This is a genomic window from Pseudomonas sp. TH31, assembly GCF_016650815.1.
Lineage (GTDB): Bacteria > Pseudomonadota > Gammaproteobacteria > Pseudomonadales > Pseudomonadaceae > Aquipseudomonas.
This window is the reverse complement of record NZ_JAEKEZ010000022.1, coordinates 1-114429: the sequence shown is the minus strand read 5'-3', so window position 1 is coordinate 114429 and position 114429 is coordinate 1. Positions and strand designations below refer to the sequence as shown.

Below are 114429 nucleotides of genomic sequence, written 5' to 3'. Positions count from 1 at the left end.
ATGCCGTCCAGAGGTACGCCGTTTTCGTCCTTGTGTTTCTTGATGTCCACGCCGTCCGGGTTGTTCGAGCCGACTTCGTGCAGCGCCAGAACGTGCAATACCACCAGACCGAGGATCACGATCGGCAGGGCTACAACGTGCAAGGCGAAGAAGCGGTTCAGGGTAATACCGGAAATCAGGTAGTCACCACGGATCCACTGGGTCAGGTCGTTACCAATAACCGGGATCGCACCGAACAGCGAGATGATCACCTGGGCACCCCAGTAGGACATCTGGCCCCACGGCAGCAGGTAACCCATGAAGGCTTCAGCCATCAGCGCCAGGTAGATCAGCATGCCAAAGACCCACACCAGCTCACGCGGCTTCTGGTACGAACCGTAGAGCAAGCCACGGAACATGTGCAGATAGACCACGATGAAGAACGCCGAAGCGCCGGTGGAGTGCAGCAGACGCAGGATCGAGCCGTACTCGACGTCGCGCATGATGTATTCGACGGAGGCAAATGCTTCCTCGGCCGACGGGGTGTAGCTCATGGTCAGCCAGACACCGGTAACGATCTGGTTGACCAGAACGAGCAGTGCAAGGGAACCAAAGAAATAGAAGAAGTTGAAGTTCTTCGGGGCGTAGTACTTGCTGAGATGGTCTTCCCACATTTTGGTCGCGGGAAAGCGCGCATCAACCCAATCCATGAACTTGCTCATCACGCTTTCTCCGTATCGACGCCAATGACAATAAGCTCATCGGTCTCATAGGAATGCGGGGGAACTGGCAGGTTCAGAGGCGCAGGTTGCGACTTGTAGACGCGACCAGCCAGATCGTAATGGGAACCGTGGCAAGGGCAGAAATAACCACCTACCCAGTCTTTGCCCAGATCAGCGGGTGCCACTTCAGGGCGGAAGGTCGGCGAGCAACCCAGGTGTGTGCAGATACCGATCAGCAGCAGAACCTCTGGCTTGATCGAACGCGTTTCTGGATCAACGTAGGTCGGTTGTGTCGAGTTCTTGGAGGTTGGGTCAGACAACTGGCCCTCGATCTTCTTCAGATTCCCCAGGATTTCCGCGGTTCGGCGGACAATGAATACTGGCTGACCGCGCCACTCAGCAATCATCTGCTGGCCTGGCTCGATTTTGCTGACATTCACTTTCACCGGTGCACCTGCGGCTTTCGCCTTGGCACTGGGAAACCATGACCCCACGAACGGGACCGCAGCCCCCACCGCTCCTGCAGCACCCACCACGGATGTGGCTGCTACCAAGAAGCGACGCCGGCCTGCATTCACGCCGTCATTGCTCATTCAGTCCTCTCCCATCAGCTTTGTGGCCTGTTAAATCAGGCATCTACTAAGTTAAAACTATGTACTTATAAAAATTTTGCCGAATGGTAATGAAAAGCCCCAATTCTGACAAGGTAATTACCCAAGGGCTCCACTGCCGAGCCTTGCAGTATAGGGGCTCTACGGATGTGGCAAGTTGTCACAGCGCAATTCTTTGAGAAATCGCACGCATAAAAAAACGCCCAGCTCCGCGAGGAGATGGGCGTTCTTTTTGAACGTGGAAGCGAATTAACGCTTCGAGTACTGCGGACGCTTACGCGCTTTACGCAGACCAACTTTCTTACGTTCAACTTCGCGAGCATCGCGAGTAACGAAGCCAGCTTTGCGCAGAGCGCCACGCAGGGTTTCGTCGTACTGCATCAGTGCGCGAGTGATACCGTGGCGGATTGCGCCAGCTTGACCACTTACACCACCACCGATCACGGTGACGTAGATGTCGAATTTCTCGACAGTCTCAGTCAGTTCCAGCGGCTGACGAACTACCATGCGGGCAGTTTCGCGGCCGAAGAAATTTTCCAGGGTGCGGTTGTTGATGGAGATGTTACCAGTACCCGGACGCAGGAAAACGCGTGCGGTTGCGGTCTTGCGACGGCCAGTGCCGTAATTTTGAGTCGCCGACATAATGAACTATTCCGTTAAAACTTCAGTTCTTGGGGCTGCTGAGCAGTATGAGGGTGTACAGCGCCCGCATAGACTTTCAGCTTACGATACATGTCGCGACCCAGCGGGTTCTTAGGCAGCATGCCTTTGACCGCGGTCTCGATCACGCGCTCAGGGGCTTTAGCGATCAGCTTTTCGAAGTTGATCGACTTGATGCCGCCCGGGAAACCGGAGTGGGAGTAGTAGATCTTGTCGGTGGTTTTAGCACCAGTTACACGAATCTGCTCGGCATTGATAACGACGATGTAATCGCCGGTGTCAACGTGAGGAGTGTACTCAGCTTTATGCTTGCCACGCAGACGGCTCGCGATTTCGGTGGCCAGACGACCCAGGGTCTGACCTGCAGCGTCGACGACAAACCAGTCGCGCTGTACTGTTTCCGGTTTAGCAGTAAAAGTTTTCATTCTTTATAGCCTCAGGGGCCGCCCTGTAAATTAGACGGCGGATCTTACTGAATAGTGCGTACTTTGACAAGTCAAAGGCAGCCGGATACAGACGCTTTCGGGGGCTCGGGTCGGCGCGTCCGTTCAACGGCAAGATTCTTCGGCGGCGGCGCATCACTTCCACTGCAGAAAGAGGTGCGCAATTATGCAGATTGCGAAAAATATTTCAACCTGCTTTTATGATTGTTTTGCCCAAGGAGCATCCGATGGACTATCGCCAGCTAGGCCGAACCAATCTGAACGTGAGTGCAATCTGCCTCGGCACCATGACTTGGGGCGAGCAAAACAGCGAGGCTGAAGCCTTCGCCCAGATTGATCGGGCCAAAAGCGCCGGGATCAATTTCATCGACACTGCCGAAATGTACCCGGTGCCGCCCAAGGCCGAAACCTACGCCACCACCGAGCGCTACATCGGCAATTACTTCAAAAGCCGTGGTGATCGTGCCGACTGGATCCTGGCGAGCAAGATCGCCGGCCCCGGCAACACCATCGATTACATCCGCGACAAAAACCTGCGGCACAACCGTCAGCACATCACCGAAGCCGTGGATGCCAGCCTCAAGCGCTTGCAGACCGACTACATCGACCTCTATCAATTGCACTGGCCGGAACGCAGCACCAACTTCTTCGGCCAACTGGGCTACAAGCACAAGATCGAAGCCAACCTGACCCCGCTCGAAGACACCCTCGAAGCGCTGGACGAGCAGGTCAAGGCCGGCAAGATCCGCCACATCGGCCTGTCCAACGAAACCCCTTGGGGCACCATGCGCTTCCTCGCCCTGGCCGAAGCCCGTGGCTGGCCGCGCGCCGTATCGATCCAGAACCCGTACAACCTGCTCAACCGCAGCTTCGAAGTCGGCCTGGCGGAAATCGCCATTCGCGAACAGTGCGGCCTGCTGGCCTATTCGCCGCTGGCGTTCGGCTTCCTGTCGGGCAAGTACGAAGGGGGCGCTCGTCCAGCAAAGGGGCGCCTGAGCCTCTACAGCCGCTTCAGCCGCTATTTCAACGCGCAGTCGGAAGCAGCCTGCAGCCGTTATGTGGCACTGGCCCGTGAGCACGGCCTGGACCCGGCGCAGATGGCGCTGGCATTCGTGACTGCGCAACCGTTCGTGACCAGCAACATCATTGGTGCGACGACGCTGGAGCAGCTTGAAAGCAATTTAGCGAGTTTCGATCTGAAACTTTCCGATGAAGTGCTGGCAGGGATCGAGGCGATTCACAAGGATCACCCGAATCCGGCGCCTTAGTTTGTAGCGCCCGAGAAAGATCGCAGCCTTCGGCAGCTCCTACAGGGTATACGCCATTCCCCTGTAGGAGCTGCCGCAGGCTGCGATCTTTTCAGCACTCACTGAGAATCAAAGCGACCGCGCAATAATCTCCTTCATGATTTCGTTGGTCCCCGCATAGATCCGCTGCACCCGCGCATCCGCCCACGCCCGAGCTATCGGGTATTCCCACATAAACCCGTAACCGCCATGCAACTGCACGCACTCGTCGAGCACCCTGCATTGCAGGTCCGTACCCCAGTACTTGGCCATCGCGGCGGTTGGCACGTCGAGCTTGCCTTGCAGGTGCAGTTCCAGGCACTTATCGACGAAGACCCGGCCAATCTGGATCTCGGTGGCCATTTCCGCCAACTTGAAACGGGTGTTCTGGAAGTCCGCAATCGCCTTGCCGAATGCCTTGCGCTCGCGGGTGTAATCCAGCGTCCACTGCAAGGCCGCTTCGGCCGAAGCCAGCCCGCCGATGGCGACGGTAAGGCGCTCCTGTGGCAGTTCCTGCATCAGGTAAGCGAAGCCCGCCCCGGCCTGACCCAGCAGATTCTCCCTGGGCACCCGCACATCCTGGAAGAACAGCTCCGAGGTGTCCTGGGCCTTCATCCCAACTTTTTCCAGACGCTTGCCCTTGGCAAAACCCGGCGTATTGGCTTCCACCAGAAACAGGCTGGTGCCCTTGGCCCCGGCCTTTGGATCGGTCTTGGCGACGACAATCACCAGATCCGCCAGAAAGCCATTGGTGATAAACGTTTTCGAGCCGTTGATCACGTACTCATCACCGTCCAGCACAGCAGTGGTCTTCACCCCTTGCAGGTCAGAACCCGCGCCAGGCTCGGTCATGGCAATCGCCGTTACCATTTCGCCAGACACCAGTTTCGGCAGGTACTTGTGCTTCAAGGCTTCACTACCGTAATGCAGGATGTACGGCGCCACGATGTCCGAATGCAGCGAGAAGCCGATCCCGGTCAGGCCTAGACGACCGACTTCTTCGATCACCACCGTGCTGTAGAGAAAGTCCGCCCCCAGCCCGCCGTACTCCTCCGGCAAATGCGAGCAGAGCATCCCCGCCTCCCCCGCCTTGTTCCAAAGCTTGCGGTCGATGTAGCCCTGCTTTTCCCATTGCCCATGGAACGGCACCGCCTCTTTTTCGAGGAACGTTCGCACGCTGTTGCGAAAAAGTTCGTGCTCGGAACTGAACAAGGTTCTGGGGATCATGCGGCACCTGTCGTTATTGTTGGGAGGAGTTGACCTCAGAGACTAAGCCGCGCTTGCGATACAGGACACTGGACACATCAGACAAAAAATAAGACGATCCAGCCGTCTGGTGACCACTTTCCCCTATAAGAATAAAGTTGAATTATGTCTAACCAAGTCTCTACGCCTTTACGGCGCGTCAGCATCCTGGCTATCGACCGGGTTTTCGCTTCCACCCTCATGCAAGCCAAGGATTTCTTCCATCTGGCCAGCCTGCGCTACGGCAAACAACTGGGCCTGGGCCTGACACCGGCATTCGAAACCCGGCTGGTCAGCCCTGATGGCAAATCAGTGAACAGCTTCAGCGATGTGATCATGCCGGTGGACGGCGGGCTGGAAAACGCTGACATCATCATCATCCCGGCTTTCTGGGATGATTTCGACACGCTCTGTAAACGTTATCCACAGGTGCTGCCGTGGCTGCGCGAACAACACGCCCGGGGCGCGGTGCTGTGCGGCGAAGCGACCGGGGTGTTCTGGCTGGCGGAAGCCGGGTTGCTCGATGGCAAGGAAGCGACCACGTACTGGCGCTTCTTCAATGCCTTTGCCGAGCGTTTCCCACAGGTTCAACTCAATCAGGACAAACACCTGACCGATGCTGACAACCTGTATTGCGCCGGCGGCACTACCTCGGCGTGCGACCTCTACATCTACCTGATCGAGCGTTTCTGCGGTGCCAACGTGGCCCAGGCCGTGGCCCGGGACATCCTGTATGAAGTGCAGCGTAACTATGCGCCGGGGCGGATCGGTTTCGGCGGACAGAAGCTGCACCAGGACGTGATCATCCTGCAGATCCAGCACTGGCTCGAAGAACACTTTGCCGACAAGTTCCGCTTCGAAGATGTCGCGCGGGAACACGGCATGAGCATCCGCAACTTCATGCGCCGCTTCCAGACCGCCACTGGCGACAAGCCGTTGCATTACCTGCAACGCCTGCGCATCGAAACCGCCAAGGGTTTGTTGTCCGCCAGCCGCAAGAGCATCAAGACCATCAGTTATGAGGTCGGTTATGACGATGCGAGCTTCTTTGCGCGGCTGTTCCGCCAGCACACCGAGCTGTCGCCGAACCAGTATCGGCAACAGTTTCAGCAGGCGGCGTAGATAAGTGGCGTAGGTGTCGGCGCACCACCACGCTTCTTCGACTTAGGGGAGATCGATAAAGATCGCAGCCTTCGGCAGCTCCTACGCGGCGTACGACTTGCCTCGGTAGGAGCTGCCGAAGGCTGCGATCCGTTGATCTTCGTCCACAAAAAAGGCCTGCAATGCAGGCCTTTTTTTATTTCCGAAACGTTCTACGGCTTGTGCGCCCGGGACAGGAATTCGTGGGACTGCATTTCCAGCAGACGGCTGAGGGTGCGCTGGAATTCGAAATTCAAACGACCGCCGGTGTAGAGGTCTTTGAGCTCGACTTCGGCAGAAATGATCAGCTTCACGTTACGGTCGTAGAACTCGTCGACCATGTTGATAAAGCGTCGGGCGATGTCGTCGGTGGTGACGTTCATCTGTTCGACACCGCTGAGCAACACGGCGTGGAAGATTTTGCCCAGTTCGATGTAGTCGTTCTGGCTGCGCGGGCCGTCGCACAGTTCGCGGAAGTCGAACCAGGCCACGTCATCACAGGTGCGCAAGGCACGGATTTCGCGGTTCTCGATCATCAACACGTCGTTTTCGGTAGCGGCCGTGCATTCCGGCGTCAGGGCCCGGAAGCTCTTGCGCAGGCTTTCGTGGGATGCGTCGTCGAGCGGGAAGTGGAACAGTTCGGCCTGCTCAAGGTGACGCAGACGATAATCGACGCCACTGTCGACGTTGACAATGTCGGTGTTCTGCTTGATCAGCGCAATGGCCGGCAGGAAGCGCGCACGCTGCAGGCCGTCCTTGTACAAACCGTCCGGCACGATGTTCGAGGTCGCGACCAGGGTCACGCCGTTCTTGAACAGTTCTTCCATCAACGTGCCGAGGATCATGGCGTCGGTGATGTCAGAGACGAAGAATTCATCGAAACAGATCACCCGCGACTCGTCGGAGAAGCGCTTGGCGATGATGGTCAGCGGGTTTCTCTCGCCGCCAAGGGTCTTCATTTCTTCGTGCACGCGCTTCATGAAGCGGTGGAAGTGCGTCCGAGTCTTTTCCTTGAACGGCAGGGCTTCGAAGAACGTGTCGACCAGGTAGGTCTTGCCACGGCCAACGCCGCCCCAGAAGTACAGGCCCTTGACCGGCGCCTGGTCTTTCTTGCCAAACAGTTTGCCGAACAGGCCCGGCTTGACGTGCGAGGCCGCGACCAGATCGTCGTACAGGCGCTGCAAATGACGCACCGCAGTTTCCTGCGCGGCGTCATGGAAGAAGTCCGGGCGTTTCAGATCAGCTTGATATCGTTCTAGGGGCGTCATAATTCGTTAGCAAGGCAACAAAAACGGGCCGCCACTGTAGCGACGGCCCGTGAGAATGGCAATCAGCCCTTGGTCGGGCCGAGCCGCAGATTTATTCCTGAACTGGCGTCAGTGCAATGCGCAGGGCGTCGATGGCGACGTCGCGGGCGGCGCTGTCAGCGAAGGTCGCGCTGTCGGCAACGCTCTCGCCTTCCAGCCAGACGCTGAAGCTCATCTTTTCGCTGCGCACGTCCAGAGGCTGACCCGCTTGCAGCTGCTTCGTCACCTGACCGGCGGTTTTACCGTCAGCGAAGTTGCGCGACAGCAGCAGTTGCTCGCCATCAGCGGCCAGCAGACGGAAGCGGAAGCTGCCGTCGTCTTCGCGGAAGCTGACGAAACGCGCGGCTTTCGCGGCTTTCTTCTTGGTGGTCGCCGCGACTTGGGTCTGGGCAACGAAAGAACGCAGGCCGACCGCTTCGCGCAGCTCATGGAGGAACGGCGTCGCCACCGAGCGGGCCTTTTTGGCGCCGATCTGCAGGACGTCTTCCAGGTCCGCCGGGCGTTCAATCAGCTTGTAATAGCGATCACGGGGCTCGCCCAGTTCGCGGTCGAGCAACTGGAACAGACGATTCTTCGCCTCGCCCCAACCCAGGCCCTGCAACAGTTCACTGCGAAATTCGTCGGACTGCGCCGGGGTGGCGAAAGCCTGGAACAAGGTGAACAGATGCGAGTTATCCGGATCTTTGGCTTCGCCCGGCGCGCGGGAGTCGGTGACGATCCGCGAAATCGCGTCTTTCATTTCCTTGGCGCTGCTAAACAACGGAATGGTGTTGTCGTAGCTCTTCGACATCTTGCGACCGTCGAGGCCTGGCAGTGTGGCGACGCTTTCTTCAATCAGCGCTTCGGGCATGGTGAAGAATTCTTTGCCCTGACCGAACAGATGGTTGAAACGCTGGCCGATGTCGCGGGCCATTTCCACGTGCTGGATCTGGTCACGACCGACCGGCACTTTGTGGGCGTTGAACATCAGAATGTCCGCAGCCATCAGCACCGGGTAGCTGTACAAGCCCATGGTAATGCCAGCATCCGGGTCTTCGCCGGTTTCGACGTTCTTGTCCACCGAGGCCTTGTAGGCGTGGGCGCGGTTGAGCAGGCCCTTGGCGGCAACGCAGGTCAGCAGCCAGGTCAGCTCGGGGATTTCCGGGATGTCGGACTGGCGATAGAACGTCACGCGGTCGACATCCAGGCCACCGGCCAGCCAGGTCGCGGCGATTTCCAGGCGCGAACGCTGAATGCGCAGCGGGTCATCGCATTTGATCAGGGCGTGGTAGTCAGCCAGGAAGTAGAACGAATCGGCATTGCTGTCACGGCTGGCGATGATCGCCGGGCGGATGGCGCCGGCGTAGTTGCCCAGGTGCGGCGTGCCGGTGGTGGTGATGCCGGTGAGGATACGGGTACGAGTCGTCATGGGTAATCGCTTGTCAGACTGCAATCAATTCGAAAGACGCGGCAGGATCAGATCCTTGAGATCGGTCAGCTTGCCATGAAAAAAGTGTCCGCATTCTGCCACTTTCAGCAGCTCATGGGGGCGATCGAGTTTGTCAGACCAGTCGTAGACGAGTTGAGGATCGATCACTTCGTCGGTTTCCGGCTGGATCAGGGTCAACTCGCCAAGTTGGGGTAGTTGATCCTGATCGCCGAGGCGCATGACCGCCGGCGCGACCATGAACAAATGCTTGAGCTGCTCGCCTTTGGCTTCCAGGCGGCCGCCGAGACTTGCGGCAACAAAACCGCCGAAGGAGAAACCGAACAGGGTCAGTGGCAACTCGGGGTGTTTGGCCCGCAGCCATTCGGCCGCGGCCTGGGCATCGTCGACTTCACCAGTGCCCATATCGTGGCTGCCTTCACTGGCGCCGACGCCGCGATAGTTGAAGCGCAAGGTAATCAAACCGGCATCCCGGGCAGTGCGTTGCAAGGTCGAGACGACTTTATTGAGCATCGTGCCGCCCTGCACCGGGTTCGGATGGCAGATCAGCGCTACGCCGCGGGGCTGGTCGCTATCCAGGTACAAAGCTTCCAGCTGACCGACAGGGCCATCAATCACTACAGGGGTTTCGCGCATAAGCAAGGAAGGAACTCCGTGACCTCGAATCGGGTCGACTCGTCTAGCAAATTGTCTGTGCCAATCTATTGCGAGTGAATCGCGGTATACAGCGCAGGTTCGAGCCGTTAACGTAAAGCAAAGCCGTTTATAGAGGAAGGACTCGTGGAACACTCGCTCTTAGTTTGGTTGTTGCCGACTCTTGCCCTGGTTGTGGGTGTCGCCCTTGGATTCCTGGTCGCTCGTCTGGTGCCGAATGCCGCGCCTAACCGCACGCAACGTCAGCTGGATGATATTCAGGAACGTTTCGACAGTTATCAGAACGAAGTGGTTACCCACTTCAACAGCACTGCAACACTGGTCAAGAAACTGACTGCGAGCTACCAGGACGTGCAGGACCATCTCGCCGAGGGTGCCAACCGCCTGGCCCTGGACGAGCAGACTCGCCAACGCCTGCTGGCTGCCTTGCACGCCGATGCCGCCGTGGCACCACGGGAGCGCCTGACGCCGCCGCGCAATCAGGAGCCGCCTCGCGACTACGCCCCCAAAGCTCCTAACGCGCCGGGCATGCTCGATGAGCATTACGGCCTGAAGAAGTAATCAGGTTTCGCGCTACACAAAAAGCCCTCGGATGAGAGATCGTCCGGGGGCTTTTTTGTGGCTGAGTGTTTGGTTATTTGTGCCGGCCTCTTCGCGAGCAAGCCCGCTCCCACAGGGGAATGCATTCCAAATGTGGGAGCGGGCTTGCTCGCGAAGGGGCCGGAACTGTCGACACAAAAAAGCCCGCCCGATCTGCTGAGAATCGGGCGGGCTTTTAGACCTGGGGTTCAGTCAGGCTGTTACGGGTATTGCTGAACAGGTTGACCCTGCTGCTGGTACTGCTGAACAGGCTGACCCTGTTGCTGATACTGCTGACCCGGAATCGCCTTCAGATTGACTTCAACCCGACGGTTCTGGGCCCGGCCATTGACATCGCCGTTGCTGGCAATCGGGTTATCCGGCCCGGCACCGCGTGCCGACAGATTGGCGCCACTCACGCCTTGGGACGTCAGGTAAGTCGCCACGCTCTGGGCCCGACGCTGGGACAGGTCCATGTTGTGCTGACGGCTGCCGGTGCTGTCGGTGAAGCCGACAATCTCGATCTGGTTCTGATTGAACTCCTTGAGCGAGCCCGCCAGGTTGTTCAGCGGCTGATAAAAGCTCGGAGCGATGTTCGCCGAATCGGTAGCGAACGTGATGTTGCCCGGCATGATCAACTTGATCTGATCGCCCTGGCGCTGCACTTCAACCCCGGTATTGGCCATGCTGGCCCGCAGCTTGGCTTCCTGCTTGTCGGCGTAGTAACCGTAACCGGCAGCGGAGGCACCTACCACAGCAGCGCCAATCAGCGCGCCCTTGCCACGGTTGTTGTGATCGATCGCAGCACCGGCCAATGCACCGGCCAGGGCGCCGAGCCCACCGTACTTGGCGGTTTTGCTCACGCCAGACGATCCGTCGGCCTGGCCCTGATTGTCATAAGGATTGGGTGAAGCGCAACCGGCCAACAAGGCCACGGCGGTAGCAACAATAATCAAGCGAGGCGTGGTGAACATGAAGAGCTCCTACTTTGCATTCTGTGGTGCAACGGACGTTGGCAAAAGACCATCGCGGGCGTTGGATCATCGCAGACGAAAAAAATTCAATCGCTGACCGTCATGCCCGAACAAAGGGGTTACCGCGCATTTCATCGCCCAGACACGTGTCCGGACCATGCCCGGTCACCACGGTGGCTTCCTCGTCGAGGGTATACAGCCGCTGCTTGATCGAGCGCACAATCGTCGCCTGATCACCGCCCCACAAATCAGTACGCCCTACCCCACGCCGAAACAACGTGTCACCGGCAATCAGCAGCTTAGCCTCTGAAAACCAAAAACTCATGGAACCTGGCGTATGCCCCGGCGTGTGAATCGCCACACCGCAACCACAGGCCAGTTCTTCGTCATCCGCCAACCAGCGATCCGGCGGCGGCACCGGTGTGTAAGGCACGCCGAACATCTGGCATTGCATCTCCAGGTTGTCCCAGAGGAATTGATCTTCTTTATGCAAGTGCAAGGTCGCGCCGGTTTTCTCCTTCAACTGGCCGGAAGCCAGGAAGTGATCGAGGTGCGCGTGGGTGTGGATGATGCTGACCACCTTCAAACCTAGAGCGTCGAGGCGGGCCAGGATCAGTTCGTGATTGCCGCCCGGGTCAACGACGATGGCTTTTTTGGTGACGGGGTCGCCGATGATGGTGCAGTTGCACTGCAAAGGGCCGACGGGGAAGGTTTCGCGGATGAGGGTGGGTTGCTGGGACATCTGGGCATGCTCGGGAACCGGGAGATGGCCAATTTTGGCACAAAATGTCGCCAGCCATTTGTGCCCCTGCGCCTCATGAAAAACCTCACCCCAACACGCCGAGCTCCTTCGCCCGAGCCACCGCTTGTGTCCTGCGCTCAACCCCAAGCTTGCTGTTGATATGACTGGCGTGGGTTTTCACTGTATGCAGGGAGATAAACAACTGGTCGCTGATTTCCTGGTTCGAACAACCTTGGGCGATCAGTCGTAAAACGGCCAGTTCGCGAGTACTGAGGTGTTCTGTACCTGGGGATAACTCCAAGGCCGGACGTGACGCCACGGCGGGAAGTTGTTCCATGAGGTTTTGCGAAACAGCCGTCTGTGCATAAAGCTGAAGTTGCCCACGCAACCAGTCCGGATGTTCGGCCAGTAACCCGTAAAAGGGTTGCAGCACGCCACCGGCCGCTGCTTCCAAGGCCTGAGCTAACGCCTTGCGCGCTTCGGGCTCTCGCCCGCCTGCCAGTAACAGTGCGACCTTTTGCGTCAGCGCCATCACGCTGAGCATCTGCCGGCCCGTTTGCTGCCCATGCTCCAGCAGCGCATTCAATCGCCCTTCCGCCAGCATCGGTTGCCCTTGAATCACTTCCAGCAAGGCTTGCTGCAATTCGATATGCAATGGCAATTGTGGATGAAATTCCGGCGGGGCGGCGGCGCCTTCACCGTTGTAGGTCTGGCCCAGTCGCGTGAGCCAGGCTTCGGCCAGGTCGGTACGGCCCTGGGCCAGCCAGAGTTCGCATTTGACCAGGGTAATCATCGCCAGATAGTAAATCGGCGGTACGTCCCAGATGTGCATCAAGCGTTCGGCTTCGGCCAGTTCGGCAAAGGCTTTGGCGAACTCGCCGCCGCTGCCCTCGAGCCGGGCGATCACACAGTGGCCGATCAATACGCTGATGTCGCGACAGGCTCGCGCTTCGCTCAATCCGGCCTGCAAACGTAACCGTGCGGCGTCTGGTTGCAAACGCAGGGCCAGCAGGAAGCCTTCATACAAGACCAGACGGGCCCGTACCGCATAAAGTCGTTGCGGCGATAACCCGTGCAGGCGTTGCAACCCCTGACGGACCTCATCCAGTGAACGCAGGATTTCCCCGGGCCTGCAACACTCGAGCGCGATCGTAATGCGCGAGGGCTTCGAATAGTGGATTGCCCACGCGCTGCGCCAGTTCCAGGGATTCACGGTTCAACCCCCGGGCATGCCACAAGTCGCCGTCGGCAATGGCCAGGTTGGACAAGGTTGAAAGACACATCAACCGTTGGCCGTAACGCTTGGCAGGCAGGCTCTCCAACGCTTCGCTGCAATAAAGCAGCGTCAGTTCACGATTGCCGCGCCCCCGGGCGATGATGCCGCTCAGGGCCAGCCATTGCGCCAGCATGGACTTCTGCGCCGTAGCCGACGGCGCTGGCAGGAAGCGACTCAAGTGATTGGCCAGTTCCTCGGCAGCGTCCAGCTGACAGGCCAGCCCCAGCGCCCAGCTGTACAGCACAATCAGCCGTGGTGTGCTGATCAGCAGGCTGTCGGGCAAGTCCATTTTCCAGCGCAGCAGCATGCCAACGTTTTGCTCCGCCAGCAGCTGTTCTTCCGACAGGTTTTGCACCAGGTTCGCCGCGACATCCAGGTGCCCGGCGCGCAAGGCCTGCTCCACCGCTTCATCGAGTAGCCCTTGGGCGTTGAACCAGCGACAGGCGCGCAAATGCAGGCTCGCGGCCGGCACCAGGGCCTGGGTTGTGGGCCGGGTACGCAGCAAGTCGGAAAACAAATGGTGATAACGGTACCAATGACCGTGTTCGTCCAGCGGCACCAGGAAAATCTGATGGGCCAGCAGGAAACGCAGGATCTCGGCGCTGTCATGGGCCTCGCGCACGGCGTCACACAACTCGCTGCAGAATCGCTCCTGAGGCGCCGTGTCATAGAGGAATGCCTGCACTTCGGCGGGTAAACAATCGATGACTTCTTCCAGCAAGTAATCGCGGATCAGCCCTTCCCCGCCGTGCAGCGACTGCGGCAACGCACCCTCATTGCCGACTTCGGACGCCGCCAGCAGCCAGAAGCGCAGGCCGGCCACCCAGCCTTCACTGCGCAGGATCAGGTTTTCCAGCGCCTCGCCGCGCAATGAACTGCAGTGGCGATTCAGCAGGGTCAGGGCTTCGTCACGGGTCAGGCGCAGGTCTTGCTCATGCAGTTCGAGCAGTTGCCGCGACAGCCGCAGTCGCGCCAGGTGCCAGTCAGGACGTTGCCGACTGGTGACCATGACCAGCAGGCCATCGGGCAGGTGATTGAGAAAAAATTGCAGACAACGATCGAGCACCGGTCCCTGGGCCAAATGGTAGTCATCCAGCACCAGCAGCAAGGGCGTACTCGGCGACAGGTGCACGGCCAGCTCATCCAGCAAACCGTCCAGCCATTCTTCGAAAGCGAACGGTTGATGGCGCTGACGCATTTTCAGCAGCCCGAGCGCCTTGCTGCCCAGTTGCGCAAAATAGTCCTGAAGGCCTTCGAGCAGTCGCTCGAGGAAACGCCCCGGATCGTTGTCCCGCGGGCTCAAACCCAGCCAAAGACTTTGCCAATGGGCCGGCAGGCTCTGACAGAACTCCACTGCCAACGAACTCTTGCCGAAACCCGCCGGGGCGCTGACCAGCAACAGCCGGCCACCCAGCCCCGCTCTCAGGCGTTCGCACAGGCGAGGTCGCAACACATGGCCGTCGGGCAACGGGGGCTGGAAGAAACGCCCATCCAGTGCCGCGACGGCAACGTTTGCAGGACCCGGAAGTGGGGACAGATCAGTCATGGCCGGCTCTTGTTTGAATTGCTGTTGGCGGCGTTGCAGATGTCCGCAGACTAGCGGTAAACGGAGCGCTATTGAAGGTTGTTGCTACAAATGGCTACAAAAAGAATACAACCAAAGGTGTCAGGCTTTTGATACATCCGTATCAGTGAAAAAATCGCAGCCTTCGGCAGCTCCTACATGGGATCGGCGTATACCCGCAAGAGCTGCCGAAGGCTCGGGCCGCGTTCGGACGATCTTTTGATGTTTTTCCCCAAAAAAAAGCCCCGAACCAGTCGGGGCGTTTTTCGAGGATGCGGCCTCTGATTACCGCTTAGCGAATACCATCCTGGCCCAGGTTGCCCGGCTGGAATTCACTTTTGCTGGCAGAAAAGCCGAAGTCATACGCCTGCTTCTCTTCGTTCTTCATGCCCAGTGCCAGGTAGCGGCCCGATTGCAGGTCGTACAGGACTTCCAGTGCATACCACGGCACTTGCTTGTCGTAGTAATCCTCGGCATGGGCTTCGGCCACGCGCCACAGTTGACCGCGACCGTCGTAATGGTCGATGACGGCTGCCTGCCAGGTATCTTCGTCGATGAAGAAGTCACGCTTGGCGTAGATATGACGCTGACCCGGCTTCAAGGTTGCCACCACATGCCAGACCCGGCGCAGCTCGTAACGCGTCAGGTCCTGGTTGATATGGCCGGCCTTGATGATGTCGGTGTACTTGAGAGTCGGCGAATCGATCTTGTAGCTGTCGGAGGCAATGTACATTTCCTTCTTGCCTTCGAGCGCCCAGTCATAACGATCCGGTGCCCCGTTGTACATGTCCAGGTTGTCGGATGTGCGCAGGCCATCCGCGGCTGTGCCCGGGCCGTCGTAGGACACTTGCGGTGCCTGACGCACACGGCGCTGGCCAGTGGCGTAGACCCAGGCCTTGCGAGGCTCCTTCACCTGGTCAAGGGTCTCGTGCACCAACAGTACGGTACCTGCCAGACGGGCCGGCGCGGTCACTTTCTGCTTGAAGTAGAACAGGACGTTGCCCGGATTTTTCGGGTCGTAGTCCCTCATCTTGTCGCGAAACACGAACTGATCCTGGAAATACACCAGGCTGAACGAGCCATTGGTCTGTGGCGTCGCCTGGGTCACGAGGCGGGTCACGCTGCCACCGCGGTAGCGGGTGATGTGGTTCCAGATGACTTCCAGACCGGTTTTCGGGATCGGGAACGGTACCGCAGTTTCGAAGTTTTCCAGACCGTTGCCGCCGGCGACCAGGTTGGTGGTCGTGGCATTCTTTTTGATGGCGGCAAACACGTCATCCGGCACTGTGGCGCCGCGATGAGACGGGTAGACCGGCATTTTAAACGTGTCCGGGTAGCGCTTGAACATCGCGTACTGGCCCGGCGCAAGCTTGTCCTTATATTGGTCAACGTTTTGTGCAGTGATGGTGAACAGCGGTTTTTCGCTGGCGTAAGGGTCGGACAGGAAGCCTTTGCTGTCGACCGTACCGGCATTTTTCGGCAGCGGTTTCCAGGCCGGGATCGAACCGTCGGCGTTACCCGCCATCTCGGCCCCCATCGGCGTCAGGCTTTTGCCCAGCTTGTCGGCTTCGGCAGCAGGGACCGCCGCCATGACCGCGCTGGCCAACAGCGAAAGCCCCAGAACACCGGCATGGAACAGACTCATTGTTATTTTCATATGTGTGTTCGTCCTGAAAAAACTGTGCTTAGAAGTTCACGCCGACGCTGAGGGCAACGAAGTCGCGATCATCCACCGTGCTGTAGTCGCCACCAAAGAAGTTGGTGTAGTTCAGACTCGCTGTGTAGGTGTTCTGGTATTCGGCATCAACCCCAAGGCTGATTGCCTTGCGACCTTCTTCGAAGTTGCCGCCCGGGCCTGGTGAGTAACCCTTGACGTCATGGGACCAGGCCACGTTCGGCTTCAGGTTCACGCCGGCAAACACGTCGCTGTAATCCCAGATGGCACGACCGCGATAACCCCACGAAGTGGCCGTGGTGAAACCGTCGTTGTTGCAATTGCTGGCAACGTTACTGGTCGAGGCTCCCGGTCCGGCACCGTTGATGGTGGAGGTGTTGAGGATTTGCGAGCAGGTATTGAGGCCGCCGGTAGAAGGCAGCTCACCCGGACCGAAGACCGGATCGCGGCCATAACGGGCGTCGGACTTGCTTTCCAGACCGCCGACGTGGGTCACACCGACTTCACCGACCAGGGTCAGGCGGTTGGCGCCCATGACCTGATCGAAGAAATGCGTGAACGTCGTCTGGAACTGGGTGATTTCCTTGCGGTTATAGCCGTGCAGGTCCTGCCCCGGGACGCCGCTGAGAAGCGACGCATTGGTCAGCGCACCGCCCAATGGACGCACACCGGCGAACAGAATGTCGGTGGAGTTCAACTGCACCGGCGCATTCGGCCGGTAGCTGATCTCACCGCTCCACGCCGTACCGGTAGGCAGGGTGGTGGAGAAGCTCAGGCCATACAGGCGAATGTCTTCAGGGTACTCGATGAAATACTCCGAGTTACCCGCCACCACCAAAGGCCCCAGCGCCTGGAACGGGCCTGGCAGCGCCTTGACGCCGTTATAGACCGACTGTGGCGCCCCCGTGGCGCTGAAGATCGGCGCACGGCTGTGGTAGTTCATGAAGTAGGCACCGAATTCGGTGGCCAGCGGATCGAACATGTACTTGGCGGCAACACCAAACTGCCCACTGTCCCGTGCGTTGCGGTTCGGCGCGCGACGCACCAGAACGCCTTCGTCGTTGACGTCGACATTGGCAGCGGCCAATGGACCCAGCGCCACGCCTGGAATCGTTGAACGCTTGTTCAGTACCCGCAGGTTGTCATCGCAACCGGTGGTCACGATGTCGGGCTGGGAGAAAAACGTGCCGCAGTTATCGGTGACGGTCTTTTGCCAGTCAAGCTGATAGAAGCCCTCGGCCGACAGGTTTTCGGTAAGGCTCTGGGACACGTAGAACATGTTGACCGGGATCAGGCCTTCCTTGATCTCCGCCCCCGGACGACGGAACGCAGACACGTCGATCGGGTTGATCGAGTTGATGCCGCCGCCGATGAAGGTACTTTCACCCCAGTTCACAACCTGCTTGCCCAGACGCACCGAACCCGGTTCATCGGCAATGGAGTAGTTGTGGTAAACGAAGGCGTCGAGGATCTGGCCGCCCGATGACTTGGCCGCTTCATCCCGGCGATCGTTGCTGACGTTCTTGAATTCCAGGTCCTGGTTTTGCAGCGCGAAGTCGTACCAGTACTTGCCCCGTACGAAGATACCGGTGTCACCGTATTTCAATTCAAGGTCATGGATGCCCTTGAAGATCTTCGAGAAGGCCTCGCCGCTCTTGAAGTTCGCGTGGCCGTCATCAGAGGTCTGGGACAAGCCCTTGCCACCGTTGTTGACACCAATAAGGTTCTTGTTCGGCTGCTGGGTCGAAACACTCATGCCCAGGGAGAGCGACGAGTCGAACTGACCTTCGATTTCACCAACATTGAAACTGACGCCGAATGCGGGCCCGGCGAGCGTAGAGGCAAGACTGACCGCCAACGGCAATTTCGCCCGGCGCCAGAACTGGTTTACTGATGTCATCGACGCTACTCCATGTGCATTATTGTTATGGCAGTGAGTACTTTTAAAAACGTTGTGGGTGACCGGGAGCCAAGAGATCCCGACATCAATCCAAATGTGCATCGCCCCGTTTGTGCGTTTGCTCCGTTCTTAAAAATCCTTGAGCGGACTATAGCCAGCAGGTAGTACTGCTTGATCCCTCTAAAGTGTGATTTGCAGCTGCCGGCCACTCTGGAACAGTCCTTTCGCCAGTCCGACACGTGTCGGCACGGCAAGGATGGCTGAAAATTCGGATTTAACAAGCCAAGCGCTTGCTTGGTGGGGCTGACGTGCCTTTTCGGGCACGCCAGTGGACGTCAGATAACGCTTAAAGCGTCGAGAGGAAGGTGCTGTTGTTGGCCTGCCATTCAGTGATGTCGAGGCGGATGCGCTTCTTGTCGAGCTTGCCGACACTGGTCTTGGGAATTTCAGTAACAAGGGCAATCTGGCTCGGGATCGCCCACTTGCTCAGGTGTCCCAGCTCAACGAATGGCTTGAGGTGCTCCTTGAGTTCTTTGGCCCCGATCACATGGCCCTCGCGGATCACCAGCAAGGCAAACGGACGCTCGCCCCACTGTGGATCGGCAATGCCCACCACTGCTACTTCACGTACCGCTACGTGACGGCTGATCAGATCTTCAAGGTCCAGGGAAGAGATCCACTCGCCGCCGGTCTTGATCACGTCCTTGATCCGGTCGCGAATGTCGATCACGCCCATGCTGTCCAGCGTCGCCACGTCGCCGGTGTGCAGCCAGCCGCCGGCCCAGAGCTCGGCGCCCTTCTGTGGCTCGTTGAAATAACCCTCGGTGAGCCACGGCGCACGCAGCACCAGTTCACCCTGGGTCTCACCATCGGCGGGCAGGAAGTTGCCGTCACTGTCGATGATCGCCGCGTCCACCAGGGGCCCGGGCACGCCGGCCTTGATTCGATAGGTGGTGCGCTCGTCTTCGGTGCCGGCCATCAACTCGTCATTGAGGTGAGCGCACGAGACCAACGGCCCGGTTTCCGACATGCCGTACGCGGCGGTCAATTGAATGCCCTTGGTCTTGGCGGCTTCGTACAACGTGCGGTTCAACGCGCTGCCGCCGATGACGATTTTCCAGCCACCGAAATCGACGTTCTGCGCCGCCTTGGCGTTGAGGACCATTTGCAAAATGGTCGGCACGCAGTGGGAAAAACTGACCTTCTCCTTGCGCCACAGCTCCACCAGGTACTCCGGGTCGTAACGCCCTGGGTAAACCTGCTTGAGCCCGAGCATCGTCGCCACATACGGCAAGCCCCAGGCGTGCACATGGAACATCGGCGTAATTGGCATATAGACATCGTTGGTGCCCAACAGCCGCACGCTGTCGATGGACCCCATGATGGTCGACACGCCCATGGTGTGCAGCACCAGTTGCCGGTGAGTGAAGTACACGCCTTTCGGATTGCCGGTGGTGCCGGTGGTGTAGAAGGTGGTCGCGACGGAATTTTCGTCGAAATCCTGGAACTCGTACTGCGGACTCGCGGCAGCCAGCAGTTGCTCGTACTCGCCGACAAGGTTCGGCAAATCGGCGGTTTTCTCTGGCAGGTCGGTCAGCAGCAGGGTTTTCTCAACCGTGGTCAGGTGCCCGGCGATGGCCTGGTACAGCCCCACAAACTCGCTGTTGACCAGCACAAAGCGGTCCTCGGCGTGGTTCATGGTGTAGAGGATCTGTTCCGGTGACAGGCGCACGTTGATGGTGTGGATCACCGCGCCGATCATCGGGATGGCGAACATGCATTCCAGGTAGCGATGGCTGTCCCAGTCCATCACCGCGACGGTATCCCCGGCCTTGACCCCGGCCGCCGTCAGCACGTTGGCCAGCCGTGCGACCCGCTCGATCAGCGTCGGATAGCTGTAGCGCAACTGGTCGCGGTACACGATCTCGCGGGTTTTCTCGTAACGAGCGCCGGACATCAGCAGTCGTTTGATCAGCAACGGATACTGGTAAGCGCCTTCGGCGGGCGGGATAACGCGAGTCTGCAACATAAGAATCCCTTTTCTGACTGCACGGTGTTGGCTACTAAAGAAGTGTCCTGTCTCACCAATACGTTCTTCTTTTGACGAGTGGCTGTTGCCGTCTGGCAAGGCGCCGCGACGAGTCATAGGCCGCTATGGCGAGGAGCGGCAACGCAGCATGACGGCAACAGACGCCGTCAAAAAGGAACAGTCTTGGTGAGACAGGACACTTAGTACTCTAGAGCCGTTATACCGCAGCCAAATCAGTCAAAGGAATGATTTGCACAGCCGTACAAATGCTAGCTTTGCGCCAGCATTTTCAGGATTTCGTCATCGGTTACGCCATTTGTCCTACAGCAGCCTCAGACGGCGTCCGTGGGAAAACCAATGCAGCGACGAAGGTCAACGCCGCAAAACCCGCCAATATCAGATAAATCCCTACAAATCCCTGGCGTGGTTCGACGAACGAAATCAGCGGTATCGCAGTAGCACTGGCACCGAACGATAAACAGTAACGCAGCGCAAAAAACCGGGATTGCCATTGCGGCGCAACGAAGTTGGCGACCATCGCGTCATTCACCGTGACCTGGCCAAACACCGCGCCCAGTACAATCACGGCCCAACCATCCACGTAGGCCAATCCGAACAGCCTGGCACTGCTGCGCGCACCGGATCATCCCAACACGCTGGAAGACTGGGCACAGCAGGTCGGCGCCAGTTCACGAACCCTGGCGCGGCTGTTCCAGCAACAACTGAAGATGAATTTCAATGCCTGGCGCCAGCAACTGCGCCTGATGGAAGCCCTGCCCCGCCTGCTCGCCGGAGAAAGCGTGCAGAGCGTCGCGCAGGATCTGGGTTACGGCAACGCTCGGGCGTTCAGCGCGATGTTCCGTCGATTGCTCGGGGAGAATCCCCGGGAATACCTGAGTGCACTGAACAAACTGAGCGAACTCAATCCCGTGTAGGAGCTGCCGAAGGCTGCAATCTTTTGATCTTCAGCGGTATCAAAATCGCCCAAGATCAAAAGATCGCAGCCTTCGGCAGCTCCTACAGGGATCCGTGTTTTTCGCTCTTTTTACGGTCTATCAATGCATCTCGGTGAACGCGAGCTTCACACCGATGGCGATCAGTACCGCGCCCATGGTCCGGTCGAACCAGTGGCCCATGCGGGCAAAACCTGCACGCACACGCTGTTGGCTGAACAGCATCGCCATCAGGCAGAACCAGAAAGCTGTCGCCACCGCGAGGTAAACCCCGTAACCGGCCTGCACCGCCAGCGGCGTGTGCGGGTTGATCACCACGGTGAACAACGACAGGAAGAACAGCGTGGCTTTCGGGTTCAAACCATTGGTCACGAAGCCCGAAGTGAACGCGCCACGCGCGGTGCGTTCGCCGACTTCCTTGTGTAAATCGTCCGCCACCGGTTTGGCCGGCTGTGCCCTCAGGGCCTTGAAGCCGATGTACAACAGGTACGCGGCGGCGGCCCATTTCAAGGCGTTGAACAGCACGATCGACTGGGACACGATCAGGCCGATGCCGAGCAGCGAATAACCGACGTGCAGGAAAATCGCCGTACCCACACCCAGCGCGGTCCAGGTCCCGGCGCGACGACCGTGGGTCACGCTCTCACGCACCACCACGGCAAAGTCCGGGCCGGGACTGGCGACGGCCAGCAGGTGAATCAGGGCAACGGTCAAAAACTCTGTCCAGTACATGGGGGCTCCTCTGGGGCAGATCAATAAAATAACCGGGGCAAACCACACCCTTGTAGCAGCTGGCGAAGCCTGCGTTCGGACGCAGCAGTCGTGAATTCAGGCGATGCGGTGTTACAGAGAAACGCGGGCTCAGGATTTACGACTGCTTCGTCCGAACGCGGCCCGAGCCGAACGCAGGCTTCGCCAGCTGCTACACATGCAGCGCTTGCATCTGCATTAGCCGAACGACTCTGGCGTAGTGCGTAACCATTTGTTTCATCTGGTAGGCTCGGCAGATTACGCCTTCAGTTCATTGCACAAAAGGTACAGTTGATGACGAACTCTCACCGCGCCGTTTTCCTCGACCACCCGTCCCTGGATCTCGGTGACCTCGACCTGAGTCCTTTGCGCGAGTGTTTCAGCAACTTGCAGTTGTTCGCCCAGACCACGCCGGATCAGGTGATCGAGCACCTCAAGGGCGCCAACGTCGCCATCAGCAACAAGATCCTGATCGATGCCGCCGCCATGTCCGCCAGCCCTGAATTGAAGCTGATCCTGATCACCGCCACCGGTACCAACAACGTCGATCTGGCCGCCGCCCGCGCCCACGGGATTACCGTGTGCAACTGCCAGGGTTACGGCACGCCGTCGGTGGCCCAGCACACGATCATGCTGTTGCTCAATCTGGCGACACGCCTGGCGGACTACCAAAAAGCCGTCGGCGAAGGGCGCTGGCAGCAGGCCAAACAGTTCTGCCTGCTGGATTACCCGATCGTCGAACTGGAAGGCAAAACCCTCGGCCTGCTCGGTCATGGTGAATTGGGTGGCGCGGTCGCACGACTGGCCGAAGCCTTTGGCATGCGCGTAGTGCTCGGGCAGATTCCCGGTCGCCCTGCCCGCCCGGATCGCTTGCCGCTGAATGAACTGCTGCCACAAATCGACGCCCTGACCCTGCACTGCCCGCTCAACGAACACACCCGACACTTCATCGGCGCCCGTGAGCTGGCCTCGATGAAACCCGGGCCTTCGTGGTCAACACCGCGCGCGGTGGCTTGATCGACGAACAGGCGCTGGCTGCCGCCTTGCGCAATGGTCATTTAGGCGGCGCGGCCACCGATGTGCTGAGCGTCGAGCCACCGACCGCCGGCAATCCACTGCTGGCCCATGACATTCCTCGACTGATTGTCACCCCGCACAACGCCTGGGGCAGTCGCGAAGCGCGGCAGCGGATCGTTGGCCAGTTGACCGAAAACGCGCAGGCATTCTTCAGCGGTACAGCGCTGCGGGTCGTCAGTTGATAAACTGCCGCACTTTTTTCAAGGAGCAGAGTATGGATCCGCGCAGTGAAGTACTGCTTCGTCAGGCCGAATTGTTCCAGGGTTCGGTGTTGCTGGCCGGTTTGCCGGCCGACGACTTGCTGGGCCGCCTGCCCGACGCCCACGGCTGGTGCTGGCATGCCGGCGATCAAGCAGCGCTGGACGCACGCTTCGCCGAGCGCAGCCAGTTTGGCGTGAACGCGCCCGAGCGCGAATTCGAAACCGCCGTGGTGTTTCTGCCCAAGTCCAAGGATTTGACCGACTACATCCTTAACGCCCTCGCCTCGCGTCTGGCCGGGCGCGAGTTATACCTGGTCGGTGAAAAACGCAGCGGTATCGAAGGCGCGGCCAAACAACTGAACCCGTTCGGCAAACCGCGCAAGCTCGACAGCGCCCGGCATTGCCAACTGTGGCAGGTCACCGTGGCCAATGCGCCAGAAGCCAGGTCGCTGGAGAGCCTGGCCCAGGAATACGAACTGCCATTGGCCGAAGGGCCGCTGAAAGTCATCAGCCTGCCGGGCGTCTTCAGCCACGGTCGCCTGGATCGCGGCAGCGCGCTGTTGCTGGAGCATCTGGACAAATTGCCGAGCGGCCACTTGCTGGACTTCGGTTGCGGTGCCGGCGTGTTGGGTGCGGCGGTCAAGCGTCGTTATCCACACAATCAGGTCACGCTGCTCGACGTGGATGCGTTTGCCGCCGCCAGCAGTCGTCTGACATTGGCCGCCAACGGTCTGGAAGCCGAGGTGATTACCGGTGATGGTATCGACGCGGCACCGATGGGTTTGAGTGCGATTTTGAGCAACCCACCGTTCCACGTCGGGGTGCACACCGATTATTTCGCGACCGAGAACTTGCTGCGAAAAGCAGCCAAACATCTGAAAAACGGTGGAGAATTGCGCTTGGTGGCGAACAGCTTCCTGAAGTATCAACCGCTGATCGAAGAGCACCTTGGCGTGTGTGCGATCAAGGCCGAAGGACAGGGTTTCCGGATCTACCGGGCCAAACGCGGCTGAAACTTCTTTTAAAAAAGAGGCTTGCCCAATCGGATTTGCCTAGGCAGAATCCGCTCCGTCCTAGGGGAGTAGTCTCCCACGAGCGCCATGCTCGTCCGGCATACGTCAACATACTTGGTCAACAGACCATGGCGTATGCGACCCAAGCGTCCGCACAGACGGATCGCCAGGGTTTGACAAGACCTATGACACGAACACCTTACCCGGGGCGGGAAGGCTGTACGTGTCATAGCCGTGTCGACCCGCCCCTTAGGAAAACCCTGATGCTGGATTCTCTTCTCGTTCCCACCGCAATCGTTGCCTTGGCCGAAATCGGCGACAAGACGCAACTGCTCGCGCTCATTCTCGCCGCTCGCTTTCGCAAACCCTGGCCGATCATCGCCGGCATCGTCGCCGCGACTCTGGCCAACCACGCGGCAGCCGGTGCGGTAGGTGCCTGGTTTGGTAGCTTCTTCACCAATGCAACGCTGCACTGGATCCTCGCCGCGAGCTTTACCGCGACCGCGTTGTGGACCCTGGTACCGGACAAGATGGACGACGACGAAGCCAGTACAGCCCGCAAGTTCGGGCCGTTCCTGACCACGCTGATCGCGTTCTTCCTCGCCGAAATGGGCGACAAGACCCAGGTCGCCACCGTGATGCTCGCCGCGCAATACCCGGACCTATGGCTGGTGATCATCGGCACCACCGCCGGTATGTTGATCGCTAACGTACCCGTGGTATTGGCCGGTAACTTTGCGGCGGACAAACTGCCATTGACCTTGATTCGTCGCCTGGCGGCGGCGGCGTTCTTTGTGCTGGCGATTGTCGCCGTTTACAAGGCGATGCAGAGCAGTGGGTGGGTTTGACGGCGTAGGTCGGTAGACCGCGTTATCGTTCTTCGCGAGCAAGCCCGCTCCCACAGGGGAATCTCGGTGGCCACAATATTTGTGAGCACTGGTGATCCAATGTGGGAGCGGGCTTGCTCGCGAAGGCGTCAGCAGCCTCGCCCCATGAATATCAGGACTTCGCAGCTTTCTCGTACAACGGCATCACCTTCGGAATCGCTGCCTGCAGCGAAGCAATCCGACTGGTCGACGCCGGGTGAGTGCTCATGAATTCCGGCGACGAACCTTCGGAAGCCTTGCTCATCTTGTTCCACAAGGTGATCGCGGCATTCGGGTTGTAGCCAGCGCGAGCCGCCAGTTCCAGGCCGATCAGGTCGGCTTCGTTTTCGTTGGCGCGGCTGTTGGGCAACGTCATACCGTAATTGGCCACGGTGTCGGTCAGGGCCAGGCTGTCCTGCCCCAGACCGAACAAGGCGCCAGCACCCTGCTTGGCCATTTCGATGCCATAGGCCTTGGACATTGCTTCACGACCATGCTCACGCAGGGCGTGGGCGATTTCATGCCCCATGACTGCGGCGATTTCATCGTCGGTGAGTTTCAGGCTGTCGATCAGCCCGGTGTAGAAAATGATCTTGCCGCCAGGACCGCAGTTGGCGTTGAGTTCATCGCTCTTGATCAGGTTGACTTCCCACTTCCACTGGGCCGAATCCGGACGGAAGTTCGGCGCCTGGGCAATCAGCCGATCGGCAATGGCCTGGATGCGCCTGGCATCGGTACTGGTTTTGTCCAGCTCGCCTTTGCTCGTCGCCTCCCCGACTGTCTTCTGATAGGACTGGGCATACATCTGGTTGACCTCATCCGAGGACAGCATGCTGAACATGTACTGCTTGCGCTCAACGCCGACGGCTCCGCCGCTGGTGGTGTTGACCGACTGACAACCGGCGAGCAGCAATGCCACGCTCATTGCACTTACAACCAATGTCTTGTTCATCCAAAAGCTCCCTGAAAACATGCCGCGTATCCTAGGGCGTGAATTGTATCGGCGCCAGATACAACAGACGTGTAGCACGCTACTTTTCAGAGAAGACCTTGATCGCGGCAGGAAAAAATTCACACATCACCGCACACCCCGCCCGCACGGCCTCATTTGCGACATCCAGCGCTCCAAAACAGTCATTTCGCCATTACCCGCTCATGGTCCCCGAATCCCCTGCCGATACAGCAGCGCAGACGTCCTCTTGCGTGCGGAGCACCCATGAAATTCAAGTCGATCCAGTTTTCCGTGGCGGCCCTGGCCGGCGCTATCGTTCTCAGTGTGGTGGCAGCCCTGGTGCTGTACGCGCTGTTTTCCAGCGCCCGGACGCAAGACATGGTCCAGGAACGGACCCAGGCGCAGTTCGAACAAGTCATCGAGCAACGCTTGACGTCCCTGGCGCAAACCCAGGTCAGTCAGATCCAGCGTGAACTCGAAGCGCCGCTGCTGATTGCCGGCGGCCTGGTGCGGGTCAACGAACTGATCGGCACGCCGCAGGCCGATGGCCAACCACAACTGAACATCAGCCGTGAGCAGTTGATCAGCCTGATCAAGGAAAACGTCACCAAGAACCCGAAAATCCTCGGCACCTACATCGGCTAGGGAAAAAACGCACTGGACCATAATGACGCGGCCAAGGCCGCCGAGGCGCTGGAGACGATTACTCAGGCGGTGTCGGTGATCAACGACATGAACACGCAGATTGCCAGCGCGGCCGAGGAACAGAGTGCGGTGGCGGATGACATCAACCGGAACGTGATCAACATTGGGCAAGTGGCCAATGAAGTGGCGGGCGGGGCGAATGAATCGAGCGCGGCGAGTGCGGACCTGACCAAATTGGCGGAACAGCAGCGGCGGTTGATCAATCAGTTCAAGGTTTAAAAGCAAGATCAAAAAATCGCAGCCTTCGGCAACTCCTACACGGTGTACGCCGCCCTATGTAGGAGCTGCCGAAGGCTGCGATCTTTTCGATAACGCTATTTAACCCAGGGTCAAACACTCCGGCCCATTGAGCTTCGGATCATTCACCAGATTCGCCAGCACCCGCTCGCGCAACGCCGCGGGCTCACTGGCCAGCAACCCTTGCAACACATGCAATGGCGTCTCGGGATTCAGCCAGGCTGCCTGCCCCGCCTCATCGAGAATCAACGGCCGACGCTGACTCGCCGCCGGTTGAGTAATCACCGCCGTGCTCAGCCACACCTGTTCCTGTACCGGATACGCTTCCCAGATCGCCGCGAAAAACAGCGCCGAACCCTCCCCCGGCGTCAGCCAATACGGACGCTTGCGCGTCATGCCGCGCCATTCGTAGAAGCCATTGGCCGGCAACAGGCAACGGCGCTCGCGCAAGGCCTGGCGAAACATCGGCTGTTCGGCGACGGTTTCGGCGCGGGCATGGGCCGGGGTACGCGACAGATCGGTCAGCCACGGCGGCGTCAGGCCCCAGCGGGCGCGGGCCAGTTCGCGCTGCCCCTCAGGGCCGGCACGCAGCATCAACACCGAATCGTTGGGGGAAATATTCCACTGGGCCTGCTGATCGGCAGGAAAGCCAGGCAGGGCCGCGAAGGCGGGGTTCCAGCGAAACAGGGCATAACGTCCACACATGGGGCAACACGACTCTTGATAAAACGAACGCCAGCCTAACAGACCAGCGTGCCGGGGAAACTTTCCGGTTCATCACCGGGCATCGGCAGCGCGGCATTGTAGGCGGTGATCAGCTCCCTGGCGTACTCAGCCTGGTCGTTATCCACCGATAGGCCCAGCAGGCCGAAGATCGGCAACTCGCCGGTGCCGCCGAGCAAATCGCGCCCCACCAGATGGGCTTCGATGCCCTCGCTGGCGAGCATGCTTTGCAGCAATTCGCCTTCCATCAGGTTTTCCGGTTCGTAGATTCGCTGCATGGAGCGCCCCTTTCATTCGTTCTCGCTATGAACTTCGAGCAACCATTCCTGACCGTCGGTCTGCAGGACAAACGTGATCGGACGACAACACACCGGACAGTCTTCGATATAGGTCTGATCACCGCCGGACAAGTCCAGCACGGCCTCGGCCTCTTCACCACAATACGGACATTCGTAGCGCTCGGTTTCCAGCATCGCGGTCTCCCAGGTGACTTGTGCGTATAATCGCCGGTCTATTTGCAGGGCTATTTTTGTCTGGCTAACTTTTCAGACCGTGCCCCGTTGGTTTTCGATCAAAACCTTTACTTACCCTAGCCGTTTCTAACAAGAGAGCATGATGGGCGAATTCGATGCCATCCGACCTTACGACGACAGCGAAGTCCCAGCGGTGCTGGCACGGCTGCTCGGCGACAAGGCGCTTCTAGATATCCTCATCCACTTCCGCTTCCCGCGTTACGCCGGTGCTTTCGGCTGGATGCTCAAACCTCTTATAGCTCATCGGCTGCGCCGTGAGTTCGCCGGCGTCAACTCGGTGGCCACCTTGCAAGACAAAGTCGAGGTGTACGTCGACCACACCATCGAGCGCGCCACTGACGGCGTGACCTACACCGGCGTCGAGCAGTTCAAGTCTGGCAGCGCTTACCTGTTCATCGCCAACCACCGCGACATCGTGATGGACCCGGCCTTCGTCAACTATGCCGTGTACCACGCCGGCCTGCCGACCCCGCGTATTGCCATTGGCGACAACCTGCTGCAAAAGCCCTTTGTCAGCGATTTGATGCGCCTGAACAAGAGCTTCATCGTGCACCGTTCGATCACCGGTCGCCGCGAGAAGATGGCTGCTTATCAGCTGCTGTCGGCCTACATCAACCACTCGATCCGCAACGACTGCGCCTCGATCTGGATCGCCCAGGCCGAAGGCCGGGCCAAGGACGGCGACGACCGTACCGAGTCGGCGATCCTCAAGATGTTCCACATGAGCCGCAAGGACGAGCCGTTCGGCGAGGTCATTCAGTCGCTGAACCTCACCCCGGTGTCGATCAGCTACGAATACGACCCGTGCGACCAGGCCAAGGCCCGCGAACTGTTTATCCGCGCCACCACCGGCAGCTACACCAAGGTGCCGGGCGAGGATGACGTGAGCATTGCCAAGGGCATCACTGGCTACAAGGGACGCGTCCACGTGAACTTTGCCACGCCAATCACCGAGTTGTTCGATGACACCAAGCAATTAGCGATCGAAATGGACCGGCAAATCCTCGGCGGCTACCGGTTGTTCCCGGTGCACTACCTGGCGTACGCCATGTGGAAGGGCGCGGATCCGCACCTGCAGGTGCCGAAAGCGACCGAGGTGTTTGCCGCCGATGAATTGGCCAAGGCTCAGGAAGAATGGCAGCGACGCCTGGACGCTTGCCCTGAGGCGCATCGGCCGTTCATGGTGCTGCAATATGCGACGCCGGTGAGGAATCAGTATCGAGTGAAGGCGGGGTTGGCGCTTTAAGCGGTTTGACCAGATACGACAACGGCGCCTGCGGGCGCCGTTTTTGTTGGTGTTTCAGATCAAAAGATCGCAGCCTTCGGCAGCTCCTACGGGGGCCGTGGCGTATCCGGCGCACGCGGTAACTGTAGGAGCTGCCGCAGGCTGCGATCTTTTTCTCAAAACCGTGTGCTGACCCACGACACCACCAGCGCCACGCCCAGGCAAGCGAAGCCGAATCGATAGAAAAACCGATTCATCCGCATCGTCGCGCTGTCGAGCATCAACATCGGATCATCGACGCGGCGGTTCTGGGTGGCCGCCTCAAGAACGGCCAGCGCGCGCTGTTCGCGGCGACGAGTGGCGTGCAGCAACCAACTGCCCGGGAAGGCCAACAGCAAGGCCAGCAAGTTGATCAATTTGGCGGGATGGTTGGTAAACAGCGAAATCAAATGCAACGACATCACGGGCCTCGGGCAGAACCAGGGTGGCAGACGCCGGACCGACGACTGCGGCGCGAATTCTACCGAAAGCCTGCCCGCCTGCCCTCCCCTTTGCGACAAATAACGCACCACTAGGCCGATTCCTGACCGGCGTCACGGCATCGTCATCTGAATGCGCCAGTCTGGCGCCCCTCGAAACCGACTCAGAGTTCAACATGCTGCACGCCGAAAACCAGGACCGCCTCTACCTCATCGCCCAAAGCGACGAACAACAGAATCTCGTTGGCAGCCTTGCCTTCAACGTCCAGGACCGCCACTGGCTGGTGTATTGCGCGCTGGGCGGGCATCAACATGCGGACCTGCCGGAAACGGATTTGCTGACCGGCGTGAGTGTGCTGGAGTTTTACTCCGAAGCAGCGTGACGCTTTAGATCCCTGTAGGAGCGAGGCTTGCCCGCGATGACGGCTTAACATCCAATATGGATGTCGGCTGGCACGCCTTGTAGGAGCTGCCGAAGGCTGCGATCTTTTGATCTTCAGCGGTCTTGAACAAGATCAAAAGATCGCAGCCTTCGGCAGCTCCTACGGGGCTCGCGTTATTCGCCGAGAATCTGACCCACGGTCGGGTCCTTGAACAGGCGCGTCAGCGCGTCGCTCAATACATCGCTGACCAGCTTGGTGTTGGTTTCCTGGTTCGGTGCCATACCGAAACGCTGATCCAGGGAAGCACCGTAACGGCCGCTGTAGCGACGGTTGGCATTCTGCACATCGGAGCGGAAGGTCGCGCCGATGGTCGCTTCAGTCACGTACATGCCTTCTTTAGGCGACTGATACTTCAGCTCCGCCAGGGTCACGGTCAACTGCGGCGCGTTCATGCCGTTGGACACCGGGGTGAAGCCCAGCAAACGCACGGCCGCTTCGGCCTGGGCTTGCAGCTTCGGCAGAATCTGCGCGCCCTGTACGGTGATTGCGCTGGTCTCAGGGTATAGACCGCCACGGGTCCCCAGGGTTGGCGACGGACGGCCGTCCACCACACGCACCACAACCTGCTGGCCATGGCCAACCGGCGCCAGCTGAGTGGTCAGCTTCGGTTCCGGGCTCAGTTGTTGCGGGCTGTGGGCGCAGCCAACCAGGGTCAAACTGGTCACAGTGATCAAACCGAACAACAGGCGTTGCAACATGCTCTTCTCTCCAGAATCAGGCACAAACAGGCCCGCAGTATAGCGGTGGGCGACTGCGACGAACTAGGGGACTACAGACATTACTGAAATTTCTGGCACACCTTTAAGACCGCGGCTCCTGTCACAGATATGTCATCGTCCTTACACTTCCATGTCACGGCTCACGGGCATTCTTCACAGCAGCCCCCACAAGGTACTTCGCCATGCGTTATCTGATCTCGCTGTTCGCGCCACGCCCATTGCACCGCAGCTTTGCCCTGCTCGACCGCAACGGCCACTGCCAGGCTTTCAAGCAGTGCAGCCTCCAGCCCATGGGCGATGGCTGGGTCGAAATTGAAGAAATCCGCCTCAACTGGCTGCACCATCCCCTGCCCGCCAGCGCCCGCATCAGCCAGCGCCAGCCACGCGCACGCGCTCAACAGCTGTTGACCACCTGACCAGGCGCCTAATAAAAGTCATTAAACACGTCCATTTCCCTGCGTTTCTTAGATACAATCTCACCCCGATTATAAGGACGTCTCCTGATCGGGCCTCGCAGCATCGTTAATACCTCGGTATTGACACCCCCGCACCGCCCACAGAGAGCCGCCCACACAGATCGAGTGAAGCTGGCGCGCTTGCTGTTCCCTGAGCAAAAACCCCACTTTTCGCGAATCTGCAGAGCTGTCATTACGCTCGGTTACTGAGCTGTTTGCCCGTTTTGCCTGTCATGTATCCCATGGCGGCAATCCATCCGGGCACGGTGCCAGGCTGGGACAGCCCTTTTTTGAGGTTCACGTCTTCAAAAGAGCGTGAAAAAAACGGGTTTTCACAACTTCACAAGAGTGTGGCGAGCAAATGAATAGTTTTGCGTCTGAACATGCACCATTAGCGTCTGAAACAGCCCAACGACACAGGACCGAGTACTCCTCGAACACCGGAGCCTGAAGCCTGTCCGCTACGGATTTGGTTGCACAAACGGATGTCTCGACCATAAGTCGAATTGCCAGTCGCGCGATGAAATGAGTTCATGTGATTCATAAGCCCGGCCGGTAGCGTCCGTCGAAGTTGCGAAAAATTGCGAAGATTCGGACATGGCGATCCTGGCCATGAGTACCTGGGGCATCACTGACACGCCCCGGAACGCCTGGCAGCTATGCCGACAATTTGGTGCTGCAGATTTTGGAGACGCGTTAAATGGCGCATAACGAAGCAGTCGACGTAGTACTCGTAGGGGCCGGCATCATGAGTGCCACCCTCGCTGTACTGCTCAAAGAGCTCGACCCCGCGATCAAGCTGGAAGTCGTCGAGCTGATGGATTCCGGTGCTGCGGAGAGTTCCAACCCGTGGAACAACGCCGGTACCGGTCACGCCGGGCTGTGTGAGCTCAACTACACGCCTCAGGCCGCCGACGGCACCGTCGACATCAAGAAAGCCGTGCACATCAACACCCAGTTTGAGGTGTCGAAGCAGTTCTGGTCTTACCTGACCAAAAAAGGCACCTTCGGCTCGTGCAAATCCTTCATCAGCCCGGTGCCGCACCTGAGCTTCGTGCAAGGCGACAACGGCGTGTCCTTCCTCAAGGATCGCTTTAACGTGCTGAGCAAGCACCACGCCTTCGCCGACATGGAATACACCGAAGACAAGGCCAAGATGGCCGAGTGGATGCCACTGATGATGCCGGGCCGTCCGGCCGACGAAGTCCTCGCGGCCACCCGCGTGATGAACGGCACCGACGTCAACTTTGGCGCACTGACCAATCAACTGCTCAAGCACCTGACCAGCGCACCCGATGCACAGGTCAAGTACTGCAAGCGCGTCACTGGCCTGAAGCGTAATGGCAGCGACTGGACCGTCAGCATCAAGGACGTGAACAGCGGCAACACCCGCGAAGTCGACGCCAAGTTTGTCTTCCTCGGCGCTGGCGGCGCGGCATTGCCGTTGTTGCAGGCCTCGGGCATTGAAGAAAGCAAAGGCTTCGGCGGCTTCCCGATCAGTGGCCAATGGCTGCGTTGCGACAACCCTGAAGTGGTCAAGCACCACCAGGCCAAGGTCTACAGTCAGGCCGCGGTTGGCTCGCCACCGATGTCCGTGCCGCACCTGGACACCCGCGTAGTCGATGGCAAGAAGTCGCTGCTGTTCGGGCCATACGCCGGTTTCACCACCAAGTTTCTCAAGCACGGTTCTTTCATGGACCTGCCGATGTCGGTACGCGCCGGCAACATCGGCCCGATGCTGGCCGTGGCGAAAAACAACATGGACCTGACCAAGTACCTGGTCAGCGAAGTGATGCAATCGATGGAACAACGCCTGGAATCCCTGCGCCGCTTCTACCCCGAAGCGAAAGCCGAGGACTGGCGCCTGGAAGTGGCCGGCCAACGGGTGCAGATCATCAAGAAGGACCCGAAAAAGGGCGGCGTCTTGCAGTTCGGTACCGAACTGGTCGCGGCCAAGGACGGCTCTCTTGCTGCATTGCTCGGCGCATCGCCGGGCGCTTCGGTAACCGTTTCGATCATGCTTGAGCTGATCGAGAAGTGCTTCCCGAACAAGGCGTCCAGCGAATGGGCTGCCAAGCTCGCGGAAATCTTCCCGGCCCGGGAAAAGGTTCTGGAAACCGACGCTGCGCTGTATCGCAAGATCAACGCGCACAACAACGTCGCGCTGGAACTGGTTGAAGCCAGCAACGAGACCGAAAGCTACGCTTGATTCGGCGCCATAAAAAACGCCCCGTTCTCAGTGAGAGCGGGGCGTTTTTTTGTCTTCGTTTGCCTACGAAAAAGATCGCAGCCTTCGGCAGCTCCTACAGGGACCACGTCATACCGAACATTGTCGGGTGGCCACAATCCCTGTAGGAGCTGGTAGGAGCTGTCGAGTGAAACGAGGCTGCGATCTTTTGATCCTGGCTTTTGATCTTAGCCACGAGCCTTGGCGATCAATTCGACGTAGTCAGCCGCATTACGCTGATCCTTGATCACCGCGACGAAATCATTGCCGTGCTCATCCTTGCCATCCAGATCAAACCCGGCCTCGACGAAAAACGTCAGGAATCGCTCGAAATCATCGATGCGCAGGCCGCGATAAGCCTTGATCAGTTTATGCAGGGACGGGGAAGTGGCGTCGACCGGTTCAAAATCGAGGAACAGTTTGATCTGCTTATCGCCGATCTCGTCACCAATCACTTGCTTCTTATCTTTACGCATTGCCGACTCCAGCTCGCAGACATTTCACGGGGCGGGCAGTTTACCCCTCGATTGACGCCGGGCTCAACGCGAACGAACGCTGCCGGTGTGCAGATCGGCCCAGACATGGCCGTTGGCGTAGCTGAGGAACTGGCAATACACCGTGTCGTTGCGCAGCAGATCGATCACCACCCGGTATTGAGCCAGCGGGTAGTAGAGCGTCAGGGTTTTGCTTTTTTCGTCATAGATCGGCTTTTTCAGACTTTTGCTTTCACCATCGAAGTTGACCAGCACTTGATTGATGCTCGCCCCCTTGTTCAAGGATTTGCCCTTGAGGCGGATCAGCAGTGGCGACGTGACCGGGATCGGCTGTTGGGTGGACTGGCGCTGGCTACCCACCACCACCGAATACTCGGTGACCTGCAACAGTTGTTGTTGCTCCGGCTCAGCGTCACGCAGGGTCAGGTCATCCGGCGGCAGAAACTGCGCGTGCAGCGGCGCCGGAGCAGCGGCCAGAGGCAGGCTGAAGGTCAGCAACAGGGTGGCGCAGCTACGGATCAAAAGACTCATGACGGGCTCCGGAGGGCGGGGCCGAGCACTTTATCACGGCATTAAAAGCAAAAGATCGCAGCCTTCGGCAGCTCCTACGGGATGTACATCAATCCCCTGTAGGAGCTGCCGAAGGCTGCGATCTTTTGAGGTACGGCGGGGCTTACATGCCTTTAACAGCAAAAATCCCGTTGGCGTTACGCCAGTAGCCTTTGTAGTCCATGCCGTAACCGAAGATGTATCGGTCGATGCACGGCAGGCCGACGAAATCGGCTTTGAGGTCCGGGCGAGCCTTGCGGTCGTGGTCCTTGTCGATCAGCACGGCAGTGTGCACTTTGCGCGCACCAGCGTGATTACAGTAGTCGATGATCGCGCCCAGGGTGTGCCCTTCATCGAGGATGTCGTCGATGATCAGCACGTCGCGATCGAGGAACGAAACTTCCGGCTTGGCCTTCCAGAACAGGTCGCCGCCGCTGGTTTCGTTGCGATATCGGGTGGCGTGCAGATAGGAAGCTTCCAGCGGGAAGTGCAAATGGGTCAGCAGCTTGCCGGCGAAAATCAGGCCGCCGTTCATGACACAGAACACCACCGGGTTGGTGTCAGCCAGCTGTTCGTTGATGTGTGCACCGACACGGGCGATGGCCGCCTCGACTTCAGCTTCGGTGTACAGGCAGTCAGCCTCTCGCATGATTTGACGGATATGCTCGAGATCAGCAGGCATGGCGCTCTCCAGGGAGGGACGGATTCAGGAAAAGCGGGCAAAGGTACGCATCAAGCGAGGCCAGATCAAGCGTTTGTGGACTAACGTACTGTATGTCTATAGGACAACACCCTCGGATAGATTAATCTAGGCCGGTTTTTTTGCCCGCCGCCGGAGCCTTTCCCCATGCCCATCCAAGAGATCCGCCATCCGCTGATCCGTCATAAACTTGGCCTTATGCGCCGCGCAGACATTAGCACGAAGAATTTCCGTGAGCTCGCTCAGGAAGTCGGTGCCCTGCTGACCTATGAAGCCACCAAAGACCTGCCGCTGGAAACCTACGATATCGAAGGTTGGTGCGGCACCGTGTCGGTGGAGAAAATCGCCGGCAAGAAAATTACCGTGGTGCCAATCCTGCGCGCCGGTATCGGCATGCTCGAAGGCGTGCTGAGCCTGATCCCGGGAGCCAAAGTCAGCGCTGTAGGCGTGGCCCGCAACGAACAAACCCTGCAGGCTCACACCTACCTGGAAAAACTCGTTCCGGAAATCAACGAACGCCTGGCGATGATCATCGACCCGATGCTCGCCACCGGCAGTTCCATGGTCGCAACCATCGATCTGCTGAAAAAGGCCGGTTGCCGGGACATTCGCGCCATGGTCCTGGTGGCAGCTCCCGAAGGCATCGCTGCCGTTGGCAAAGCTCACCCGGACGTGATGATCTACACCGCCTCCATCGACGAAAAACTCAATGAGCACGGTTACATCATCCCGGGCCTGGGCGATGCCGGTGACAAGATCTTCGGCACCAAGCAGAAGGACGCTTGAGCATGCCGCAAGAGTTCAACGATCCGCTCTGGCGCACGGTGCTGTCGGGTGCACAGATGCTGTTCGTGGCGTTCGGCGCCCTGGTGTTGATGCCGCTGATTACCGGCCTCGACCCGAATGTGGCGCTGTTCACCGCAGGTCTGGGGACCATTTTGTTCCAGATCGTCACCGGGCGTCAGGTGCCGGTGTTCCTGGCGTCGAGTTTTGCCTTCATCACCCCGATCATCCTCGCCAAGGGCCAGTTCGGCCTCGCAGCGACCATGGGCGGCGTGATGGCGGCAGGTTTCGTCTACACCTTCCTCGGCCTGGCCGTGAAGATCAAAGGCACCGGTTTCATTGACCGGTTGCTGCCACCCGTGGTGATTGGTCCGGTGATCATTTCCATCGGCCTGGCCATGGCGCCGATTGCCGCCAACATGGCGATGGGCAAGGCTGGTGACGGTTCCGAGCTGATTCATTACCAGACCGCGATGCTGATCTCGATGCCGGCGCTGCTGACCACCGTGATCGTCGCAGTGTTCGGTAAAGGCATTTTCCGCCTGGTGCCGATTATCTCCGGTGTGCTGGTCGGTTTTGCCATGGCGTTCTATTTTGGCGTGGTCGACACTGCGAAGATTGCCGCCGCGCCATGGTTTGCGATTCCGCACTTCACCGCACCAGAATTCAACTGGCAGGCCATTCTGTTCATCGTCCCGGTAGCGCTGGCTCCGGCCATCGAACATATCGGCGGCGTGATCGCAGTCGGTAGCGTGACCGGTCGCGATTACCTGAAAAAACCTGGCCTGCACCGCACCCTGCTCGGCGATGGCATTGCCACCACCGCAGCCGGCCTGTTTGGCGGCCCACCCAACACCACTTACGCCGAAGTCACCGGCGCGGTGATGCTGACCAAAAACTACAACCCGAAAATCATGACCTGGGCGGCGATCTTTGCCATCAGCCTGGCGTTCGTCGGCAAATTCGGTGCGCTGCTGCAAAGCATCCCGGTGCCGGTGATGGGCGGGATCCTGTGCCTGTTGTTCGGCTCGATTGCCGCAGTGGGCATGAACACGCTGATTCGCCACAAGATTGATCTGAGCGAGGCGCGCAATCTGGTGATTGTCTCGGTGACCCTGGTGTTCGGGATTGGCGGCGTGCTGGTCGGTACCGGCACGGGGCCAGACGACTTCGGCCTCAAGGGCATCGCGCTGTGCGCGGTGGTGGCGATTGCGCTGAACCTGTTGCTGCCGGGCAATGACAGCTGGAAGCACAAGAAGGCGGATGATCCGTTGTTGTAAGCAGGCCTCAAGATCGCTATCGCGGGCAAGCCTTGCTCCTGCAGGATTGGGTCGAACACACCATTGTGGATCGACACAAATCCTGTAGGAGCAAGGCTTGCTCCGGGCGGCGTTCCGACGAAGCTTTTAAAGGGCCAACGGCGCTCGCTCGCACAACGTTTTCAACGCCTTCGCCCACTGCGGATCATCGTTAAGACACGGCACCAGCACCAACTCCTCCCCTCCCGCTTTGCGGAACTGTTCCAACCCGCGATCCCCGATTTCCTCAAGCGTCTCGATGCAATCGGCAACAAACGCCGGGCACATCACCAGAATCTTCTTCACGCCGCTTTTGGCCAGCTCATCGAGGCGTGCTTCGGTGTAGGGTTCGATCCACTTCGCCCGGCCCAGGCGCGACTGGAATGACACTGACCATTTGCCGTGCGCCAAGCCCATGCGCTTGGCAAATTCGGACGCGGTGCGCAGGCACTGGGCGCGGTAGCACGTCGCCAATACGGCCGGCGAAGCGTTCTTGCAGCAGTCTTCGTTTTTGAAACAATGCTGGCCGCTCGGATCAAGCTTGGTCAGGTGCCGTTCCGGCAAACCATGAAAGCTGAGCAGCAGGTGATCGTGATCCTGCTCCAGATAGGGCTTGGCACTGGCCACCAGCGCATCGAGGTATTCCGGCTGGTCGTAGAACGGCTGGAGAATCGAGAACTGCACATCGAGTTTTTTCTCGCGCACGACACGTTTGGCTTCCTCGATCACCGTGGTCACGGTGCTGTCGGCGAACTGTGGATAAAGCGGCGCAAGGGTAATTCGTTTATGGCCCTGGGCGGCCAGGCGCACCAGGGTCGACTCAATCGACGGCTCGCCGTAACGCATCGCCAGCTCCACCGGGCCGTGAGTCCACTGGGCGGTCATGGCCTGTTGCAGGCGACGGCTGAGCACCACCAGCGGTGAGCCCTCCTCCCACCAGATCGAGGCGTAGGCGTGGGCCGACTGTTCCGGGCGCTTGAACAGGATCAGCGACACCAGCAAGCGTCGTACCGGCCACGGCAGGTCGATCACATATGGGTCCATCAGAAATTGATTGAGGTAACTGCGCACATCCGCCACCGAGGTGGAGGCCGGTGAGCCCAGGTTGACCAGAAGCAACGCGTGATCGGTCATGCAACGTCCTATTTCAAAGGCGGCTGGAGAGATCGTCCAAAGCCGCGCGTAAATCAGTGAACTGGAAAGTGAAACCCGCTTCCAGCAAGCGCGCCGGCATGGCTTTCTGGCCACCCAGCAACAGCAATGACAACTCGCCCAGGCCCACCCTCAACGCCAGGGCCGGCATGGGCATGAACGCCGGGCGGTGCAACACGGCGCCCAGCGTCTTGGCAAATTCGCGATTGCGCACCGGTTTTGGCGCACAGGCATTATAGGGACCGCTGGCGTCGTTGCGATGCAGTAGAAAATCAATCAGGGCGATTTGATCCTTGATATGAACCCACGGCATCCACTGCCGACCACTGCCGATCGGCCCGCCCAGCCCCAGTTTGAACGGCAGCAACAACCGTGACAAAAAACCGCCCTCGGCGGATAGCACCAGCCCGGTGCGAAGCAAAATTACCCGAATGCCCAAAGCCTCGGCACGCAGGGCCGTTTCCTCCCAGGCGATGCTCAATTGGCTGGCGAAATCATCGATCACCGGCGGCGAGTTCTCAGTCAACTCGCGCTCACCACCATCGCCATACCAGCCAACCGCGGAGCCGGAAATCAGCACCTGTGGTTTTTGCTCACGACTTTCGAACCAGGCCAGCAACGTTTCGGTCAGGGTAATCCGACTACTCCAGAGCAGCGCTTTGCGCCGGCCAGTCCACAAGCGATCGGCAATTGGCGCACCCGCCAAGTTGATAACGGCATCCACCGATTGCTCGCCAAGGTCTTCGAGACGGGCAATGCCTCGCACCTGAGTACCACATATTTTCGCCACTTTTTCAGGCGTGCGACTCCAGACCGTGAGGCGATGCCCCTGGCTCGACCAGTGTTGGCAGAGCTGACGTCCTATCAAACCAGTACCGCCGGTCAGCAATATGTGCATGACTTCTTCCTCGCGTGGCGTTTTACCTTGATCACTAGTCTATTTTTATATGCAGGGATCTTTGGTATCGGGCAGTGTCTGTGTTTAACAATAGGCGAAGCTGTCAGAACGAGAATGCTAAAAGTTATACCAAAAAACAATATTGTACAGGTTTAAACCGCAGCGTAGTCTGTACAGAAAGGTAAACGAGGCCCCTATGACTGTACCTATCGCAATCATCGGCACCGGCATCGCCGGACTTTCAGCCGCCCAGGCCCTCACGGAGGCCGGGCATGTCGTTCAACTCTTCGATAAAAGCCGTGGCAGCGGCGGACGCATGTCGAGCAAGCGCAGTGACGCCGGAGCTCTGGACATGGGTGCGCAGTATTTCACGGCTCGCGACCGCCGCTTCGTCAACGAGGTCCAGCGCTGGCAAGCCAATGGCTGGGTTGCTGAATGGACACCGCAGCTCTATACGTTTCAGGGCGGCCAGCTCAACCTGTCGCCGGACGAACAGACGCGCTGGGTCGGCACGCCGCGCATGAGCGCGATCACCCGCGCGCTGCTCGGGGACCTGGAAGTGCATTTCGCCTGCCGGATCACTGAAGTCTATCGCGGTGAAGAACACTGGCATCTACAGGACGCCGAAGGCTTCACCCATGGGCCGTTCAGTCACGTGGTGATTGCAACGCCGGCGCCTCAGGCGACCGCACTGCTGGCCGCTGCGCCGAAACTCGCAGGTGCCGCTGCCGGGGTAAAAATGGACCCGACCTGGGCCATCGCCCTGGCCTTCGACAAACCGCTGGATACGCCCATGGAAGGCTGTTTCGTGCAAGACAGCCCCCTCGACTGGCTGGCACGAAACCGCAGTAAACCCGGGCGCGACAACACAATGGACACGTGGGTATTGCACGCCACCAGCGCCTGGAGCCGGCAACATATCGACCTGCCAAAGGAAGCGGTGATCGAGCAATTGCATGGTGCTTTCGCCGAACTGCTGCACAGCGCAATGCCCGCACCGACCTTCAGTCTTGCCCACCGCTGGCTCTACGCCCGTCCCGCCAACAGTCATGAATGGGGGTGTTGGCGGACGCCGATCTGGGCCTGTACGTGTGTGGCGACTGGTGCTTGTCCGGACGCGTCGAAGGCGCCTGGCTCAGCGGCCAGGAAGCCGCCCGCCGCTTGCATGAGCACTTGCAGTGAAGCGCATTAATCCGAGTAAGTTGCTGCTGTCGAAATGGACAGCAGCCCAGCCGGAAAACCGCGAAAAACATTTTCTGGTGACCGAGTTGTTCCGTGATGAGGAAGGCACGGTGCTGGCGGTTGAATTGCAGGCGGTGTTGACTCGGCGTAGTGAGCGCTTTGATTGGCAGGTCCTGAAAAACGAATCCCTCTGGCGAATGGGCTGGGTGTAGGAGCTGCCGAGGGCTCGGGCCGCGTTCGAACGATCTTTTGATCTTGCTCTTCAGCCACTCCCAAAAACCAGGATCAAAAGATTGCAGCCTTCGGCAGCTCCTACAAAGGGTTCCTCGCAATCCTGCAAAAAACCTATACAAATAATTTGACTTGTACACCTCTGAATCTATGATGAAGACCATGTTGTACAGAGCAAATATTCTGTACAGGTTTAGATTCGAGGTGCTTCGATGTCCATTGCCACCGCCAAACTGAAAATCGCCATCAGCGCCTGCCTGATGGGTGCCGAGGTGCGCTTCAACGGCGGGCACAAGGAGTCGCGGCTGTGCAGTCGGACCCTCACTGATTACTTCGATTTTGTCCCGGTGTGCCCCGAAGTCGCGATCGGCCTCGGCATCCCCCGCGAGCCCATTCGCCTGATCGGCGATCCCGACCATCCCGAAGCCGTCGGCACGGTCAACCCGCAGATTAACGTCACTCAGCCGCTCGCCGAGTACGGTCGGCAGATGGCTATTGAACTGGGCGATATCTGCGGCTACATCTTCATGCAGAAATCACCGTCCTGCGGACTGTTGCGGGTCAAGGTCCATCACACCAACGGGGCCCCGGTGGAGGGCAGTGGTCGCGGTATCTACGCCCAGGCGTTCTGCGAACTACACCCGGACCTGCCGGTGGAAGAAGACGGCCGGCTCAACGACCCGGTGCTGCGGGAGAACTTCCTGACCCGCGTGTTCGCCTACAGTGCCTGGCAACAACTGCTGGAAGAAGGCCTGACTCGTCGCGGCCTCATCGAATTCCACTCGCGCTACAAATACCTGCTGATGGCGCACAACCCGGTGCAATACAAAACCCTGGGCAACTTGCTGGGCAACATGGGCCAGACCGCCCCCGAGGACCTTGGCCCGCGCTATTTCAGCGAGCTGATGGAGGCGCTGAAAAAATGCGCCACCCGACGCACCCACACCAATGTCCTGCAACACATCAGTGGTTATCTCAAACAGGCCATCAGCGCTGAAGACAAACGGGAAATGCAGCATGTCATCGGCCAATACCGCCAAGGCATCGTGCCCTTGGTGGTACCGCTGACGCTGCTCAAGCATCACTTGCGGCAACACCCCGATCCGTACATTGCGCAACAGGTTTACCTGCAACCGCACCCGGAAAACCTCAGCCTGCGAAATGCGATCTAAATGAACGACACTCCCGACACCAGCGCCAGCGAAGACCTCGGCGCCGACTTCAAGAAAGCCCTGGACGAAGGCTGGTTGCCGATTCGTGAAGTCGCGCGCCAGACCGGAGTCAACGCCATTACCCTGCGCGCCTGGGAGCGGCGCTACGGCTTGATCGTGCCGCAACGCACACCCAAGGGGCATCGGTTGTTCTCGGCCGAGCACGTCCAACGAATCCTGACAATTCTTACCTGGCTCAATCGCGGCGTCGCCGTCAGCCAGGTCAAGCAATTGCTCGACACCCCACAGGCTTTCACCGAGGCCATCGAAAACGACTGGCAATTGCTGCGTCACACGCTGCTGCAATCGGTCACTCAACTGAACGAACGTACCCTTGATGACAGCGTTAACCAAGCCATGGCGTTGTACCCGCCACGGACCTTGTGCCAACAGTTGCTGATGCCTTTGTTGACCGAACTGGAACAACGCTGGCAAGGCCAGTTCGGTGCGCAGATGGAGCGGGTGTTCTTTCATTCCTGGTTACGCAGCAAATTCGGCGCACGCATCTACCATAACAACCGTCAGTTGCGCACCGCGCCGTTGCTGTTGATCAATCAGTCGGATTTGCCCCTGGAACCTCACCTGTGGCTCACCGCATGGCTGATCAGCAGTGCCGATTGCCCGGTGGAAGTCTTCGACTGGCCATTGCCGGCCGGCGAACTCGCCCTGGCGGTCGATCACCTGCAAGCCCGTGGCGTACTGCTGTATTCCAGCAGAGCCATGAACCTTGCGCAGCTGCCAAAACTTTTGAATGGTGTCAGCTGCCCAAAAATGATTGTCGGACCAACGGTGTGCATCCACCACGCCGAGTTGTCCGTAAGAACTACCGAAATCGCTGATTTATTCCTGGCCGAAGATCCCTTGTCGGCCCATCAGGAACTGGTTCAGCGCGGGCTTATTTAATGAATCGTACGGACACCACCATGCAACTGATCTGGCTGCGCAGCGACTTGCGCCTACACGACAACACCGCCCTTTCGGCCGCCGCAGCCCGCGGCCCTTGTGTGGCGGTGTATCTGTTGAGCCCGGAGCAATGGCTGGAGCATGACGACGCCCCCTGCAAAGTGGATTTCTGGCTGCGCAACCTGGGCCAGTTGAGCCTGGAACTGGTCAAGTTCAACATTCCCCTGCTGGTCCGTCAGGCGTCACGCTGGGACGCCGCGCCGAAGGTTCTGCTCGACCTGTGTCGGCAATTGGAGATCGGCGCGGTGCACGTCAACGAGGAATACGGCATTCATGAAACCCGCCGCGATAATGCAGTGGCCCAGGCACTGAAAGCAGCCGGCATCGACTTCCACAGCTACCTCGATCAACTGCTGTTATCGCCGGGCACTGTGCTGACCAAAACCGGGACGTACTTCCAAGTGTTCAGTCAGTTCCGCAAAGTCTGCTACGACCGACTGCGCCACTCATTGCCAGGCCTGGTGGTCGCTCCCGGAGTTCAAGCGCCCCAGGCCATCGCCAGTGATGAAATCCCGGTCAGTGTCGAAGGCTTCGATACACCAAAAGAAAGCCTGCGCGCCCTGTGGCCCGCCAGTGAAGCGCAAGCCAAGCGCCGGCTCGATACATTCGCCGACGCGCAAATCGATGACTACCAGAGCCAGCGCGACTTCCCGGCCAAGCCCGGCACCAGCCAGCTGTCGGCTTATCTCGCGGCCGGGGTGATTTCCCCGCGCCAGTGTTTGCACGCCGCGCTGCAAAGTAATCAGGGCGAATTCGAAAGCGGCAAGGTCGGCGCAGTCACCTGGATCAACGAGCTGCTGTGGCGCGAGTTCTACAAACACATTCTGGTGGGTTACCCACGGGTCTCGCGCCATCGCGCCTTCCGCCCGGAAACCGAAGCCCTGGCCTGGCGCGATGCGCCAAATGAACTCGCGGCTTGGAAAGAAGCCCGCACCGGCCTGCCGATCATCGACGCGGCCATGCGCCAATTGCTCGAAACCGGCTGGATGCACAACCGCCTGCGCATGGTGGTAGCAATGTTCCTGACCAAGAACCTGCTGATCGACTGGCGCGAAGGCGAGCGCTTCTTTATGCGTCACCTGATCGACGGCGACCTCGCGGCGAATAACGGCGGCTGGCAATGGAGCTCGTCCACCGGCACCGATTCGGCGCCCTACTTCCGGATTTTCAACCCGCTGAGCCAGTCTGAAAAGTTCGACGCCGAAGGTGTGTTCATCAAGCACTGGTTGCCGGAACTGGCCGGGCTGAACAAAAGAAGTGCACAACCCGGCGAATGCCGGCGGTTTGTTCGGCGTTACAGATTATCCATCGCCCATCGTCAATCTCGGCAAGTCTCGCGAGCGAGCCCTGGCCGCATTCAAGAACCTGCCATCGCGACAGGACGCCGGAGGTGGTCATGAGTGAATTCCTGCGGCGCTTTGCCCAGCAGTTTTCGGACCTGAACAAAGACAATCTGCAACGGCTCAATCAGCTCTACACCCACGACGTGCAGTTCACTGATCCGCTGCACGAAGTTCAGGGCCTGGTGCAGTTGCGTAGCTACTTTGAAGAGCTCTATGCCAACGTCAGTGAACTGCGTTTCGACTTTCACGGCTTCGACCAGATTGGCGAAGGCGAAGGTTATTTGCGTTGGGTCATGAGCTACCGCCACCCGCGCCTGGCCGGCGGCCAGTTGATTCGGGTCGACGGCTGCTCGCACCTGCTCTGGCACGACAAGGTTTATCGCCACCGGGATTACTTCGATGCCGGCGCACTCCTCTATGAACACCTCCCCATATTGGGCCGGGCCATTGCCTGGCTGAAAAGGAGAATGGGATGAGTCTTACACCTCCACGGCGATACTGGTTAACGGGTGCGAGCAGCGGCATTGGCGCCGCGCTCGCCGAAGAAATATTGAAAACCGGCGCTCATCTGGCCGTCAGTTCACGCTCGGCAGTACCACTGAAAGTCCTGTCCCAGCGCTATCCCGGGCAAGTGATGGTGGTGGCAGGGGACCTGACCAATAGCCAGACCGTGCGTGAGATCGGTGAGCGGATTGCCGCAGACTGGGGCTCCCTGGACACAGTGATCCTCAACGCCGGCACCTGCGAATACATCGACGCCAGGCAGTTCGATGCATCGATCGTCGAGCATGTGGTGCGCACCAACCTGCTTGCCAGCAGCTATTGCATCGAAGCAGCCCTGCCGTTGCTTCGCGCCGGCATTGCAGCGCATCTGGTCGGCGTCGCCAGTTCGGTGACCTATCTGCCGCTGCCTCGGGCCGAAGCCTACGGCGCGTCGAAGGCCGGGCTGCGTTACCTGTTCGAATCCCTGCGCATCGACCTGGCGTGCGAAGGTATTGAAGTCACCGTGGTCAGCCCAGGGTTTGTCGACACGCCGCTGACGGAGAAAAACGACTTCCCGATGCCGCTCAGTTGGCCTGTGGATAAAGCCGCGCGGCACATCTTTTCCAGACTGAAGAACCGTCCACTGGAAATCGCTTTCCCGGCACTCTTCATGGCCGCCCTCTGGCCACTGTCGAAAATGCCCAACCGGGTGAAACTGGCGATCGGCAAACGCATGGTGCGCAGCAATCCGCCGATCAAGGATCAGTCGTGAACATCGCCATCATCGGCAGCGGTATCTCGGGGCTGACTTGCGCCTACCTGCTCAATCGCAGCCACGCGATCACCCTGTTCGAAGCCGGCGCCTGGGTCGGCGGGCACACCCACACCGTGGAGGTGACCGTCGATGGCCAGCGCTATGCCGTGGACACCGGTTTCATTGTGTTCAACAACTGGACTTACCCGAATTTCATTCGCTTGCTGGGCCAACTCGGCGTGGGCTTCAAACCCACCGAGATGAGCTTCTCTGTCACCGACCCGGACTCAGGTCTCGAATACAACGGCAACAACCTCAACAGCCTGTTCGCCCAGCGGCGCAACCTGCTGTCGCCAGGGTTCTGGGGCATGTTGTGCGACATCCTGCGCTTCAATAAAGAAGCTCCGCGCGACCTCGAAGAACAACGAATCGCCGCCGACACCACCCTCGGTCAATACCTGAACGCCGGCGGCTACGGCGAGCGCTTTATCCTGCATTACATCGTGCCGATGGGCGCGGCAATCTGGTCGATGTCCATGGCCGACATGCTCGGTTTCCCGTTGCAGTTCTTCATCCGTTTTTTCAAGAATCACGGGTTGCTGTCCATCAGCAATCGTCCGCAATGGTGCGTGATCGAAGGTGGCTCCAGCGCTTATGTCGCGCCGCTGACCGCATCGTTCAAAGACAAGATCCGGCTCAACTGCCCGGTGACCCGCGTCGAACGCGATGAAGAGGGCGTCGTTATCCACAGCACCGTCGGCAGCGAGCGCTTCGATAAAGTGGTGTTCGCCTGCCACAGCGATCAAGCGCTGGCGCTGCTGGCCAGACCAAGCAGCACCGAACAGTCGATCCTCGGCGCCCTGCCCTACGCCGACAACGAAGTGGTACTGCACACCGACACTCGTCTGCTGCCCAAACGCAAACTCGCCTGGGCCAGCTGGAATTATCGACTCGGTGGCGCCGGACATGCATTGGCCGCCGTGACCTACGACATGAATATCCTGCAAGGCATCCAGAGCGACACCACGTTCTGCGTCAGCCTCAATCAGGGCGCCGGCATCAGCCCGTTCAAGGTGCTCGCCAAATACACTTACGCCCATCCGCAATACAGCCTCAAAGCCGTGGCGGCGCAGCAGCGCTGGGAAGAATTGGACGGCGTGCAGCACACCCATTATTGCGGCGCCTATTGGGCCAACGGCTTTCACGAAGACGGGGTGGTCAGTGCTCTGCGCGTTGCCCGCTCGTTGGGTGAAACGCTGTGAACAGCGCCCTCTACAGCGGCTGGATCGCCCATCGGCGGTTTGCCCCCAGACGCCACGAATTCCGCTACCGGATCGGCCTGCTGTACCTGGACCTCGATGAGCAGGACGCCGTGCTCGGGTTGTCGCCGTTGTCGGGCAGCAGCCGTTTTGCACCCTTCTCGTTTCGCGAGAACGACTATTTGAAAGGCTTTACCGGCACCGGGATGCGCCTGATCGATGCGGTGCGCCAGCAGGTTGGCCAAACCATCGGCCATGAGCCGCAAGGCTCGATCTGCCTGCTGACCCAGGCCCGCAGCTGGGGTCTGTCGTTCAATCCGGTGAGTTTTTTCTATTGCCACGAAGCCGACGGCCAACTGGCGGCAATTCTCTGCGAAGTCACCAACACCCCGTGGCGCGAGCGTTATCACTACGTGTTGCCGGCCAAGGCCCCCGTGGACTTGCAGGATTTCCACCAACATTTCGCCGTGGCCAAGGCGTTTCATGTTTCGCCGTTTTTGCCGCGCGACCTCGAATACCGCATGAGTTTCAGCCCCGCCGCGCAAAAGCTCGGAGTGCACATGGCCGACTGGCAGGGCGAACTGAAACTGTTCGACGCCACGCTCAACCTGCAACGCGAGGCGCTGGATCGCGACAGCCTGCACCGTTACTTGCGGCGCTTCCCCTGGATGACCGCGAAAACCTGCCTGGCGATCTATTGGCAGGCCATTCGCCTGTTGCTCAAGCGCGCACCGATTTTTGCTCATCAGGCTGCCGATGGCAGCTTTCAAACCGCCATCGTCCCCCCCAAAGGATCGCCGCCATGAAATCCTCTAGCATTTCGGCCAAAGCCAACCTGCTCAGCACCAACGGCCTGTCCGGCTCGCTGCTGCGCCGGGGCGTGCTGCGCCAACTGGCGCACCTCGAACATGGGCAACTGGTCGTGGTCGAAGACGGCGAACGCCATGTATTCGGCACGGCTGGCAATCATCTGCTGGGGGAAATCCATATTCTCGACGCTTCGGTCTGGGGGTTGGTGGCGAGCAACGGCTCGATCGGGGCCGGTGAAGCGTTCATCCTCGGTTACTGGAGCTCGCCCGATCTGACGGCGGTGGTCCGGGTGTTCGTCAGCAACCTTGAAGTGCTGGATGCGCTGGAAGGCGGGTTGGCCAGACTCAGCCGGCCGTTCGTGCAAGGACTGCACTGGCTTAACCGCAATACGCGCAAGGGCTCGCAGAAAAACATCGCGGCTCATTACGACTTGGGCAACGACCTGTTTGAGCAGTTTCTCGACCCGACGATGATGTATTCGGCGGCGCAGTTCCTCACGCCCGAAGACAGCCTGGAACAGGCGCAACTGAACAAGCTGGCGCGGATCTGCCAGAAACTCGCCCTGCAACCCAGTGACCACTTGCTGGAAATCGGTACCGGCTGGGGCAGCATGGCGCTTTACGCGGCGCAAAATTACGGCTGTAAAGTCACCACCACGACACTCTCCAAAGAGCAGTACGCTTTCACCGCCCAGCGGATCGAAGCACTTGGCCTGCAAGAGCAGGTGACGTTACTGCTCTCGGATTACCGCGACCTCACCGGGCAATACGACAAACTGGTGTCGATCGAGATGATTGAAGCCGTTGGCCATCGCTTCCTGCCGACCTACTTCAAGCAATGCGCCCATCTGCTCAAGAGCAACGGCTTGATGCTGTTGCAGGCAATCACCATCCGCGAGCAACGTTACGAACAAGCCAAGACCCATGTCGATTTCATCCAGCGCTACATTTTCCCCGGTGGTGCGCTGCCCTGCGTGCAGAAGATGCTGGAGATCGTCAGCCGCGATACCGACATGAACCTGCTGCACATGGAGGATTTCGGCCTGCACTACGCCCGAACCCTGCGCCTGTGGCATGAGAACTTTCGTCGCGCCCACGGTCGGCTGAGCGAATTGGGCTACGACGATTATTTCCTGCGGCTGTGGGAGTTTTACCTGTGCTACTGCGAAGGCGGCTTCCTGGAGCGCACCATCGGCACTGCCCAATTGCTGCTGGCCAAACCGGCGGCAATGCCGGCGCCACTGCTCGGCCGTTTCGATGCTTGAACGCCTGGCCAACGCCGCGCTGTTTCAGGTCGGCTGGTTTGCCTGCGTGGTGGGCGGCAACAGTCTGTGGCTGTTGGTGGCACTGGCGGCGCTGGTGATTCATCTGCTGTGGATAAGTCGTTGGGTCGACGAAGGTCGCCTCATCCTCAGCGTGGTGCTGCTCGGCACCACCGTCGACAGTTCATTACGCGGGTTGGGAGTATTCGATTTTACCGACGTCGCGCCGTTGATTCCGCTGTGGCTGATGCTGCTGTGGGCGCTGCTGGCGACCACTTTGCGCCACTGCCTGATGTGGAGCGCCAGCCCTTGGTGGCTGGCCAGTCTGCTCGGCGCCATCGGTGGACCGCTGTCGTACTACGCCGGCAGCCAACTGGCGGGCGTGCAGTTTCCCTACGGCCAGATTCCGACGCTGATTGGCATCGGTCTGCTCTGGGCGATGCTGTTTCCGACGCTGCACTTCATGGCCCGGCGGCTGGCGGCGGATCACCCCGACTGAGCGTCCGTCAGGCCTTTCACACAGCATCGATCCACTGCCTTACACTGCGCCCCATGAAAACCATCCCCCTCACGCAAATCGCCGAGCCGGCGGTCACGTGCTCGACCTGCTCAGCCTGCTGCTGCCAGCTCGAAGTCATGCTGATCACCGAAACCGGCGTGCCCGAACGTTTTATCGATACCGATGACTGGGGCGGGGAAGTGATGTTGCGCCTGGATGACGGCTGGTGCGCGGCGCTGGATCGCAACACGATGATGTGCACCATCTACGAAAAACGCCCGCTGATCTGCCGGGAATTCGAGACGGGGTCGCCGGAGTGTATGGAAGAGCGTCAGGGGATTGTGTCGGTTTATCGCTGAAAGCGAAATCACCGACGATCTAATGTGGGAGCGGGCTTGCTCGCGAAAGCGGACCGACAGTCAACGTAAATGTTGAATGTTAAATCGCTTTCGCGAGCAAGCCCGCTCCCACATTGACCGCGCTTACAACGGCATCGTGTAGTGCAACGCGTAGCTTTCTACTCCACCGTTACTGCTGTTGATCCCGGCATTGGAATAGTGCGTCGCACGAATCCCGATCTCATGCCCACCGGCAAAGCGCAGTCCAAAACCCAAGCGGTCTTCGAACTGAAAGGACTCGCCAATGTTGTTGTCTTCAATTTGGGTACGGGAAAACAACGCCACGCCAATCCCCGCTTCGACATACGGTTTGACGTTTTGCCCGGCAAACTCGTAAACAAATACCGGCGAGAACGACAGGCTACTGGCGGCGGGCGTCCTGTCGCCATCCCAATAGGTGTAGGCGCCGCTCCAGTAACCGGTCACACGACCGACGTCACTTTGCAGCCAGGTCTTGTCCCAATCGAATTGCAGGCCCAAGCGGTAGGTCATGGTCGAATCGCTGGTCTGGCCGATCCCGAACTCCACGCCAGCCGCCTGAGCGGTAATACTTTGCCCCATCAATGCGGTCGCAATCGCGGCCAAACAGAATAGTCGCTTCATTAGAAACATCCTTTTCCGAACGATTTCGTGTGGTTTTTTTTGTAGCTCACAGACACAGCTATAGAAGTCGACGCTTAATTGGAAGTTCACCCCAATTACTCGTTTGCCCCAGCATTTTCTCTAACCGTCGAAGCTTCGCACAACGCCGGACGAATGCCACAGTACCGGCAGGATATTTCTGAAATGTTCCGGCTCGGCACTGGTCCAGAACTGCGCGGCACGAGCAGGTCCCTCGGCGAGCAATTGCCCCTCGGCCAACAGACGTTGCAGTTGCCGCGCAACAGCGGCACCGGTATCGATCAGGCTGATAGGCTCCGGAATCATCTGCTTAAGCAATGGCTTTAGAAAGGGGTAATGCGTACAGCCGAGAATTATTGTGTCGGCGCCGGCGGCCAACAGCGGCTCGACATAGCCTTGAAGCAACTGACGCAGGGTCGCACTGTGCAAGTCGCCGCTTTCAATCAGCTCTACCAGGCCTGGGCATGGCTGGGTGATGACGCGCACATCGGCGGCAAAACGGTCGAGCAACGCAGCGAACCTGGCGCTTTGCAAGGTGCCGGTTGTAGCCAATACACCGACCACGCCACTGCGGGTGGCCGCCGCGGCCGGTTTGACCGCGGGCTCCATGCCGACGATGGGCCATTCGGGATAATCACGACGCAAATTGGCGACGCCGGCCACGGTAGCCGTGTTGCAGGCCAACACCAGTGCCTTGGCACCCTGTTGCCGCAAGAAATCGGCGATCACGCTGCAGCGCTGCTGGATGAATTCGGGGGTTTTCTCGCCGTAGGGAATATTCCCGCAGTCGGCGACATACAACAGCGACTCGTCAGGCAGCAAACGCTGGATCTCGGCCAGCACCGAAAGCCCACCGACGCCGGAGTCGAACACGCCAATCGGCGCTTCACGCATGGGCCGGCCCACAAACGCTGCAACCCGGATCACGCTTGACCCGCAACTCACGAAAACGCGTGCCCAAGGCATCGATCAACAACAAGCGGCCGACCAGCGGCTCGCCAAAACCGGCCAGCAACTTGAGTGCTTCAAGCGCTTGCAGGCTGCCGACCAGCCCCACCAGCGGGCCGATGACCCCGGCTTCGCTGCAGGTCAGTTCGGCTTCGCTGCCGTGACCATACAAGCAGTGGTAGCAGGGACTCTCCGGACGGCGCGGGTCAAACACCGACAACTGCCCTTCCAGACGAATCGCCGCGCCGCTGACCAGCGGTTTGCCAGCCGCCACACACGCGGCGTTGACCGCCTCGCGGGTGGAGAAATTGTCGGAGCAGTCGAGTACCAGATCCACCGTTGCAACCGCAGCGGCCAGGGAATCTTCGTCCAGCGCCGCACGATGGGCGATCAGTTGAATCTGGGGATTGATCGCGCTCAAACGGCGGATCGCCGAATCGACCTTGCTCATGCCAACGCTGTTGGTGTCGTGAATGATCTGGCGTTGCAGGTTGGTCAGGTCGACCGTATCGAAGTCCGCCAGATGCAGCTCACCGACACCGGCCGCCGCCAGGTACAGCGCGACGGGAGAACCCAGGCCACCAAGGCCGACGATCAGCACACGGCTTTGTTTGAGCCGCAACTGACCGTCGATGTCGACGTGTTGCAACAGAATCTGCCGGCTGTAGCGCAACAATTCCTGATCATTCAGCACGGCAGGCGCCCCAGGCTGATCCGTTCGTGACCGCCCAGATCGGTGCGGCTGTGGACTTCTTCAAAACCACGGGTCAGCAGCAAATCACGCACCGCGCCGGCTTGGTCATAGCCGTGTTCCAGCATCAACCACCCACCGGCTTCGAGGTAGTCCGGTGCCTGGGCGACGATCAAACGCAGGTCGTCGAGCCCGTCGACACCGGCGACCAAGGCACTGGCCGGCTCAAAACGCACGTCACCTTCCACCAGATGCGGATCGGCGGACGCGATGTACGGCGGGTTGCTGATGATCAGCTCAAAGCGTTGACCTTCCAGGGCGCTGAACCAATGACTGCTCAGCACCGTGGCGTTGTTGAGGTGCAGACGCTGGCGATTGCGCTCGGCCAATGCCACGGCTTCGAGTACACGGTCGACAGCAGTCACCTTCCAGGCCGGACGCTCGCTGGCCAGGGCCAATGCAATCGCGCCGCTGCCGGTGCCCAGGTCAAGGACCAAGGCCGGTGTAGCGGGCAACAGTTCCAGCGCAGCTTCCACCAGCAACTCGGTGTCCGGGCGCGGGATCAGCGTGTGCGGCGCGACTTCCAGATCAAGCTTCCAGAAACCTTGCAGACCCAGAATGTAAGCCACCGGCTCACCGCCGCGACGACGCTGTAAATAGCTGGCAAAGGTCAGCGCCGCTTCGCTCGGCACAATGCGCTCGGGCCAGGTATGCAGGAAGCTGCGGGACTTGCCCAAGGCAGCCGCCAGCAACAATTCGGCATCCAGGCGCGCCGTCGGAGAGTCGGGGAGTTCGGCAGCACGCAACAAACTGGCAATGATCGTCATTTACTCACCTATCGCCGCCAATTGGTCGGCCTGGTACTCGGCCAACAACGGCTCGATCACTGCATCGACACCACCGGCGAGGATTTCGTCGAGGGAATACAGCGTCAGGTTGACCCGGTGGTCGGTGACACGGCCCTGGGCAAAGTTGTAGGTGCGGATCCGCTCGGAGCGATCACCTGACCCCACCAGCAGCTTACGCTCGCTGGCGATGGCATTCGCAGCGGCGCTGGTCTGCTGGTCGTTAAGCTTGGCCGACAGCCAGGACATCGCCCGGGCGCGGTTCTTGTGCTGGGAACGTTCTTCCTGGCATTCGACGACAATACCGGACGGCAAGTGCGTGATGCGGATTGCCGAGTCGGTTTTGTTAACGTGCTGACCGCCGGCGCCGGAAGATTTATAGGTATCGATCCGCAAGTCCGACGGATTGATCTCGATCGCTTCCTGCTCGTCCGGCTCGGGCAACACCGCCACGGTGCAGGCCGAGGTGTGGATGCGACCCTGCGATTCAGTCGCCGGCACCCGTTGCACACGGTGCGCACCGGATTCGAATTTCAGCTTGCCGTAGACATTCTCGCCTTCGACCCGGCAATGACTTCTTTGAAGCCGCCGTGCTCGCCGATGTTCTCCGAGAGAATCTCCACCCGCCAGCCACGCCGCTCGGCGTAACGCGAATACATGCGGAACAGGTCGCCGGAGAAAATCGCCGCTTCGTCACCGCCGGTGCCGGCACGAATTTCGAGGAATACGTTGCGCCCGTCGTTCGGGTCCCTGGGCAGCAGCATGCGTTGCAGCCGGGATTCGATTTCGATCAGTTGCTCCTTGGCTTCGCGGACTTCTTCCACGGCCATTTCGCGCATGTCCGGGTCGCTGTCCTTGAGCAGTGCCTGGGCGCCTTCGAGGTCGCCTTGCACTTTAAGCAGCTGTTTATAGGTTTGGACAATCGGCTCGACTTCCGCGTATTCCTTGGAATAGGCGCGGAATTTGTTCTGATCGGAAATGACTTCGCCATCGCCAAGCAGAGCGGTCAATTCCTCGAAACGGTCCTGGAGGATGTCCAGCTTATTGAGCAGTGACGCTTTCATTGCGGTTTTTTATCCGAGCTATCCGACGAGCCCTCACCGAGGGCAAAGAGTTCCTGGGCCATGGCCAGCGCATCGAGGCGGCCTTCGGCAGTCAACTTTTTCAACTGCACACTAGGCGCGTGCAACAGTTTGTTGGTCAGCCCGCGGGCCAGTTGCACCAGCACGTCTTCGGCGCTGCTGCCGTTGGCCAGCATGCGCTGGGCCTTTTGCAATTCTTCATCACGCATGCGCTCGCTTTGCTGACGATAAGCCTTGAGCACATCCACCGCCGCCAGTTCGCGCAGGCGCACCATAAAGTCATCGGCGCCGATCGACACCATCTCTTCCGCCGCTTGGGCAGCGCCTTGTCGGCTCTTGAGATTTTCGGCGACCACTTCGTGGAGATCGTCGACGCTGTACAGATAAACGTCGTCGAGTTCGCCGACTTCAGGCTCGATATCCCGAGGGACGGCGATATCCACCATGAAGATCGGTTTGTGCTTGCGCAGTTTCAGGGCACTTTCCACCGCGCCTTTGCCCAGGATCGGCAACTGGCTGGCGGTGGAGCTGATGACGATGTCGCTGCGCACCAGTTCAGCCGGGATGTCCGAGAGCAGCACGGCGTGGGCGCCGAACTGTTCGGCGAGAATGCTCGCGCGTTCCAGCGTCCGGTTGGCGACGACGATGCGCTTCACGCCCAACTCGTGCAGATGACGGGCGACCAGGGTGATGGTCTCGCCTGCGCCGATCAGCAGGGCCTGGCTGCGTTGCAAGTCGCTGAAAATCTGTTTCGCCAGGCTGACTGCGGCAAACGCCACGGACACCGGGTTTTCGCCGATGGCCGTATCGGTACGCACTTGTTTGGCCGCGTTGAACGTGGCCTGGAACAACCGCCCCAGCAACGGGCCGATAGTGCCGGCTTCGCGGGCCACGGCGTAGGCCGATTTCATCTGGCCGAGAATCTGCGGCTCGCCCAACACCAGTGAATCGAGCCCGGAGGCGACCCGCATCATGTGACGAACTGCCGCATCATCTTCGTGCACATAAGCGCACGCACGCAGCTCTTCGAGGCTTAGATGATGATAATCAGCCAGCCAGCGCAAGATGACGTCCGCCGAAAGGTGATCCTGTTCTATATAAAGCTCACTGCGATTGCAGGTGGAGAGGATCGCAGCTTCGCGGCTGTCAGTGAGTCGGCAGAGCTGTTGCAAGGCCTCCACCAGTTGCTCAGGGGTAAAGGCCACGCGCTCGCGGACGTCTACTGAAGCAGTCTTGTGGTTAATACCGAGTGCAAGAAAGGCCATTCAAGGTCGCTGATGGTGACGTGAAGCCGGCAATTGTCCTACTTCGTCAGATTGAGAACAACCACTCGATATCTATCGCTGCGGTAGGAAGCGCCAGAGTCTGCGAGCGGTTCTCGTTTACACAGGTCCCGGGCTTTTGTAGGAGCTGCCGAAGGCTGCGATCTTTGGCTGCGTCGAAGATGGCCAAGAGCAAGATCAAAAGATCGCAGGCTTCGCCAGCTCCTACAGAAGCTGCGATCTTTTGCCTTTAAGGAGCAAGATCAAAAGATCGCAGGCTTCGCCAGCTCCTACGGGGGAACGCGCGCGGGTAAATTGGCCGGGCGGTTATGTTTGGCCGAAGGCTTGTGTCATGATGATCCGACCGCAGGTTAGTCGTCCTTCTCCTATATGAATAGATCTTCCGCGTTGCTCCTCGCTTTTGTCTTCCTCAGCGGCTGCCAGGCCATGGCACCCGTGTCGTCGGACGGTACGCCGCCGACTGAAGACAGCACTCCAGCCCCTGAAAAGCCCAAGGTCTACAGCTCATTCAGTGAAGAAACCGTCTTCAGTCTGTTGAGCGCCGAACTGGCTGGCCAACGTAATCGTTTCGACATTGCGCTGGACAACTACGTGACCCAGGCCATCAATACTCAGGATCCGGGCATCTCCGAGCGGGCATTCCGCATCGCCGAGTACCTGGGCGCCGATCAGGCTGCCCTGGATACCGCGCTGATCTGGGCGAAAAACGCCCCGGACGACCTCGAGGCGCAACGGGCGGCAGCCGTGCAACTGGCGCGTGCCGGGCGTTATGACGACTCCATGGTCTACATGGAGAAAGTCCTGCAGGGCAAAGGCGACACGCATTTCGATTTTCTGGCCTTGTCGGCGGCTGACACCGACCAGGGCACCCGCAACGGCCTGATGAAAAGTTTCGACCGTTTGCTGCAACGCCATCCAAAGAACAGCCAGTTGATTTTCGGCAAGGCCTTGCTGATGCAGCAGGACGGCGACGCCAAAGGCGCGCTGACCTTGCTCGAAGACAATCCGCCGGACGACGGCGAAATCGCCCCGATCCTGTTGCGTGCGCGCTTGCTGCAAACACTCGACCGTGGCGGTGAAGCCTTGCCGCTGCTGCAAAAAAGCATCAGGAAATACCCGGACGACAAACGCCTGCGCCTGACCTACGCCCGCATGCTGGTCGAACAGGACCGCATGAACGACGCCAAAGTCGAATTCTCCAGCCTCGTTCAGCAATATCCGGAAGACGACGAACTTCGTTATTCCCTGGCGCTGGTATGCCTGGAAGCCAAGGCCTGGGACGAGGCCAAGGGTTACCTGGAAGACCTGATCGCCCGGGAAAGCCATGTGGACTCGGCGCACCTGAACCTCGGCCGTATCGCTGAAGAGCGCAACGACCCGCAAGGCGCCCTGATCGAGTACGCCCAGGTCGGCCCCGGTAACGATTACCTGCCAGCGCAATTGCGTCAGGCCGATATCCTGATGAACAACGGCAAGAGTGCCGAAGCACAAAGCAAACTGGCGGCCGAGCGCGATACTCAACCCGATTACGCGATCCAGTTGTACCTGATCGAGGCCGAGACCCTGTCCGCCAACAATCAGGGCGACAAGGCCTGGAAAGTTCTGCAACAAGCGCTGCTGCAATACCCGGACGATCTGAATCTGCTGTACACCCGGCCATGCTCGCGGAAAAGCGCAATGACCTGGCGCAGATGGAAAAAGACCTGCGCCTGATCATCAAGCGCGACCCGGACAATGCGATGGCGTTGAATGCCCTCGGCTACACCTTGTCCGACCGCACGACCCGTTATGAAGAAGCCAAGGCCCTGATCGAACACGCTCATCAGCTCAATCCGGAAGACCCGGCGGTACTCGACAGCCTCGGCTGGGTGAATTTCCGCCTGGGCAATCTGGATGAGGCCGAACGCTTGCTGCGTCAGGCTTTGGAACGCTTCCCCGACCAAGAAGTCGCCGCGCACCTGGGCGAAGTCCTGTGGACCAACGGCAAGCAACGGGAAGCCAAGCAAATCTGGGGCAAGTTCCTTAAGGACCAGCCCGACAGCCCTACCCTGCGCGGCACCATCAAGCGCCTGACCGGATCAGAGACTCTTTAAGATTATGTTTTTGCGCCACGTTATTGTTTTCAGCTTTATCGCCCTGCTCGCCGGTTGCGCGGGCTTCGGTGCCCGTGAATCGGTCCAGGGTCAAGGCAACCCGGCCCAATGGAACGTGTACAAACAGCAGATGACCAGCCTCGACGGCTGGCAGATCAACGGCAAGATCGGCATTCGCGCCCCCAAGGATTCGGGCAGCGGCACGTTGTTCTGGCTGCAGCGACAGGATTACTACGACATCCGTCTTTCCGGCCCGCTGGGTCGCGGCGCTGCTCGCCTGACCGGTCGCCCGGGCAAAGTGTCGCTGGAAGTCGCCAACCAGGGCCGCTATGACGCGACCTCTCCTGAAGCCTTGCTCGAAGAGCAAATGGGCTGGAAATTGCCGGTGTCCAATTTGGCCTGGTGGGTTCGCGGGCTCCCGGCCCCGGACAGCAAAAGTCGCCTGACCCTGGACACCGACAGCCGCCTGGCCAGCCTCGAACAGGATGGCTGGCAGGTCGAGTACCTCAGTTACGCCGAACAAAACGGCTATTGGTTGCCCGAGCGAATCAAACTGCACGGCACCGACCTTGATATCACGCTGGTGATCAAGGAATGGCAACCACGCAAACTGGGGCAGTGAACATGACCGCTGCGCGCTTGACGCTACCGTCGCCGGCCAAACTCAACTTGATGCTGCACATTCTTGGGCGCCGTGAAGACGGTTATCACGAGTTGCAGACGATTTTTCAGTTTCTCGATTACGCTGATGAAATCACCTTCGCCGTGCGCGATGACGGTGTGATTCATTTGCACACCGAGTTCGAGGGTGTTGCTCACGACAGTAACCTGATTGTTCGAGCGGCGAAAAAACTTCAGGAACAATCCGGTTGTTCGCTCGGCATCGACATCTGGATTGAAAAAATTCTGCCCATGGGCGGTGGAATCGGTGGCGGCAGTTCAAATGCCGCGACGACGTTGCTCGGCCTCAATCACCTCTGGCAACTGGGTTGGGATGAGGATCGACTGGCCGCGCTGGGCCTGACACTGGGCGCTGACGTCCCGGTTTTCGTGCGCGGGCATGCCGCTTTCGCCGAGGGTGTCGGTGAGAAACTCACCCCTGTAGACCCCGAAGAACCGTGGTATCTGGTGCTGGTGCCGCAAGTATCTGTAAGTACAGCAGAAATTTTTTCAGATCCGTTGTTGACACGTAACTCTTCTGCCATTAAAGTGCGCCCCGTTCCCAAGGGAAACAGTCGTAATGACTGCTTACCGGTAGTAGCAAGACGTTACCCAGCTGTACGTAACGCTTTGAATTTGTTAGGTAAATTTACCGAAGCAAAACTCACCGGCACTGGAAGTTGTGTGTTTGGGGGCTTCCCAAGCAAAGCTGAAGCTGATAAAGTCTCGGCCCTTCTTACAGAGACCCTTACAGGGTTTGTAGCAAAGGGAAGCAACGTTTCGATGTTGCATCGCAAGCTGCAAAGTCTGCTCTAAAAGAACCGATTACTGGGTAATCGTTGCAACAGATACAGGGGCGTCGCCAAGCGGTAAGGCAGCAGGTTTTGATCCTGCCATGCGTTGGTTCGAATCCAGCCGCCCCTGCCATTTTCCTATACTCATCCAGGTTACCCTCAGCCTTCAGGTACTGCGCGTGTCCAAGATGATGGTCTTTACGGGGAACGCTAACCCCGATCTGGCTCGGCGTGTTGTACGTCAGCTGCATATCCCTCTCGGTGACATCTCTGTCGGTAAGTTTTCCGACGGCGAAATTACTGCCGAGATCAATGAAAACGTCCGCGGTAAAGATGTTTTCATTATTCAGCCGACTTGCGCTCCGACTAACGATAACCTGATGGAACTGGTAGTGATGGCTGATGCCTTCCGCCGCTCCTCGGCTACTCGTATCACTGCTGTTATTCCTTACTTTGGTTATGCCCGTCAGGATCGCCGTCCGCGTTCCGCACGTGTGGCTATCAGCGCGAAAGTCGTCGCTGACATGCTTACCGTAGTCGGCATCGATCGTGTTCTCACGGTTGACTTGCATGCTGACCAAATCCAGGGTTTCTTCGATATTCCGGTAGATAACATCTACGGCTCCCCAGTTTTGGTGGATGACATTGAAGATCAGCGCTTCGAAAACCTGATGATTGTGTCCCCGGACATTGGCGGCGTCGTGCGTGCACGTGCTGTTGCCAAATCCCTGGGCGTGGATCTCGGGATCATCGACAAACGCCGTGAGAAAGCCAATCACTCTGAAGTGATGCATATCATCGGTGATGTCGAAGGGCGTACCTGTATTCTGGTCGATGACATGGTCGATACCGCCGGCACTCTGTGCCACGCGGCCAAGGCCTTGAAAGAGCATGGCGCTGCCAAGGTTTTCGCCTACTGCACACACCCTGTGCTGTCCGGTCGGGCGATCGAAAACATCGAAAATTCCATGCTGGACGAACTGGTGGTGACTAACACCATCCCGTTGTCAGCAGCTGCTCAAGCCTGCTCGCGTATCCGTCAACTGGATATCGCGCCGGTAGTTGCCGAGGCGGTTCGCCGCATCAGCAATGAAGAATCGATCAGCGCGATGTTCCGCTAAGGGCCCAGCCCTTCTCGAATGTCTCGTTGACGAAAAGCGCCCCGCCCCGGCATTCCTGTCGGGGCGGGGCTTTTTTGCCCATATCGCCTTTAGCGCTGGTCGCAACCGCTGGGGCGAATGTGGTTATTTTGGAGATACAACATGAACGATTTTACCCTGAATGCTGAAGTGCGTTCCGACCTGGGGAAAGGTGCGAGCCGCCGCCTGCGTCGTCTCGCAAGCCTGGTTCCAGCTGTAGTTTACGGTGGCGAAAAAGCCCCTGAATCGATCAGCATGCTGGCTAAAGAAGTTGCCAAACTGCTCGAAAACGAAGCGGCTTACAGCCACATCATCGAGCTGAACGTTGGCGGCACCAAGCAAAACGTAATCATCAAAGCCCTGCAGCGTCACCCGGCTAAAGGCCACGTGCTGCACGCTGACTTCGTACGCGTTGTAGCTGGCCAGAAACTGACCGCTACCGTGCCTGTACACTTCGTTGGCGAAGCTGCTCCGATCAAGAAAGGCGGCGAAATTTCGCACGTTATCGCTGAAGTCGAAGTATCTTGCCTGCCGAAAGATCTGCCTGAATTCATCGAAGTTGACCTGGCTAACGCCGAAGTCGGCTCGATCGTTCACCTGTCCGACCTCAAAGCCCCTAAAGGCGTTGAGTTTGTTGCTCTGGCTCACGGTAACGACCTGGCTGTTGCCAACGTCCACGCTCCACGTGTTGCTCCAGAAGCTACTGAAGAAGGCGCAGCAGAGTAATTTCACTCTGTTCGCCGGAGTGACCGGAAACATCGCGGACTAGAACGTAGCGAGAAAGCGGGCGAGAACGCGGAGTTTACATAATGGTAAATGAGCACTTGTCGTCCACTTTCGCCGCACTCACTGATTGCGGCGATGTTATCCACCACTCCAAGGAAGGGCCCCTATCGTGACCGCCATCAAACTGATCGTTGGCCTGGGAAATCCAGGCGCTGAATACGAACAGACCCGGCATAACGCAGGGGCCCTTTTTGTTGAGCGCATCGCAAACGCACAAGGCGTAAACCTTGTGGCGGATCGCAAATATTTCGGCCTGACCGGGCGCTATTCGCACCAGGGTCAGGATGTTCGTCTGCTGATTCCCACCACGTACATGAACCGCAGCGGCCAAGCCGTGGCGGCACTCGCTGGTTTCTTCCGCATCACGCCTGAAGAAATCCTGGTGGCGCATGACGAACTCGACCTGCCTCCGGGCGTTGCCAAACTCAAACAGGGCGGCGGCCATGGCGGTCACAACGGGTTGCGCGACATCATCGCGCAACTGGGCAATCAGAATACCTTTCATCGCTTGCGGCTTGGCATTGGCCACCCGGGCGTTGCCAGTATGGTTTCAAACTTCGTCCTGGGTCGTGCGCCACGCGCCGAACAGGAAAAACTCGATGCCAGCATCGACTTTGCCCTCGGCGTGTTGCCGGATATCCTCGCCGGGGAATGGAACCGCGCGATGAAAAACCTGCACAGCCAGAAGGCCTGACTCACTCCTCGGGGAAAACACCATGGGATTCAATTGCGGCATCGTCGGCCTGCCTAACGTCGGCAAGTCCACCCTATTCAACGCCCTGACCAAATCCGGTATCGCGGCCGAGAACTTCCCCTTCTGCACCATCGAGCCGAACACCGGTATCGTGCCGATGCCGGATCCGCGCCTGGAAGCCCTGGCGGCCATCGTCAATCCAAAGCGCATCCTGCCGACCACCATGGAGTTCGTCGACATCGCAGGCCTGGTTGCCGGCGCGTCGAAAGGCGAAGGCCTGGGCAACAAGTTCCTCGCCAACATCCGTGAAACCGATGCCATCGCCCACGTGGTCCGCTGCTTCGAAGACGAGAACGTGATCCACGTCTCCAACAGCGTCGACCCGAAACGCGACATCGAGATCATCGACCTCGAGCTGATCTTCGCCGACCTCGACAGCTGCGAGAAGCAACTGCAGAAAGTTGCCCGCAACGCCAAGGGTGGTGACAAGGACGCAGTGGTCCAAAAAGGCCTGCTGGAGCAACTGATCGCGCACTTCACCCTCGGCAAGCCTGCGCGCACGCTGATGAAGACCATGCATGCCGACGACAAAGCGGTGATTCGTGGCTTCCACCTGCTGACCACCAAGCCGGTCATGTACATCGCCAACGTCGCTGAAGACGGTTTCGAGAACAACCCGCTGCTGGACATCGTCAAGGCCATCGCCGAAGAAGAAGGCGCCATGGTGGTTCCGGTCTGCAACAAGATCGAAGCCGAAATCGCCGAGCTTGAAGACGGCGAAGAAAAAGACATGTTCCTCGAAGCCCTGGGGCTGGAAGAGCCTGGCCTGAACCGTGTGATCCGCGCAGGCTACGAGATGCTGCACTTGCAGACCTACTTCACCGCCGGTGTCGAAGAAGTCCGCGCCTGGACCGTCCGCGTCGGTGCCACCGCACCACAAGCCGCTGGCGTGATCCACACCGACTTCGAAAAAGGCTTCATCCGCGCCGAAGTCATCGCCTACGACGACTTCATCCAGTACAAGGGCGAAGCCGGCACCAAAGAAGCCGGTAAATGGCGTCTGGAAGGCAAGGATTACATCGTGAAAGACGGCGACGTGATGCACTTCCGTTTCAACGTCTAAGTTTTTTCAAGACGAAGCACCCGCCCAAGAAAAAGCCGCGTTTGATACGCGGCTTTTTTGTGCCTGAAATCCGGGCAACACCAATCCTGTAGGAGCTGTTCAAGCCTTTTTGGTTCTCGGCAGGAAGATCGCCAACACCCCGAACAGCGGCAGGAACGAACACAGGAAGTACACGTATTCGATCCCGCGAACATCCGCCAGGTGCCCCAGCAACGCCGCGCCAATCCCGCCAAAACCGAACATCAAGCCGAAGAACACCCCGGCAATCATACCGACGTTACCCGGCACCAACTCTTGCGCATAGACCACGATGGCGGAAAATGCCGAGGCCAGGATGAAACCGATGACCACACTGAGGATGCTGGTCCAGAACAGGTCGACATGGGGCAGGATCAAGGTGAACGGCGCTACGCCGAGGATCGAGAACCAGATCACCGCCTTACGCCCGATCTTGTCGCCGATCGGCCCACCGAAGAAGGTCCCCGCCGCCACCGCCCCCAGGAACAGGAACAAATGCAGCTGTGAACTGGCCACCGACAGGTCGAATTTCTCGATCAGGTAGAAGGTAAAGTAACTGGTGAAACTCGCCATGTAGAAATACTTGGAGAACACCAGCAAGCCGAGCACCACCAGTGCGCTGATCACCCGACGTTTCGACAAGCCATGGGTCGCTGCCTGACCTTGTTTGAGCTTGAACAGGTTCAGGTGGTGGGCGTACCAGCGGCTGATCCGGTACAGCACAAACAGCGCGAATACCGCGAACAACCCGAACCACGCAACGTGGCCCTGACCGTAGGGAATGATGATCGCCGCGGCCAGCAATGGACCGAAGGCCGAGCCGGCGTTACCACCGACCTGGAAGGTCGATTGCGCCAGGCCGAAACGCCCGCCCGACGCCAGTCGTGCCACGCGAGAAGCTTCCGGGTGAAAGGTCGAGGAACCGATGCCGATCAACCCGGCCGCCAACAGGATCAGCGGGAAACTGCCGACCTGGGACATCATCAAAATACCTATCAACGTGCACACCGTGCCCGCCGGCAACAGCCATGGTTTGGGATGTCGATCGGTGTAGTAACCGACCCACGGCTGTAGCAGCGAGGCCGTCAGTTGAAAGGTCAGTGTGATCAAGCCGACCTGGGTAAAGGTCAGGCCATAGTTGGCCTTGAGCATCGGGTAAATCGACGGCAGCACTGATTGAATCAAGTCGTTGATCAAGTGCGCCAGCGCCACCGCGCCGATGATGCGCATGACCAAAGGACTGCTTTGCGAAGGCGCGGGTGCCGGCGTCGAGCCGGTCTGGGCATTGCTGATAGCCATGAGAATTTCCGTACAGCAGATGGGTGCACACGGGCAGGTGCGCCAATGTGCCATTTTTCAGTGCAGCAGGCCATCCCCTTAGCCTGCTAACGACTTCGACGTTCATCGCCGAACAAGTGATAGCGCAACGCCATGGTCTGAATCTTGCCTTGCTAAACCCCTTCAACGCGGGCGCCTTACAAAGGCGACCGAGAATGGGAAGTTTCGCTACAGAGTCGGCCTACAGAGCTGGCGAGGGTGAACTTTCGAGGCCTTTTAGAGGGCACAAGTCGCGGTCGCAACGACCACGACGCACGCCAATGGTGCGTGGTGTCCAGAGGAGTCATGGGGCATGCAGGCTTTTTTATCACCGGGGATCGGGCTGCTGGGGCGTTTCGGCTTCGCACGTAAATTTCAGCTGCTGTTTCTGCTGTTTATCCTGCCACTGGCCGGCAGCCTGTGGATGATCGGCCAGGACTATCGCGACAAACTCCAACTGATTTCCGGCGAACGTGCCGGGGCTCGCCAACTGCTGGCCCTGGATGCGCTCGACAACCTGCTCGCCGCCCAACGTGACCGCGCCGCCCGCTGGCGCGCCACCGAAACCAATCGTCAGCCGACACCCGCCACAATCGCCGCCATGGGCGCGTTCGACGCAGTGCAGCCTGCCGTCGCCCAAGCCACCTCGGACCTGGGCAATGCCCTGAAAACCGAAGGCGCCGAAGGTGAAACCCTGACCCGTTACCAAGCCCTGCAAACCGCCCTCAATGGCCTCGACTCGAAAAGCCTGAGCGGAGTCGGTTGGTGGCCGGACGGTTACGATCGTTTCACCAACGCCTTGAGCGCCCTGCAAGCCCTGCGTGAACAGATCACCATGGACAACCGCCTGACCCTGGCGCCGTGGCTGGAAACCTATTTGCTGACCCAGATCTCCACCCAGCACGCCCCGGACCTGATCGAACGGGTCGGACGCCTCGCGGCGGTTGGCCAGGCGTCTGTGGTATCCGGCCAGTTCACCCTGCAAAGCCGTCTGCAACTGCGGGATTTGCGCGGTCGCATCGGTGACGCCCGCGAGCAGCTTGTTAAAACTGCCAGCCTGCTCGAAGCACGACTGCCCAGCGCCCTGCAAACCTGGGCCGGGCAGTACCATGACAGCCTCAAGCATCTGGATGCGAGCCTGAAAGTCCTCGACGACGGCGTGTTCGGCGGGAGCATCAACCTCAAGCCGGATGACTTCGAACGCAACCTCGACTCGCTGCTCACCGACCTCGCCTCGCTGCGCCAGCAATCGCTGGTGTCGCTGGATCAACGCCTGGATTACTACCACACCTCAGCCATCCGCCAATTCACCTTGGTGGCGACGATCCTGGGTTGCCTGTTGTTGGCCGCGCTGTACCTGTTCGTGTGCTTGCAGGCCTCGATCCGGCGCAGCGCCAGCGGCATCACCGTGCTGGCCGAAGCCTTGCGCGACGGCAACCTGAGCCTGCAAGTGCCGGTACAAGGTCGCGACGAATTGGCGGCAATCAGTACCGCGCTCAATGTCGCCGTGGTGCAACTGCGTAACAGTTTGCTGGGGGTCGATCACGAGACCTTGCAGTTGAGCAATGCCGTGCGCACCCTCAACGATCACTCCCGCGGTGCGCTGGGGGAAGTCGAGGCCCAGCAAATTCAGATCAGCCAGATCGCCGCTGCCGCCACGCAACTGGCTGCCACCTCTCAAGGGGTCGCCCAGAGTTGTGAACAAGCGTCCGGCAGCGCTCAGCACACCCGGCGCATCGCCGCCGACAGCAACCGCGACAGCCAACGCACGACAGCAAGCATTCAGCAGCTCAATCAGCGACTCAATGACACAGCAGCGGCATTGGGCCGGGTCAGCGAGCAGGGGCAACAGATTCAATTGGTGGTCGACACCATTCGGGGCGTCGCCGAGCAGACCAACCTGTTGGCGCTCAACGCCGCCATCGAAGCCGCTCGCGCGGGTGAGCAAGGCCGCGGCTTTGCCGTGGTGGCCGATGAAGTGCGCAGTCTTTCCAAGCGCACTCAATCGTCCACTGCGCAGATTGCCGACACCGTCGACAGCCTGCGCAACACCGTGAATGAAGCGGTAAGCCTGATGGAAGCCGCCTGCGGGCAGGCTCAATCCGATGCCGAAGCGGTTACGGGCTTGGGCGAACGCCTGGGAGAAATCGCCAGCGCCGTGCAGAGCGTCACCGACACCCTGGCGCAAATCGCCACCGCCGTCGAAGAACAAGCGAGCACGGCTGATGAGGTTAGCGGCAACATCCAGCAGGTCGATCAGGCCGCTGTCAGATTGCTCGAAGGCGCGCGGGCCGTGAACCTCGCGGCAGATACCTTGAGCCAGGGCAGCAAGGCCTTGAGCGCCAATACCGGTAGATTTCAGCTGCGTTGAGACCCCGCCCTGCCCCGATTTTTCGGGCTGGGGCGATAAGCAGTTGAAAGCGTAGAGAAATATTTTAGATTTACGCTTGACACATCGTTGTTACGAGCCAATAATGCGCGCCACTTGGCTACATAGCTCAGTTGGTTAGAGCATAGCATTCATAATGCTGGGGTCCGGGGTTCAAGTCCCTGTGTAGCCACCAAGTACCGATTTACAGATGTCTCAGGATGTCTATAAATCAAAACAAGAAGCCCGCCTAGTGCGGGCTTTCTTGTTTCTGGCTGTTCCTCATTGTATCCCCCTATACCTTCCCTCCATGTATCCCACTGTGTATCCTCGGCAAATAATTGAACCGAAGGGATACAGGTCAGATGAAGCGTTCAGAGATCAAGCGCCGCCCCCTCTCCGACACCGCGTTGGCCGGGCTAGAGCCTGACACCAAGGAGTATCGCGAGCTCGATGGGAGCAGCCTTTATTTCCGCGTGAAAACTGACGGTCAAAAGTCCTGGCAGCTTCGATACAAAAAGCCCGATGGGAAATGGTCATGGCTTGGGCTGGGCGGTTACCCAGAGGTGAGCGGATCGGTAGCCAGGCAGAAAGCCGCCGAGCTACGCGCCGACGCCGCTGATGGCAAGAACCCGATCGTCACAAAGCAGGCTCGCAAAAAAGCAGAAAGGGACACTGCCGGCGAGACTTTCGAGCCGCTAGCAAGGGAGTGGTATGCCTCACGGCTCACCAACTGGGACGCAGGAACATCGAAGCGAATCATGGGCGCCTTCGAGCGCCATGTTTTCCCCGTGTTCGGTAAGCGCCCATATGCAGAGATCACCCCGCTCGAATGGATGGAGTTTCTTCGCGGCATGGAGCAGCAGGGAATCCTCGAGCAGATGAGCCGGGTTCGCTCGTACTGCCGAGATGTCTACGACCTGGCCAGGGTAACCGGCCGGGCAACTCATAACCCGCTTGAAGGTCTGCAAAAATATCTCAAGTCCGGCAAGGCCGAGAACTACGCCCACGTGTCGCCGGATGAACTGCCCGGCCTGATACGCGCCATCGCAGCGTACCCCCATGCCCACGACGTGCGCCTAGGTCTGCGGCTGCTGAGCCTCTTCGCCGTGCGCCCCAGTGAGTTACGCGAGGCCCGGTGGTCTGAGTTCGACTTCACCAAGAAAATTTGGACGATTCCCGTCGAGCGTAAAGGCCGCAAGAAAGGCCTTGAGCACTTGGTGCCACTTTCCTCCCAAGCGATCGACGCGCTGGAGGAACTACGTCATTACACCGGCAGCTATCCCCTTCTCTTCCCAGGTCGCAGCGATCACACCAAACCGCGGAGCGACACGGTGTTCCTCATGGCACTGCGCAGAATGGGATACGAGGGGCGGCAGACTGGCCACGGCTTCAGGCATATCGCTTCAACAGTGCTCAACGAAAACGGATTCGACGAGAATCATGTCGAGGCCCAGCTTTCGCACAAGAAACCTGGCGTTGCTGGCGTTTACAACAAAGCCCAGTATCTGGCCCAGCGCACGGCGATGATGCAATGGTATGCGAACTACCTCGACGGACTGGCTGGTGGCGTGGTTGTTCAGGGTGACTTTGGAAAAAGGGCCTGAGGCGGGCCTTCCATTGTTCGCGTAGACGCATATAGACTCAAAGCCACTGTTTGCATATACAGCATCATCGATACTTGCGAGGCTCGCCGTGGAAAAGTTGTTAATGCTCAAAGAGTGGCTGACTCTTGATGAAGCCGCGACTCGGTTTTCCACTACCGCTAAAGAGTCGGTCACCCAGGCAGACATACTTCGACTAGCTCTGGACAACCATCTTCAATTATCCGTGTTTATTGACGACACACTCATTGCGAGGGAAATGGAGTTCGAGACAGAAATCGTAGATGGTGAAAAAAATCTGATGCTGGGTGATGGCTCTAGTGAAGCAGTGCGGATAAATGGAGTATGGGATCTCGCAGCCTACGGGGTTGGCGCGAGTGAGCTCGAGAGGCTTTATCGAGAGTCAAAAGGCCTAAAGCCCAGAAACGGCCTTTTTTCATCCGCTGGCTTGTATCTGCATGACGAAGACAAAACTTCCGTAATGGAGGTTCTGAGTATCAGCCTCAAATTCAAGTTTGTGGACAAAGCTCGTCACGCGGCCAAGGATACTACTGGAGTAGTAAGCAGCGATTCAGTTGTTGGAAGTCCGTCTTTGACGGTCAAGGCCGATCCATCAATGTTGGTGGACATCAGCAAGATGCTGAAGAACGGGCTGGCCGACTATGAGCCGGTTATTGATGAGAGCATCTATGCCTACTACCGGGAAACCAGCTTTCCCGATGCCTGCTTAATCGTAATTCGAAAAGACGAATTGATCGCCTTCGAGCGTAAGCATCTCGGAGGCTCGATCAAGGCTGAACTCACGCCCACCGAAAGGGAAAGCTCACATCAGATCATCGCGTCGCTTTCTGCGATGGCTGGCATTGACCTCAGCGCCCCCTATAAAGCTGTAGAGATATTGAGACAGGCCGCGGCGACCCATGGCTTGGAACTACCGGCGAGCGCCGAGACGATCGTCAAGTTTCTTGCAGGGCCAAATCGCAAGAAGCGGTAAACCCCAATGGGGTTTTGCTCAATCCCAATAGGGCCGGCAAGGCTTAAAATTTAGCATTGTGTCTCCCATCATCTCCAGCTATTACGGGAAGCGCACAATGCAAGCCATACACGCACAGCACCTACCATCTGCAGCAGCTCACAACTTCGATCCAGCGATAACTCTGATCCGCATGCCAGATCTGGAAGCCATCACTGGGCTCGCACGTCCTACCGTGTACAAACGGCTCAAAGACGACCCCACCTTTCCCCGCCCGGTCCCCCTAAGCAACAGCAAGTCGCGGGGTTCGCCGGTAGGTTTCGTGCTGGCCGAGGTCCAGGCCTGGGTGCGCCAACGCATCGCTCTGCGTGGGGAGGCTGCATAAATGACAGACAAAAAAATGGCCGACCAACAGGCCAGCCACGAAAATACTCACGTAGAGAATACCAGCGGAACCGCACAACGTGCTCGCCTTTTGGAGCGCCTGAAAGCCGGTCCGATTGACACCTTCACCGCCGTTCGCGAGTTGAACATTGTTCGCCCTGGTGCTCGCATCAACGAGCTGCGCGCCCTGGGACACAAGATCCTCACCCACCGCCTGACCTTGACTGACGATCAAGGTCGGAGTCACGGCCGCATGGCGCTGTACTACCTCAGCACCAACCCGCCCGCCGGGGTATCCGTATGACGACTATGCTCATGCCCTGCGATGAATGGTCTATAACTTCTCTTGCCAGCAATCACGCCCGCCGGTATGGTTTCCTTTGTCACATTGCTGACAACGACCTTGGCGGGTCGAATAGTAAACGGCGCAACAGCGCCCCCATTACGATTGCAGGCGCTTTTTTTGTGCTCGCATTCTCGTGTTATGGCGGGTTGCGCAGGAGCACCTTCGGGTGCGCCGGGCTCCGTTTACCCCGGTCCGCCAATCCTGTGCAACTCGCCACCCTTCTCTGCTTGGCGGCAGATTGGAGTGGCTCCAATGAAGTAAACGGAGCTACACCCATGAAACAAGCCCTCATTCCATCAAAAATTCGCGCCTTTGCTCACCGCCGCATGGCCCTGAGCGCTCTCCGCGCAAACTCGTCCCTTTCCACTCGCCTCGCCCGCTACAACGCCAACATGGTCATCGCCCGCGCTCTTGAAGCTGATGGGGGTGCCGTATGAACACCCCTATCCTCATGCCCGCCAATTCCCAAGCCGATGACCTAAGCGACGTGCAAGACATCCTCGTTCTACTGAGCCTCGCGCTTGCCCTCATCGCCTCGCCCACCACACCCATTATCGTCGCCCGCGTTACTGCCGTCATGGCGCAGCACACCGCAATGGCCTGGGCGGAGCTTCTCGACGACCTGATTGCCTCGCAAGGGGGTGCCCAATGAGCCGCCTGCTTTCGACGTCAATCAGCGCCGAACGAGAACACGCCTCTCTGTGGTGGGGCGTCCTCAATCAGTTGCGAATCACCAACGAGTTGCCGGAGTGGGTTCGCGCCCAAGACATTGGTAGCGATGCCGACTATCAGGAGTCGTTGCTCGAGAGAATCATCGTCAATCAGGCCCTGTTTGGCGTCGACGAGATTCAACAGGGAGACGACCTCGATCCATGCGCCTATGCGTGTCAGAGCCTCATTGATCTGATGGAGTTGGAGCGCACCCGTTATCTGACATGGTGGACCATGCTCAACGAAATGCGGGCGCGTAGACAGCTACCGGAATGGGTTGTGACTAACCGCATAGGTCACGGCCCGGATCATGAACGGTGGTCTGACAAAGCGGCACAGGTCAACCAGATGCTGTTTGGACAATCACGCGTTCGCCACTTAGCGACGCAGCTTCGGTTGCCTGAGGGGCCACGCCCCGATTCTCGCCAGCGCACAGCGTCGGCGACTCCCGTGAATTGCTGATTCGATAAAGGTTTAAGCACATGAAAATTCAAAATGGCGAGCCGGCGCCAACGGGATCGGCTTGCCCGAAAAAAGCCACAGAGCTGTTCTATGTGACCCATCCGAAAGCGCTGAAGGCGTTGCTTGGCCCGTTCCTGACGGAGTCTGACGCCGAGTGCGGGCGCGTAGTTATGCGTAGCGTCGACGCTCAGGTGACAGCCTGTCTCGTTGAATCCATCGACGACATCACGCACTGGCACGCCGTAAACAATGGCCGGGTTTGCCGAGTCTTCGCTGGGAGCGCTAGTCATGGATGACGCAGCGATCCTGTTTCGTGATGCGCTCCAGGCTGTTTATGGCTCGCTCGACTGGCTGCCTGTTCCCGATAGCGCCATTCACAGATTCCGCGTTCCGGACGACAAGGCCGTACGTCCTGTACCTGGACAGGATCGCCTCTGGTGCGTTTGGCAGTTGGAAGTCCGGAACCGCCAGCACCTGGTGTAGCCGCGAACCGGTGGACGCTCGCGAGGCGGCGCAGATCCGCGAGCGAATTGATCAAGCACGGCGGCAGCGCGAAGCCGAGCAACTCCGGCGCCAGCAGCAGGCCGCCGAGAGGGCTAATCATTGGTGGCGCAACGCTCGGCGCGCTTCGCCAGATCACCCATACCTCACCGCCAAAGGAGTTCGCTCCCACGGTCTGCGCCAGCGCGGCGCTGATCTACTCGTACCGCTGTACCTCGATGGCCGTCTGGTCAATTTGCAGAGAATCGCCCCCGACGGCGCCAAGCGCTTCTTGCCTGGTGGCCGCGTGAAGGGCACGTACTCGCCTCTAGGCATCATCGAGCCCGGTTCCGTGCTCTGCATCTGCGAAGGATGGGCGACGGGGGCCAGCCTCCACCAGCACGGCGGCTACGTCGTTGCGGCAGCCATGAACGCGGGCAACCTGATCCAGGCGGCGATAGGCCTTCGCGCTCGCTACCCGGACCAGCCAATCGTCATAGCCGGCGACGACGACCGGCTCACCGACGGCAACCCGGGACGCACAGCAGCGAACGCAGCCGCGGCAGCGGTGGGTGCCGAGGTGGCCTTCCCCGAATGGCCAGAAGGTTCGCCCGATGACCTTACCGATTTCAACGACCTCGCAAACTGGAAGCTCGCCAATGGCCAAGCCTGATACCAACGTGATCAACCTTCGGCCAGAAGCCGCAACCATCGCGCCTGCTCGTCCTTGCTGGGCGGTGTACGAGCACTGGGTGACCAACGAGAACGGCCGCAAGTTGCGCCCGGGCGTTTACTGGCACAGCTTCAAGCGCACCGCTGCGGATCAGGACGACGCCGAGAACGACGCCGCCGACAGGCCGATCAGCGATGAGTGGATCTCAAGCCCAGTCACGGTCGTGGCCCGGACCACCAACAGTGACGACGGCAGCGAGGGCCGGCTCCTGCGTCTGGTTACAGAGGGCGGGATCAAGGAATGGATCATTGCCATGGAAGTATTCGGCGGCAGCGGCGAGGACGCCCGGCGCGCCTTGTTCGGCATGGGCGTCATCATCGCTTTGAAGAAGCGCGGCACGTTCATGGAGTACCTGCTCGACCAGCACCCCGCCGAAGTGTTCGCCACTACCTGCCGGCCCGGCTGGCATGAGTCAGGTGCGTTCGTACTGCCCGGGCGAACGATCGGCAGTGCCAATGTTCGGTACCAGGCCAGCAACAAAGCTCAGGTGCTGTTCAGTCGGCGCGGCGAGCTGGCGCTGTGGCAGTCGGAGGTGGCGGCCAAGTGCTCGGGCAATCCGGTACTGACACTGGCGATCGGTTGTTCGCTGGCCGGCCCGCTGCTGAGTTTGATCGGCGTGCTGGGTGGCGGTGTTCACCTGGTAGGCGACAGCTCGAGCGGCAAATCGCTGGCGCAACTGATCGGTTCGTCGGTGTGGGGCGACCCGGCGTGTTCGCCGCCAGTTGGGACATGACCAAGGGCGGGCTTGAGATCGAAGCGTCGAGCCGTAACGACACGATCCTGCCGCTGGACGAGATCAAGCGCGCCGACCCTAAGCGGGTACAGGAAATGGCCTACTCCCTCGCCAATGGCCAGGGCAAAGGGACCATGACCCGAGAGCGTGAAGGCCGCGCCAAACTGAGCTGGCGGTTGCTGACGCTTTCCAGTGGCGAGCGCTCGCTCTCTGAGCACGCCGCCATTTCCGGGAATGCTGCCCACGCTGGCGCTGAACTGCGCATGGTCGACGTGAACGCCGGCACCCGCACGCATCGAGCCTTTGATGAGTTGCACGGGCTTGAGGGAGCAGACTTTCACCGGCAACTCACCGTGGCGGTAGGCGCCCACCATGGCCACCTTGGGCCAGCGTTTGTTGAGCGCCTGGTCGCCGCCGACGATAAGCCCGGCCTGCTTAGCGATTTTGACGGTATTCGTGCCCAGTTCGTTGAGGACAACGCCCAGGCGGGACGCGTGGCTGACCGGTTCGCTGTGATCGCGCTGGCCGGCGAGATGGCTATCGCTTACGGCTTGCTGCCTTGGGAACAAGGGACCGCCCTCGCCGACTGCCGCCTGCTTTATGGGGAATGGCTCTCACGTGTAGGTGGCGGTAACGCAGAGGATCGCCAGATCCTGGCCGGCATCCTCGACTTCATCGACAAACACGGCAGCAGCCGGTTTTCCGATGTCGACGCCACGGAGGTGGATGCCAAGGTCTTCAACCGCGCCGGCTACTGGGAGCTGGTTGCGGGAAAGCGGCTCTACCTGTTCAACAAGTCCGCACTCTCCGAGGCCGCTCACGGGTTCGGCCTAACTCGCGTGGTCAAGGCGCTGGAAGTTGGCGGAGCCCTGGCCAAGCGCGACACCGATCGCGATAGCCGCAAAACCAAAAAGTACCGCATCCCAGTCGGCGGGTCGGCGCGCCTGTACGTCATCGATCCCGAAGCAATGGACAGCGAAGGGGGCGGCGCATGACCACCATATCCCCTAAGTACGAATGCCCGAGTTCACAGGAACCTATAAATGTGGGGAACAGGGGGAACGGGGGAACAGCCAGTAAAACCGTGGCTTGTAGCCGTTCCCCTTATTGAATGTATGGGGAACAGGGGGGAACACAAACATGTTTTTGAATATAAGCGTGCTCCCATCCCCTGACGTTCAGTTATCACTGTTCCCCACAAAAAACGTGGGGTACGGAATCCCCATCTGAAAGCCCCGGAAACATTGGCTGTTCCCACTGTTCCCCCGTTCCCCCGTTTTTTTCTACAGACACATTTGGGCAATGGCGCAATCAGGGTGAGGTGGCGACTTGAGCCTCCTTTCTGGCCTGCTCGATCACATGCCGCCAGTCGTCATCGGTACCGAATCGCCAAAAGTGGATAGTCAGTCTCGTCCGCGCTTTGTGCTGGCCACTCGGGTCGAGCGCCCTGCTCAGTTCATCACCGCCCCACACGCAAACGCTGCCACTGCCACACCCGAGTGGCGACAGGCCCGCGACCAATACCTGAGCCACATCATGGTTTGCAGCTCCTGCTACGCACCCACCGGTCGCCATTGCACTGCTGGCGCTCACCTGCGCGCCAGCTACGACAACACACCTTTGGAGGCTCGCTCATGAGCACCAGTCTCGTTACCACCCTCGCGGACATCGCTAAAAAACCCAATGCCAGCATGAGTACCAGTCTGATCGTTGCCCGCCGTATCTGTCGCGAGTTTAGTAAGAGGCTCGAATCCATTCACAACGAACATCGGGCAATGGAGCGTAAAGCGAACCTCCTTCGCCAGAACCTGCCATTTACTTCTGGTGCAATCGCAGAGATCGAGCAGCAACTCGCCGAACACCGCTGCGATGAGCGAGATGAGCTACGCAACGTGCTCGCCTGTTTCGGGCGCTCGCTAGTGGTGGATACAGAAGGTCTGGCACTAGGGCTTGGGTTCGACCGACTGTGCGATCTGCTGGCGATCAACACAGTGGAGCGTGAGACGGCGCGCAGTGCTGGCTATACCACTATCGCCGAACTGGTGTACGCCTGCTCTCTTGAAGACAGCGCCGCTTGCCGCGGCCAAGAACCTAGCACCGCACCTCTGTTCAACGCCTGTCAGCTCGCGATTTCCACGTTCATCAGAGAATGTCCTGAGCACCTTTTCCCCGGTCCGTTCTCACCTGGCTCCCCCCTCTGTCCCGAAGCCTCACCAACCCTAGGCACCATTAAGAAATAACTATTTCGAGATGCGAGACGTTTTCGTTTTTCGCAAATGTGTCGCGACATTGAGCAACACGACAGGCCATTGGCCCAACAAACGAGAGGTGAACACATTGGATAAAAGGCATCTTCAAAATGCGAATAGCCACGAGCTATTTCGCCCTGGCTGTTCGAGGTCTCGAAATAACCTCGCACCCGTCCTTACAAAGGTAACTAGACATGGCATTTGAAGCATACGCAGTCGCCGTAAAATTATCGCTGATCAACCACGTCAGCGCTGGCATGGCGCTGATCAGCAAAAGCATGGCCACGACCGGTCAGGATGTCGACAAACTCAACGCAAAACTGTCATCGATCGGCAAACAAGCGGCCATTGGGGGCGCAATGTTTGCCGGCGGCATGGGCATTGCTACGTTGTTCAAAGCCCCGCTTGCAGAGGCCAAAAAGTACCAGACGGAAATGGCCAAATTCTCGCTATATGGCATGTCTGATGCGGTCAATGCGGAGTCTGAGCGGTTCGTCAAAGGGATGAACTCCATCGGCACCAGCATCACCACCAACATGAAGCTATTCACCGAGGCGCAGGGCGTCTTCCGGGAAAGTGGATTGCCTGGCATGGAGGCGCTGGACGGCGCCAAGCTCGCAGCGCCGACGCTCTCCAAAATTGCTTTTGCCACCTCTGGCCTGAGCGAAGAAACACAGGCCGTCATGAAAACCAGCAGCATGGCGATGATGCGTTACATCGAAGACTCGGGCGGTCTGAAATCGGCCAAGCGTTTCAATGAGCTTGCGGATGCTGGCTGGAAGATGACCCAGACCTCCGGTGGCTCGGTGAACTGGGAGCAACTGCGCCAGTTCAAGGCCCGCGGCGGTATTGCGGCCATGAACATGAGTGATGACGCAGTTGCCATGATGGAACCCATCATCACCATGCTCAAAGGCCAGACGGCCGGCTTCTCGATCAGGACCGCCTACAACAGGCTGAACGGCATCGTCAAAATTCCTAACCAGGTCGCTCACGAGCTTGTAGCCAACAAGATTTGGGATGAGAACAAGGTTATTTGGAACAAGCAGGGCGGCATCAAGGCGTTCAAAGGTAACCCGCTGATCGGTGCCGAGATGTTCAGCCAGAACCCAACGGAGTTCTACGAAAAAATCATCATGCCGATGCACAAGCGCATGGGGATCACCTCTGACTCTGCAATTGGGCAGTCAAACGCCATGCTGTTCGGCTCTACCGGCGGCGCGATGTTCACCCTCATCGACAAGAACATTGAGAAGCTTCACCACTCGCTCGAAGCGCAGCATAAAGCCCTAGGCATTGATGCTTCGGTGGAGAAAACCCGTAAAACCCTTTCAGGCAAAGAGGTTGAACTGGCAGCAAAATGGAAGGACTTAATGCTGCTGCTGGGCGATCAAGTCCTGCCAATGGCTATTGCGGGAATAACGAAGCTTAACAATGGCCTTGTTTCGCTCACCAAATGGATGGGCGTAAATCCACAATATGTCACCGCTTTCACCTATGCGCTTATTGGTCTATCAAGCTTCCTGATCGCGGGCGGCCTGCTGAACATGATCATCGCCGCAGGGCGCGGCTTCTGGCTGCTCGGTCAAGCCATGATGTTCGTCACCAGCACAGCGCTGGCACCCCTGATTCCAGCTATTGCTCGGTTCGGCACCACTCTACTGGTCTTCGGTCTGGATTTTGCCAAGGCTATGGCCGGGTTCATCATGTCGTCTGGCTTCGTCCGCGGCTTCCTGATGGCCTTCCTGTCGCCAATCAAGCTGATTGGTCAGGCTCTGTACTTCATGATCTCGCCACTGACCTTGCTACTTACCCCAGTAGGTCTGGTTGTGGTTGGTCTGGCAGCAGCGGCGCTACTGGTATGGAACAACTGGAAGGAGATCAGCGGCGCCTTGAAGCTTATGTGGGGCGACATCAAGACCGGCGTCACCAAGCTGTTCCACGGCGATATCGGCGGGGCTTTCAAGTCGTTCGCTCTGGTTTTTCTGACTGGCTGGCAGACGATCTTCAATACGCTGATCGCGGGAGCAAACATGATCCTGCCAACTTCGATGCAGATATCAAAGACGACGTTCGCCGATGAATACCGTGGCACGTCATCTCAGTTGGCGGCAGGCAAATCGGCTCCTTCTTGGGCGCTACTGCCAAGCCTCACCAATAAGTCAGATCAGTCTCTGGTGGTCCCTATACCGCCCAAGCAATCACTAACGGTGCAATTGACTCAGCCAATCCATTTGGACGGCAAGAAGATTGCAGAAGTTGTGACGGAGCACCAAGCCAAGGCATTGAGTCGCCCGCGAACCAGCACTAATGGCTTCGACCCATCTCGCAGCATGCTGATGCCAGGAACCCCTAGCACAGCCCTCCCAAGGGGATAACCGATGAGCTTCACTACCTTCCTGGACAACTTCGCCCCAGGCGGAGACCCATTTGCCACTCGTGTAATTTTGGGAGATTTCGAGTTCACCGGACTTGAGGTTCCTGAGTCGGCTACCCCGGGCGCCGGCAAGCAGCAACTCGTCATGCACAAGCTGGTCGGCGGCAAGCGCATTTTTGATGTAATGGGCGTCGACTACGACAACATTTCGTGGTCAGGCTGGATCATTGGGGCTACGGCGCAGGAGCGTGTCACGCAGTTGGAGACCATGCGAGACGAGGGCCTGCCGCTCTCCCTCAACATTGGCTCGTACTACTTCAGCGTGCTCCTATCGAACTTCGTGCCGGTGTTTGAGTTCGAGTATCGCAGGCGCTACACCCTGGAATTGACCGTGGTTTCGCGCCTCGATGCGCCGCTTACGGAAAACGCGCTGACCGGCACGCTCGACAAACTGATCAATAGCGACATTGGTGAATCATTGGGATTGGCCAGCATCATCAATTCTGATGCCGTCACCTCGTCGATCAATACCGTCAAGGATGCCGTCTCTCAGGTGCAGGGCTTTGCCAATGCCACCATCGACACGGTGCAAACGGTGATTCGCCCGCTGGTGGCCGCCCAAGCGGTTGTGCAGTCGGTTATTGCGCAAGTGGGCGCGTCAGTGAACGACATTACAACCCTTGGTGGGCTGGTGCCAGGCAACCCTGTATCGATCGCCGCCAACAACGTCATGCGCCAGAGTGCTGCGCTGACCCAGCTTGTCCCGCTCTATCAGATGCAGAGCGTGCTGGAGCGGATGCATAAGAGCGTCCTGTCCGGACCGCTGGCGAATGGCGTATCGAGTGTTATCACCAGCAACTCCAGCCTTCAGAAGGTTTCCGCAGACGCGTACGGGGATCAGTCGCGCTGGACCGAGATCGCCGCGGCCAACAGCATCATCGACCCTCAACTCGACGGCATTCAGACGATAAAAATCCCAGTAGGTGAATAGATGGACCTGAATACGAAGCTTAGTGACACCAAGAACCCTGCTGGCGGAGCGGTGTTTTTGAATATAGAGAAGGCTAAAGTCGCCTGTAAGTACCAAGGCCGGTTCGAACGGCAAACCTTCCCCTTACCAAGGGGCTAATAAGAAGAAAGCCCGACTGCCGAAGCGCAATGCCTCGGCAGTCGGTATCCCTGCCGGCGGCCTTTGTTGATCACGGAAACTCCGGCCCATGGCATTTGCCCTTCAAAAGCCATAGTGCCGTTCTTGTTGTCGGCGTGTATTTGCCATTCCTGTACGAAAACCCGGCAGAACCGAGCACTGTGCATTCTTTTGAGTCGGTTTCAAAGCTGTAATCAATGTCCCCATCCTTGGTGTCCGGATCTCCTTCAGTATCGGCTTTAGAAAATTTCATCACAGCTACAGAATTTATCTTGATTCCATTGAGTCTTGCCCGGTCGGTAAGACTTCCGACAATTGTCGGGATTTCATTTGTGATTTTTTCGATATCTTTTTGGCTTTCGTAATACTCGCTTTCAAGAGCCTGTGAGAAGCTGGAGTACGCAACCAGCAACGCAATAAAAATCAGCTTTTTACTCATATCACTCGCCAAAGATCACAGAGAAAATAACGTATAAAACGGCGATCAGCGCGGGCACTGCAAACACCATGATTACGCTACAAAAAGTGAAAAGTAGTAATCCATTTTGAAAGCCTAGCCTTGCGGACTTAGGGGGCGCAGCGGTTCGCTTGGGACGTGAAGTGCCAGTGCGAGCAGACGTTACCTCTTCGATCTTTTCGTCTCGCCACTGATAAGTCCGGCCGCGTCTTGCCATATGAGCCACCTCGAAGCATGGGTCGTTCTATACGCCACTTAGCGTAGTCGTCACAGGGAGTCGCCGCTGCTCTTCCCCCCAATGGCTCCCTGGCCGGCATCACTCATGGATGATGACCTACATGATCGGGTAGCCGCCAGATACCTTGATATTGCTCATTCGCCTCTGAGGAGGACCTGTCAAATTGATACAGCATGCTAAAGTCCATCCGAGTATCAAACTTTAGGAGGGAACCTTATGCAATGCCCTGTGTGTAACCATGAAGCTCCACAGTTCGATTTCGGCGATCCGTTGAAATGCCCAGAGTGTGGCGTGGATTACAACAAGGCACTGTCACAAACAGCGGAACGAAAGTGCTGCTGAGCTGCTCTCAGTCCCCGATAAACGCGCCTCAATAAGACAAAGAAAGCCGTTGCTGATTATGGTTGGTATAGCAGCTATAGCGCTGGCGGGGGTTGTCTCGGCACCATACGTAGCGGTCTATCAAATTCGACAGGCTGCTCAAGCTCAGGACACTGAAGCCCTGGAGGAACACATTGATTTCCCTCGCGTAAGAGAAGACCTTAAAGAGCAGGTCAACGCCTCCATCATGGCAAAAGCCAAAACAGAGCTTAAGGATAATCCGTTCGCAGCCCTAGCAACGGCATTTGCAAGTGGCATAGCAGAGAAAATGATTTCTACTCTCGTCACGCCATCTGGACTAGTTGAACTCATGAAAGGCGAGAAACCGGGCAAGCTGATATCGGGTGGTGGTGGATCAGATAAAAATATTACGACTAGAGATAATAAGCCATTCGAGAACGCCCATATGCGTTACGAAGGTTTCAGCAAGTTCGTGATTGAGGTCCCCGATAAAAATGGGGGAGCCCCATCACAGTTTATCCTTCGGCGAGATTTAATTGCATGGCGCCTAACGGGGATCAGACTTCCGTTATAGGTTGAGCCTGTCAACCTACCGCCAGGCCGAGGCACCTCAAGCAGCTACTCCCATGGTGCTTTACAAAGTTAGGTTTTGTTAGGTTCTGGTGCGCGTTCAATGACAGGTTTTGACAAGCTCTCGCGCCGACAGAGTGTTAAGTTTTACTAAGTCGCTGGCGCTGGCTAAGTCGCCCGGCATCCACGGCTTGGGGCATTCTGGGGCGGATACCCGTGATGGTTGCCAAGAGCGGTTGCCCTCATTGGTTGCCATTTTTCGCTGGTCACAAAACCACTTAGACCGAATTTTTGGGGACAGGTGTTTTCACCAGACGCTTACCTGTAATCGGCCCTATATTCGTGCATAACCTAAGTGGGTCAGAAGCCTTTACAGATGCTTACCGATCACCGGCAGTGCTCATCGCCGAGCAGGGGGAGTTGAAGGGTCTAGAATCTCAGGAGGCCCGTCCCCCAGAGTCGCAATGTCGCATCCCTACGAGGTGCAAAATGAGATCAATCATTTCTGCCTTACTTGTCATTTTTCTTTGGAGCGGCGCAGCGGCAGGAGGAGACTTCAAGCGTCCTGAGCCCAACCTAATCAACCCAGAAAAAACACTGGCTCAGGGTGGCTGCCCAGTGCGAGCAGACCCTATGTCTTATGATGGGAGTTACAAAGATTCTTGCAGTAGCTGTCAGAATCTCCGCGACACACCCACTTGCAGTACCGCTGGATGCGAAGCCTTATATTGCGTCTGCAATAAGGTTCATGGTGACCCAAAGGGTAATGGAACAACCATCTTGCTTCGTGATTGCCCTACCTGTAATTTCGGAAACGATGATGGGCATTTGTTCTGTGGGCACGATTGATTCAAGCATTCTTGGCGCGGCAGTTTTAGCGTTCGGATAGGTGACTGTGCTGGACGCTTACTCTGAGACAGAATTGTCTGGCATTGGTACGCAGACTGGTACGCACCATCGGTACGCGCCCGCCGACGCGTACCAGCACCAAGTTCACACTTCTGGTTCGCACCCTCTTACGCGAAGCTGGTGCGAACCCGGCCAGTGGTTACCACGCTAGTTACCATGGAAAGTTACCAATGCAAGCGGTTGCCGGTCGCTGGTTTCCACTGTGGTTTCCACGGTATTGCTTTGTTTTTCACTGGCCAAACGTAGGTTTGCGAAAAAACCCCATGGATGAGGTGCAATGCACGCGAAAGCGACGCTGAATGAGCGTTGCGAAACAAACCCCATGAATGGAGCTGATCTAGGTCGAATGCCCCCTTTGCGGAAACACCCCATGAATGACCCGCGCCAGCCGCTCCAATGTCAGGTTTTATCAGGTTGCTGCGTGTTGAAAACAACACACTGTGTTGGAGTCAACACGGTGTCGAGTGCCCGCTACTTTGACCACGCTTTGACGGAATGTGAGACAGGCATGAGACGATACCGGCGCTGGATGTGCGTCTGAAGCTGATTCCATGCGGGAGCCGTCAAACAAGCCGTCCTGGCCGTCTCATACCTTTGACAGACCCCAGACAAATTCTGGACCGACACTGGACAGATTGTGACCCTGCCGAACAGTCAAACCGCCCGGACAGCAGCGCGCCACCTGATGCGCGGAGGAGCACGCCGCATCCGAGCGCCGCACCCCGTCCAAAATGGCTAAAACCTTGACCAGCCTTGACGAAATTTTTGACAGGGTTGGACGGACTTCTCCAGCGCCACCACCGGCTGGCGCGCTGAAAGCCACGCAGTACAATGCTTTGCGAGCATTCGCACAGCTTGTCCAGCACCAGCCCCGTCTAAAATTCTGGAGGTGGCGGTCAAGGAAGCTGCTCTAACGATTGCCAGGCCCTCGCTGGCGAGTTAGACAGGTGAATACCGGAGCAGGTAAACCCTTAACGCACCAAGCAATACTAGACAGGCCCTAGACGGATTCCCGCCGACGAGTCTCGTTCGAATTGCTTGCAGCCCAAGCAGTACGCCGCCGCCAAGGTGAAAGGTGGTGTGCTGGTGCTTGATACTCGTCAAGTATTTACCGGTGCTTCCAGCGAGCTGACAGCAGCACGAAACGACTAGGCTGAGTCGAGAGCGCAATCCCGACGCCTGCAACGATAATGGTGGGGTGAAATGAACGCAGAAGACCCGCGAATTTCAGCACTCAGAGAAAAGTTTTCTCATTTTCGAGAAGAGTGTATTTGGCTCACTAACTGCTACAACCTTTACAAAGCTTTGTATGAGGGCGGCCCTGAAACGGACGCCTTGCTACATCGTGTAGCGCCGGCGCTTTTTATTGACCTGAATCGGATTGTGATCGATCACATACTCCTTCAAATCTGCAAAATCACAGATCCGGCAAAATCACGGGGTCAGCAGAATCTGACCTTGGCCAGTCTGAACGAAGATCTGCAGACCGTTAACCTATATTCACCCGAGATAGAGTTGGTGTCGGCAGATCTGAATGCCTATCGCGAAGTGATAAAGCCAGCAAGGGACAAGCTGATCTCGCACCTGGACTGGAAAACCGTGCGTGATGGCCAGTCTCTAGCAGCGCACGCGGCAGATGAAGTAAATCACTTCTTCGCCGGCCTCTTCCTGTACACAGATCTTGTGGGAGAGGCTTGCGGGATAGGTCCTTTGGACTATCGAGTCTCCGCCTGTACGGGCGACGCAATCGACTTGCTTCGCTTCCTGCACCAAGCCGCGCCGGCGCCATCATCAACCGCGCACCGAGGATAGAGCCGTGTCCGTTATTGACTGTGATTATCTACCGGCCGACAAAGTGGTGTTTCCGCCGGAGCTGGCGCTGCTGATCATCAGGAAGGCCAGCGCCATGGCAGCGGCGTTTGAGGAGCAGGCGCTCGACCAGCTCACAAGAGATGCGAGGCGCGCGCTATCCCTCGGCACCGAGCCGCGGCGAATCATCAGGGAAATGCGTCTGTAGCAGCATCGAACGACGTTGAATGAATCGTTCTGCAATAACACCCCATGAATGACCTCGAGCGAGCCCCAAACGAACGCTGCAAACTTAACCCCATGAACGACTTTGATTGAGCAACGCTGCTACGCTTTCATTTTCTCGAATGGAGGCTGCCCCTCCCTTTGCGGCTTGGAGCGGACAAATGAGCACTGAATTAAACGAACAAGGAATCGAATTTATCAGGCTACCGAAGGTTATGGAGTTGGTAGGCCTGAGCCAGACCACGATTTACGACATGGCCAACGCCGGCCGCTTCCCGAAACAGGTGAAGCTGGGTGGCCGGGCCGTAGCCTGGGTCAAGTCAGAGGTGCTCGCCTGGAGCAAGCAGAAAGTCGATGATTCGCGCGCTTTGACATCCCTCGTAGGTTCCTCGAAAACAACGATGGGCAATGACACTCAATGAAATGAACAGGGCTGTCCACCCGCATCATGGCGCTCGCAACGGCGCCTCGTCACTCGCCAAACTTCGTAGGTCACCAAGACGTGGCATGCGAGTCTACCCTGCCAAAATGGTAAATCTGGGCCAATGCCGCGAGTTTCTTTCACCGGCTATACACAACCCCCTGGGCATCGCTTAAACAATGGCTATACACAACCCCCAGGCATCGCGCATTTCACCGGTTGAAAATAGCCGTCGGGAAGTGAGCAGTGAGCAGTTTGCTCATACCCCGATTGAACCAGCACTGCTAGGCTTTCATTTTCTCGAATTGAGTCGAAGCGATGCCTTCCCCCGAATACTCTCTCCCTGATGTACTGGAACGGATGTATCAAAACCAGCTCGCTTTGGAGGCTGCTTTAATGGAGCTGACCCTGTTAGTCGAAAGCCATGGGCATGATGAAGCCGGCGACAATATTCGGACTGCGCTGAACGCGATCGGTGAAAACGCCGGACATATCAATCAGGGGTTGGCCAGACTGAAAGCGCAGGGCCCGACGTAAGCCAGCACCCAATTCAAGGGGCGATGATGGACGATGACTGCGAAGTAGTATTTGTTGCCGGCTTGGGAAAGATGCTTGGACGCACCGAGGCGGCGATCAGACAGGGGATGACTCGGGGCGTCGACTGGTTACCAAAGAGTTTCAGAATGGGCACCAGACACTGCTGGCTGAAGGCGGATGTTCGGGAGTTCCTGCGCGCCTGCCGGGACGGCGAGAACAAAGCGCCGAAGGTCGGTAGACCGCGGCAGACACCACCAACGCTGAGGGATATCAGGAGATGACAGAAAGCATTGACCGTTTTCTGCGACTCGACGAGGTACTTCACATAACCGGCCTGGGCCGGAACACGGTTTATCACCGAATCAGGGAGGGCACCTTTCCAAAACAGGTCAGGACAGGCCCCAACTCTGTCGCCTGGCGTCAGTCAGCAATCACTAAATGGATGTGCGACCTATCCCCAATCGATTGAGGGCGTTAAGACGCGAATTAGTCACCAAGGACACACACAGCGCTGCGTTCGCTTGGCGATGTTGAGATGGGGGTCAACGTTGCCTGAACAGCCACTTCCCATCAGGCTGTCGCATGGGATTGTGCGAGCTGTAGTCCACCAGCGCGATATGAGAGCTAGAGAACCTTTGGAAGTGAACCACGAAATCAGAAGTGTTGTAGCTGGCGAGTGGATTCCTGCATGGATTCCATCGCGGATGACCGATATGGACGTGCCAAAGTTTGTTGATCTGAGCGAAGCGTATTTTCCTGCCCCGGTCTGGGTCACTTTGCGGAACCGCATCAGTTGGACCTACCTTGCCTCTGAACTTCAATAGTCCGTGAATCTTAAAATGGTCAACGAAGTCGTCAATCAGATCCTGTTCGTCTTCTGAAAGGGCCGCGTAAAGCTGAGTAAAGTGCTCACTGACGTCTACTTGGCCCGGCATTTTTCAGCGTTCTCGCGCATCCATACACGGAATTCTTCGCGTGATAAGTTCTCGGGCATGGTGAATCGTTCACCCCCGATAGCTTTTTGCATCCGCACCAGATCGAAATTGATCTCTTCTGCAGAATGGTCGTGGCGCGGCAGATGATCTTCTCGCTTCATGGTCTTTGGCCTGGTCACTTCATGTACTGGGAAATCATAATTAACGATTCCTAAAAACCACTGTATAGCCTCTGATCGTCTGTGCACGAAATGGTGGGGTTATTTCCTTGATGGCATAACAGTTTCAGATAAGTGGTGATACCCGCAAAAAACGAGCCAGCTTTTGTACGAAATGGCTGATATTTCGCAACTAGTTTGCGAACCTGTATGCAGACTGGAGAGTGCATAAGAATGCGCTATGTGACCGTCAAAAAGTTTTCCAGCGAGTCGGGATACACTGAAGCCGCGATTCGATCAAAGATCGCTGACGGCACCTGGGAAAAAGATTACGTTTGGCGAAAGGCGCCTGACGGGCGAGTGCTGATCGACGTCGATGGCTACGAAGCTTGGGTAGAGATGGGCGCACCATCCCAGGCTGATCGCGCGAACAGGTACCGGCCGGCAACTAGCCCCGCGACGCTGTTGAGCAAAGCCTCAAAACGCGGAAGCCCAAAGCCGTTAATGTGATACCGTTCGTCGGAGCAGACGCGCGTGTCACACGGTGACTTTCGAGCACCTTCTGGCGAAAAGAAAAAGGCCAAAAACCATCTAGCAGCGAGCGCCATGTATCCCCACATGTATCCCTTGCGCAAGCTGAAAGACAAATTCCCAATGATTACAGATGGTTAAGAACCCGGTTCAAATGTCTGTGTACCACCAAGTACTAAAAACGGCTTACCGAAAGGTAGGTCGTTTTTTTATGTCTCGAGAAAAGTGCCATACCGCATAGCGGCAGACACTGGGGGACTGCGGTTCTCTCCAAAGGGAATTCCAGAGAACCGGATCAGGATCAAAGCGTCGCCAACGCGGACAGCCCTCGCTCCCAAATCTGCCAGGTGCGCAGCCAGACCATGGACTGCCAGTCACTGTCGGCCGGATAGAACTGCTCCAGCAGATTGAGTTTGATCCCGCGCCCAACCGCATCACTCGGATTGCCATACAGATGCAGCCAATGATCATCGCGCAAATGACGATGAACGTCGGCCCCCGGATACGTCCCGCACTCGATCACAAACGGCATCAGCCTTACCTGCGGCAAAGCATTGAGCAACGCCTGCGAGGTATAACCCGTTGCGGTCGCCGCCACGCCGGTTTCGCTGGTGGTGTTGGCGCCGGTGTGCAAAGTGTAGAGCCATGGGCCATAAATGGCCTGGGCATCTGCCAGCGCCGGGTAGGCCGCCTCGGTAATGGTCAGCAGCATCGGATGACCGTACTCACCCGCCCCGGTGTGCAAGTCAAAGCACATCGCGACGTCAGCATGGGCGACATGTTTCTGAATGATCCGATGCAGCGTGCGGTTCGACCAGCTCGGCGCCAGACCACCATAGAACAAGCCATCAGGATGACTGTGCTGTCCACCTTCGACAATTGACATCACCGCCGGCCAGCCATGTTCATTGATCTGCGCCTCGAGCACAGCATCGGCGCGCTCACGCTCGGGGCCGTGCAGTTCGGTGCTGGCATAAATCTCATGCAACGCGGCGTAGGCCTGGTTGTCCGGCAATGGGCGCTCGAAGTTCAGGTGATTGCGGTTGAGGTCGATGTTGTCTTCATTGACCCGACGCAGCCATGCGGTGCCCCACGGATTGATCAGATGGATCATCACCACCGCCACATCGGCCGGCAGCGAACGCTTGCCCAAGTCCTGCAACCATTTGATCTGGCATCCGGAGCCGTAGAAGCCTTCGACTCCATGGGTGCCGCTGAGCGCAATCAGCAGACGCTTGGCGCCGGGATCGCCGAGCACCGCCACATCAGTGCTCAACGATTCACCGAACGGCCCTTTGAGTGGATGCAGATACTCGGTCAACGTCGCGCCGGCAGCGGTGGCCGCGGCCAGAAATTGTTCACGTTGCCCACGGTAACTTGGCTGGGTAGGAAACTCGGTCTGCATGTCTGCCTCTTGTTGGTTTTGTGGCCGCACTGTTGACCTCGACCCTACAGAAAACTCACCCATTGATGAAGGGCAAAAGTGCCTTGGTTACAGGACGAGGTTTGCGTCGCACCCCGTCGGCCGATAAAGTCCTCCCATCTTTTATCCCACGGACGGAGTGCCCCGCGTGTTCTCAGCCTTCCACTTGAGTCGCTATCGCCTGTCAGCCCTGTCGCTGATCGCCACCGCATTAACCCTCACCGCCTGCAACGCGCCACCCTCCTCGCCTTCGGTCTCGACATTGCCGGTCGCCCCGGAAGCGGCCTCCGGTTTCCGTACCGACCTGCAAACCCGCTACGCCTCGAAACACATGGCGGCCGCGGCCAATCCGCTGGCGGCCGCTGCCGGACGGGAGATGCTGCGTCAAGGCGGTTCGGCGATTGATGCCGCTATCGCGATGCAAGCAGTGCTGACGCTGGTGGAGCCGCAATCGTCCGGCATCGGTGGCGGCGCGTTGATTGTGTTGTGGGACGGCAAGAACGTGCGCACCTACGATGGCCGTGAAACCGCACCGGCCGGTGCCACCGAGAAACTTTTCCTGCAGGCCGACGGGCAGCCGATGCCGTTCACTCAGGCGCAGATTGGTGGTCGTTCGGTCGGCACGCCGGGTGTGTTGCGGGCACTGGAACTGGCCCATCAAAAACACGGTCGCCTGCCATGGGCGACGCTGTTCGAGCCGGCGATCAAACTCGCCGAACAAGGCTTTGCGATCTCACCGCGCCTGCATCAACTGATCGCTTCGGACTCGTCGATGCAGCGTTCGCCGGACATGATGGCGTATTTCATGAATGCCGATGGCAGCCCGAAAGCCGTCGGCACGCTGCTGAAAAACCCGGCACTGGCGGCCGTACTTGAACGCATCGCCAACGAAGGTCCTGATGCGTTGTACAAAGGGCCGATTGCCGAAGAAATCGTCGCCAAGGTCCAGGGCCATAAAAACCCCGGCAGCTTGTCACTGAATGATCTTCAAGGCTACAAGGCCAAGGAACGCGCGCCGCTGTGCACCGACTACAAACGCTGGCAGGTCTGCGGCATGCCGCCACCGTCATCGGGCGGAATCGCCGTGGCGCAGATCCTCGGCACCTTGCAAGCCCTGGAAACCCGCGACCCGCGCTTTGCCCTGGCGCCACTCAAACCGCTCAAGAGCACAAAACCGGCGGGCATCGAACCCGCCCCTGAAGCCGTGCACCTGATCTCCGAAGCCGAGCGCCTGGCCTACGCCGACCGCGCGCAATACGTGGCCGACACCGACTTCGTGCCAGTGCCGGTCAAAGGCCTGGTCGACCCGGCTTATATCGCCAGCCGCGCCGCCCTGATCGGCGACCGCAGCATGGGCACGGCCAAACCCGGCACGCCGCCGGGCATTCAAGTTGCCTACGCACCGGACCGTTCGCCACTGCGCATCTCCACCTCGCAAGTGGTAGCCGTCGATGACGAGGGTGGCGCGGTGTCCATGACCACCACCGTCGAAGCCGCATTCGGCTCGCACCTGATGGTCCAGGGCTTCATGCTCAACAACCAGATGACCGACTTCTCGTTTATCCCCGAAGAGAACGGCCAGAAAGTCGCCAACCGCGTCGAACCGGGTAAACGCCCACGCTCGTCCATGGCGCCGACCCTGATCTTCGACCGCCAGAACGGCGAATTCCTCGCCACCGTCGGCTCTCCTGGCGGTTCGCAAATCATCGAATACGTCGCCAAATCCACCATCGGCCTGCTCGACTGGAACCTCGACCCGCAAGCCGCCATCAGCCTGCCCAACTTCGGCAGCCGCAACGGCCCGACCGAACTGGAACAAGGGCAGTTCAGCGCGGCGCTGATTCAGGCGCTGAAGGACAAAGGGCATGCGGTGAACGAAATCGACATGACCAGCGGGACCCAGGCGATTGTTCGGGTGAAGGATGCGCAAGGGAAGGCGTCGTTGGCGGGCGGGGCAGATCCGCGGCGTGAGGGGGAAGCGCTGGGGGATTGATTCGTACGCTGGAATGAGAAAGGGCTTACCGGGAGGTAGGCCCTTTTGGGTTCGGCAATCCACTCAAAGCGGAATCCGGACGGCTCTCAAACTTACCTTCGGGTCCGAGTTTCATTCGGAGCAAGGGGCTACGACGCAACTACACGCTCACATACACCCACGCTTCAATCCCGGACTCCAGCACCACACTAACGCGCTGGTAGTCCGACACTTCATAGCTGTCGGCGGCGGCCAGTTCTTCGGGGGTGATCTGGAACACCATCCCGGGAATCGGCGCACTGCTGTCGCTACCGGGGCGCAGAATCGGGTGGTGGGTCTTGCCACTGGTGGCCAATACTTCAGGGTCGGTAATTTCCACCCAGGATTGCTCATACCCCAGCATCGCATCGGCGCTGCCGGTCAGTTCGCGGCCGAAGTTGGCCAGTTGTACGGCTTTGTCCTGCAAGGTGCCATAGGAAAACAGGTAGACAGTTGAAGCCATCATCGATACATCCTTGATTGAATATTTACACACGGCCTAGCGACTGATTTTCAACGCCTGCCGCGCCTGATGTTTCTCCAGCGCCAGGTCGATCAAGCGGCTGACCAATTCGCTGTAGCTCATGCCGGTGGCCTGCCACAGTTTGGGATACATGCTGATGCGGGTGAAGCCTGGCAGCGAGTTGATCTCGTTGATCAATACTTCGCCGCTGTCGGTCAGGAACACATCGACCCGCGCCAATCCGGAACAGCCAAGCACCTGAAACGCCTCGATGGCCAGGGTGCGAATACGCTCGCTCGCTTCAACACTGGCCCCCCGAAAATAATCCCTACCCGCAGCTTGCTCATGACCTGGTCTCATTATGAACGTGCTGTTTCATACCATGGCAAAGCCGATGAATTAAAGATTCAGTCGGCATCGACAATAGCGCTACAGGGCCTCTCAGCGAGAGGCCACCAAATGCGCACCAAACAGCAAGTAGCAACTGCCTGCAAAGCGGTCCAGCCATTTGCGTGAACGCTCATAAGCGCCCGCGACCCGACGGCTGGCAAACAGCAGCGCGACGCTGCAATACCAACTGAACGACAGGCTCGCCATGGTCAGCACCGCCAGCGCCAGCAACATCGGTGGCGGTGAGGCCGGCATGGCGGTGGCGAAAATCGTTGCGACGAACAGTGCCGCTTTCGGATTGGTCATGTTGCCGACAAAGCCGCGACCATAAGCCGACAGCAACGTGCGCCCCGCCCCGCTCAGCGGGTCGTTAGCGCCCGGCACGGTCGCCGGTTTGCGTTTGAACTGCTTCAAGCCCAGATAGATCAGGTAACAGCCACCGGCAATCTTGAACGTCAGATAAAGCGTCGGTGCCGCGCTGAACAGCGACTTGATCCCCAGGCCACCGGCCAATCCCCACAACACCGTGCCCGTGGCGACGCCCAGCGCAGCCACTACGCCATGCTTGCGAGAGCAACTGGCCGCCAGTTGTGCGGTGTTGAAGAAGTTGGGCCCGGGGTCACCACTGCGACGGTCCACAACAGCGCCAACGACAACAAGGGTGCGGCGTAACTCAGGTGAGTGATGTCCATGAGGAGGGTCGCCTGCCTGGCTTCAGAGAATGTTCAGTACCTTGCAACATTTGCTGACTGTTTTCCACTTGTCCCGACGACTCTACGCACGAGCAGACAGGCGGGTTGGCACTGGGTTAACGTGCTCTGCATCGAGCTCAAGACAACAGCATCATGGTCAAGCACCCGTCACCCAGCGACTGGTTCCATCGCGCCCCCAACGTTGGCGGGCTGGAGCGTATCGAGGCATTTTTTGCCGGCCACGGCTACGAACTCCACCGCCACGACACCTATGCCATCGGCCGCACCCTGGCCGGGGTGCAGAGTTTTCAATATCGCGGCAGTCGGCGTCACAGTCTGCCGGACGGCACCCTGGTGCTGCATCCGGACGAAGCCCACGATGGCGAGGCCGGTACCGATATCGGCTTCCAATACCGAATGATGTACATCGAACCGGCGCTGATCCAACAGATCCTTGGCGGCCAACCGCTGCCGTTTATCAAGACCGGTCTGTCCACCGATCCTCGCCTGTTCGCGGCCACCGATGTGCTGATGCGCAGCCTGGATGATCCGCTTGATCCACTGGAAGAACAGGACGCGTTGTTCGATCTGGCGCACGCTTTGAACGGTGTGTCCGGTGTGAACGGCCAACGCCAGCACTTCGACTATGTGGCAGCGGAGCGCGCCCGGGAGTTCATGCACAGTGCACTTGATCACACCGTGACCCTGGACGAACTGGCGCAACACAGTGGCCGGGATCGCTGGAGTCTGTCGCGGGATTTCCGCCTGCTGTTCGGCACCAGCCCTTACCGCTACCTGACCATGCGTCGCCTGGACCTGGTCCGTTCGCTGCTGATGCAGGGCCAGTCACTGGTCAGCGCGGCCCTGATCGCCGGATTCACCGACCAGAGCCACATGACCCGGCAGTTCAGCAAAACCTACGGAATGTCACCGGCCCGCTGGATGAAAATGCACCGGCGCTGAGTCACGCACAATCGTTCAAGAATCACACCGCTACGCGGGTTATCGTGGCCCCGAGATCAACCCGGAGCGCCACCAGATGAGCACTTACAAAAGCCTGAACTTCGTACAGAAAATCGACTTGATCGACCAGCACTGGTCGCCCAGGGTCATCGCTGAAATGAACGACTACCAGTTCAAAGTGGTGAAACTGCTGGGGGATTTCATTTGGCATGACCACTTGGACACAGACGAAACTTTCATCGTCCTTGAAGGGCAACTGCGCATCGACTTTCGCGACGGCCACGTTCTGGTGTCGGCCGGTGAAATGTACGTCGTGCCCAAGGGCATTGAACACAAACCGGCGGCAGAACAAGAAGTGAAACTGCTGCTGATCGAACCCAAAGGCGTGCTGAACACCGGGAGTCAGGGAGGCGAACGTACCGCGGAAAATGATCTGTGGATTTGAAAAACACCGAAAATGCGCAGACTGTGGCCGCAGCGATCAATTGACCGACTTCCCGGCCGACGAATAAGGACACTCCATGAGCGGCTTCCCGTCCCTCGAAACACCGCGCCTGCGACTGCGCGAAATAGTATGCGCCGACGCCCCGACTCTGCTGGCGATTCACGGTGATCAGCAAGCCATGCGCTGGTTTGGCATGGACCCGATCACCGAAATCGCCCAGGCCCAGGCATTGGTCGACACCTTCGCCGCATCGCGCACGCTACCAAATCCCGGTATTCGCTGGGGCATCCAGTACAAAGCAGACGAAGAGTTACTGGGCAATTGCGGCCTGTTCAAATGGAACCGGCAGTGGAAAAGCGGTTCACTGGGTTTCGCGCTCGGGCAATCGTCCTTCGGCAAAGGCATCATGTCCGAAGCGCTGCAAGCGGTGCTGGCCTGGGGGTTTGAGCAGATGCAGCTCAATCGGATCGAGGCCACCGTCCACCCGGAGAACCCGGCGTGCTTGAAGTTGCTTGAACGCTTGGGTTTCGTCCAGGAAGGACGGCTTCGTCAGGCCGGTTTCTGGCTGGGTGAACATCACGACTTGCTGCAACTTTCGTTGTTGCGCGCAGAGTTTGAACCGTCCCCAATCTGCGCTCTTTAGTCAGACTCGCCCAGCGTCTTGCCGTCCACCGGGTCGCCAATTTTCAGGAAGTGTCCACCGGCGACATGGTGCAGCGTGCGCAATCCGTCTTGCCCTTCGAAGTGCCAGCGGCCGTCGCTGAACACGCGCTCATCGGCTTGAGCGGCAATCACCTCAGCCAGAAACAGATCGTACTGCTGGTGATTGTGCGGCTCCGGCAGCAGCCGGCATTCCAGCCATGCGACGCAACCTTCAAGCATCGGCGCCTCGATCAACTCGCCACTAAAGGTCTGCAAGCCATACGCCTGGAACTTGTCCTGGCCCTGCCCTTGCGTTAATTCCAGGCCCGACGTCGAGCCAACGGTCTGGACGATATCGGCCTGCGCAGCGCAGGGCACGTTCACCACGAACGTACCCGAGGCTTCCAGCAATTGCCGGGTCCAGGTGGACTTGTCCAGCACCACGGCGATTTTCGGCGGTTCAAAATCCAGCGGCATCGCCCAGGCAGCAGCCATGATATTGCGCTGGCCGTCGTGGGCCGCGCTGACCAGCACGGTCGGCCCGTGATTGAGCAGACGATAAGCCTTGGACAACGGCACCGGACGGCGATGGGAAACGGTCATGGAAGTCTGCTCCGGGGGAAAGCACCGATTGTAGCGGGAACCGTGATGCAGGCCATTGCGAGATACGGTGGTGTCGTTATGAAAAGATCGCAGCCTTCGGCAGCTCCTACATGAATTGATATTCCCCTGTAGGAGCTGCCGCAGGCTGCGATCTTTTCGCGTTTACTTCTATTTAAGCCTGCGAATCAAGTCGCCAGTTGATTGGCAAACTGCCCGACCGCATTCACCACTTTCTGCGCACCGTCCTGGATTTCGACAATCACCGTACCCGCCTCTGCCGCCAACGCCAGGCCCTGTTCGGCCTGGAGTTTGCCGTCGGTCATCAGGCTCACGGCATTGCGCGCCATGTCCTGGTTCTGCCGCACGACGCCGACGATTTCGTCAGTGGCCTGGCTGGTGCGCGACGCCAATTGCCGGACTTCGTCCGCCACCACGGCAAACCCCCGGCCCTGTTCACCGGCACGCGCCGCTTCGATGGCCGCGTTGAGCGCCAACAGGTTGGTCTGCTCGGCAATACCGCTGATGGTCTTGACGATGGTGCCGATCACCAGCGACTGCTCGTTCAAGGCTTCGATGCCTTCACCGGCGGTTTGCATATGCCTGGCCAGGTCGCGCATCACGCTCACCGCTTGAGTGACCACGGCCGTGCCGCGCTGGGCGCTGTTGTCGGTTTGCAGCGACGTGCTGTAGGCGATGTTGGCCGCCTCGGCAACCGCTTGCTCCTGATTGACCTGATCGGTAATCACCGTGGCGAACTTCACCACTTTGTAGAGTTTGTTATTGGCATCGACCACCGGGTTGTAGGACGCCTCCAGCCAGACCGTTCGACCATGGCTGTCGACACGCTTGAAACGCTCGGCCACAAACTCGCCGCTGTTCAGACGACGCCAGAAGTTCTGATACTCGGCGCTGTTGTACTCCTCGGGAAAGCAGAAGGTGCGGTGATGTTTGCCCTGGATCTGCGCCAGGCTGTAACCCATGCCACTGAGGAACCGATCATTGGCGGTCAGCACATTGCCGTTGAGGTCGAACTCGATCACCGCCGTCGAACGCACCAGCGCGCCGATCAGGTTCTCGTGCTCGCGGGAGGCTTCGATGGTGCGGGTCAGGTCGCTGGAGTAAATCGAGAAATGCTTGATGCGACCGTCTGCCGAACGCACCGGTTGCATGATCGAACGCAACCAGGCCTCGGCACCATTGCCGCGCAGCAGACGCACGGTGCCGGCAAAATGCTCGCCACGGGTCAGCGCCGTCTTGAAGCGGTTGTGGAATTCGTCGGATTTCACATGAACCGGCACGATGTCTTCGATCTGCCGTCCGATCAGGTCGTTGCTCCTGTAGAGCATCTCGCCGAGGAAATTCTGGTTGATCGATTGAATACGCCCGTCCGGTTCAAGGGTCAGGACCAGCATCTCGCTTTCCAGACTTTCCTTCACTTGCAGGAGACTGGAGAGTTCTTCGCGAAGAGCCGACAGCTCCTGCTTCAAGCGTTTATTGAACATGGGAAAGCACCGAGGGCTGGGTAGAAAGCGGTATGCAGCCTAACCATCGGCCTTCGGGATATTTTCTGAAGAGTGTTTTTGGCTTGTCCTACAAAAATAATGGCGGTGTGCCATTTAGCTTGCCGAATTCCCCTGCGAGACGGTTACAAAACCCAGCGCTCTGTCCTGGCCATATCAGGTATTCTCCGAACAAATTGCAACAATATGTTGCAACGGTATCTGCCCGATAAGGAGTCCCGTTTTGGATTTATCGACCGCTGCCTGGATGGTTCACGACACCCGCTTGATCCTTTGCTGCCTGCTGGCGATTGCCACGATTATCGTGTTGATCAGCGCCACCAAACTCCCGCCCTTTCTTTCGATTTTGATCGGTACCTTCATTGCCGGGGTCGGCGCCGGTTTGCCACCAGAAGATGTAGCCAAAGCGTTCAGCAAAGGCGCGGGGGCGATTCTTGGTGAAGCGGGGATCATCATTGCCCTGGGGTCGATGCTCGGTGCGTTGATGGCCGAATCCGGGGCGGCCGACCGCATTGCCTCGACCTTGCTCGGGTTGGGTAAAGGCAAGTCCTTGCCGTGGGTCATGGCGCTGGTGGCGATGGTGATCGGCCTGCCGCTGTTTTTCGAAGTCGGGCTGGTGATGATGGTGCCAATCATCTTTGTGATGGCGCGCCGTTCGGGTCAGCCATTACTGAAGATCGCCATTCCGGCGCTGGCCGGGATGACCACGTTGCACGCCTTGATGCCACCGCATCCGGGCCACTGATTGCGGTTAGCGCGTTGCATGCCGACCTGGGCCTGACCATGTTGCTGGGTTTCAGCATCGCGATTCCGGCGGTGATTCTGGCGGGCCCGATCTACGGCAACTGGCTGTCGAAACGCATGCACGTCGATGAGCCGGCAGAGCTCGGCGCCCTGTTCAGCGCCCCGCCCAAGGCCCCCCGCCAGCCAAGTTTCGGGATGTCGTTGCTGATCATCCTGTTGCCGGTGCTGCTGATGCTCGGCAGCACGTTGGCGAAAGTTGCGATGAGCCCCGAAAGCTCCGTCGCCCTGACCCTGAGATTCCTCGGCGAGCCACTGGTGGCGCTGGGTATTGCAGTGATGGCGGCGGTGATCTGCCTCGGCTGGGCCAACGGCATGCCCCGCGAACAAGTCGGTGGCACCCTGCGCAAAAGCCTGGCGCCGATTGCCGTGTTGCTGCTGACCATCGGTGCCGGTGGTGGCCTGAAGCAAACGCTGCTCGATGCCGGCGTCAGCCAGACCATCAGCAAAGTCGCTGAAGGTGCGCACATGCCGTACTTGCTGCTGGCCTGGTTGATTGCCGTGGCGTTGCGTCAAGCCACCGGTTCGGCGACGGTAGCGACCACCACCACGGCGGGCATTCTGGCGCCGATGATGGCGGGGCTGGCGGCGACGCAAAGCTCTTTGGTGGCGTTGGCGATTGGCGCCGGTTCAGTGTTTTTCTGCCACGTGAACGACGCCGGATTCTGGATGGTGCGCGAGTACTTTGGCTTGCAGCTCAAACAGACGATCTGGGTCTGGTCGATTCTGCAAACCATCGTGTCGGTAGTGGGGTTGGTGGGGACGTTGTTGTGGTGGCATTGGTTGACGTGATGGCCGCTCCGTCCCCGGGATAGTTACAGGCAGGGCGCCACGCGACGGCTCCCGACGTTGGGCATGCGCGCGCCGAAATACGCCGCGCTACCCACGCCCACCGCTCCCATCACTGCGCAGAAAATCACGCAGACCCACGGACTCCAAGGCATCAGGCCGATCAACAGCAGCGGAGTGATACTCGCCCAGGCGGCGTAGGCAATGTTGTACGTAAAGGAAATCCCCGAGACGCGAATACTCGCTGGGAACAGGCTGACCATCACCGACGGCACCGCGCCGACCACCCCACAACTGAGGCCGGCAATCGCGTAGGCCAGACCGATCCAGTCACCACCAATGATCAGGCAGGTGTAGAGCACGCCGATGCCCAGCGGTAGCAGCAGGCTGTAAAGCATGACCGTGCGCCAGGCACCGATACGGTCAACCAGCAAGCCCGCAAGCACGCAACCGATGTTCAGGAACACGATGCCCAAGGCGCTCAGGGCGAAGGTGTGGCTGGCGGTCATGCCGAAGGTTTTCTGCATCATGGTCGGGGTGATGACCACAAACACCACCACAGCGGAGGTCAGCACGCAGGTGAGGATCATCGCCGGCCACATGGCCAGGCGATGCTCGCGCAGGACCGTGCGCAGCGGCAGTTCGACCGTCGCGTCACGCTGGGCCTGCATGGCCATGAACACCGGGGTTTCACTGAGCCAACGGCGCAGCCAGACACCGATCACCCCAAACACGCCACCCAGCAGGAACGGGTAGCGCCAGGCGTAATCAAGGATTTCTGCCGGAGTGAATGCCTGGGCCAGAAAGGTCGCGGTCAACGCGCCGATCAGGTAGCCAAACGTCAAGCCGGCCTGCAGGAAACCCAGCGCATACCCACGATGGCCGGCCGGTGCATGCTCGGCGACAAACACCCAGGCGCTCGGCACTTCACCGCCCACCGCCGCGCCCTGGAGAATGCGCAATGCCAACAGCAGCAGCGGCGCAAAATACCCGATCTGCGCGTAGGTCGGCATGATGCCGATCAGCAGGCACGGCAGCGCCATCATCAGGATGCTCAGGCTGAAGACTTTCTTGCGCCCCAGCCTGTCGGCGAAGTGCGCCATCAGAATCCCGCCCAGCGGCCGCGCCAGGTAACCGGTGACAAAAATCCCGAAACTTTGCAGCAAGCGCAACCACTCGGGCATTTCCGGTGGAAAGAACAACTGGCTGAGGGTCAGGGCGAAAAACACGAAAATGATGAAATCGTAGATTTCCAGCGCCCCGCCGAGCGCCGCAAGGCCCAGGGTCTTGTAGTCCGAACGGGTGAACGGCGCCGGGCGCGTTTGGGTATTGGCAGTCATGAAAAGAACTCTGGCACAGGCAAAAACCAAGGCGCCCATGGTCTACGCAAATGCGTCGGCGGACAACCCGTTAGACCATAGTCCCAATCTCGTAAAACAACGTCACAAAAACAGGTCGATTGATTTACTGTTGGCACCTGACCAGACGGGCCTTTGCGGCCCGGAACACCACAATAATCATAAAAATCCGAGGTACACCCGTGGCCGCTGAAATCGACGATAGCCGCTATGCCCGTTTTGCCCTGCGCTGCTCAAGTTTTGCCGAGCGCTGGTTCCCCGATTCCTGGGTATTCGCAGCCCTTGCAGTGATCATCGTCGCCGTGGCGACTATGGCCATGGGCGCCAAACCCACCGACGCCGCCATGGCGTTCGGTGACGGGTTCTGGAGTCTGATCCCATTCACCATGCAGATGGCTTTCGTGGTGATCGGCGGTTATGTGGTGGCCAGTTCACCGCCGGCCGTGAAGCTGATTGATCGCCTGGCGCGGATTCCGAAAAACGGCCGCTCCGCCGTGGCCTGGGTCGCGTTGATTTCGATGGTCGCCTCGTTGCTTAACTGGGGACTGTCGCTGGTGTTCGGCGGTTTGCTGGTGCGCGCCCTCGCCCGCCGCACCGATCTGAAAATGGATTACCGCGCCGCTGGCGCCGCAGCTTATCTGGGCCTTGGCGCCGTTTGGGCGCTCGGGCTGTCATCGTCCGCCGCGCAATTGCAGGCCAACCCGGCCAGCCTGCCACCGTCGATTCTGTCGATCACCGGCGTCATTCCGTTTACCCAAACGATTTTTCTCTGGCAGTCCGGCGTGCTGTTGCTCGCATTGATCGTGGTCTCGCTGATCATTGCCTACGCCACCGCGCCCGGTCCGAATACCGCGCGTGACGCCAAGGCGTGCGGCATCGACCCGAGTTTCAACCTGCCGCCGCTGCAACCGCGTACTCGTCCAGGGAATGGCTGGAACACAGCCCATTGCTGACGATTGTGCTGGTGTTGTTGGCCGGCGGTTGGCTGTTTCATGAGTTCTCGACCAAACCGGCGATCAGCGCGATCTCCGGGTTGAACACTTACAACTTCCTGTTCCTGATGCTCGGCGCCCTGCTGCACTGGCGTCCACGCAGCTTCCTCGATGCCGTGGCCCGCGCGGTGCCGACCACCACTGGTGTGCTGATCCAGTTCCCGCTGTATGGCTCGATTGCCGCGCTGATGACCACCGTCAAAGGCACTGACGCCCAGACCCTGGCCCATCACATCTCGACCTTTTTCGTACAGATCGCCTCCCACGACACCTACGCGTTGTTGATGGGTGTGTACTCGGCGATTCTGGGGTTCTTCATCCCGTCGGGCGGCGGCAAGTGGATCATCGAAGCCCCCTACGTCATGCAAGTGGCCACCGACCTCAACTACCACCTGGGCTGGGCCGTGCAGATCTACAACGCCGCCGAAGCCCTGCCGAACCTGATTAACCCGTTCTACATGCTGCCGCTTCTGGGCGTGCTGGGGTTAAAGGCGCGGGACTTGATCGGGTTTTCGTTCGTGCAGTTGCTGGTGCACACGCCGCTGGTGTTGTTTCTGCTGTGGGCATTGGGGACGACGCTGGTTTATACAGCGCCGGTGATGCCTTAATCCCAATCGTCAAAACGTTACATATCAACTGTGGGAGCGGGCTTGCTCGCGAAGACGGTATGTCAGTCGACATCAGAGTCAGCTGACACTCCGTCTTCGCGAGTAAGCCCGCTCCACATTAGCCCGAGGCACTTTCCAACAAAGTGCCGCGTCTCGATCCTCGTTGTCCTCATCGTGTAACCTCCCCGTCACATCTCGCTGCTAGCGTCCCGCCGAAATACATTGCAACAATTTCGCGAAAAAGGAATTGGAATGAACGATGACAAAGACGGAAACGACCTCCCCTCCCCCGAAGCCGATCAACCCACCGATACCAGTCGCCGCCGCTTCCTTGGCGGTGTTGCCGTACTGGGTGTCGGTGCCACGCTGAGTGCTTGCGGCAACCAAGGGGACGAGGCCAGCAAACCGGTTGAACGCCCGCTGACGCCTGTCGAGCTGGATAAAGCCCTGCAAGAAAACGTCAAAACCGTTGTGGTGATCTACGGCGAAAACCGCAGCTTCAACAACTTGTTTGCCGACTTCCCGGGTGTCGAAAAACCGCTGTCGGCGCTCAAGCCGCAAGACGGCGCGCAACAGGATCGCGACGGCAGCGTGCTGTCGACCCTGCCGCCGGTGTGGGGAGGCCTGAATCAGGTCGGCCCGCAAACCCTCGATGGCGTGATTTACCCCGCCGGTACGCAATTTCAGGAACACCTGCCGAACGCGCCGTACGCCCTCAAAGGCCCGCAAGGTGAAGACTTGCCGCTGAGCCTGGTGACCCGCGACCTGTGGCACGTGTTCTATCAGAACCAGATGCAAATCAACGGCGGCAAGAATGACCGCTTTGTCGCGTGGGCCGACTCCGGTGGCCTGACGATGGGCCATTACGCCCAGACTCGTTATTCATTGCGTTTGTGGGATGTGGCCAGGGAGTTCGTGCTCTGCGACAACTTCTTCCAGGGGGCTTTCGGTGGCTCGTACCTGAACCATCAATACCTGATCAGCGCCCAGGTGCCGTTCTACCCGGATGCGGCCAATTCGATCGCCAAGCCGCAGATCGCCACCCTGCAAAGCGATGACCCGACCGACAACCGCCTCAAGCCGCTGGACGCCTCGCCCGCCAGCGCCATGACCGGCCCGCCGCAGTTCGGTCCGAGCCTGTTGACGCCTGATGGCTACGCGGTCAACACCATGGCGCCGCCCTATTGGCCGACCTGGATCCGCGACCCCGAGCGTCCGGACTACGCCAAGCCGTTGCCCAGCGTGCTGGTGCCACAAACCCACGACCACATCGGCGACAAGCTCTCGAAAAAGAACGTCGACTGGGCCTGGTACGGCGGCGCATGGCAAGCCACGATTGATGAGTACAAGGATTCGGGGGCCATTCCGAAAATCCCGAATTTCCAGTACCACCATCAGCCGTTCAACTACTTCAAGCGCCAAGGTCCGGAAAACCCGGCCGAGCGCGCCAAGCGTCTGCGCGATGGAGGGCTGGGCGATGAGTCGAGCACCAACAAGTTCCTGGCGGACGCCGAAGCCGGCAAGCTGCCAGCGGTGACGTTCTACAAGCCCCAGGGCAACCTGAACATGCACGCCGGTTACGCCGACATCGCGTCGGGCGACCGGCATATCGTCCGCGCACTGAAAGTGCTGCAACAAAGTCCGCAGTGGAAAAACATGGTGGTGGTGATCACCGTCGACGAGAACGGCGGCTGGTGGGACCACGTTGCCCCGCCAAAAGGCGATCGCTGGGGCCCGGGAACGCGGATTCCGGCACTGGTGATTTCACCGTTTTCGCGCAAGGGCACGGTGGATCACACGGCCTATGACACCGCTTCGATCCTGCGGCTGATCACGCGTACCTTTGGACTGGAAACCCTCGACGGGATCAAAATGCGTGATGACGCAATGATTGCTCGGGGCCAGAAGCCAATGGGCGATTTGACCAACGCGCTGCACTTTCCGGTGTGATTGTTGGATAGATCGAAAGATCGCAGCCTTCGGCAACTCCTACGGGGTGTACACCCGACAATGTAGGAGCTGCCGCAGGCTGCGATCTTTTTTTGGCGGGACACTGGACGGTCCGTCACATCTGGTTTCAGTATGTAGCCGCCCCGCCTACAGGGGCCCACGCTGAAAAGGATCTGAGCATGTTCAAACTCGCAGGACTTACCCTCGCCGCCCTCACCCTGAGTGCCGCCGCCCACGCCGATGTCGATCTCAAGCTGGGCAGCACCGAGCGCGTCACCCGACTCTTCGCCTACCCCAACAACTGCAACGTGATCTGCTTTCGCAACTGGACGCTGGAGCAGACCGTCGAGCATTACCTGACCCAAAGTGTGCAGCGCGATGGTTACACCGCTGCCAAAGTCCAGGTGAAAACCGATAACCATCAGCTCTACGCCGAAATCAGCGGCGTACCCAAGGGCTATGAAAAACCCTTGGCAGCGCTGCTCGATGCCGGGGACCTGGCCTACAACGGCGCCAGCAAACTCAACGCCGATGGCAAATGGGCTTACAGCTGGTATCTGTTCCTGCCATTGGGCATGGCGCTGGAAAACCGCAAAAGTGTCGAGCTGCTGCACTTCCCGCCGGATTACTCGTTGACCCAGGCCCAGGATTACCTGGAATCGGCCACGACCGATCGCTGGGCCACACTGCTGGTCGACAACGGTATTCCAGCCGCCCAGACACCGGCCTATCAGACCATCATCGATATCGCGCCAATTGCCGCGCCGTCCAACGCAGGCAAGGATCTGGAAGGCGTTTACGACTACTTCAAGGACTACCAGACCACCATGGTCAAGGAAGTCAGCCAGAACGCCAAAGGCGCAACATTGCCAATGGTCGCCTTCGGTGCGCCGGTGCGTAACTGGATCAAACAGCAATACGGGGTGACCGTAAATGTATTGGGCCTGGCAACCATCAGCCCTAGCGATGGCGTAAAAGTGCCGGTCCTGGGTTCCAACCATCCAAGTTACATCTGGTACGCCGCCGACCCGGCCAGCTACACCGGTGCCGATGCCCAGGCCAAGGCGGATGCCGCGGGCCTGACAGTCATGGGCCAGGATTTGAGCGCTGCCTGCTGGCAGGCCGGGATGGGCAGCAAACCAGGCAGCGATCCGAGTGCCCTGCTCACAAGCTGCACCCAGACCTGGCAAGTCACCCAGAAAGAAAAAACCTGCGAGCTGTTCTACACCTCGATCCGCAACCTGACGCCGGCAGACGCGGCGGCCAAATGCGCCACGCCACCGGTCAAGTCCCAGCTCCAACAGCTGCAAGCCCCGGCACCCGCAGCGGCAGTCCCCGCACCGCACCTTTGAAACGATAAAAGCCTTTTGCGCGTGAGCCATGGCTGACGCGCAAAAGCGCACTAATCGCCTGTCAGTTCTGACTGTAGCGGCTACGATGAGCCACCCAACGCCGACGGCCAGTTGTTCTTACTGCACTGGCAATCGGCGAAGTCTGTGCCCAAAGGTGTTACAGCGCCCCGACCGGACGCAAGCGATACTGTGGCGGCAGTTGTTCGAAGCCACTGATCGTGGCGTTCAGGCTTTTCCAGCGACCATCCTTGATGCCGTAGATGCAACCGTGGATCGACAGACTCTGCCCGCGATGCCAGGCGTTTTGCACAATGCTGGTATGACCGACGTTGGCCACTTGCTGGACCACGTTGAGCTCGCAGAGGCGGTCGACCCGCTCTTCTTCGGTCGGCAACCTGGCCAGTTCTTCGCGTTTTTCATAATAAAGATCGCGAATCGAGCGCAACCAGCCATCGATCAGGCCCAATTGACGATCCTGCATGGACGCACGCACGCCGCCGCAGCCATAGTGACCGGTGACCAGAATGTGTTTGACCTTAAGCACGTCCACCGCGTACTGGATCACCGACAGGCAATTGAGGTCGGTGTGCAGCACCACATTGGCGACGTTACGGTGTACGAACAGGTCGCCGGGCAGCATGCCAACGATCTCGTTCGCCGGAACCCGGGCGTCGGAGCAACCGATCCACAGGTATTCCGGGGTTTGTTGGCGCGCCAGCTTGGCGAAGAAATCAGGATCTTCTTTGGTGATCGCGTCAGCCCAGCGCTCGTTGTTATCAATCAGATCTTGTAATTCGTTCATGCAATGAAGCCTCAAGAATGATGCGCAGCTTTGACAGACGACCGCCCATCGGGGTCACGCGCGCGATGCAGATACCCCTGATGTCCTGATGTTTATAACCGCTAGCCCCGCGTTCCATGCCGGGGGAATTCTCGGCAGCCCAGTGGGTCCACCTTAGTAAGGCCCACAGTATGAGGAATTGCCATGACTGAATCACGACGTCCGTACGATGCGGTGCAACCCGAGCCCATCGACGACAACGAAGACCGCATGGGCTCGATGCATGAGCTGGATTTCGACGAGGAAGAACCCAGCGCAAAAATCGGTGACGAGCTGCCGGAAAACGAACGCGAACGGCTGATGCCGCGCGAACGTGTCCGTGAAGCCGGCATGACCGGCGCCTCGACCGATGACCATGAGTCTACCGACGATGACATGAGCCCGGAAACCCTGATCCTTGAAGATGGCGCACGGGATGCCCACGAGGCAGGCGAAGGCAATCAGGCCGATTGGGATTTGAGCATTGTCGATGAAGACGACATTGGCGGCGGCAATGGGCTGGATGAGGCGGAGTTGGCGCAGCGCGATCCGGTTGACGGGAATCGTTGATCGACCTGACTGACCGAAGTCCCCTGTAGTAGCTGCCGAAGGCTGCGATCTTTTGATCTTGATCTTTAAAATCAAAAAACAAGATCAAAAGATCGCAGCCTTCGGCAGCGCCTACAGAGGATTGGTGTTCAGTCGACCAAAGTGCAGGCCATGACGACGGCATCTTCACGCCCGCCCACCGCAGGGTAGTAATCCCGCCGCCGGCCAATCTCGTTAAACCCATACCGCTCATACAACCGAAACGCCCCACGGTTGCTGTCGCGCACTTCCAGGAAACACTCGCGTGCCTTGGCGCCATAGGCCCGGGACATCAAATGCTCGAGCAACGTCAAACCCAGGCCACGGCCCTGATTCTCCGGTTTGACGGTAATGTTCAGCAGGTGCGCCTCATCAAGAATGATCTGCACCACGCCATGCCCGACCTGCTGCGAACCTTCGAACATCAGCCAGATCTGGTACTTGCCCAGGCCATCGAGAAAAATCCCGCGGGTCCACGGGTGGCTATAGGCCGCGTATTCGATTTTCAGTACAGCGTCCATGTCCGCCTCGGTCATCGGGCGGAACGATACAGCGTCACTCATTTGATTCTTTCCAGCGCGCCATCAGCCGACGCATGGCTTGCCAGACATCAGCCTTACGCTGTGGCTCTTCCATTAATAATTCCAGACCCGGCAGGGCCCAGACCGAGCCCAGGCCTTCGACCTGGAGTTCACGGTTGAAGGATTCGGCGTTCGCCTCGCCGGCAAACCGCACCGCCGGCAGGCCAATCAGCCACAGGCAGACGCACGGGGCATCTTCGAGCCGGGCCGAGAGGAAACCTTGCACGAAATCGCGAGCGGCTTCCGGGCCTTGATCCATCGTGCCGCGAGACAACAACGGCCAGCGCACCGGCTCGCCGACAATCTGCGGGCTGTCCGGCAGACCGGCGGCACGCAGCATGTCCTTGAGCAACATGTAGGCAGGATCTCGGGTCTGGAAGGTTTCGCCTGTGGGTAACTCCACCAGCAGCAGGCAGCGCCCGGCCCGCAACAATTGCAGGGCGAAACGCGGCGGCGGCACGACCGGCGCCTTGACCGCGACCGGCGCCGCCTCTTCTTCGACCTTGGCGTTGGTGCGCGTGCTGGCCAGCGATGGCCGCGGCACCTCGATTTTCACTCGTTCGGCCGGTTTGACCAGCGCTTCCACGGGCGCCTCAGCCACTGGAGCCGGCGCTACCGGGGCGATGACCAACGGTTCATGCACCTCCAGCAGTTCGGGACGCGAGGGCGCAGCAAAGGGCAATTCGGTGCGCGGCAGCCAGTTGACCACCTGCATGGCGGTCAAATAAGCGCGGCGGCGAGACTCGATAAGCAAAGGTCGGCCACTTGTGGATAACTGATAGTGCGCTGATTCTACCGCCCTTCGCCGAAGATCGCCCGCGCTTGATCGATACTCTTACCCATAGAAACAGCGACTGCCCGTCCCGAGAGTGAATCGCAATCGGCGCGATGCAGTACAATCGCCGCTTTTAATCGTCAACCAGCCGGCCATCCCGATGATCGAACCCAAGCGCGTCTTGCGCGCCCTCGCTGAACACTGGGCACTTCTGGAGCCACTGTGCGAGCACTTCGACCAAGGCACTTTGAGCCTCAACGAACTGCGTTCACAGTTGGCCGCCCAGCAACTGGACAGTACACCGCAGGACATCACCAGCCTGCTGGACGTGTGGATCCGCCTCGACATTCTGGTGCCCGTGGCAAAAAGCCCGAACCGTTTCGAGCTCAATGCGCAGATCCATGACTTCCTCGCTTACCTGCGCCGTGAGCACCGTTTGGGCTTGTGCCTGGAAATCGAAGCCTATCTGCGCCATCTCGAGCGCCTGGCCGGTTACATCCAGGACGCGTTCGACATCCGCGACGGCCACGATCTGGCGCGCCAGTTGCGCCTGCTCGACATGCGCGTACGGGACGTACTGAAAAAACTCGCCAACGACGAACAGGCCCTGGTGGCCGTCGCCGAGCGGGCCAAGACCAGCGACCGGCAGATCCCGCTGCGTCAGCGCTACGCCGAAGTCCTGGCGACCTGGGACGAGTACGTCGAACCGATGATCCAGTTGGTGAACGCCGACGGCGCCTTCGAACAAGGCGTGCGCAAAGTCGAAAACGTCCTGTTGCGCATGCTCACCGAACAGCAGCGCCTCGGCCATCTGGTCGATGACGACATGCTGCTGCGCACCCACGCGCGCATCCTCGAAATGCAGACCAGCGCCCAACTGACCTTGCGTCATGCCCGCGAACTGCTGTTGCCGCTGCGTGAAGAAGCCCGCCGCCACAACGCCGTAACCCGTGGCGCAGCGCTGGCCTTGTCGGCCATCCGTCGCAAAGGCATTGATGCGGTGCCGCAAGCCGCGATGCCAATGTTCACACGTGCGCAAAGCACCTTTCTCGGCAGCGCCAGTCAGGTCGAAGCCTACGTCTACGCCCTGGCCCGTTTCGAGCCGAAACCGGCGCGTTTTCCCAAGGCCCACAAAACCCGGAAAGGCGAAGCTCCGCGCGCTCCACGCACGGTTCGGGAAATGCTCGAGCGCTGCGAAGACGCCCTGCCAATGCCGGACCTGATGACCTGGCTGCTGGAACAGGAACCGGACGGCGCCACCGACGAATTGCTTTATTGGTTCTCGCGCCTGTCACGGGAAAAACGCTTCAAACGCGAGCGTCTGGAACGCCGCGATTACCACACTCACGAGCATCAGGTCAGCCTGCGCTCCTTCGCCCTGCTCTCGGCCGGCGACACCGCCGCCGAGGATTCTGCGAGCACTCCCTATGCAACTTGATCTATCCGAACTGTCCCAGCTGGCGCCAATCTTTCGCGAGCTGTTCAAGGGCTACCACGTCAGCCGCCGCGACCCGGAGCTGTACGCGCAACTGTCGAACTTCCAGGACCAGTACCGCACGCTGTTCCGGGCGTTGGGTTTTGAGTTGGTCTGCGACACCCGTGGCTTCTACTACTTCGTGCCGGACCTTGCTGCTGCGGCGGTGAACAAGACCGCGCAACGCCTGGCGCTGTTCACCTTCATCCTCGTCGAGCACCTGGCCGATCAAGGCCGCGATCCGGTCGCCGTGCTCGACGGTGGCAGCCTCGGCCGCGATGAATTGCCATCGCTGCTGGAGAAGTACCGCGACCTGTTTATCCAGGCCGAAGTGCAGACCGTCGAAGAACTCGAAGAAAAAATCATGCGCCGCATGACCCAACTCGGTTTCGCCGGCGAAGAAAACGGTATCTACCGTTTCCTGCCGCCGATGCACCGTTTCCTCGACGTTTGCTTGTCAGTCCAGCAGGACCGCGATCTGGCGGCCAGCCTGCACAGCGTGCTGCCACTGCCAGCGCCGGTGTTGATCGATGACGACAGCGACGAAAAGCTGCTGGAAACCGATGACCCGCTGGACCTCAGCGACTTCGCTGAAGAAAGCGAAGAAGACGCCATGGCCCGCGCCATTGCCGAAGAACAGGAGACCGACGCATGAGTAAGGAACGCTACGGCATTCGCCGCTTCGCCCTTTTGAACACCGCCGGCTACAGCCTCGGGCTGTTTCCGCTGGAAGAGCCGCTGTCGGTCTACGGCGCGAACAACCTCGGTAAATCCGCGTCGATCAACGCCTTGCAGTTCCCGATCCTGGCGCGCATGTCGGACATGAGTTTCGGCAAGTACAGCCTGGAACAATCCCGGCGTTTCTACTTCGCCTCTGACACCAGCTACATCCTGGTCGAAGTCTCGCTGCCTCACGGTCCGCATGTGATCGGCGTGGTCGGTCGCGGCCCGGGAGGCGGGTTCGGTCACCAGTTCTTTGCCTACGCCGGCAAACTGGATCTGGCTCACTATCAGAAAAACGACACCTGCCTGCGCCAAAAGGAACTGTTCACCAACCTTGAGCGCGAAGGCCTGAAGGCCTACGAACTCAAGCCGGATGAACTGCGGCGCTTGCTGGTTGGCGGTCACACCTCGATTCCGCTGGACCTGACGCTGATTCCGCTGCGTTCCACCAGTGAGCAGAGCCTGAAGACCTTCCGCGCGTTGTTCATCAACTTGCTGCACATGCGCGAAATCACCGCGGCCAAGCTCAAGCAGCTGTTCCTCGATGCCTTCGAACACAGCCTGCGTTCCGGCAGTGTCGATTACATCGCCGCGTGCGAAGAAGCCTTCCGTGATGTCCGTCGCATGGAGCAGGACTACAACTCGCTGGTCACCGCCGGCCCGCTGGTTGAAGCGTTGGCCTCAGGCGTTGCCCAGCGCAACATCCTGCGCGGCAAGTTGCATCGCATCTCTCCGCTGCTCGATTCGTTGCTCGGCACCTGGTCGGACTACGCCGGTGCGCGCAAGGAAGAGCTGACCATTCAGGCCGAGCACTACCGCAGTGAGCAAGATGCCCTGCAAAACGATCAGCGCGGCGGCACTCAGGAGCTGATGCGTCTGGAACGGGAAATCACCGGCATCCAGCGCTGGCTCGGCGAGTTGTCGGTGCTCAAGCATCGCTTCGCGTTGGTGACTGACGTCAAAGTCCTGGAGCAGCAACTGCTGGCGGCCAAGGATGCACACGACGAATTGGCCGGTGCGCTGGCCCAGTCCCGGCAGTTCAGCGCCGAAGACCTGGAAGAGCGTCTGCGGGATCTGGAAAAACGCCTGAAGTCGGTGAAGCAGCAACTCGATCACGCCGACAACAATAGCTACGCCCGCCTGCGGGAAGAGTTCTCGCAGCAGGACGTCGAGCGCCTGATGCGCCTGTTCAACAGCGCACTGTTCAGCCTGCCGCTGGGTGAACACGGGATTACGCTGGACCAGGACGGTCAGTGGGTCAAATCCCTGGAGCTGATCCTCGACGGCTTCAAAGGCGAGCGTTTCGACGTGCCGGGGCTATCCATCGACATCTCGCATATCGAGCCGCCGGCCCTGCAAGCCCTGGCCGACCGCGCAGCCTTGCGCGATCAGAAAGAGCGCCTGGAGAAAGAGCTCAAGCAACTGAAAACCCAGGCCGCCGTGGTCGCTGACCGTGCGGCGAGCAAGACCCAGACCGAAGCGCTGTACCAGCAAGTGCTGGACGCACAGAAAGCCCTGGAAGATTTCCGTCGCGCGCAAACCCTGGGCGCCGAGGAAGACGACAAGCTTGAGCAATTGGCGCAGATGGAAGCCGCGCAGGAAGAGTTGAAGCGTTCCAGCGACGCCTTCACCGAACGCGTCCAGCAATTGTCGGCCAAGCTGCAACTGGTCGGCCGGCAGATCGGCGACATGGAAGCCAAGCAACGCACCCTCGACGATGCCTTGCGCCGTCGTCAGCTGTTGCCGGCAGACCTGCCGTTTGGCACGCCGTTTATGGACCCTATCGACGACTCCATGGACAACTTGCTGCCGTTGCTCAACGACTATCAGGACAGTTGGCAAGGTTTGCAGCGTAGCGATGGTCAGATCGAAGCGCTGTATGCGCAGGTCCGCCTCAAGGGCGTGGCCAAGTTCGACAGTGAAGACGATATGGAGCGCCGCCTGCAATTGCTGATCAACGCGTATGCGCACCGCACCGACGAGGCGCTGACCCTCGGCAAGGCACGTCGTGCGGCGGTCACCGACATCGCCCGGACCCTGCGCAACATTCGCAGCGACTATGACAGCCTCGAACATCAACTGGCGCTGTTCAACCGCGAGATCAACAAACGCCAGGTCTCCAACCTGCAGAGCTTCCGCATCGTGCTCGCGCCGAACAAGGAAGCGCTCAAGCACATCGACCAGATCATCCACAGCGCCGGTCAGTACGAAGAAGGCGAAACCCTTTCCGTGTTCGACCTGAGCCAAAGTGCCGATCAGGACAACAAGAACGAAGAAGCCAAGGAGTACCTGGCGCGGCTGGTGGCGGCAAACCACAACCAGCTCGGCCTCAAGGACTTGTTCGAGCTGGCGTTCGAGATCACCAAGGTCAACGGATCGCCTGTGATCCACACCGACATCGACGGCGCGGCATCCAACGGCACCACAATGACCATCAAGGCGCTGACCAACATGTATTTGTTGCTGCACTTGATGGACCGCGACCAGGCCGGTCGCGTGCGCCTGCCGTACTACCTCGACGAGGCGGCGGACATCGACGAGAAAAACCAGGCAGCGCTGCTGGAAACCAGCCTGCAACTGGGCTTCGTGCCGATCCTGGCGAGTGTGAAGCCGCAGGTTTGCGCCAGTGTGGCGATTGACCTGGAAGGCGGTAGCGGGCCGAACGGGATCTACATTGATGAGGCGGACTGGAAGTACATTCGTCGTCATGATGAAGTGAAGGCGAAGGTTAATGTTGAAGCGGATGAGCCGGAGCTGGATGCGGTCTGATTTAAACCGCTAGATACGAAAAAGGCCGCGTTCCAATGGATCGCGGCCTTTTTATTGGGTGTTACTTTTTGAGTTTTACAGTGATTTTGAGGGCCTCTTCGCGAGCAAGCCCGCTCCCACTTTGGTTCTGTGTCGTACACAAAATATGTGAACGACACAGAACCAAAGTGGGAGCGGGCTTGCTCGCGAAGGCGTCATTACAGACGCCCAATCAATTGCAGACTACTTGCCGAGGGAGATCTTCGGTGCCCAGGTCAGCCATTCATCTTCAAACTTGTCGAACAGCGGGAACGTCTGCTCTGGCCGGGCCGGATTGCCCATGCGCTCACCGTCCGGCGTGGCAAAAGCGATACCGCCCTGAATCAGCGTCTCCAGTGACTCGGTCCGCACCGTCGCGCCTTTGAATAAACCGAAGTCCAGGCCAAAACCGCTGGTGTTCCAGAAGCGTGTTCCGCTGCGCACCAATGGCGCGTACTTCGGCTCGATCAGGATGTGCACCAACACACGATCCGCGGTCTCGCCCAATTCATAACCGGTCACCTTGCCGACGGTGATTTCACGGTACGTCACCGGTACGCCGGTTTTCAGCGAACCACGTCGCGCCGCGCTCAACACCAGACTCAACCCGGCTTCCACCTTGGCCGACTCCGGCGGGTTGGCCAGCGCCACGAAGTTTTTCTGTGGGCCGAGGTTTTTCGCAGCCGGCTGCACTTCAATGTACTGACCCGTGACCAGGGTTTCGAGGTTCGACGTCTTGATCAACCCCAGCTCAGGCTTGACCACCCAGAACTGACTGCCCACCCGCGCGATGCGTTCCGGCACGTCGGTAATCCGCGCGGTCAGCATCACCGACTGCAAGTCATCAGAGAGATCAACGTCTTCAATCTTGCCGACATCCAGCCCTTTGAATCGAATCGGCGTGCCGCTGCGCAAGCCATCGGCGCGATCGACCTTGATGGTGACCACGGCGCCTTTCTGGTTTGCTTCGTCATGGCTGGCAAACAAACGGAAACGCGGGATTTTCTTTTGCAGCGGCGCCTTGGCTTCAGGGGTTTCGAAAGCGATACCGCCGGCCATCAGGCTTTGCAGCGACTCACTCTTGACCTGGATTCCGCCGGTCAAACCGCCGCTGAGCGTAATGCCGCTGGCATTCCAGAACCGCGTCGAGGCGTTGACCAGACCCTCGTATTCCTTCTCGATGTGAACGCCGATGATCAATTGTTTTTGGTCTTGGAAAACTGATAGCTCTGGACCGAACCGACCTTGACCTGCTTGTAGAGAATCGGGCTACCGACCTCCAGGGAGCCGAGATTATCGGTGAACAGCACCATGTGCAGGCCCGGTGAGCGCAGGTCCAGTGGCGGAGCCTTGGCCCGGGCCACGAACTCGCGCTGCGGCGCACTGCCCTTGTCGCCCGGGCGCACGGCGATGTAGTTGCCTTTGACCAGGGCTTCAAGACCGGTGATACCCGCCAGCGAGATCGACGGCTTGACCACCCAGAACTGAGTCCCGGTGACGAGGTAATCTTCAGCCAGCGGGTCGAGGGTCAATTCAGCGGTGGCACCCGACAAGTCCGGATCGATCTTCAGAGCTTTCAGATTGCCGACCTGGATGCCTTTGTACATCACGGGCGTACGGCCAGCCTGCAAGCCTTCAAAGTCACTGAGTTTGACCTTGACCCGAATACCGGCAGCCGCCGCATCGAAGTCTTCATACAGACGGAACGGCAGGCTTGGATCGGTGGGCGGGCTATCCTTGCGGTTTTCCGGAGTGGCAAACGCGATGCCGCCGGCGACGATGCTGGCCAGGGACTCGCTGCGAATTTTCACACCCGACAGATTGGCGTCGATGCTGATGCCGCTGGAGTTCCAGAAACGCGTGTGTTTGCGCACCAGGCTGGCGTAGGTAGGCTCGATGAAGACTTTGAGCTCGACCGTGCTCTGGTCTTCGGACAGCAGATAGCTTTTGACCTGGCCAACCTTGATCTGCTTGTAGAACACCGGGCTGCCGCGATTCAGTGAGCCCAGACGATCAGCCTTGATGGTCAGGTGCAAACCGGGTTTGGAGTCCGACAGCGGCGGCTCTTCAGCCAGGGCTTTGAACTTGCGAGCCGGCTCGCCTTCACCAGGGCTGATGGCTACGTAGTTGCCCGACACCAGGGTTTCGAGACCGGTGATACCAGCCAGGCTCACGCTCGGTTTAACCAGCCAGAAGCGCGTACTGGTCTTGAGGTATTGCTCCACGTCCTTGTTCATCTCGATCGTGGCGATCACTCCTTTGGAGCTGCCCTCGTCATCGAGCTTGAGGGTCTTTACCTTACCGACCGACATGCCTTTGTAGACCACTTCGGTTTTATTGGCCTGTATCCCTTCGCCACTGTCGAAACGTACCTGAACCTCGATACCGGTTTCGTTGTAGGCACGCCAGCCGAGCCAGCCGCCAATGATCAGGGCGATCAGTGGCAGCACCCATATAGCTGACCAGTTCGAGGCCGGTCGGGTTTTCGCTGTAGGCAAATCAGTCATGGTCGTCGTCCGACTCCGTGTTATCCCAAATCAGTCGGGGATCGAAAGTAACTGCGGCAAGCATCGTCAGAATCACCACACTGGCGAAGGCGATGGCGCCAAGATTGGCTTCGACGCTGGCAAGCCGTCCGAAATTCACGACCGCCACCAGGATGGCGATCACAAAGATATCCAGCATTGACCAACGGCCAATGAACTCAATAAAGCGGTACATCACAATCCGCTGGCGTGCCGACAGTGGCTGGCGACGCTGCACCGAAAACAGCAGCAATGCGATACCGACAAGTTTGAACGTCGGTACCACAATACTGGCGATAAAAACCACGGCCGCGATTGGAATCATGCCGTGCTGAACCAACTGGATCACGCCAGACATGATGGTGCTGGGATCGCCCTTGCCCAGTGAGCTGACGGTCATGATCGGCAGCACGTTGGCCGGGATGTAGAGAATCGCGGCGGTGATCAGCAATGCCCAGGTACGCATCAAGCTGTTCGGACGACGGGCGTGAACCAAAGCGCCGCAACGGGTGCAGACCTGCTCGTCGGTGTCGGCTTCCTGCTTGTTCAACTCATGGCATTCGGTACAAATCAGAATGCCTGCATCAATCGCCCGCATGGGCATCTTCTCCTGACAAAGCCTGCCAGACCTGGTGAGGCGACATCACAACCTCCAGCCAGACCTGGACCAACAACAAACTGATAAAGCACGCCAGGCCAAGACCTACGGTGATGGCTGCCATATCTGCCAGCTTGACGATCGCGACCAGCACGCCCATGAGGTAAACCTCGAGCATCCCCCAATCCCGAAGGTGGTGGTAAATGCGGTAGAGCAGCAAACCGTAGCTGCGCCCGATGTCAAAGCGGATGCTCAGGAGCACCGCCAACTGACAGAGCAACTTGAGCAGCGGGATCCCCATGCTGCACAGAAACACAACCACCGCGACGCCTTGCATGCCGGTATCGAACAGGCCGACAACGCCGCTCCAGACGGTGTCTTGCGACGATTGCCCGAGTAGATTGAGCTGCATGATGGGTAAAAAGTTCGCTGGTATATATAACAACAGTGCAGCGATGACCAAGGCGAGACTGCGCTGAACGACATTGTGCCGATGGGCGTAGAGTTCATAACCGCAGCGCGGGCAGAGGGCTTTCTCGCCATGGGCGAGTTCGGGCTTGCGCATCAGCAGGTCGCACTCGTGACACGCCACCAAGTCGTCCAGCGGTAAATCTGACAGCCCTGGGGCGTCAACCGGCTCTGGCATAAAAGGCTCTGGCTCCGAAAAAAGTGGGCCTATTCTAGTGTTCTGAATCGAAAATAACTGTGCAAATTTGTGCCGCTATC

99 protein-coding genes, 2 tRNA genes, 20 pseudogenes and 1 riboswitch (1 of these 122 only partly in view) are annotated in these 114429 nt (G+C 58.9%); of the genes and pseudogenes, 70 read left to right on the top strand and 51 right to left on the bottom strand.

Features of this window, described 5'->3' with window-relative positions; genetic code table 11:
* The 4 genes from JFV26_RS15170 to rplM form a co-directional block, all read right to left on the bottom strand.
* On the bottom strand, positions 1-701 hold the 5' portion of the coding sequence (locus tag JFV26_RS15170) for a cytochrome b (RefSeq protein ID WP_054045582.1). Its footprint begins 511 nt before the window's first position; 701 of the gene's 1212 nt are visible here — the first part of the coding sequence; the start codon lies at positions 699-701; its stop codon lies off the left edge, out of view.
* On the bottom strand, positions 701-1294 hold the full coding sequence (petA, locus tag JFV26_RS15165) for a ubiquinol-cytochrome c reductase iron-sulfur subunit (RefSeq protein ID WP_201193594.1): 594 nt from the start codon (positions 1292-1294) through the stop codon (positions 701-703). Before petA ends, JFV26_RS15170 begins: the two co-directional genes overlap by 1 nt.
* Before the next feature lie 267 nt (positions 1295-1561).
* Positions 1562-1954: a 30S ribosomal protein S9 gene (rpsI, locus tag JFV26_RS15160; RefSeq protein ID WP_003216038.1), complete on the bottom strand. Its 393-nt coding sequence runs from the start codon at positions 1952-1954 to the stop codon at positions 1562-1564.
* A gap of 14 nt (positions 1955-1968) precedes the next feature.
* The gene (gene rplM, locus JFV26_RS15155) at positions 1969-2397 is read right to left on the bottom strand and encodes a 50S ribosomal protein L13 (RefSeq protein WP_007905295.1); all 429 of its coding nucleotides are present in this window, start codon (positions 2395-2397) and stop codon (positions 1969-1971) included.
* A 245-nt stretch (positions 2398-2642) separates the two neighbouring features.
* Between rplM and JFV26_RS15150 the strand changes: the two genes are divergently transcribed.
* A complete protein-coding gene (locus JFV26_RS15150) occupies positions 2643-3683 on the top strand; it encodes an NADP(H)-dependent aldo-keto reductase (protein WP_201193592.1) in 1041 nt (346 codons plus the stop codon).
* A gap of 108 nt (positions 3684-3791) precedes the next feature.
* Here JFV26_RS15150 and JFV26_RS15145 read toward each other — a convergent pair whose 3' ends face one another.
* A complete protein-coding gene (locus JFV26_RS15145; RefSeq protein ID WP_201193590.1) occupies positions 3792-4928 on the bottom strand; it encodes an acyl-CoA dehydrogenase family protein in 1137 nt (378 codons plus the stop codon).
* Positions 4929-5171: 243 nt separating this feature from the next.
* Here JFV26_RS15145 and JFV26_RS15140 point away from each other — a divergent pair, with 243 nt between their 5' ends.
* Positions 5172-6068 carry a GlxA family transcriptional regulator gene (locus tag JFV26_RS15140; protein WP_201193843.1) on the top strand — a complete coding sequence of 299 codons (897 nt, stop codon included), beginning with the start codon at positions 5172-5174 and terminating at the stop codon, positions 6066-6068.
* A 191-nt stretch (positions 6069-6259) separates the two neighbouring features.
* On the opposite strand, the gene zapE is transcribed toward JFV26_RS15140, so the two are convergent.
* From zapE to JFV26_RS15125, 3 genes are all read right to left on the bottom strand, one after another.
* Positions 6260-7354: a cell division protein ZapE gene (zapE, locus tag JFV26_RS15135; RefSeq protein ID WP_201193588.1), complete on the bottom strand. Its 1095-nt coding sequence runs from the start codon at positions 7352-7354 to the stop codon at positions 6260-6262.
* Positions 7355-7445: 91 nt separating this feature from the next.
* The gene (locus JFV26_RS15130) at positions 7446-8801 is read right to left on the bottom strand and encodes a tryptophan--tRNA ligase (RefSeq protein ID WP_201193586.1); all 1356 of its coding nucleotides are present in this window, start codon (positions 8799-8801) and stop codon (positions 7446-7448) included.
* 24 nt (positions 8802-8825) lie between these two features.
* Positions 8826-9455 (bottom strand): alpha/beta hydrolase, encoded by a 630-nt coding sequence (locus JFV26_RS15125; protein ID WP_201193841.1) that lies wholly within the window; start codon positions 9453-9455, stop codon positions 8826-8828.
* 144 nt (positions 9456-9599) lie between these two features.
* On the opposite strand from JFV26_RS15125, the gene JFV26_RS15120 reads away from it, so the two are divergent.
* Positions 9600-10034 (top strand): ZapG family protein, encoded by a 435-nt coding sequence (locus JFV26_RS15120; RefSeq protein ID WP_201193583.1) that lies wholly within the window; start codon positions 9600-9602, stop codon positions 10032-10034.
* 239 nt (positions 10035-10273) lie between these two features.
* On the opposite strand, the gene JFV26_RS15115 is transcribed toward JFV26_RS15120, so the two are convergent.
* From JFV26_RS15115 to JFV26_RS15085, 7 genes and pseudogenes are all read right to left on the bottom strand, one after another.
* Positions 10274-11026 (bottom strand): OmpA family protein, encoded by a 753-nt coding sequence (locus JFV26_RS15115; protein ID WP_201193582.1) that lies wholly within the window; start codon positions 11024-11026, stop codon positions 10274-10276.
* Between the two features lie 100 nt (positions 11027-11126).
* Positions 11127-11768: an MBL fold metallo-hydrolase gene (locus JFV26_RS15110; RefSeq protein WP_201193580.1), complete on the bottom strand. Its 642-nt coding sequence runs from the start codon at positions 11766-11768 to the stop codon at positions 11127-11129.
* Between the two features lie 85 nt (positions 11769-11853).
* A pseudogene (locus JFV26_RS15105) lies at positions 11854-14590 on the bottom strand (LuxR C-terminal-related transcriptional regulator).
* Positions 14591-14900: 310 nt separating this feature from the next.
* A complete protein-coding gene (locus tag JFV26_RS15100) occupies positions 14901-16265 on the bottom strand; it encodes a DUF1329 domain-containing protein (protein ID WP_201193578.1) in 1365 nt (454 codons plus the stop codon).
* Between the two features lie 28 nt (positions 16266-16293).
* The gene (locus tag JFV26_RS15095) at positions 16294-18183 is read right to left on the bottom strand and encodes a DUF1302 domain-containing protein (RefSeq protein WP_201193576.1); all 1890 of its coding nucleotides are present in this window, start codon (positions 18181-18183) and stop codon (positions 16294-16296) included.
* A 346-nt stretch (positions 18184-18529) separates the two neighbouring features.
* Positions 18530-20212 (bottom strand): fatty acid--CoA ligase, encoded by a 1683-nt coding sequence (locus JFV26_RS15090; RefSeq protein WP_201193575.1) that lies wholly within the window; start codon positions 20210-20212, stop codon positions 18530-18532.
* A gap of 307 nt (positions 20213-20519) precedes the next feature.
* Positions 20520-20831 (bottom strand): annotated as a pseudogene (locus JFV26_RS15085) (MFS transporter); the annotation flags it as partial.
* A 1-nt stretch (position 20832) separates the two neighbouring features.
* Between JFV26_RS15085 and JFV26_RS15080 the strand changes: the two are divergent.
* Positions 20833-21147: pseudogene (locus tag JFV26_RS15080) on the top strand (helix-turn-helix domain-containing protein); the annotation flags it as partial.
* A gap of 120 nt (positions 21148-21267) precedes the next feature.
* On the opposite strand, the gene JFV26_RS15075 reads toward JFV26_RS15080, so the two are convergent.
* A complete protein-coding gene (locus JFV26_RS15075) occupies positions 21268-21897 on the bottom strand; it encodes a LysE family translocator (RefSeq protein ID WP_201193573.1) in 630 nt (209 codons plus the stop codon).
* A gap of 312 nt (positions 21898-22209) precedes the next feature.
* Here JFV26_RS15075 and JFV26_RS15070 point away from each other — a divergent pair.
* The 3 genes and pseudogenes from JFV26_RS15070 to JFV26_RS15060 all read left to right on the top strand — a co-directional run bounded on the left by JFV26_RS15070 (position 22210) and on the right by JFV26_RS15060 (position 25053).
* Positions 22210-23174: pseudogene (locus JFV26_RS15070) on the top strand (2-hydroxyacid dehydrogenase).
* Positions 23175-23206: 32 nt separating this feature from the next.
* Complete coding sequence (locus JFV26_RS15065; RefSeq protein ID WP_201193571.1) at positions 23207-24205, top strand: class I SAM-dependent methyltransferase; 999 nt, start codon at positions 23207-23209, stop codon at positions 24203-24205.
* A gap of 50 nt (positions 24206-24255) precedes the next feature.
* Positions 24256-24380, top strand: a riboswitch (yybP-ykoY riboswitch).
* 88 nt (positions 24381-24468) lie between these two features.
* Positions 24469-25053, top strand: a complete 585-nt coding sequence (locus JFV26_RS15060; protein WP_201193568.1) for a TMEM165/GDT1 family protein — start codon at positions 24469-24471, stop codon at positions 25051-25053.
* A 151-nt stretch (positions 25054-25204) separates the two neighbouring features.
* Here JFV26_RS15060 and JFV26_RS15055 read toward each other — a convergent pair whose 3' ends face one another.
* Entirely contained in the window at positions 25205-26023 is an 819-nt protein-coding gene (locus tag JFV26_RS15055) for a M48 family metallopeptidase (protein WP_201193566.1), read from the bottom strand.
* Positions 26024-26287: 264 nt separating this feature from the next.
* Here JFV26_RS15055 and JFV26_RS15050 point away from each other — a divergent pair.
* Positions 26288-26665: pseudogene (locus JFV26_RS15050) on the top strand (methyl-accepting chemotaxis protein); the annotation flags it as partial.
* Positions 26666-26695: 30 nt separating this feature from the next.
* Positions 26696-26947, top strand: a pseudogene (locus JFV26_RS15045) (methyl-accepting chemotaxis protein); the annotation flags it as partial.
* Between the two features lie 99 nt (positions 26948-27046).
* Here the strand turns inward: JFV26_RS15045 and JFV26_RS15040 are convergent.
* Genes JFV26_RS15040 through JFV26_RS15030 form a run of 3 tightly spaced genes read right to left on the bottom strand, consistent with a single transcriptional unit; the run spans position 27047 to position 28161 of the window.
* Positions 27047-27670, bottom strand: coding sequence for an SOS response-associated peptidase (locus JFV26_RS15040; protein WP_201193565.1), 624 nt, complete (start codon positions 27668-27670; stop codon positions 27047-27049).
* Between the two features lie 35 nt (positions 27671-27705).
* Complete coding sequence (locus JFV26_RS15035; RefSeq protein ID WP_201193563.1) at positions 27706-27966, bottom strand: putative signal transducing protein; 261 nt, start codon at positions 27964-27966, stop codon at positions 27706-27708.
* A gap of 12 nt (positions 27967-27978) precedes the next feature.
* Positions 27979-28161 (bottom strand): CPXCG motif-containing cysteine-rich protein, encoded by a 183-nt coding sequence (locus tag JFV26_RS15030; RefSeq protein WP_008153387.1) that lies wholly within the window; start codon positions 28159-28161, stop codon positions 27979-27981.
* A 142-nt stretch (positions 28162-28303) separates the two neighbouring features.
* Between JFV26_RS15030 and JFV26_RS15025 the strand changes: the two genes are divergently transcribed.
* On the top strand, positions 28304-29467 hold the full coding sequence (locus JFV26_RS15025) for a 1-acyl-sn-glycerol-3-phosphate acyltransferase (protein WP_201193560.1): 1164 nt from the start codon (positions 28304-28306) through the stop codon (positions 29465-29467).
* Between the two features lie 155 nt (positions 29468-29622).
* On the opposite strand, the gene JFV26_RS15020 is transcribed toward JFV26_RS15025, so the two are convergent.
* Positions 29623-29907 (bottom strand): hypothetical protein, encoded by a 285-nt coding sequence (locus JFV26_RS15020; protein ID WP_201193553.1) that lies wholly within the window; start codon positions 29905-29907, stop codon positions 29623-29625.
* 194 nt (positions 29908-30101) lie between these two features.
* On the opposite strand from JFV26_RS15020, the gene JFV26_RS15015 reads away from it, so the two are divergent.
* On the top strand, positions 30102-30308 hold the full coding sequence (locus JFV26_RS15015; protein ID WP_201193552.1) for a hypothetical protein: 207 nt from the start codon (positions 30102-30104) through the stop codon (positions 30306-30308).
* A gap of 173 nt (positions 30309-30481) precedes the next feature.
* On the opposite strand, the gene JFV26_RS15010 is transcribed toward JFV26_RS15015, so the two are convergent.
* The gene (locus JFV26_RS15010) at positions 30482-31066 is read right to left on the bottom strand and encodes a YajG family lipoprotein (protein WP_201193543.1); all 585 of its coding nucleotides are present in this window, start codon (positions 31064-31066) and stop codon (positions 30482-30484) included.
* 203 nt (positions 31067-31269) lie between these two features.
* On the opposite strand from JFV26_RS15010, the gene JFV26_RS15005 reads away from it, so the two are divergent.
* Positions 31270-31503 carry a hypothetical protein gene (locus JFV26_RS15005; protein WP_201193542.1) on the top strand — a complete coding sequence of 78 codons (234 nt, stop codon included), beginning with the start codon at positions 31270-31272 and terminating at the stop codon, positions 31501-31503.
* Positions 31504-32242: 739 nt separating this feature from the next.
* Positions 32243-33751, top strand: coding sequence for a malate dehydrogenase (quinone) (gene mqo, locus JFV26_RS15000; RefSeq protein WP_201193541.1), 1509 nt, complete (start codon positions 32243-32245; stop codon positions 33749-33751).
* A 206-nt stretch (positions 33752-33957) separates the two neighbouring features.
* On the opposite strand, the gene JFV26_RS14995 is transcribed toward mqo, so the two are convergent.
* The 3 genes from JFV26_RS14995 to JFV26_RS14985 form a co-directional block, all read right to left on the bottom strand.
* Positions 33958-34245, bottom strand: a complete 288-nt coding sequence (locus JFV26_RS14995) for a PA4642 family protein (protein ID WP_201193539.1) — start codon at positions 34243-34245, stop codon at positions 33958-33960.
* Between the two features lie 63 nt (positions 34246-34308).
* The gene (locus JFV26_RS14990; protein ID WP_201193534.1) at positions 34309-34794 is read right to left on the bottom strand and encodes a hypothetical protein; all 486 of its coding nucleotides are present in this window, start codon (positions 34792-34794) and stop codon (positions 34309-34311) included.
* Positions 34795-34936: 142 nt separating this feature from the next.
* The gene (locus tag JFV26_RS14985; RefSeq protein ID WP_201193532.1) at positions 34937-35494 is read right to left on the bottom strand and encodes a hypoxanthine-guanine phosphoribosyltransferase; all 558 of its coding nucleotides are present in this window, start codon (positions 35492-35494) and stop codon (positions 34937-34939) included.
* Positions 35495-35659: 165 nt separating this feature from the next.
* Between JFV26_RS14985 and upp the strand changes: the two genes are divergently transcribed.
* On the top strand, positions 35660-36298 hold the full coding sequence (gene upp, locus JFV26_RS14980; protein ID WP_201193530.1) for a uracil phosphoribosyltransferase: 639 nt from the start codon (positions 35660-35662) through the stop codon (positions 36296-36298).
* Positions 36299-36300: 2 nt separating this feature from the next.
* Complete coding sequence (locus JFV26_RS14975) at positions 36301-37575, top strand: uracil-xanthine permease family protein (protein ID WP_201193528.1); 1275 nt, start codon at positions 36301-36303, stop codon at positions 37573-37575.
* A 126-nt stretch (positions 37576-37701) separates the two neighbouring features.
* Here the strand turns inward: JFV26_RS14975 and hemH are convergent, their stop codons facing one another.
* The gene (gene hemH, locus JFV26_RS14970; RefSeq protein ID WP_201193526.1) at positions 37702-38727 is read right to left on the bottom strand and encodes a ferrochelatase; all 1026 of its coding nucleotides are present in this window, start codon (positions 38725-38727) and stop codon (positions 37702-37704) included.
* A 13-nt stretch (positions 38728-38740) separates the two neighbouring features.
* Positions 38741-39643 (bottom strand): TIGR01777 family oxidoreductase, encoded by a 903-nt coding sequence (locus tag JFV26_RS14965; protein ID WP_201193524.1) that lies wholly within the window; start codon positions 39641-39643, stop codon positions 38741-38743.
* Between the two features lie 196 nt (positions 39644-39839).
* Between JFV26_RS14965 and JFV26_RS14960 the strand changes: the two are divergent.
* The 12 genes and pseudogenes from JFV26_RS14960 to JFV26_RS14905 all read left to right on the top strand — a co-directional run bounded on the left by JFV26_RS14960 (position 39840) and on the right by JFV26_RS14905 (position 49998).
* Positions 39840-40825, top strand: a pseudogene (locus JFV26_RS14960) (NAD(P)/FAD-dependent oxidoreductase).
* Positions 40822-41037 (top strand): TIGR02450 family Trp-rich protein, encoded by a 216-nt coding sequence (locus JFV26_RS14955; protein WP_201193522.1) that lies wholly within the window; start codon positions 40822-40824, stop codon positions 41035-41037. The pseudogene JFV26_RS14960 and the gene JFV26_RS14955 overlap by 4 nt, the downstream one beginning before the upstream one ends.
* A 231-nt stretch (positions 41038-41268) precedes the next feature.
* Positions 41269-42228: a YbgA family protein gene (locus JFV26_RS14950; RefSeq protein ID WP_201193520.1), complete on the top strand. Its 960-nt coding sequence runs from the start codon at positions 41269-41271 to the stop codon at positions 42226-42228.
* Positions 42229-43170: a MerR family transcriptional regulator gene (locus JFV26_RS14945; protein WP_201193519.1), complete on the top strand. Its 942-nt coding sequence runs from the start codon at positions 42229-42231 to the stop codon at positions 43168-43170.
* Positions 43171-43190: 20 nt separating this feature from the next.
* A pseudogene (gene phrB / locus JFV26_RS14940) lies at positions 43191-44634 on the top strand (deoxyribodipyrimidine photo-lyase).
* Positions 44627-45049, top strand: a complete 423-nt coding sequence (locus JFV26_RS14935) for a nuclear transport factor 2 family protein (protein WP_201193517.1) — start codon at positions 44627-44629, stop codon at positions 45047-45049. The pseudogene phrB and the gene JFV26_RS14935 overlap by 8 nt, the downstream one beginning before the upstream one ends.
* Positions 45046-45828: an SDR family NAD(P)-dependent oxidoreductase gene (locus JFV26_RS14930; protein WP_201193515.1), complete on the top strand. Its 783-nt coding sequence runs from the start codon at positions 45046-45048 to the stop codon at positions 45826-45828. Before JFV26_RS14935 ends, JFV26_RS14930 begins: the two co-directional genes overlap by 4 nt.
* Entirely contained in the window at positions 45825-47072 is a 1248-nt protein-coding gene (locus tag JFV26_RS14925; RefSeq protein WP_201193513.1) for an FAD-dependent oxidoreductase, read from the top strand. The genes JFV26_RS14930 and JFV26_RS14925 overlap by 4 nt, the downstream gene beginning before the upstream one ends.
* Positions 47069-47885, top strand: a pseudogene (locus JFV26_RS14920) (DUF1365 domain-containing protein). The gene JFV26_RS14925 and the pseudogene JFV26_RS14920 overlap by 4 nt, the downstream one beginning before the upstream one ends.
* Entirely contained in the window at positions 47872-49143 is a 1272-nt protein-coding gene (locus JFV26_RS14915; RefSeq protein WP_201193509.1) for an SAM-dependent methyltransferase, read from the top strand. Before JFV26_RS14920 ends, JFV26_RS14915 begins: the two are co-directional and overlap by 14 nt.
* Positions 49136-49639: a DUF2878 domain-containing protein gene (locus JFV26_RS14910; protein WP_201193507.1), complete on the top strand. Its 504-nt coding sequence runs from the start codon at positions 49136-49138 to the stop codon at positions 49637-49639. Before JFV26_RS14915 ends, JFV26_RS14910 begins: the two co-directional genes overlap by 8 nt.
* 53 nt (positions 49640-49692) lie before the next feature.
* Entirely contained in the window at positions 49693-49998 is a 306-nt protein-coding gene (locus JFV26_RS14905) for a YkgJ family cysteine cluster protein (protein WP_201193505.1), read from the top strand.
* A 123-nt stretch (positions 49999-50121) separates the two neighbouring features.
* On the opposite strand, the gene JFV26_RS14900 is transcribed toward JFV26_RS14905, so the two are convergent.
* The 7 genes and pseudogenes from JFV26_RS14900 to hemA all read right to left on the bottom strand — a co-directional run bounded on the left by JFV26_RS14900 (position 50122) and on the right by hemA (position 55489).
* On the bottom strand, positions 50122-50640 hold the full coding sequence (locus JFV26_RS14900) for an acyloxyacyl hydrolase (RefSeq protein ID WP_201193503.1): 519 nt from the start codon (positions 50638-50640) through the stop codon (positions 50122-50124).
* A gap of 120 nt (positions 50641-50760) precedes the next feature.
* Positions 50761-51552 carry a glutamate racemase gene (gene murI, locus JFV26_RS14895; protein WP_201193501.1) on the bottom strand — a complete coding sequence of 264 codons (792 nt, stop codon included), beginning with the start codon at positions 51550-51552 and terminating at the stop codon, positions 50761-50763.
* Positions 51545-52300, bottom strand: a complete 756-nt coding sequence (locus JFV26_RS14890; protein ID WP_201193499.1) for a molybdopterin-synthase adenylyltransferase MoeB — start codon at positions 52298-52300, stop codon at positions 51545-51547. Before JFV26_RS14890 ends, murI begins: the two co-directional genes overlap by 8 nt.
* The gene (prmC, locus tag JFV26_RS14885) at positions 52294-53124 is read right to left on the bottom strand and encodes a peptide chain release factor N(5)-glutamine methyltransferase (protein WP_201193497.1); all 831 of its coding nucleotides are present in this window, start codon (positions 53122-53124) and stop codon (positions 52294-52296) included. Before prmC ends, JFV26_RS14890 begins: the two co-directional genes overlap by 7 nt.
* Positions 53125-53643 carry a peptide chain release factor-like protein gene (locus JFV26_RS34900; RefSeq protein ID WP_446739932.1) on the bottom strand — a complete coding sequence of 173 codons (519 nt, stop codon included), beginning with the start codon at positions 53641-53643 and terminating at the stop codon, positions 53125-53127. It abuts the gene before it with no gap.
* Between the two features lie 9 nt (positions 53644-53652).
* Positions 53653-54206: pseudogene (locus tag JFV26_RS34895) on the bottom strand (PCRF domain-containing protein); the annotation flags it as partial.
* On the bottom strand, positions 54203-55489 hold the full coding sequence (gene hemA, locus JFV26_RS14875) for a glutamyl-tRNA reductase (protein WP_201193495.1): 1287 nt from the start codon (positions 55487-55489) through the stop codon (positions 54203-54205). The pseudogene JFV26_RS34895 and the gene hemA, both read right to left, overlap by 4 nt.
* Positions 55490-55876: 387 nt before the next feature.
* Here hemA and JFV26_RS14870 point away from each other — a divergent pair.
* The 8 genes and pseudogenes from JFV26_RS14870 (at position 55877) to ychF (ending at position 62796) form a co-directional block, all read left to right on the top strand.
* Positions 55877-57600, top strand: a pseudogene (locus tag JFV26_RS14870) (tetratricopeptide repeat protein).
* 4 nt (positions 57601-57604) lie between these two features.
* Positions 57605-58222 (top strand): lipoprotein insertase outer membrane protein LolB, encoded by a 618-nt coding sequence (lolB, locus tag JFV26_RS14865; protein WP_201193493.1) that lies wholly within the window; start codon positions 57605-57607, stop codon positions 58220-58222.
* Between the two features lie 2 nt (positions 58223-58224).
* Positions 58225-59076 carry a 4-(cytidine 5'-diphospho)-2-C-methyl-D-erythritol kinase gene (gene ispE, locus JFV26_RS14860; RefSeq protein WP_201193839.1) on the top strand — a complete coding sequence of 284 codons (852 nt, stop codon included), beginning with the start codon at positions 58225-58227 and terminating at the stop codon, positions 59074-59076.
* Positions 59077-59112: 36 nt separating this feature from the next.
* A tRNA-Gln gene (locus JFV26_RS14855) sits at positions 59113-59187 on the top strand.
* Positions 59188-59233: 46 nt separating this feature from the next.
* Positions 59234-60175 (top strand): ribose-phosphate pyrophosphokinase, encoded by a 942-nt coding sequence (locus JFV26_RS14850; protein WP_003208392.1) that lies wholly within the window; start codon positions 59234-59236, stop codon positions 60173-60175.
* 141 nt (positions 60176-60316) lie between these two features.
* On the top strand, positions 60317-60919 hold the full coding sequence (locus JFV26_RS14845; protein ID WP_201193491.1) for a 50S ribosomal protein L25/general stress protein Ctc: 603 nt from the start codon (positions 60317-60319) through the stop codon (positions 60917-60919).
* 169 nt (positions 60920-61088) lie between these two features.
* Positions 61089-61673, top strand: a complete 585-nt coding sequence (pth, locus tag JFV26_RS14840) for an aminoacyl-tRNA hydrolase (protein ID WP_008153430.1) — start codon at positions 61089-61091, stop codon at positions 61671-61673.
* A gap of 22 nt (positions 61674-61695) precedes the next feature.
* Positions 61696-62796 (top strand): redox-regulated ATPase YchF, encoded by a 1101-nt coding sequence (ychF, locus tag JFV26_RS14835; protein ID WP_201193489.1) that lies wholly within the window; start codon positions 61696-61698, stop codon positions 62794-62796.
* Between the two features lie 99 nt (positions 62797-62895).
* Here ychF and JFV26_RS14830 read toward each other — a convergent pair whose 3' ends face one another.
* Positions 62896-64113, bottom strand: coding sequence for an MFS transporter (locus JFV26_RS14830; protein WP_201193487.1), 1218 nt, complete (start codon positions 64111-64113; stop codon positions 62896-62898).
* 331 nt (positions 64114-64444) lie between these two features.
* Between JFV26_RS14830 and JFV26_RS14825 the strand changes: the two genes are divergently transcribed.
* The 16 genes and pseudogenes from JFV26_RS14825 (at position 64445) to JFV26_RS14750 (ending at position 78542) form a co-directional block, all read left to right on the top strand.
* Positions 64445-66502, top strand: coding sequence for a methyl-accepting chemotaxis protein (locus JFV26_RS14825; RefSeq protein ID WP_201193485.1), 2058 nt, complete (start codon positions 64445-64447; stop codon positions 66500-66502).
* Between the two features lie 116 nt (positions 66503-66618).
* A tRNA-Met gene (locus JFV26_RS14820) sits at positions 66619-66695 on the top strand.
* Between the two features lie 169 nt (positions 66696-66864).
* Complete coding sequence (locus JFV26_RS14815; protein WP_201193483.1) at positions 66865-68106, top strand: tyrosine-type recombinase/integrase; 1242 nt, start codon at positions 66865-66867, stop codon at positions 68104-68106.
* An 88-nt stretch (positions 68107-68194) separates the two neighbouring features.
* A complete protein-coding gene (locus JFV26_RS14810) occupies positions 68195-69097 on the top strand; it encodes a hypothetical protein (protein ID WP_201193481.1) in 903 nt (300 codons plus the stop codon).
* A gap of 97 nt (positions 69098-69194) precedes the next feature.
* Positions 69195-69461: a helix-turn-helix transcriptional regulator gene (locus tag JFV26_RS14805; protein ID WP_201193479.1), complete on the top strand. Its 267-nt coding sequence runs from the start codon at positions 69195-69197 to the stop codon at positions 69459-69461.
* Entirely contained in the window at positions 69462-69764 is a 303-nt protein-coding gene (locus tag JFV26_RS14800) for a helix-turn-helix domain-containing protein (protein WP_201193477.1), read from the top strand.
* A 317-nt stretch (positions 69765-70081) separates the two neighbouring features.
* Complete coding sequence (locus JFV26_RS14795) at positions 70082-70243, top strand: hypothetical protein (RefSeq protein WP_201193475.1); 162 nt, start codon at positions 70082-70084, stop codon at positions 70241-70243.
* Positions 70240-70458, top strand: coding sequence for a hypothetical protein (locus JFV26_RS14790; RefSeq protein ID WP_201193473.1), 219 nt, complete (start codon positions 70240-70242; stop codon positions 70456-70458). Before JFV26_RS14795 ends, JFV26_RS14790 begins: the two co-directional genes overlap by 4 nt.
* Positions 70455-70979, top strand: coding sequence for a hypothetical protein (locus tag JFV26_RS14785; RefSeq protein ID WP_201193471.1), 525 nt, complete (start codon positions 70455-70457; stop codon positions 70977-70979). The genes JFV26_RS14790 and JFV26_RS14785 overlap by 4 nt, the downstream gene beginning before the upstream one ends.
* Before the next feature lie 20 nt (positions 70980-70999).
* On the top strand, positions 71000-71275 hold the full coding sequence (locus JFV26_RS14780) for a hypothetical protein (protein WP_201193470.1): 276 nt from the start codon (positions 71000-71002) through the stop codon (positions 71273-71275).
* A pseudogene (locus JFV26_RS14775) lies at positions 71268-72132 on the top strand (toprim domain-containing protein). Before JFV26_RS14780 ends, JFV26_RS14775 begins: the two are co-directional and overlap by 8 nt.
* Positions 72119-73920 (top strand): annotated as a pseudogene (locus JFV26_RS14770) (DUF927 domain-containing protein). Before JFV26_RS14775 ends, JFV26_RS14770 begins: the two co-directional pseudogenes overlap by 14 nt.
* A gap of 334 nt (positions 73921-74254) precedes the next feature.
* The gene (locus JFV26_RS14765) at positions 74255-74563 is read left to right on the top strand and encodes a hypothetical protein (protein ID WP_201193468.1); all 309 of its coding nucleotides are present in this window, start codon (positions 74255-74257) and stop codon (positions 74561-74563) included.
* Complete coding sequence (locus JFV26_RS14760) at positions 74560-75165, top strand: hypothetical protein (protein WP_201193466.1); 606 nt, start codon at positions 74560-74562, stop codon at positions 75163-75165. The genes JFV26_RS14765 and JFV26_RS14760 overlap by 4 nt, the downstream gene beginning before the upstream one ends.
* A gap of 203 nt (positions 75166-75368) precedes the next feature.
* Positions 75369-77552, top strand: coding sequence for a hypothetical protein (locus JFV26_RS14755; protein WP_201193464.1), 2184 nt, complete (start codon positions 75369-75371; stop codon positions 77550-77552).
* A 3-nt stretch (positions 77553-77555) separates the two neighbouring features.
* Positions 77556-78542: a hypothetical protein gene (locus JFV26_RS14750; protein WP_201193463.1), complete on the top strand. Its 987-nt coding sequence runs from the start codon at positions 77556-77558 to the stop codon at positions 78540-78542.
* Positions 78543-78750: 208 nt separating this feature from the next.
* Here the strand turns inward: JFV26_RS14750 and JFV26_RS14745 are convergent, their stop codons facing one another.
* Entirely contained in the window at positions 78751-79137 is a 387-nt protein-coding gene (locus tag JFV26_RS14745; protein WP_201193461.1) for a hypothetical protein, read from the bottom strand.
* Positions 79138-79793: 656 nt separating this feature from the next.
* On the opposite strand from JFV26_RS14745, the gene JFV26_RS14740 reads away from it, so the two are divergent.
* The 6 genes from JFV26_RS14740 to JFV26_RS14715 all read left to right on the top strand — a co-directional run bounded on the left by JFV26_RS14740 (position 79794) and on the right by JFV26_RS14715 (position 84675).
* Positions 79794-80309, top strand: coding sequence for a DUF2939 domain-containing protein (locus JFV26_RS14740; protein ID WP_242487845.1), 516 nt, complete (start codon positions 79794-79796; stop codon positions 80307-80309).
* Positions 80310-82417: 2108 nt separating this feature from the next.
* Positions 82418-83026, top strand: coding sequence for an AbiU2 domain-containing protein (locus JFV26_RS14735; protein ID WP_201193458.1), 609 nt, complete (start codon positions 82418-82420; stop codon positions 83024-83026).
* A gap of 4 nt (positions 83027-83030) precedes the next feature.
* Positions 83031-83231, top strand: a complete 201-nt coding sequence (locus tag JFV26_RS14730) for a hypothetical protein (protein WP_201193456.1) — start codon at positions 83031-83033, stop codon at positions 83229-83231.
* Between the two features lie 178 nt (positions 83232-83409).
* Complete coding sequence (locus JFV26_RS14725; protein WP_201193454.1) at positions 83410-83670, top strand: helix-turn-helix transcriptional regulator; 261 nt, start codon at positions 83410-83412, stop codon at positions 83668-83670.
* Between the two features lie 317 nt (positions 83671-83987).
* On the top strand, positions 83988-84206 hold the full coding sequence (locus JFV26_RS14720) for a hypothetical protein (RefSeq protein ID WP_201193452.1): 219 nt from the start codon (positions 83988-83990) through the stop codon (positions 84204-84206).
* A 277-nt stretch (positions 84207-84483) separates the two neighbouring features.
* Positions 84484-84675 carry a helix-turn-helix transcriptional regulator gene (locus JFV26_RS14715; protein ID WP_201193450.1) on the top strand — a complete coding sequence of 64 codons (192 nt, stop codon included), beginning with the start codon at positions 84484-84486 and terminating at the stop codon, positions 84673-84675.
* 450 nt (positions 84676-85125) lie between these two features.
* Here JFV26_RS14715 and JFV26_RS14710 read toward each other — a convergent pair whose 3' ends face one another.
* Positions 85126-85302, bottom strand: a complete 177-nt coding sequence (locus tag JFV26_RS14710; protein WP_201193449.1) for a hypothetical protein — start codon at positions 85300-85302, stop codon at positions 85126-85128.
* A 231-nt stretch (positions 85303-85533) separates the two neighbouring features.
* On the opposite strand from JFV26_RS14710, the gene JFV26_RS14705 reads away from it, so the two are divergent.
* Positions 85534-85809 (top strand): excisionase, encoded by a 276-nt coding sequence (locus JFV26_RS14705; RefSeq protein ID WP_201193447.1) that lies wholly within the window; start codon positions 85534-85536, stop codon positions 85807-85809.
* 322 nt (positions 85810-86131) lie between these two features.
* Here JFV26_RS14705 and JFV26_RS14700 read toward each other — a convergent pair whose 3' ends face one another.
* Positions 86132-87235: a DUF2817 domain-containing protein gene (locus tag JFV26_RS14700; protein ID WP_201193446.1), complete on the bottom strand. Its 1104-nt coding sequence runs from the start codon at positions 87233-87235 to the stop codon at positions 86132-86134.
* A 166-nt stretch (positions 87236-87401) separates the two neighbouring features.
* Here JFV26_RS14700 and ggt point away from each other — a divergent pair, with 166 nt between their 5' ends.
* Complete coding sequence (gene ggt / locus JFV26_RS14695; RefSeq protein ID WP_201193444.1) at positions 87402-89246, top strand: gamma-glutamyltransferase; 1845 nt, start codon at positions 87402-87404, stop codon at positions 89244-89246.
* Between the two features lie 139 nt (positions 89247-89385).
* Here the strand turns inward: ggt and JFV26_RS14690 are convergent, their stop codons facing one another.
* The 3 genes and pseudogenes from JFV26_RS14690 to JFV26_RS14680 all read right to left on the bottom strand — a co-directional run bounded on the left by JFV26_RS14690 (position 89386) and on the right by JFV26_RS14680 (position 90809).
* Complete coding sequence (locus JFV26_RS14690) at positions 89386-89730, bottom strand: gamma-glutamylcyclotransferase family protein (RefSeq protein ID WP_201193443.1); 345 nt, start codon at positions 89728-89730, stop codon at positions 89386-89388.
* Between the two features lie 33 nt (positions 89731-89763).
* Positions 89764-90036 (bottom strand): annotated as a pseudogene (locus tag JFV26_RS14685) (D-alanine--D-alanine ligase A); the annotation flags it as partial.
* A 132-nt stretch (positions 90037-90168) separates the two neighbouring features.
* Positions 90169-90809 (bottom strand): annotated as a pseudogene (locus JFV26_RS14680) (LysE family translocator).
* A 153-nt stretch (positions 90810-90962) separates the two neighbouring features.
* Between JFV26_RS14680 and JFV26_RS14675 the strand changes: the two are divergent.
* From JFV26_RS14675 to JFV26_RS14665, 3 genes are all read left to right on the top strand, one after another.
* Positions 90963-91772 (top strand): AraC family transcriptional regulator, encoded by an 810-nt coding sequence (locus tag JFV26_RS14675; protein WP_201193441.1) that lies wholly within the window; start codon positions 90963-90965, stop codon positions 91770-91772.
* 76 nt (positions 91773-91848) lie between these two features.
* Complete coding sequence (locus JFV26_RS14670) at positions 91849-92217, top strand: cupin domain-containing protein (protein ID WP_201193439.1); 369 nt, start codon at positions 91849-91851, stop codon at positions 92215-92217.
* Between the two features lie 76 nt (positions 92218-92293).
* Entirely contained in the window at positions 92294-92860 is a 567-nt protein-coding gene (locus tag JFV26_RS14665; RefSeq protein WP_201193437.1) for a GNAT family N-acetyltransferase, read from the top strand.
* Here the strand turns inward: JFV26_RS14665 and JFV26_RS14660 are convergent.
* The 3 genes and pseudogenes from JFV26_RS14660 to JFV26_RS34885 form a co-directional block, all read right to left on the bottom strand.
* Positions 92857-93462 carry a flavin reductase family protein gene (locus JFV26_RS14660; RefSeq protein ID WP_201193435.1) on the bottom strand — a complete coding sequence of 202 codons (606 nt, stop codon included), beginning with the start codon at positions 93460-93462 and terminating at the stop codon, positions 92857-92859. The two genes, JFV26_RS14665 and JFV26_RS14660, sit on opposite strands and share 4 nt — an antisense overlap.
* Positions 93463-93647: 185 nt before the next feature.
* Positions 93648-94079: pseudogene (locus JFV26_RS34890) on the bottom strand (methyl-accepting chemotaxis protein); the annotation flags it as partial.
* A gap of 156 nt (positions 94080-94235) precedes the next feature.
* Positions 94236-94874 (bottom strand): annotated as a pseudogene (locus JFV26_RS34885) (PAS domain-containing protein); the annotation flags it as partial.
* A gap of 331 nt (positions 94875-95205) precedes the next feature.
* On the opposite strand from JFV26_RS34885, the pseudogene JFV26_RS14650 reads away from it, so the two are divergent.
* Positions 95206-96575, top strand: a pseudogene (locus JFV26_RS14650) (GntT/GntP/DsdX family permease).
* 23 nt (positions 96576-96598) lie between these two features.
* On the opposite strand, the gene JFV26_RS14645 reads toward JFV26_RS14650, so the two are convergent.
* The gene (locus JFV26_RS14645; protein ID WP_201193431.1) at positions 96599-97912 is read right to left on the bottom strand and encodes an MFS transporter; all 1314 of its coding nucleotides are present in this window, start codon (positions 97910-97912) and stop codon (positions 96599-96601) included.
* A 200-nt stretch (positions 97913-98112) separates the two neighbouring features.
* Here JFV26_RS14645 and JFV26_RS14640 point away from each other — a divergent pair.
* The 3 genes and pseudogenes from JFV26_RS14640 to JFV26_RS14630 all read left to right on the top strand — a co-directional run bounded on the left by JFV26_RS14640 (position 98113) and on the right by JFV26_RS14630 (position 102832).
* Positions 98113-99530: pseudogene (locus JFV26_RS14640) on the top strand (short-chain fatty acid transporter).
* 252 nt (positions 99531-99782) lie between these two features.
* Positions 99783-101480 carry an acid phosphatase gene (locus JFV26_RS14635; protein ID WP_201193429.1) on the top strand — a complete coding sequence of 566 codons (1698 nt, stop codon included), beginning with the start codon at positions 99783-99785 and terminating at the stop codon, positions 101478-101480.
* A 179-nt stretch (positions 101481-101659) separates the two neighbouring features.
* The gene (locus JFV26_RS14630; protein ID WP_201193426.1) at positions 101660-102832 is read left to right on the top strand and encodes a hypothetical protein; all 1173 of its coding nucleotides are present in this window, start codon (positions 101660-101662) and stop codon (positions 102830-102832) included.
* 157 nt (positions 102833-102989) lie between these two features.
* Here JFV26_RS14630 and can read toward each other — a convergent pair whose 3' ends face one another.
* Positions 102990-103634, bottom strand: coding sequence for a carbonate dehydratase (gene can / locus JFV26_RS14625; RefSeq protein ID WP_201193424.1), 645 nt, complete (start codon positions 103632-103634; stop codon positions 102990-102992).
* Positions 103635-103817: 183 nt separating this feature from the next.
* On the opposite strand from can, the gene JFV26_RS14620 reads away from it, so the two are divergent.
* A complete protein-coding gene (locus JFV26_RS14620; protein ID WP_201193422.1) occupies positions 103818-104222 on the top strand; it encodes a serine kinase/phosphatase in 405 nt (134 codons plus the stop codon).
* Positions 104223-104350: 128 nt separating this feature from the next.
* On the opposite strand, the gene rimI is transcribed toward JFV26_RS14620, so the two are convergent.
* Positions 104351-104803, bottom strand: coding sequence for a ribosomal protein S18-alanine N-acetyltransferase (gene rimI / locus JFV26_RS14615; RefSeq protein WP_201193420.1), 453 nt, complete (start codon positions 104801-104803; stop codon positions 104351-104353).
* A complete protein-coding gene (locus JFV26_RS14610) occupies positions 104796-105536 on the bottom strand; it encodes an energy transducer TonB (protein WP_201193837.1) in 741 nt (246 codons plus the stop codon). Before JFV26_RS14610 ends, rimI begins: the two co-directional genes overlap by 8 nt.
* Positions 105537-105756: 220 nt before the next feature.
* Between JFV26_RS14610 and mksB the strand changes: the two genes are divergently transcribed.
* The 3 genes from mksB to mksF are packed head-to-tail and all read left to right on the top strand — an operon-like array spanning position 105757 to position 110562.
* Entirely contained in the window at positions 105757-107034 is a 1278-nt protein-coding gene (gene mksB / locus JFV26_RS14605) for an Mks condensin complex protein MksB (RefSeq protein WP_201193418.1), read from the top strand.
* The gene (gene mksE / locus JFV26_RS14600) at positions 107024-107725 is read left to right on the top strand and encodes an Mks condensin complex protein MksE (RefSeq protein ID WP_201193416.1); all 702 of its coding nucleotides are present in this window, start codon (positions 107024-107026) and stop codon (positions 107723-107725) included. The genes mksB and mksE overlap by 11 nt, the downstream gene beginning before the upstream one ends.
* Entirely contained in the window at positions 107722-110562 is a 2841-nt protein-coding gene (mksF, locus tag JFV26_RS14595; RefSeq protein ID WP_201193414.1) for an Mks condensin complex protein MksF, read from the top strand. Before mksE ends, mksF begins: the two co-directional genes overlap by 4 nt.
* A gap of 222 nt (positions 110563-110784) precedes the next feature.
* On the opposite strand, the pseudogene JFV26_RS14590 reads toward mksF, so the two are convergent.
* The 3 genes and pseudogenes from JFV26_RS14590 to JFV26_RS14580 all read right to left on the bottom strand — a co-directional run bounded on the left by JFV26_RS14590 (position 110785) and on the right by JFV26_RS14580 (position 114349).
* A pseudogene (locus JFV26_RS14590) lies at positions 110785-113087 on the bottom strand (PqiB family protein).
* Positions 113080-113703, bottom strand: coding sequence for a paraquat-inducible protein A (locus tag JFV26_RS14585; protein WP_201193412.1), 624 nt, complete (start codon positions 113701-113703; stop codon positions 113080-113082). Before JFV26_RS14585 ends, JFV26_RS14590 begins: the two are co-directional and overlap by 8 nt.
* Positions 113690-114349: a paraquat-inducible protein A gene (locus tag JFV26_RS14580; protein WP_201193410.1), complete on the bottom strand. Its 660-nt coding sequence runs from the start codon at positions 114347-114349 to the stop codon at positions 113690-113692. The genes JFV26_RS14585 and JFV26_RS14580 overlap by 14 nt, the downstream gene beginning before the upstream one ends.
* Positions 114350-114429: the final 80 nt, after the last annotated feature.

Bases quoted from the DNA above. Each gene is read 5' to 3' on its own strand.
- petA (WP_201193594.1), bottom strand. From the start codon at position 1,294: ATGAGCAATGACGGCGTGAATGCAGGCCGGCGTCGCTTCTTGGTAGCA.
- rpsI (WP_003216038.1), bottom strand. From the start codon at position 1,954: ATGTCGGCGACTCAAAATTACGGCACTGGCCGTCGCAAGACCGCAACC.
- rplM (WP_007905295.1), bottom strand. From the start codon at position 2,397: ATGAAAACTTTTACTGCTAAACCGGAAACAGTACAGCGCGACTGGTTT.
- JFV26_RS15150 (WP_201193592.1), top strand. From the start codon at position 2,643: ATGGACTATCGCCAGCTAGGCCGAACCAATCTGAACGTGAGTGCAATC.
- JFV26_RS15145 (WP_201193590.1), bottom strand. From the start codon at position 4,928: ATGATCCCCAGAACCTTGTTCAGTTCCGAGCACGAACTTTTTCGCAAC.
- zapE (WP_201193588.1), bottom strand. From the start codon at position 7,354: ATGACGCCCCTAGAACGATATCAAGCTGATCTGAAACGCCCGGACTTC.
- JFV26_RS15130 (WP_201193586.1), bottom strand. From the start codon at position 8,801: ATGACGACTCGTACCCGTATCCTCACCGGCATCACCACCACCGGCACG.
- JFV26_RS15125 (WP_201193841.1), bottom strand. From the start codon at position 9,455: ATGCGCGAAACCCCTGTAGTGATTGATGGCCCTGTCGGTCAGCTGGAA.
- JFV26_RS15115 (WP_201193582.1), bottom strand. From the start codon at position 11,026: ATGTTCACCACGCCTCGCTTGATTATTGTTGCTACCGCCGTGGCCTTG.
- JFV26_RS15110 (WP_201193580.1), bottom strand. From the start codon at position 11,768: ATGTCCCAGCAACCCACCCTCATCCGCGAAACCTTCCCCGTCGGCCCT.
- JFV26_RS15100 (WP_201193578.1), bottom strand. From the start codon at position 16,265: ATGAAAATAACAATGAGTCTGTTCCATGCCGGTGTTCTGGGGCTTTCG.
- JFV26_RS15095 (WP_201193576.1), bottom strand. From the start codon at position 18,183: ATGACATCAGTAAACCAGTTCTGGCGCCGGGCGAAATTGCCGTTGGCG.
- JFV26_RS15090 (WP_201193575.1), bottom strand. From the start codon at position 20,212: ATGTTGCAGACTCGCGTTATCCCGCCCGCCGAAGGCGCTTACCAGTAT.
- JFV26_RS15075 (WP_201193573.1), bottom strand. From the start codon at position 21,897: ATGTACTGGACAGAGTTTTTGACCGTTGCCCTGATTCACCTGCTGGCC.
- JFV26_RS15065 (WP_201193571.1), top strand. From the start codon at position 23,207: ATGGATCCGCGCAGTGAAGTACTGCTTCGTCAGGCCGAATTGTTCCAG.
- JFV26_RS15060 (WP_201193568.1), top strand. From the start codon at position 24,469: ATGCTGGATTCTCTTCTCGTTCCCACCGCAATCGTTGCCTTGGCCGAA.
- JFV26_RS15055 (WP_201193566.1), bottom strand. From the start codon at position 26,023: ATGAACAAGACATTGGTTGTAAGTGCAATGAGCGTGGCATTGCTGCTC.
- JFV26_RS15040 (WP_201193565.1), bottom strand. From the start codon at position 27,670: ATGTGTGGACGTTATGCCCTGTTTCGCTGGAACCCCGCCTTCGCGGCC.
- JFV26_RS15035 (WP_201193563.1), bottom strand. From the start codon at position 27,966: ATGCAGCGAATCTACGAACCGGAAAACCTGATGGAAGGCGAATTGCTG.
- JFV26_RS15030 (WP_008153387.1), bottom strand. From the start codon at position 28,161: ATGCTGGAAACCGAGCGCTACGAATGTCCGTATTGTGGTGAAGAGGCC.
- JFV26_RS15025 (WP_201193560.1), top strand. From the start codon at position 28,304: ATGGGCGAATTCGATGCCATCCGACCTTACGACGACAGCGAAGTCCCA.
- JFV26_RS15020 (WP_201193553.1), bottom strand. From the start codon at position 29,907: ATGTCGTTGCATTTGATTTCGCTGTTTACCAACCATCCCGCCAAATTG.
- JFV26_RS15015 (WP_201193552.1), top strand. From the start codon at position 30,102: ATGCTGCACGCCGAAAACCAGGACCGCCTCTACCTCATCGCCCAAAGC.
- JFV26_RS15010 (WP_201193543.1), bottom strand. From the start codon at position 31,066: ATGTTGCAACGCCTGTTGTTCGGTTTGATCACTGTGACCAGTTTGACC.
- JFV26_RS15005 (WP_201193542.1), top strand. From the start codon at position 31,270: ATGCGTTATCTGATCTCGCTGTTCGCGCCACGCCCATTGCACCGCAGC.
- mqo (WP_201193541.1), top strand. From the start codon at position 32,243: ATGGCGCATAACGAAGCAGTCGACGTAGTACTCGTAGGGGCCGGCATC.
- JFV26_RS14995 (WP_201193539.1), bottom strand. From the start codon at position 34,245: ATGCGTAAAGATAAGAAGCAAGTGATTGGTGACGAGATCGGCGATAAG.
- JFV26_RS14990 (WP_201193534.1), bottom strand. From the start codon at position 34,794: ATGAGTCTTTTGATCCGTAGCTGCGCCACCCTGTTGCTGACCTTCAGC.
- JFV26_RS14985 (WP_201193532.1), bottom strand. From the start codon at position 35,494: ATGCCTGCTGATCTCGAGCATATCCGTCAAATCATGCGAGAGGCTGAC.
- upp (WP_201193530.1), top strand. From the start codon at position 35,660: ATGCCCATCCAAGAGATCCGCCATCCGCTGATCCGTCATAAACTTGGC.
- JFV26_RS14975 (WP_201193528.1), top strand. From the start codon at position 36,301: ATGCCGCAAGAGTTCAACGATCCGCTCTGGCGCACGGTGCTGTCGGGT.
- hemH (WP_201193526.1), bottom strand. From the start codon at position 38,727: ATGACCGATCACGCGTTGCTTCTGGTCAACCTGGGCTCACCGGCCTCC.
- JFV26_RS14965 (WP_201193524.1), bottom strand. From the start codon at position 39,643: ATGCACATATTGCTGACCGGCGGTACTGGTTTGATAGGACGTCAGCTC.
- JFV26_RS14950 (WP_201193520.1), top strand. From the start codon at position 41,269: ATGTCCATTGCCACCGCCAAACTGAAAATCGCCATCAGCGCCTGCCTG.
- JFV26_RS14945 (WP_201193519.1), top strand. From the start codon at position 42,229: ATGAACGACACTCCCGACACCAGCGCCAGCGAAGACCTCGGCGCCGAC.
- JFV26_RS14935 (WP_201193517.1), top strand. From the start codon at position 44,627: ATGAGTGAATTCCTGCGGCGCTTTGCCCAGCAGTTTTCGGACCTGAAC.
- JFV26_RS14930 (WP_201193515.1), top strand. From the start codon at position 45,046: ATGAGTCTTACACCTCCACGGCGATACTGGTTAACGGGTGCGAGCAGC.
- JFV26_RS14915 (WP_201193509.1), top strand. From the start codon at position 47,872: ATGAAATCCTCTAGCATTTCGGCCAAAGCCAACCTGCTCAGCACCAAC.
- JFV26_RS14910 (WP_201193507.1), top strand. From the start codon at position 49,136: ATGCTTGAACGCCTGGCCAACGCCGCGCTGTTTCAGGTCGGCTGGTTT.
- JFV26_RS14905 (WP_201193505.1), top strand. From the start codon at position 49,693: ATGAAAACCATCCCCCTCACGCAAATCGCCGAGCCGGCGGTCACGTGC.
- JFV26_RS14900 (WP_201193503.1), bottom strand. From the start codon at position 50,640: ATGAAGCGACTATTCTGTTTGGCCGCGATTGCGACCGCATTGATGGGG.
- murI (WP_201193501.1), bottom strand. From the start codon at position 51,552: ATGCGTGAAGCGCCGATTGGCGTGTTCGACTCCGGCGTCGGTGGGCTT.
- prmC (WP_201193497.1), bottom strand. From the start codon at position 53,124: ATGACGATCATTGCCAGTTTGTTGCGTGCTGCCGAACTCCCCGACTCT.
- hemA (WP_201193495.1), bottom strand. From the start codon at position 55,489: ATGGCCTTTCTTGCACTCGGTATTAACCACAAGACTGCTTCAGTAGAC.
- lolB (WP_201193493.1), top strand. From the start codon at position 57,605: ATGTTTTTGCGCCACGTTATTGTTTTCAGCTTTATCGCCCTGCTCGCC.
- ispE (WP_201193839.1), top strand. From the start codon at position 58,225: ATGACCGCTGCGCGCTTGACGCTACCGTCGCCGGCCAAACTCAACTTG.
- JFV26_RS14845 (WP_201193491.1), top strand. From the start codon at position 60,317: ATGAACGATTTTACCCTGAATGCTGAAGTGCGTTCCGACCTGGGGAAA.
- ychF (WP_201193489.1), top strand. From the start codon at position 61,696: ATGGGATTCAATTGCGGCATCGTCGGCCTGCCTAACGTCGGCAAGTCC.
- JFV26_RS14830 (WP_201193487.1), bottom strand. From the start codon at position 64,113: ATGGCTATCAGCAATGCCCAGACCGGCTCGACGCCGGCACCCGCGCCT.
- JFV26_RS14825 (WP_201193485.1), top strand. From the start codon at position 64,445: ATGCAGGCTTTTTTATCACCGGGGATCGGGCTGCTGGGGCGTTTCGGC.
- JFV26_RS14815 (WP_201193483.1), top strand. From the start codon at position 66,865: ATGAAGCGTTCAGAGATCAAGCGCCGCCCCCTCTCCGACACCGCGTTG.
- JFV26_RS14805 (WP_201193479.1), top strand. From the start codon at position 69,195: ATGCAAGCCATACACGCACAGCACCTACCATCTGCAGCAGCTCACAAC.
- JFV26_RS14800 (WP_201193477.1), top strand. From the start codon at position 69,462: ATGACAGACAAAAAAATGGCCGACCAACAGGCCAGCCACGAAAATACT.
- JFV26_RS14795 (WP_201193475.1), top strand. From the start codon at position 70,082: ATGAAACAAGCCCTCATTCCATCAAAAATTCGCGCCTTTGCTCACCGC.
- JFV26_RS14790 (WP_201193473.1), top strand. From the start codon at position 70,240: ATGAACACCCCTATCCTCATGCCCGCCAATTCCCAAGCCGATGACCTA.
- JFV26_RS14785 (WP_201193471.1), top strand. From the start codon at position 70,455: ATGAGCCGCCTGCTTTCGACGTCAATCAGCGCCGAACGAGAACACGCC.
- JFV26_RS14780 (WP_201193470.1), top strand. From the start codon at position 71,000: ATGAAAATTCAAAATGGCGAGCCGGCGCCAACGGGATCGGCTTGCCCG.
- JFV26_RS14760 (WP_201193466.1), top strand. From the start codon at position 74,560: ATGAGCACCAGTCTCGTTACCACCCTCGCGGACATCGCTAAAAAACCC.
- JFV26_RS14755 (WP_201193464.1), top strand. From the start codon at position 75,369: ATGGCATTTGAAGCATACGCAGTCGCCGTAAAATTATCGCTGATCAAC.
- JFV26_RS14750 (WP_201193463.1), top strand. From the start codon at position 77,556: ATGAGCTTCACTACCTTCCTGGACAACTTCGCCCCAGGCGGAGACCCA.
- JFV26_RS14745 (WP_201193461.1), bottom strand. From the start codon at position 79,137: ATGAGTAAAAAGCTGATTTTTATTGCGTTGCTGGTTGCGTACTCCAGC.
- JFV26_RS14740 (WP_242487845.1), top strand. From the start codon at position 79,794: ATGGTTGGTATAGCAGCTATAGCGCTGGCGGGGGTTGTCTCGGCACCA.
- JFV26_RS14735 (WP_201193458.1), top strand. From the start codon at position 82,418: ATGAACGCAGAAGACCCGCGAATTTCAGCACTCAGAGAAAAGTTTTCT.
- JFV26_RS14725 (WP_201193454.1), top strand. From the start codon at position 83,410: ATGAGCACTGAATTAAACGAACAAGGAATCGAATTTATCAGGCTACCG.
- JFV26_RS14720 (WP_201193452.1), top strand. From the start codon at position 83,988: ATGCCTTCCCCCGAATACTCTCTCCCTGATGTACTGGAACGGATGTAT.
- JFV26_RS14715 (WP_201193450.1), top strand. From the start codon at position 84,484: ATGACAGAAAGCATTGACCGTTTTCTGCGACTCGACGAGGTACTTCAC.
- JFV26_RS14710 (WP_201193449.1), bottom strand. From the start codon at position 85,302: ATGAAGCGAGAAGATCATCTGCCGCGCCACGACCATTCTGCAGAAGAG.
- JFV26_RS14705 (WP_201193447.1), top strand. From the start codon at position 85,534: ATGCGCTATGTGACCGTCAAAAAGTTTTCCAGCGAGTCGGGATACACT.
- JFV26_RS14700 (WP_201193446.1), bottom strand. From the start codon at position 87,235: ATGCAGACCGAGTTTCCTACCCAGCCAAGTTACCGTGGGCAACGTGAA.
- JFV26_RS14690 (WP_201193443.1), bottom strand. From the start codon at position 89,730: ATGATGGCTTCAACTGTCTACCTGTTTTCCTATGGCACCTTGCAGGAC.
- JFV26_RS14675 (WP_201193441.1), top strand. From the start codon at position 90,963: ATGGTCAAGCACCCGTCACCCAGCGACTGGTTCCATCGCGCCCCCAAC.
- JFV26_RS14670 (WP_201193439.1), top strand. From the start codon at position 91,849: ATGAGCACTTACAAAAGCCTGAACTTCGTACAGAAAATCGACTTGATC.
- JFV26_RS14665 (WP_201193437.1), top strand. From the start codon at position 92,294: ATGAGCGGCTTCCCGTCCCTCGAAACACCGCGCCTGCGACTGCGCGAA.
- JFV26_RS14660 (WP_201193435.1), bottom strand. From the start codon at position 93,462: ATGACCGTTTCCCATCGCCGTCCGGTGCCGTTGTCCAAGGCTTATCGT.
- JFV26_RS14645 (WP_201193431.1), bottom strand. From the start codon at position 97,912: ATGACTGCCAATACCCAAACGCGCCCGGCGCCGTTCACCCGTTCGGAC.
- JFV26_RS14635 (WP_201193429.1), top strand. From the start codon at position 99,783: ATGAACGATGACAAAGACGGAAACGACCTCCCCTCCCCCGAAGCCGAT.
- JFV26_RS14630 (WP_201193426.1), top strand. From the start codon at position 101,660: ATGTTCAAACTCGCAGGACTTACCCTCGCCGCCCTCACCCTGAGTGCC.
- can (WP_201193424.1), bottom strand. From the start codon at position 103,634: ATGAACGAATTACAAGATCTGATTGATAACAACGAGCGCTGGGCTGAC.
- JFV26_RS14620 (WP_201193422.1), top strand. From the start codon at position 103,818: ATGACTGAATCACGACGTCCGTACGATGCGGTGCAACCCGAGCCCATC.
- rimI (WP_201193420.1), bottom strand. From the start codon at position 104,803: ATGAGTGACGCTGTATCGTTCCGCCCGATGACCGAGGCGGACATGGAC.
- JFV26_RS14610 (WP_201193837.1), bottom strand. From the start codon at position 105,536: ATGCAGGTGGTCAACTGGCTGCCGCGCACCGAATTGCCCTTTGCTGCG.
- mksB (WP_201193418.1), top strand. From the start codon at position 105,757: ATGATCGAACCCAAGCGCGTCTTGCGCGCCCTCGCTGAACACTGGGCA.
- mksE (WP_201193416.1), top strand. From the start codon at position 107,024: ATGCAACTTGATCTATCCGAACTGTCCCAGCTGGCGCCAATCTTTCGC.
- mksF (WP_201193414.1), top strand. From the start codon at position 107,722: ATGAGTAAGGAACGCTACGGCATTCGCCGCTTCGCCCTTTTGAACACC.
- JFV26_RS14585 (WP_201193412.1), bottom strand. From the start codon at position 113,703: ATGCGGGCGATTGATGCAGGCATTCTGATTTGTACCGAATGCCATGAG.
- JFV26_RS14580 (WP_201193410.1), bottom strand. From the start codon at position 114,349: ATGCCAGAGCCGGTTGACGCCCCAGGGCTGTCAGATTTACCGCTGGAC.